Source organism: Mixta calida (assembly GCF_002953215.1).
Taxonomy (GTDB): Bacteria; Pseudomonadota; Gammaproteobacteria; order Enterobacterales; family Enterobacteriaceae; genus Mixta; species Mixta calida.
In genome coordinates, this window is the sequence record NZ_CP026378.1 from 2456724 (window position 1) to 2563532 (window position 106809).

The window sequence follows — 106809 nt, forward strand, 5'->3', positions numbered from 1 at the left end:
GTAAATTAATGACATTTTGCAGAATGCTTACTTCAGCTGCCGCTCCTGTGCCTGAAGCACTATTTACTCCATATGTATTCCATAAACCATTCCCTAGCCCGCTAGCCTGCTGCTGAGCGGCATTCTTGGCCGCTTCGAGCTTTTCCTGAAGTGTAGACTCGCGCCCTACATTCAGCATTTGATCCCATGCTGACTTTGCTGCAGCCCCTAACGAATTCCAGGCCGTTTCAACGAACCCTAGGTTATCGTGAATGTCTTTGGCGCGCCGATTCATGGTTGCGGCATACGTTTCTGTAGCCAGCCTTGCTGCTTCTTGCTGGTTACCTTCATCCTGAAGAGCTTTTATCTGGTTATAGACTGCAAGCGAAAGAAAGTGATACTGATCATTCAACTTGGAGATAGAGTCCAGTGGGCTTCCAGCAATTTTGTCAAAATCAGATACGAGTTGATCCACTGACTGGCCAGTGACCTTACTCATGTTTACGACAGCTGTTGAGACAACTTCCAGTGAATCACCAGCCACTTTACCGCTTGATGCGACCTGATTTAAAACTGATGCGGCCATGCCGCGCGTTGAGCCTGTGCTGCGAGCTATCTGGTCTGCCATATCCATCAACTGGCCGGATGTTTTTCCTGCGGCATTTCCAGTAAGCACCAGTGTTTTATAAAACTGCTCTTGCTCTTCACTTCCCTGATAATAAGCCAGAGCGAGCGCCCCCGTGGCAGCGGCAGCAGCAGTGAGAGGGTTTACCAAGCCGCCAACGTATGCCCCAACAGCTCGCGCTGCAGGGCCTATACCGCCGAACATATCCTTAAGCTGTCCACCCTGCTGCAAAAGCACCATGAAAGGGCTTTGACCTCCTGCCAGACTTACTGCTATGTCTGTCATCTGTGCGGGAATCATGCGCATCTGATAGGCTGCTTGTCTGGATGAAATACCGGCCTTGCCGACAGTTTCTGAGAACCCAGTGAGTCTGTTTCGCGTCTCCTCAATTTTCTTGGAATATTCGCTGAATGTGTCGGTATCGATAAAGCCTTTGGCCTGAAATTTAGCAAGCTGCCGCTGCTGGTGATCCAGGCGGTTGAGCGCGGCGTTTACCGGGTCAATTTTATCCAGCAAATCAGAGAGTGATCTTGCTTCCTGATCGGTAGCTTTTGCCGTCCTGCCGGCGCTATCCGCTGCCTTCTGACCTGCCTGAGTCATTCTATTCAGAGCGCCGGCTAAACCTTCGGCATTGCGCTGGGCGCCCGTGCTGTCAATGACAATCGCAAGACGAGATTGTTGTTCGGCCATGTTTTCTCCGGGCATAAAAAAACCCCGCCGAAGCGAGGTTCATAATGATTTAATTACTATCTTGAAGAGGTAAGCATTAGCTTTCCGTTCTCATCCCAAACATTAACACTTAGTCTTGACCCTTCATTCGCGCTAGTTAATGTTATCTCTGCTTTGCTTTTCTGAATCCCCTTCATGCCAAAGGTTGTAACTCTTTCTCCATCAGCAAAGTATGAGTTCACATCGTCTTTGTAAAAAGACTCACCATCGACAATGAGCGAGGCGTCGCTGCCTGATAAATTAAGCTTTGCATGCCTCCATTTTCCGCTTCCCAACTGATCGCCGGCGGTTATATGGCACTCAAGAGAGACACTGCCGTTGTTACAATCAAATTTTGCTGATTCTGGCTTTGGTCGCTCTGCCTTTGACTGTTCTGACTGCGGAGACACAGCTTTAACATCGTTGGAGTTATCGCATCCTGATAACAATAAACCGGCCATAACCATTAGAATTATTCTCTTCACATCCCTATCCCCATCAGTAACAAGTGAGATAAATCCTAGCGAGGATAGAAGGCAAAGGGAAGCAAGAAACCCGCAGTTAAGCGGGTTTGTTCTAATGCTTATAATCAGAAGATCTTGCCAATATCTACACCGTAAACAGCGAGCCATGCCTCACGAGGCCAAGACTTCACTGTCCCGAAGCGTGGGTCGTCAACTTCATGAGGCTGCTTGTCATTCTCGATACACCACTTGCGCAGGGGGTGCCACTTAAACTTCTGACCTGTCTTTTTCTCTACCGGAATGATGGCGGCGTAGTTTTTGCTTTCACCCAGGCGTTCAGCAAGCTTATTCCTTTGCCGTACTGCAACGGAAGCAGTCGCCATGGCAGTAGCTTCTCGCTTTTCGGCAATCCACAGCTTTTCTTTGACCGCCCTGTCGCGCTGTTGCTCCAGAAGCCGATTCTCTTTGACTTTGGCCAGCAAATCCTCAAGTGCTTGTTCATAGGTCTGAGGTAGAATGCTTTTTACTGGCGGCCGGAAGTAAGCATCTTCCAACTTTTCGAAGAACAACCAAGCAGCGTCAGTATCAACAATCTTTGACATGCGAGCTGCGCCCTTCTCGGTCCAAAGCGTAACAGCGCGAGCTTTACTGGAAATTTGTGAGCCAACCATATTGGCTCGCAAATCGGTTAATGGTTTCCCTCTTGCTATGAAGAAATGCACGTTTTCAGTGAACCGAGCCTTATTATTAGAAAGGTTCATGCGGATGTTCTTTTCTTCCGTCCCGTACCCCTTCGCTAGCGTCTCCGTGGTGACTACTCTTACCCCTTGCCATTCAATAACAGGGCAATCGAGGGGATCGACAACCGTGTTCATCGGTGCTACATTTACAGCAGTTGATGTTGATTGTTGCATGTCAAACTCCAATCAGTAGTTGATGTAGACCGCCAGCAGCCACTGGCGGTTTTTCTTTTTAGCGAATCCGTGCTTCTTCTCCCTGCAGTAGCTGTTTAGCAGCATCCCGCTTTACAAAATTCATGAAGATTTTTCCGTCAGCGAATCTGTCGCAAAGCCGCCCCGCCAGTGGTGACTCAATAGCACGCAGGGCTGGCTCTATCTGGGTTTTCCATGCCTCATACATCACCTCATAGTGAGTAAAGAGCGCCTCTACATGGTAAGCGTGTTTTTCCCGATCGCTTGGGGTCGATGCTTCTGGCATGTGGGTAGCGACTTCGCGATCCAGAATATCCAAGACCCAGCGACGAAACTCTTTGGCTACAGGCGTACGGGCGAACATTGCTATCAGGTGGGCACCGCGAAGAGAAAATGCGCGGGCCATTTGCTCTCCATAAGGGGTGGTCACTTTGACCACCCCGGTCATTTGCTCAGTAAATTCATCAGCGTGGCGGGTATAAATGCGCTGAACCGCCTTGTCATCTGCATACTGAAGCGCATCACCGATCTGGCTGGCAGTGAGCCAGATGCCATCAAGATTTGCGACTGGTTGCAGGCTGACACCGTGGAAGTTCATTCCTGTTTTAGCTACAATGTTCATATCGTTAATTCCTTGCTGGGGATTTTCGGTTAATGAAGCCTGACGGTCTGACCACCGTTGGGCTTCTGTCATTCTGGGCACTTCACACCTTGGCGTTCTGCATACTCTCTCATCGCCCTCACCGCCTCCTTGCTAAAAGAGCGATCACCCTTTTGCGCCAACTCCTCCATCACCTTCTCAAGCCACTCAGGCATCCGCAGTGTTTTAACTTTCATTTTTAACTCCATATGTATTTGGTATGCATACATAGTATTTTGGTACGCATTGCTAGTCAATAGGTATGCAGTTAATATTCGTTCAATTATCAATTTTAAAATGGGGACGCGTGGGCATCTAAAGGTCGCTCGTGCGGTAGCTATGGCTGAAAGAAAGTACAGACACCCTCAAGTAAACCTAAGGCTCCCTGAAGAGTTAAAAGAACACATCGCCGTAATGGCCGAAAGGAATAAGCGATCAGCTAACGCGGAGATGGTTGCGGCTATAGAAGCTTGGGTTAATGCTGATAAAGACCCATACCCTCAATCAGAAGACGCCACCGTAATTATGAAGAAGTCTGATCTTCGGTTGTTGATCGATGAGGTTTTAGAGAGCGCGATGAAGGACGTGATAGAAGGTTACGACCCTAATTCTAAAAACAAAAATCCCAGCTGATCACCCTCAACAGCACGTATCAAAGGATAAAAATGAATTCCCCCTTTGTAGCAGCAATCCTGATCTCATTATCAGCTCCAGCTCTTGCTCTTAATGCCGAGAATTTTAGCGGGCTTGAAGGTTATACCGTTACCGCAGTAACTCGAGTCGATGGAGATTTTGAGGGCTGTGAATATGACAAAAAAATCAAACTGCTAAATGGGTGGGTACTCTCCTGCCAAACGTACCACTATCACTACGCTTATTCACCATCAGTGGCTGTTTTGACCAAGGATGCGGGCCAAGGTTATATCATCAAGGCGATTATTGATGATGATATTTATGATATGGAGCCTATCGCAAAATGAACAAGCCCACCTGAGTGGGCTACTTGTTTCCCCCTGCTTCCGCTCCCACTCCGTCCGGTCGGCGTCATCCAGAGCAAAGATAGCTGCCTCGAACTCTTCCGGGTCGATTTGCAGCGGCTTCATTCTCAGATAGACATTGATGTCATCCAGGCTCAGGGGAAGCGGCGTAGCGGCCATGCCTGTATATTTCCGACCGCGGGTGATGACGGCGTAGGCGTTGAGTATCTCCGTGCATACGCCATCAACATCCGGCTCAGGTATTGCCGGCAGCCCTAGTTTTTCGCGTCGCCAGCGGTTCTTTTCGCCCTGCTCTCCGCCGAACTGCCTCAGCCAGCTTTGGGCTTCGAGGACTTTCCCACCGTTTCTTTCTTCTGCTCTTCCTTGCCTTCCGCAATGTCCGAAGCGGTACTCAGCACAGCCCAGTACAGTTCTGGATGCTGCAGCATGAGCGCCTTGCCCTTCTCAGGGGTGTAATCGACAGCCTGCTCCTTGCCATCAACCTCTTCGCCAACGCCTTCCCAGTCCAGCAAGAGATGCTTGGCAACAGAATCAATCAGCAGGTCATCAGAGATGTCTGTAACGTCGATTTCAGCCGGATTGAACTCAGGAGTCCCTACCTTAAATCGGTCGTCCAGCTTGCTGATATGGCGCCGCACCATCGCATTATGAGAGCGAAATGCCGGATTACTGATGGCGCATACTTTCAGCTTCAGGCCTTCCATGGGTTCAATCCAGCGTTCTGAGTTGGCGTCAAATTTTGGTGTTTTGAGAATGAGCATATTTATCCCTGTGAGCGGCCCGCCTCACCGGGCGGGCAATCAAAATTAAGGAGCTGCGTTAACCGTGATGGCTGTGGTGGCGGTGAATGTGCGCACTTTAGCCGTTATGGTTGCGCTACCCTCTGCCACGCGCGTTACCTCTGCTGTTTTCTGTCCGGTTGAAGCAACGGTTGCTACCGATGGGTCAGAAGACTCCCACTGGACTGTATCCGTAGCATCGGACGGCGTGAGGTTTGCGGTAAGGGTTACTGTCGAGCCGACCGCGCCAGTTGATGTGGCAGGTGTAACTGTGATGCCAGTTGACGGAGTGATTTCTGCACGGGTGATAGTTGGCGGCGTATCTGCTGCGGTGATATTCAGCTGAACCTGCACGATATCGGTGTTGCCACCGTCCGGCCAGTCCCCATCTACCTGCACCGCCGGGAAATCAAACACGTATTTCCCTTCGTCATTTTCCAGCGTGAAACTGAAAGGCATCGTGCCGCCGGTCAGTGTTTTACTCCAGGCGTTATAGGCATCCTTCGACCAGGACAGCGTGATGCTGCCAGATGGGGTAAAAGTGGTCGGGATGTTGGCGCCGGCGAACGGGTTGCCGCTGCCGATACAGCGTTGCGTCTGCAGGTTGTTATCGAACTGGATGTTGAAGGTATCAACGCAGAAGCCTTCCCCGCCGGACACGCCATTCAGGGAGATAGCGGTAACCTGTTTAAAGGTGTAACGCAGCTCGCCAGCATTATCGACCGGGTTAGAAAAGTAACTGGTGTCATCAGCTTTTGAATCGAAGCCCAGCCCGGCGAAAGTTACCGTGGCAGTGATATCGCCGTCATTTGGAATTGCCAGTTGGAAAGTGCCGACCTGACAGCCGCGGGCAATGGATGCGACGCCAATATCCTCAGCGTATGATGCGACCGAGAACGCAATGCGATCGTTACCCATTGTGAGCGTGTCGTCATCCCACTCAGCGCCAAAGCATGATGCGAGAAAGTCATCATGCTGGCCCCAGCGGAATTTTGTTCCGACATCACCACCGACATCGACAGTACCGGTCGAGCGTCCCTGCGCCATGCGAGAGCCGCCGATTTCATCATTGTCGATCATGTTTTGAGATGGGCCCACACCGAAGCTACTGCGCTTCAGCAGGTTCCATGTGCCTGTAGATGGCGTCGTGCCGGGCGTGGTTTCGCGAATATACGCGGTAACGACCTTAGCGCCTGAACTCATAATGTTTCTCCAGAATTGTGCGCCCTACACGGCGCGGTAAGGTATTTGAATATTCATCTGCGCCCAGCCATCTGTTTCACCGGCATCTACAGCTGATACAGAGAAGTAATCCAGCCGCCCGTCAGTCTGGAACTCAAATAGCTCGCAAAGCTTGTCGGCGGTCTGCGTGATGAGTAGCGAGCCGGAACCAGCTGGCACAAAAATTTGGATAACAACAATCCCCGTTCGCTGCACAACAGGCCCGGCGCCGATTTCATTCGCCGCTGCCAAACCAGGGATATTGGTCAGCCGCGCCCAGATAGCTTTGCCTGACGGGTCATAGGTTTTATCGTTGGGGTAGCGCACATCCTCAGAGGCAATAGCCGTCTGCGCCGTCATGCGCGTGATGACAGCGTTTCTGATTTCTGTGAGGGTCATTTGTAGGCCTGAGTTACACCGTGGAATGAAACGCCGTAGACGCCTGCGGGAGCCTGCTGTGAATGGCCGTTTTCCAGCGTCTCAGCGTATGGCAGGTTGTTCTGGATATAGATGACCGAATAAGGTTTTCCATTAGCAATTACAGCACTTCCACGCTGGATTGCTTCTGCCCCTGATTTGTCGCCCCCTTCCAGTTGTCCGTAATCAGCTGAGCCAAGGCTTACCACGTTATTGTTACGGAAGCGGCCAGTATCCACCGGAGACCGTTGAACAATTTCAGTGAGCAGCGCCATCGAGATGATGCGGAGCTTCTTACCAACATCTTCCTCAACCAGTCCGGCAAACAAGGTCGGGTCGTTATCCCATCCTTTAGCCATCACTTCCTCCTCAGCTGCATGCGGTAGGTGGCAGATGCAGGGTCAGCCGTCAGGGTCACGATGCGGTAGACTTGCGGGCTCCCTGTCGCGAGGTCTGGCGCCGTGATTACATGCCCTTCACCAGGAATATTTGTCACCTCATTAGCCAGCGCGGTCAGCCTGAGGTCACCATGGAGGATGTTCACGCCATCGATACGACTCAGTTCATAGCGTGACAGAACGCCGCGGCCGGTGTAGCTGACTGTTGTCTCGCCGCCGGTTTCCGTTACCGGGTCCCATCCTGCCTGAACCGTGTAGCTGCCTGTGAAGTCATACACAGCGTCGGCAAGGTCAGTGTCGAATGCCTCTGCTATTTCAGCCTGTAGTTCGTCTCGAATACCCATTAGCGGTACACCCTGAAAGCGAGAGGATTGCTGCGCCATGGTTTAAGCAGGGCGAGAGCCAACTGAACGTCTTCAGGCAGTGACGTGTTTCCTACAGACTGAGATGAAGCGTAACTTTTCGTCACTCTTACCCCATCGGCATCGACCGTTTTACTGGTCAGCGCACCGGATTCAACCTGCTGCTTATAGAGCACGCCTGCAGCCGAAGCAGAGGCAAGAAACGCGCCAGCCATCTTCACATCGTCAGGGGTTGCGTCAGTAATGCCCTGCAGATTAAGCGCTGTGAGATAAGCATTAGCCTGAAGCACCGCCTTCGCTTTTTTCTCTGCTGGCGCCCAGTCAGCACCGAGCAATTCATCCACATCAGCGACGGTTATGTACGTTGCCATGTTCACTCCCGGGCTAAATGGGGCCGAAGCCCCGGATGATTACTTGCTGGTTTTGGTTGACCTGGTGGCTTTCTTTGCCTCCGAGTTTTCACCGCCGCCATTGTTTACAGCACCTTCGTCCTTGGGCTCATTGCGGGCATGGTCAACGCCGCCGGTCTCACCGACTGTCTCCGGTCCAACTGTTACCTGCTTGCCATCAGAACCAAATCCCCAGCGGGCTTTGCTGTTTGGGTCGATGTAATTGTCTTTTGCTACGGTCATGATGACCTCCTCATGAAGCCCCGGATAGCCGGGGCGCGGTTGATTAGGCTGCGACAGTAGAGGTTACGAACGCCAGCGGCACCTGCTTACGGTCGAACTTGCGTTCCCAGTTGGTAGCCAGAGCCAGGTCAGCCCAGTTGGCTGAGATTGGGCGCGTGGTGCTTGGGGTGCCGGTAATAGTGGTGCTGAGGAATGAGTATCCCAGCGGATGAATGACGAAATCACGACGGGTCCACAGCGTTTCAGCGCCACCACCGTTGCCACGCTCTGGCTCGCGCGCGTATTCCAGACCGTCCTCACCTGCAGGCTGACGCTCCGCATAACCCAGCGCACCTGGTCCAAAGATAACGGACAAATAGCGGGCAGGAACGGCTGCAACCGGCGGAGTGGCGTCCGGATCGGCTTCTACAGCCGGCAGAATTGGCATGCTGTCATCAACGACCACGCGCATACCCTGGAAGCGACCGAATTCAGGAATCTGGTCAGCCAGGGGGGTGAAGTCGATGAGGTTGAGAAGCTGCAACTCGGTATAAACCGCAGAGTGCATAGCAATTACGCTCAAACCGCCAAGCTGACCGGTATAGTCACCCATGGTGGCCTTGGCGCGAATGATGGCTGCAGCACTGATAGTACCGCCAGCATCCACGACCATATCGCCGCCGTTACTTGCGACGTTGTCGTTATAGATGCCTACCACAGAGGCAATAGCGCGGCGCTGAGCTACACGCTGCCAGTAGCTGATGAGGCGGTTAGCTACAAACTCAAGCGGATCCTGATTGGTGATGTTTTTCACCAGATTCATCGCGGCCCAACCCTCGTTGAGATAGGCGGCGCGGGCCTGCATCTCGGAGCTGGTCACCGCCAGCGGCACGGCGATATCGGTGTACACATCGTTCGAGTAGTTGGACTCGATGGACGCATCCAGATCGACCCACCACGGAATGGTGAAAGTATTGGATGGACTGGCGAGCAGCGTAGTCATGTCGTTATTGGTGGTCAGAATGCCTGACTGGAAGAACGCGGTCCGCTCTGCAGTGTTAACCTGCATATAGTCGCGCAGCTCATCACGAAAGACGACGTCGGAAAGAATGGTTGGCATTGCTTAAATCCTTATTTAGATGCCTCATGCGCCGCTTTAAGTCGGGCATGTTCGGCGGGGTTGTTTCGGCGAAGCTCTACGCGCTCCATGCCGGTTAATTGCTCCCATGTTTTGGTAACCCGGTCACCACTCTTAGGCGCGGCCCCGCCGCCACCTGCCTGACTGCCGCGCACGAGGGATGCGTAACGCGGAGCGGTTTCAAACTCTCTTTGGAGGTCGGCCAGCGAACCAACCGACAAATTGCCTGCCTCGTCAGTAACACGCACCTGACCGTCCGACACTTTCAGGCGTCGGGCAATGAACTCAGTGAGGATTTCAGCATTGGCCCCGTCAGCGATTGCTGTAGCAATTCGGGTGGCGGCCAGGTTGATGTCGCGCTGCTCAATGGATTGCTGTAGCTGGGTATAGCGCTGTTCCCATTCACTGGTTTTCGCCTGTGAGCTTTCGAACAGCTGCTTATAGTCGCCTTCTGCTTTAGCCTTTTCTTCAGCTTCGCGGCGGGCCTGCTCTTCAGCCTGACGGCGCTTCTCCTGCTCGGTCTTTTTCTCGTTAAGCAGGCGGTCAAGCTGTGCTTTTAGGCCGGAAACGTCTTCCTGTGGAATACCTTCAATCTGGCAGATATAAACGTCACCCTGTAGGGCATATAGCGCCTGTTTGGCTTCATCGAGCTGAGCGTATTCCTCAGCGGTAAGCTGATACTTAAGTGGCATACATTCTCCTGAATGGATGTGTGCTGGCCCAGCCAGCGTTCAGATGTGATTTTTAGGCAATAAAAAGGCCGCATTGGCGACCTAGTCTTTATCTCTCTCGAGCAGGCTTAACTCATACTCGATGATGCTTTTTGGCTCTGTTTTATAGGACCATCGCTGCTTGTGACTAAGCCAGTATTTGTAAACTACAAGCGGTGTGTCTCCGTCATTAATCTCAGCTACCAGATGCCGCTTTTCGTCTCTCCACTTCCATGACTTTGGAATTTCCATGCCTTTACCTCATTCAAGGCCAGCAAGCTCGAAGGCATGCGGCTCTAATTCTTTGAGTTGGTCGAGGGTGTACTGCTTGCCGTTGTCATCAACGAAGCGATCAATGCTCAGTTCGCCTTTGCTGAACAGTCTGTAGCGAGCTGGCCCTAGCACCTCTTTCTGGAATGCTGCGGGCTGCCTTGCCAGCCAGTCACCGTAACTGGTGTTGCTGCTGACCTGCTCTACGCCGTCCGGCCCTTTTGATGGTCGCGTGCTGCCGGGAATCTCTCGCTGATACTCAGGCTTGAGAACCGGTACGATTGACGACCTACACCCCCAATGTGCTGGAGGTTTTGGCCCATCCAGAGGGTATACGTTTCTGTCACGCGCCCGGCATACCGGCGTTGTTCGCCCGTCCAGTGTTGATATCCACCGATGCCCTTGCAGGATGTCGTCATTCTGCTTCAGCGTTTGCGCCCGGGCAGACGAGGCGACATGGTTGGTCATCGTTCTGACCAGAGAGCCGACCTGCTCCTCATGAGACACGCCCAGCGAGGTCAGGCGCCGGATGATCTGTTTCTGAGTCTCGCCAAGCGATGAGCCGATGGCTATTTCACTGAGGATATCTGCCGTTTTCTTGCTGCCGAACTGCGCCAGCGCCCCAGTGATGTCGATAACCTGCCTGCCCTTACCCACAGCAAGCTCTAACGGGTCAGCGAGTACAGCAGCGGCTATCATCTCTGCTGAAGGCTCAGCGAGGCGTACAGACGCTTTAACGATTTGACCGAGCAGCTTGCTGTTGAAGGTGAATTCGTATTGCGCGAACTCGCCCAAGTCGAGCTTCTGCTGCTCGCTTAACTGGCCGTATATAGCGTTCAGGTCAATCCTGAGCGTTTCAATCTGCCGGTTATAGCGAGCGGTGGCGTACTGGCTGAGGCCTTCGCTAACAGCCTCTTTAGCGCGCCTGATAGCTTTGCGAACAAACTTAGCCGCCTTACCTGCCAGGCCACTACCGAATCGCTGTACGTAAACCTGATGGCGCGTGGCGGCATCTGTTATGTAACCGTCTGCGCTCATGGTTATTCCTCAGTTGTTACCGTATCGCCTTCAACTGCGGGCTCATCAGAGCGGTCAGCGTCAATATCTTCATCTGTGCGGTCGGCTTCAATAATGCCAGCCTGACGCAGGTTAACGCGCAGGTCTTTCTTCGCAATGAAACCCTGCTGCCACAGCTGAACCTGAGCCAGAATCATCTGTGCATCCATCGTCTCATCGAAGAATTCCTGATTGAGCCAGAAGGTGGTTCCCTCTGCGTCAGAGATGCCGGACATATAGAGCTGAGCGTCGAGAATCGCCAACTTCAGAGCTTCACTGACGTTTCCGGCAATCGTACCCAGAACACTGTTATCGCTGCTGTAACGAATGCGAGCGGCCTCTGCTGTCTCCTGATTCGACGCCTGCTGCACGATGCGGGCGCCAATCATCAGCATCTGGTTCTCTTTCTCCTGCATCAGCTTCAGAGCTAGCTGGCTTTCATTGGCCTGCACCAGTGTTGCTGAGCCGGACTTCCCGAGGCTGTAGCCGCAGGTTGAGCCGATTTGAATGCCGTTAGGGTTCCATTTCTCGAACTCGTCCTGAGCAATGTCAGTTGTGAAGAACAGCGTCGGCTGACTGCTGATGAATCCTGACTCCTCCACCGTAGCACTGTTGCCGTAGTGAAGAATGTTCACATCAGCCAGGTCTTCCAGCGGCGCCTTGTCGATGCGCGAGTCGTTACTCTCAGCCCCAAAGAAGTGGAACGGGATATGGTCAAATGCGTTGCCGTTATAGTCGGTGGGATAAACGTCCAGAACCGGAGCATCGTACGGGTCGCCTTCATGCCACAGCCTGTGACGGTACTTGCCGTCCTGCAAAGTGAGTGCCCGATACTGCATTTTAGTGTTGAAGTTGAATTCGTCGCTTTCGTCTTCGTTGTAGCATTCAACCAGCACCACCATAGTAAGCTTGCGCACCCCATCAATCACATCCTCACGCCAGTTGATAATGCCAAAGGCGTCATAGATATGGATGTGAGCATTACGACCAGCGGTTTGCGCTCGTGTCGGCCTGGCTCCTTCTGGTGCTTCCAGTGGCGGATAGTCAACAAAGAAGCCGCCGCGTCCGGTATCCAAATCTTCACCTACAGCCTCTTTGGATAGCTGCTCAAGGCTCGTGCCGTCGCCGCTGGCGTTCTCGATGAGATATTCCACCGAATCCGGCAAATCAACCTCGGCGGTTTTGCGGAATACTGCGCCAATCAGCCCCTGACGCGTGCGCCCGGTGATGTTCAGGAACATGGCCCGCTTCAGCAAAGTTTCGTAGCGTTCCTTGTTCTCATCGCTGTCATTGGTTGGGTCAGGCATTGGCAGGTATAGAGTGCCATGCGCCTTAACCGCCTTGCTGCCAGCCACGCAGTCTTTGACAAGCTGCCATGACTTTGCGGCTTCTGTGTACTCTGGTCTTGCGAATGAATAATTAGCCATAGTCGCTTATCGTCTGTATTTAACGGGTGCGTGGACCATTTTCCGGATGATTGGGAAGTCTTTTATGATGAAATAGCCAGCGGCGTCATTTGTATGGTCATTGCCTGCGGACTTGTCAGGCTCACCATTGTCCGCCCATATCTGCTGCTCAAGGTTCTCTGTATAGGTAGGGCACCTTTGCACATTCACCTTATATCTGCGCTCGCCCAAAGCATTACAGAACATGGCGTTCATTGTGTTTACGCGGTCTTTAACAGGTGGGTTTGCTGCATCTGCCCGAACCGTGAACCCGGCATCTCGTAACTGAGAAAGGTCTGTTTGACTGGCATTAACTGATTTCCGCGAATCGCCTGATGCATCCGGATAGATGTATATCTCGCGGGTTTTCTCAAATACGTCTTGTGAAGTCTCTTTCCAGAACTGCCGTTTAATCCGTTTAATCATGTCTGGCGTGTCGTAGCCATTGGTGATTTCAGCAACGGCACAAGGAAGACCGTCACGCTTGACGTGAACAATCCCGGCCATTTTCCCTACGTTGAAATCCATCCCGATAAAGATCGGCTCGCCAGGCTGCTCCTCATGGATACAGTTGTTGAGTGTTCGATCGAACTCGTGATAAACCGTGCCGCTGTTGAGGTTAACGAACTGACCGCGAAGATACGCCTTAATCAGCTCCTGTGGATATGAGCCCAATAGCGACGAGATATAATCAGGGGGAAGGTTTTTCTCATTATCGAATGTACTGGCTTGTACAAGGCCATAAAGCGAAACCAGCTCAGGCTTTTCCCTTACGGCTTTTACGAACTGCTGATACACAAATTTGAACCCTTCCGGGGTCGTCGTGACATCAATGCCGTTTCTTAGACCATCACGTTTGTAGCGCATACGAGCTATGATTTTTCGCCACGCCTGCTGCGCCTTGATAGCCTTCATAACGTCCAGCTCATCAACCAGAGCATTTCCTATTTTGAAGCCTACAATCGTCTCAGGCTTCTCCATGGAACGGCAGATGGTTGTTCCGCGATATATCCGGCCTTCGTAAAAATGAACCTCTTTATTGCTCTCGTTGATTTTTACGTTCAAACCCCAGTCATGGGCTACCTCTTCCACCGTGGGATAAAAGATGTCACGAATCTGAGGATAAGTTGGCGCAAAGTAACCCTGATTAACCTTTGGGAACTCCCAGAACCCTTTACAAATCCCACCACAGCCGATCCACGTTTTGCCGCTACCAAAACCAGCAACATAAGCCTTAAATTTATGAGGCATGGAAAGAAAGCGAGCCTGAGGAATATTAAGCGTCGGGCTGATCCCCATCTTGATTCCTCGCGTCTACTACGTTCACATTGATTTGCACAGGCGTTGGCTCTATCTCTCCGCCCTCCTGCTCAGGGCCGAACAGCTGCAGATGCTTCATTAGCTCAGTTAACGCTGCTCTTTTATCGTGGAGTTTGTAGGTGGTCTCTTCGATATCATCATCGCCACGCGTAGTAACCTTTACCTTGATTTCTTTTATGGCTGCTGCGGCCTGACGAGGAAGCTCCTTAACATTGGTTAAATCACCGCGACTGTCGAGGATGTCTTGAAAGTTAGAGTGAATCGCCACGGGTTTAACAGACACCTCAGAGTCATTTAAGATGGCTTAAAGAGAGGTGCCCATGAGCGGTAAGCGTTATCCCGAAGAGTTTAAAACTGAAGCAGTCAAACAGGTTGTTGATCGCGGTTATTCTGTTGCCAGCGTTGCAACACGTCTCGATATCACCACCCACAGCCTTTATGCCTGGATAAAGAAGTACGGTCCGGATTCTTCCACTAATAAAGAACAGTCAGATGCTCAGGCCGAGATCCGCCGTCTCCAGAAAGAGCTGAAACGGGTTACCGACGAACGGGACATATTAAAAAAAGCCGCGGCGTACTTCGCAAAGCTGTCCGACTGAGGTACGCCTTTATCCGTGACAACTCCTGTTGCTGGCCTGTTCGCCTGCTCTGTCGGGTGCTGGATGTTCATCCCAGTGGTTTTTACGCCTGGCTTCAGCAGCCGCATTCACAACGCCATCAGGCAGACCTGAGACTGACAGGACAGATTAAACAGTTCTGGCTGGAATCGGGATGCGTCTATGGTTATCGCAAAATCCATCTGGATCTGCGTGACAGCGGGCAACAGTGCGGAGTAAACAGAGTCTGGAGACTGATGAAACGTGTCGGAATAAAGGCTCAGGTCGGATACCGAAGCCCGCGGGCACGTAAAGGCGAGGCCAGTATCGTGTCACCCAACAGGCTCCAGCGACAGTTCAATCCGGATGCTCCTGATGAGCGTTGGGTAACGGACATAACCTACATCAGGACCCACGAAGGCTGGCTGTATCTTGCCGTTGTTGTTGATCTGTTCTCACGCAAAATTATCGGCTGGTCCATGCAATCCCGGATGACAAAGGACATTGTCCTGAACGCACTGCTGATGGCTGTATGGCGGCGTAATCCCGAAAAACAGGTGCTGGTTCATTCGGATCAGGGCAGTCAGTACACAAGCCATGAGTGGCAGTCGTTCCTGAAATCACACGGCCTGGAGGGTAGCATGAGCCGTCGCGGTAACTGCCATGATAATGCGGTTGCAGAAAGTTTTTTCCAGTTGTTGAAACGTGAACGGATAAAGAAAAAGATCTACGGAACGCGGGAAGAAGCCCGCAGTGATATTTTTGATTACATCGAAATGTTTTATAACAGTAAGCGTCGGCATGGTTCTAGCGAACAGATGTCACCGACAGAATATGAAAACCAGTATTATCAACGGCTCGGAAGTGTCTAGATTATCCGTGGCGATTCAGAGAAGCCAATTGCGGCCATCTCAGCGATGACACGATCAGCGGTGATGAGTTGCCTTTCGGCTACCGCCTGAAGTTGCCGGTTTACAGCTGCTTTGACCTTAGCCTTGCTTAGCAACCTTGATGCAGTAACAGACGCAGAATCCTCGCTATAGCCAGCCCTGATAGCAGCCTGAGTACCATTTCTGTCTTTAACATATTCGAGGACGAATGCGGCCTGCATGGGTGCAAGGCTCTCATCTTCTATAATTTCTTCGGCGCTGGTTCGCAGGTTCGCATTATGGTTCGCAATGCGAACTTCATCCTGCCCCTCGGTGCGAACTTTTGCAGGTTTCTCCCATCCCTCTGCCTTTGCTTTCTTGCGAATAGCTGTGTCACTAACACCATGCTTTTCGGCCAGAGCGCGGATTGAGGAATCGCCTGCACGATATTCGCGCTCAATGGCCTCCCAATCCGGTTTTGCCATATTCTTTCCTGTTATTCAGTGAAGCGAGTAACGCTGATTTTCATCTCACCTGAACGAGACCGGGCCCATATTGTTAAACCGCTTCCGGCAACCAACTCCTTATCCTGCTCATTACAGGGGGCGCCGCGAACTGGCTTAGTTGGTGAGTCAGCCCATAACATGCCACCACCCAAAGTCTTGACCTGAATGTATACGCCTTGGGTGCCGTCAGTAATCTGCACGTATTCATCGTCATTCAGGGTTACTGATTCAGTAGCCATGTTATTTCCTCATCTCAATCCGTTGAATGTAGCGTTCGCCCCAGTTCTTTGTTGAAGTGGGCAGGGTGAATGTATCGCCGGTTATCTGATGTGTCGTGGTGGTGCCGTCGCTGAAATGCAGCAGAAGCGATGAGAAGCCTGTTGTCTGTACTGACACAGAAGATGCCGCCCTCTTACCCTGCACTCCTGCAGCAGAGATAATCGGTGATGTTGCCAGCGTGCCTGCTTCAATTTGTGGATAAGCAGCACTGAACCCTACCGCTGTATCAGTGATTCCAGTCGGCACAGAGTCATCCGTCACGGATGTGGGCGATGTCAATAACCCGTTATTAGCTCCGAAGTACGGGAATGCAGCTCGGAATATAAACGTCTCATCCGACACGATTGTTGTTGAAGCAGAAACGTAGCCGCTTCCTACATAACCAACCTGCCGGTTGTTGATTCCGATGTTTTGAAATGTATTACCCAAGAAGCCAGCACGAAACGCCAGATTATTGCGCCCCCTGTGCATGAGCATCAGAGAGTAAGTAATATTCCCTGACAGAGCGCCTGACGTCCGAAATTGAGTCCGGTGAAATACAGATCCGGAACCAGACTCACGATATTCTGTAAATCCGTCAGAACCAGGCAGGCTGGTCATATTCTCCAGCATGATAGAGCCAAACAGGTTTGTTGCCGCTGGTTCTGGCTCATGACGCCCAACTGCTACGCCATTCACATATTCAAGTGGCCATTCGTTTTCTGCTGATGCGAGAAGCTTGCCATCGGCACCCATATAGCTGTGGGTCGGGCCGGAGTATGCCAGGCGGCTATCGAGCTGGCTGGCGGTCAGGTCAATTACCACATTCTGTTGCGCTGCTTTTACTCTGCCAACAGTAATAACCTCTGGTGTCCAGATGCCGTTGAATAAATTCGCCCCGATTACCGGAGCATTCGGGGTTGTGATCATGTTAGCTCCAATAAAAAAACCGCCCGGAGGCGGCTTAGCATGATTCAGAATTTATCTCCTGACTCAGGTGCTTTATGTGGATCGTCTTTACCTTCACCTTTTTCATCTGGATTAGGCGAGACTGGTTTAGGGTCATAGTCAGGGTGATCTCCTTCGACCGGACGCTCAGACATGAATCCTCCTTTTTTATGAGACACGTTACAAAGTGTAGGAGGTAGTTCAGGCGCACGTCCAGCAGCGGACAAAGAGCCGTTGTGAAAGAGGCTCTCGCCGTGCAGATATGCACTCTGCTTAGCTGGCAATGTCCAGCGTCAACTGAAGCTGTTCACGCCAGAATTCGACATTGGCCTCAATAGCTGGCTTATCCCATCGCCAGCGAGCCATCTCTCTTGCCCCGTTACTGGCTTTTGATTTCCGGTCATCGCGAATGCGGCAGGCTTGCTCAAACTTCTGTTGCTCAGTCAACTCTCCACGAAGCAGGCTATCAATGTGCAAGTCGCACCAGACAGAGAATTTAGGATCGCACCATCGAGCAAAGGCAACCGAAAGCTTTGGATGCAGCCATGTTCCGCCGCCCCGATCCTTTCTTGCTTTGCTTGTTTTTACATACCTCGATTGTGAGGGATGTAAAATTTGCGAATCTGCACCAGTTAATACTTCATCTAACGCACGGATGTATTCCAGCGTTTCAGCCAAGCGCATCCAGTTATCGATACGCTTACCAAATCGCTCAGCGACATCTGTTACGTTGACCCAGCCTTCGGTATTGAATCGAATCGCTTCGCCTTTGTAGTTCAATGGAACGATATTCATTGCGTGTACCTTTTAGTGAATAAGCCTCGTTGCCCAGATAACCGCCCACAGAGAAGCCGCCGCTTATAACGGTTATCTCCGAGGCTGATTCCTGAAAGGCTCTGTGTTGTTAAATACGCCGGGCATGGCGCGGGGTTTGCTGCGGATACAAAAAAAGCCCCGCATAGCGAGGCTGATGTTGCTCTGTTGCTGTCAATGAATCTTCTTGGGGGTTGTCATTGCTCACTCAAATGCTGTTTCAGCAGGTAGCCTTCCAGCATCCACACTTTGTTAATCGCGTTTTCACGAGCTATCTTGCGCCCGATCTCCGCGTCAAAATTTTCAGGGCTGGCGCAGGCGCTTTCGCCGGTGACGGTGAATCCATTATCCAGCGTCAGTACGCAGAATGTCAGGCAGGACAAGGACGCGGGAGCCGCCTTACTGCGAGGCGTACTGTACGCGCTATTAACGCCATCCTGTGCAGTGAAGTAATGCTCGCAAGCAATGACACTCTCAATGTGATCTGGCGTAATACGTGGTGCTGTTTTACCTTTGGCCTGAATTTCCTGCTCGATTTCTTTGTCTGACATGAGGCTTACCCTTTTTGATTGCAGATTCTGTCCCACAGCTCGTTATGGGCGTTTATCGCCCTGACCGTCCTGATATCCATCAGGTCAGCGTCTTTGCCGTGGGTGTGGATGGGAGAGAACAACGTGCAGCTGGAATCAGTGACGATGTATTCAGTCCGGGGAGTTGTATTTTGAGCTGCGCATGCGCTCCCGAGCAGCGTCATCGCTGAGAGCAGCGTTACTCTGCTGAACCTCTTTAGCTGACTGGATGTTATGAGCTTCCACATCTGACTTAGCCTCTGCCTGATTCTGAACGCGGACAGCCTCAGCAACGTCAGCCTTAGCTTTCTCTTCTGTCTTTGCGACCTTCTTGCCGCCGAAGTAAGTTGCTATCAGTGCTGCGATAACAGCCAGACCGGCCAGAATGTAATTCCAGCCGCCTGCAAACAGATTGATGAGTGTGTTCATGGCTGCTTGTCCAGTTGCTCTTTCTTCTCGCTCAGCCGCTTCTGACGGATAAACTGCGCAACGATACCCAGTGCGACCAGCAGATAACTCACGTACTGCGCGATGTTTACCGGCAGCATTGCTTTCAGGTCAGGTGGAAGCATGTTCCAGGCAGTGATAATCGCATCAGGCGCCGAAGCGAGGTAAACACCGAGCGCAGCACCGATACCACTGAGCCAGACCGACCATGCCCGAAACAGCAGCCGGGCATGACTGACAAACTCGACCGATGTGTATTTGCGGATGAGCAGTAACGCAACAATGATGACAGCCACGACGCAGATAAATATCAGGATGCTCATATCAGCCCCTTATAGACGTCGTAGTCACCGGAGCGCATTACAGCAGCGTGGCGACGGGCGCGGTTAGGTGTCTGAGACGCCCATTTGCTGTTCATCATGCCGTTGGCAGCCGCATCGAAATCACCGTTGGAAATCATGACCAGCGTATTTTTGAAGCCAGCCAGACCAGCGACACCCATCTGGTAGGCCATGCTGTAGAGAATATCTGCCCGCGCCGGGTTACATTGCTGTAGTGCGGCGTAGATAGCTGGGTTGCTGCGGCACTGGTTGATTGTGGAATCGACAAACTGCTGAAGCCACACATCACCCACCTTACGGGGAACTGTGAATGTGTAATTACTCAGGCTTGCACCCTTTGGCCCGATTTTGATGCCACAGGCGACAGTTGGATAGCCTTCTGTATCGATGTATGGCTTCTCTCTGAATCCCTCTTCATAGCTGAGTATCTGGATTATCTGACTCATCGCTTACTCTCCATCTTGCATTGCTCAGGCGCTCTTCCCGACGGTCTCGCTTACGCTGGAAATAAACATTCACACAGAACGTTGCTACGGCGAGGATGAAGCCACCTACTGCAAGCCATTCGTTTAGCGACAAGCTACCGGCGAGAAAAGTCGCCCCGGACGTGGCATATGCCGCGCTGGTCGTTACCTTGTCTGCCATAATTTTCATACCTGCCTCCTAATCTGGAGGCTCGCTTTTAGGAATTGTTGAGATTGTGACCTGAGCGAGCCGGGTTAAACTTCTCAATGTCAACTGAGAAACCCGCCTGTTTTTACCCGCCTGCAAGCCTGCTGAAGAAAATGCGCATCGACGACAAGGATCACGAGGAGTGTGGTAAGGGATTCGTCGTGCGCAAAAGGAAAAGGCCCGCCGAAGCGAGCCTGATGTAAATGTAAAGCTAGGTAAATACAGAACTCAACGCATTTTTAGTCATAAGAAAACGTTAAGCAATTGCTACGGTTAGGAAGCCAGAATTAAAATATCTGGTAAACTGAAACGTGTATCTTTATAGCGCCTCTTTAATAATTGAAGAGGCGCTTTTTTAATTCAGAAAAGATTAAGCCATAGCGGCGCCGCCGCCAGTGGCTTTCCCTGCATCCAGATTCGGAAGCCGGTACTGTCCATTGTTCTGACGACGGCTGAGGTTACTATACTTCGAAACAAGCAGGTCAAACCTAAATACAGATTAATCCCTACGACTCACCCCTGAAAGGCCCTGTGGCTTTGATGCGCTGGACGTGGCGCAGAAATAAAAAAGCCCCGGCATTGCTGTCAGGGCTCTCTGCTTCATATTCAGTCGCTCAGTACGCTTTACTTCCCGAGCATGACATGAATATACCAGGTTACTTGCCCTTTGTCTTTAGCATTTAGTGCTGATTTTCTATTCAGGCAGCAATTTTAAGATTCTCCTTCTCCATTTCTCGCTTTATTGCGTAGAACATTTCTCCTTCAATGATATCCATCGCCCATTCGATTCTGTTTCGCGCTTCCTTGCTTGATATGCCGGTGTAATAAATCAGACAGGAGCCAATGTTTTGCGCGCTCTTGCGTTTGCAGTATCGTAATCTGGCTACATTACGAAGCGGGTTATCTTTACCGAACGTCTTCACCATGACGGATTCAACAAAGGCGGCATCATCTGATTCTTTGGCGAGAGCGATGATGTTTGCCGTTGATGACTGTGGTATCAGTAAATCCCTTGCTTTGCGGAACAGCTCTTCACCACGAAGTCCTTCACAATGCAGCTGTGACACAATCTTTTCTATCTGCTTTCCCTTCTGCTCGCTCCACTCGCAGCGCATCATCAGGCGCCCAATTACATTCACTTCCCCCCGATCGTAATCTTCGCCGCCAAGATGGTCGCCCCACACAGTCAGGAGATGTCGAATCCATGCCTGCTGTGAGCGGTTGATTGTTTTCCATCCTGTTCCGAACAATCTGCGCATATCAGCACTACTGCGAATCCCGGCCAGCCTGACCAGTTGCTGGAAGTCTCTTTCAATGCGCATTTTTCACCCCCATGATTTTCGCTGTGTTGCGGATGATCCGGTAATTTATCTCTGCCATGCCGCGCATTTTCATGATGCGAAGCTTCAGCCATTTCTCTTTGAGGTATTCGGTCATGCTGCACGCTCCATTGCCTGTTCGTAGCTCAGATAAAGCCCCCAAAAGCTGACAAGCATATTTGCCTTAACGACCGCTTTTTCTTCGTTGCACCAACGGCAGAACCAGCCAGCAGCCATAGCCAACTCCTGCTCGATCTGATGCGGGCCCTCCAAATGAATTGGGAAAATGAAATCGTCAAAAACTGCCGCTGTTGATATGGGATAAGTTATGTCGTTCATGCTTCCTCCAACTCGGTGATTACCACTTCCAGCCGTCCGCCCTTCACCACTTCGCAGCGAACCATACGCACGTCATCAATGAGGCTGTCATCAGCAATGACGCCTGCATGAGTGAGCGAGTCGAGAGGTGCTTTAAAGAGGTTGTCGAGGTCACGCCGGGCGCGTGTAGGTGGATATGCAAGGATTTTTACTTTCAGCCTGCCGGCCAGTTGGTATTGCTGATTTGCTTCGGTGACTTGCTGCGTTACTGCTGCGGTGTATTCCCTTCCCTTTTTGCTCTTTATCTTTCGCCCGCGGAATACTGAGAAGAGGTGATTATTTCCGGGCGGCCATGGAAGCGTCAGCCTGTATTCATTCATCGCTTCACCTTTCCTTCCCGCAGTAATGCATCCTGAGTCCTGATAACGCCTTCCAGATGCGCTATGCGAGCCTCAGTGACGTCACGGCGCCTTGTGCGTCGGTCTATCTCATCGTGGCACCCTGAACATGCCCAGGCGCCGAAAAGGTCATCTGGCTTCATTCCTGTGCCGCATATCCCTACCATCCGGTAGTGCGCGAGTACGACCGTTTCAGGATTGCCATTACACACACCCGGCAGCCTGACCTGGCATTCCCTGCCGCGCGCTTCTTTTCGCAAGTTACTCATCGCCTTCCTCCCCATAAAAGTTCGGGTCTCTGAATATCGTGTAGAAAGCACAGCAGTCACTGCAGACAAAGGTTTCGTCTGGTGACAGCGGCAACCCACAATCTGCGCAATGTGGCTCTTCAGGCTGCGTCATGTTGCGTCTCCATATATGCCTCTATGAAGCCTTTCGCGACTTCCGCGTTGATTGCATTGCCGTAGGCGCGCAGTCGTCCCACTCTTTGGGTAGCGCCATTAACCAGCGGGAATGAGCCGGGTTCAACTGGCCGCCACTTTCCATCCCTGCAGAAGAGCCAGTCAGCATCTCTCCAGAAGCCGTTAACCGCTGAGGTGCTGGCATCGGCTTGGTTATGTCGATTCCTGACCCTTGAATCTGGGCTCCGCAGAGAGCTGATGTTTTCCTGCTGCTGTCCGTGTTCCCCGATGCGCTGTTTCCATTCTGAGCTGGCGTCCCAGCCATTGGAGTTGGCCATCCCGCCAGTGATGCTGCCCAGCCCATCTTGTTGGGTGTTTGACGCCCGTCTCCACTCATCTGAACTTTGGTGCAGTTGGTTATCATGGAGACTTGCGGCGTCGGCCAACCTGCCAGTTGAGCTTCTGACTGCAGATTCATTCCCCCCTGCCTGCCGCTCGTCCCGGCGCCCGTTCCGTTGTTCGCTGTCGGAGTTGGCCACCCAGAAGAGGCGCTGTCTGATGTGCGGCGCACCGAAGCCCGCAGCGCATAGATCGACAGCTGCTGAGGTGTATCCCGTTCCTTCCAGGTCAGTTTGTACAAGGTCGAACCAAGCGAGTCCGTCTTTGCTTGCAACCTGCTCACCAAAGACTGTTTCAGGTCTGCATTTTTCGATGAGGTAGTGGAAGTGGGGACAAAGGTGCCGCTCGTCAGCAAACCCGCTGCCTTTGCCTGCCGCGCTGAAAGGCTGGCATGGACAGCTTCCAGTCCAGACGGGCCGATCGTCTCGCCATCCTGCCTGGCGTAATGCGTAACTCCAGACACCGATTCCGGCGAAGAAGTGGCACTGGGTAAAGCCTCGCAAATCTCCGGGTGTAACATCTTCAATGCTCCTTTCGTCCACAACGCCGGGGGCGATGTGACCTGCTTCAATTAGGTTTCTCAGCCACTGGGCGGCGTATGGTTCGATTTCGTTGTAATAAGCCGTCATCGCGCCGTCCTCACCCTATTCCACATAGCAACACGCAGCCGGTAGCCGTGGTCGTATGATGTGACCTGACTGGCGGGAGGTATTGGCTTGGGTTTTTTTCGGGAAAGTTTCGTGGGCTGGAAGATGAGGTTATCGAGGGCTTTCTGTGTGATGCTCACTCTTTGTCGCATGAGTCCCTCCACAATCCGTCTGCCTGCAGGTCAGCTTTCAGCTTTGCTTCGCTCTGCACCAGTTCGCGGAATTTGCGAGTGATATGGCCGGCGGGATAAGTCTGCTTTGATACCGTGGCGATGAAGTTCTTCACCGGCGCCGCTTTGGCTTTCTTCGCCAGCTCTTTGCAGCAGCTGCGAATCATCTTTGGTGAGCCGTTGTGGATTTTGTCGCACAGGCTCAGCGTGAGAATGACGTCGATAGATTCACCAAGCAGCGCGGTAGTCGCCGGGCTCTCAGTCGGTAACTGCATTGCCAGGCGTGTTGCGGGGAAATACTCATGCATGGCGCACCTCACGAATCAGCTTGTTGAACTCAGCCATCAGGAAGCCAGCCGGATATGTTTTCTTCGGCTCGGCAAGTTTCTTCATCCAGTCCGGCAGAAGCTCTTTATCAACCTGCCGGACGTTGCGAATGATGTAATCCTCTCCAACAGAAACGAGTCGGTACTGCAACTTTCGCGGGTTTCCCTTTTTCAACAACTTCACGTTTACTGACTCGGCCATGCGATGCAGCGCCGAGGTAATGACGGATAAGTGGACACTGCCGTATTTGCCGCCAACGAGGTATTTAATCTCTGTCGCGGTAAACCATTTGTTTCTGGGTACGCTGTCGATAATCATCAGGTTCGGTGGAAGTCTCATGCTGCACTCCTGTATTCCGTTTTAACGGTGCCAAGATTTTCAGTAGTAAACATGGCGTTGCGGTCCGGGTCGGTATTCATCACTTCCATAACCCCTCCAAAGCGTTGATAAACGCTGAATGAAGATTCATAGACGTGAGCAAGCCACACAGCTTCTTCGATAGCTGCGTTAATGTTGGTGAAAAGGGTCATGTTAGTTACCGAAGCGAGAGGCCCATTCTGCTGCGCGGGCTGACTCATCGCTGAATTGAACGTTGTGTTCGGCGCCGAACGCGTGAATCAGGGTTATCAAATCCCTCATCTCACTGACGCGCATTTTGCTTGTTGATTTACCGAGGACTACAAAGCCGTCACCTTTCAGATTCGGCACCGCCTCCTGCCCGTTCAGGCTTGCGCTAAACAGGTGCTTCCAGCTCTCCGGCGCCAGTTTTCGCCCATGCCAGACAACCTGCGATGAGATGTCATGCAGGCAAGCCCATAAAAGGGCGTTCTGTTCGAGGCTTCTGGTGCGTTCTGAGATGGTTACTACGAGAGGGGTCTTACTGTCTGTCTGGAGGTTCTGGATGGCTTCTATGCAGTTCTGGCGTATTCGGTTATCTCTGATGAGGTACGTCTGTTTCTCCATCTCTCCTCCGGTGCTTATCTGTTTCCGGAATCGGGAATTCACCCACAGGCGATGCTTCACATCGAATGCACCACTTATGCCACCAGGGCTGGTCTTCGCGGAACCTGTCTGCGGGCTTGGGTATCTGGCATCTGTCGCAGCGGTAAAGTCGGTGGCTATCCATCGCTCTGCTCCTGTTTGCTGCTTAACGCTGCCTGCCAGCCATCGCGCCAGATTTCCCAGCTTGTTTCGACAACATCCGGGCTTGGGTAATCGTCAGGATGCCAGCCTGTGTGGTCCTCAAAACTTTCTGCAAATAGCTCTCGCTGCTGCCGCTCCAGCTCATCGTTGTTTGTCATCAGAACCCCCTCAGCTGCCACTCGGCACGAAGCGCTGAGTTAGCCGCCGTCCTCAATGCTTTCTGCCTTGAATGCTCCTGTTCTGCATCCTTGAGCGGAGTCATTGCTGCAAGAATGGCCGTAACTTTCAGTAGGTCTTCATAGGCATTCTCTAAAGCCTGCTTATCTGTTGGGTTAGCATTCAAGCTCATGCTCATATCCTTCTCGTTTAAGTTGACGAATATCCAGTGGGTCGAGGCCAGACAACGCACTGCTGAAGTAGTAAGCCTTTTCCGCGCCCGGAACGTGGCGAGACTTGGTGCAAATAATTTCAGTGACGCCTTTCATTTCAGTCTGCGGATTGTATTTTTCGTCCTTGTAAACCATGAAAATCACATCTGCTTCCTGCTCGATTACACCTGATTCGCGCAGGTCGGCATTCACAGGCCGTTTATTGGCTCGCTGCTCAAGGTTTCGGTTAAGCTGGGCCAGAGCAATTACCGGGCACCGAAGTTCTTTAGCCAGGTTCTTCAGGCCGGTGGCGATCTCCCCGACAGACTGGTTCATGTTCTCCGGATTGGTCATTTTCATCTTCTGCAGATAGTCCACGATAATCACGCCGAGACCGCCGGTCTGCTTATGCATACGCCGGGCCTCTGCACGGATCTGATGAACGCTCAGGGCTGTTTTATCGTTGATGTGAATCGGCGCCTGCTGGAATTCACACATTGCGTTACTCAGCTTGCCCCACGCTGCATCACAAACCGCTTTGTTCTCTTCGTTGAGAAGCTGCTCTTTGCTGATTCGGGCGCGATGATAGGCTATGCGTTGCGAAATTTGCTCGATGGGCATTTCAAGGCTGAAGAAAAGAACTGGCTTTTTGCTGTGCAGAGCCACGCACTCTGTAACAGTGGTGCTGAACATGGTCTTACCCATGCCAGGCCTGCCGCCAACCACGATGAAATCAGTGTTGTTAAAGCCACCGAAAGCTTCGTCGATAGTTTGCATCCCCAGCTGTGTGCGGTGCTTCCAGACGTCACCGTTGATGATCGACTCAATCTCATTAATCGAGATGTTAATGCCGTCCATGATGTGCCGTGTTCCTGAATCCTGCTGCGTCTCTATCGCGCCAATTTCTGACTGAATGGTGCCGATAATATCCGCCAGTGGCTGCACTCCAGGCTGATTCAGCTTTGCCATTCCATTATTCAGGGCTGACGCAACACGGCGCCCGAGGGAAAGCTCTTTCAGTTTGCTGACATATGCCGGAAGGTTACGTGCTGACGGAGTGTTTTTTGATACTTCCGCCAGGTATCCAAAGCCGCCTGCAATCTCAATTTCTCCAGTCTGCTCGAGGTCAGCGCTCAATGTCAGCAAGTCTATTTTCGAGCCTGATGCATGAAGCCGCTTTATCCCACGAATGGCAATCCGGTGAGCCGCACTGGTGAAATCATCTTCCTGCAGGTTCTCAATGGCATCCATTGCGCTATCCTGCAAATCTTCAACCAGCGTAGCTATCAGAAGGGAACCGATAACGCTTTGTTCTACATACATGTCTGCGAATTTAGTCATGCTGTTGCTCCCTGTGATTCCTTGTATTCACGACGCACCTGCTCGTAAACCTTTGCCCAGTTTTTGTTGTCGAGTATCCAGTCGAGTGTCAGCCAGTACTTTTCCTGAAGGCTGTCTGCCAGCGTGGATTTGCGGATCAGCTTGAAGATGGTGTCGATATGCTTAACCTCACGCCATGCGCCCTGATTGGTCTTGCCGTTCCAGATTCGCTCAAGCCCCTGATAAGCCGGGCGAGATTTGTTCCACTCATGAAGCTCAACTGCTCTTTCAGGAAACTTCCTATTCCAGAGGCTGACCAGTTGCTCATGCGGACAGGGCACCGGGTTGCGATCTGCTCCCTCTTCCCACTTCAGAGCGTCTGACAGATAACCATCGAACCGGGTCATCCGGCACAAGTTGTTTGTCGATGGCTTGTGCTTCCAGACCGATACTGCCCAGCGCGTTACCAGCTTGACCTCATCAACGCTGAAGCAAACGCCTTTAGCCTTGACCGTGGTAAGCGCTTTTTCAAAAGGCGCTGTTGCAGAGCAACGACTGGAAGTCAGTTCGTTGTAATAATCCAGACATTCCTGAGCAGACTCAGAAACGCCCCCTTGGGGGTATGGGGGTTTTATTATTGTCTTTGGTAAGACTGTTTAGGGTGTCGGGTGATTTCGCCCAACCTGAAACTCTTTTTTGCCCAACTTTTTGGGCGGAACCACCCAACTTTTTCTGGGTAGTTTTTACTGTCTTGAAAAGCTGCCATTCATCAAGCTTTACGTTAACGCTTACCAGCTTTAAACCGCCTGATTTTCTGAGGTTTATGATGCGTCGCTCAGCCAGAACTTTAAGGGCTGCCGCAACATCAGAATCATCGAGGTCGGTCACTTCCGCCAGATAGGTATTGGTTACCCGATCCTCTGACTTATTCCAGCCAAATGTGCAGTAGATAACCGCATCGAAAACCTGATGTTCGCGTCCTGCCATTTTGAGCTTTGGTTTGAGCTTGCTGATGCTGGTAGCGATGCGCATGTATCCATCATCAAGGCTCGCCACTTTACGCTCCACGGCCTCCGTAGAAGGCCTGTAATCGGATAAACGACTAACGACACTCATTTGCCCTTCCCCTTCGCTTTGTGGTCCTGCAGCATGCCTTTCAGCTTCTCAGCAACGACCGGATTGATAGAGCGGATGAAGTCGAGACGGGCAAGGTTTTTGTGGGATAAATGATTCCCAGTTGTGTGATTTCTCATGTATAATTACCTCGTTGAATTGGTTCAAAATTCGATGGTTATTTGAGAAGAGTCACTGGTTGCCGCCGGTGACTTTTTCTTTGGTGGAAGCACTGCTTCTACTGCCTGCCGTGCCACTTCCCTGATTAAACTCGTCTCCCATACCTTCTCCAGAAGAACGAACGTCACAGCCATATCGTGAATGTTTAACCGGCTGACTTTTGAATCAGCCCAGCCAGCCATCTTCGCGAAATTCGTCTGCCCCATCGTTACCAGGCGAGAGCGTAATTCGCTTTCCACTTCACGAATCCTTTTGCTGTGTTTTGCTGTGTCCATGTTGAATAATTACCTTGTTGTTTATTGGTTTGTTGTTAAGACGTGACATTGCGGTGAGCAAGTCACTAGAGGTTGCTCCGGCATTTCGGCAGGAGCGGTTCAGGATGTTAAAGAGCGGTGAAACTTATGCGGCTGAATCAGCTGCTTTCATGTATCGCTGCGGGTAGAGAATCTGCATCTCACTGATCTTCCCTTTGAAGAACTTTGAGAGTTTCTCTGCCGTTTCGAGAGAGGGAACCTGCATTCCCCTTTCAATGCGGCTAAGGTTCCCAACATCTAACTGTGTTGCGATGGCTACCTCAGAGATTGTCAGCTTTTTCTCTACACGCATTTTTCTAAGTGGCGTCTGCATATTGCACCTCCGTAATGCGCTATACGCATAATATGCGAATTACAAAATATGCGCAAGACGCTTTGCGTGGTACGCATAAAAAAGGTTGAATATCCGCCATGAAAATAGGCGACAAGATTAGACAAATTCGCAAAGCGAATAAGATGACCCTGAGTGAGCTTGCGTTGCGGGTAGATAGCGATGTAGGAAATTTGTCACGCCTTGAGCGTGGTATGCAGGGATACAGCGATGCTCTCATTCACAAGATTGCTGAAGCTCTCGGCGTTCCGGTTTCTGAGCTATTCTCTTCTAATGAAGCTAATGATACTGTACCTATATACAGTGTTAGTTCCATTATAAAAAAGGGAGGAATGATGTGTACCGGATTGATGTACTTGATGTTTCAGCAAGCGCTGGTGATGGGGCTGCCTCGAAAGACGTTATTGAGGTAATAAGGTCTATAGAGTACGTGCCTGACCAGGCCAGGGTCATATTTGGCAACCGGCCGGAATCATCCGTGAAGCTCATCAACGTCCGCGGTGACAGTATGGAAGGAACCATAGAGCCAGGCGATCTCATTTTCGTAGATGTTGGCGTCAGCGTTTTTGATGGTGACGGCATTTACGTGTTCGACTTTAATGGCGATATGTTCGTCAAGAGACTACAGAAAGTTAAAAACCAGCTTATCGTAATTTCTGATAATCCGCGTTATCGCGAGTGGACAATTTCAGAAGAAGAAATGCATATGTTTCATGTTGCTGGACGCGTGATGCTCAGCCAGTCACAGCAGTTCCGCCGTCACGGTTAACTTTCCCTCAGCATCTTAAGCCCGCCAAGTGCGGGCTTTTTTGTGCCTGCCACATAGCCTGATTAAATATTTTTCTCTTTCTGTTTCATACGCATACATAAAAATCCCCCCAAATCCAACCTCAAAATCATTTTATGCGCTTGACGCATATGCGTGATGCGCATATTATTCATTCCATCAGCAGGACGCTGAGGCAGTACGAAACGGACTTATCGCTCTTTAACATTGATGGGGTTTGTCTCCGCAGAAATGCGGGGAACTGAAGTTTAACCAAACAGGAGGTGCCAAATGGTGCACTAACGCGGTTAGACCGCAGCAGCCGAAAGGCGGCAATCGCAGGGTAATAACCTGCGCCCGAATCTCACGTCGTGAGCCAGCTTCGCATCTGGTTAGGGTTAATGAATAGAAGTCGCGCCGGGGAAGCATCAGGAAAGCCAATCCTGAACTGGTTATGGGCGGCCACAGGGCGGCATACGACTCAAGGGCATGAGCGAGGCCACTGCGAGAGTGTGGCGCAAAGAGAAGTTGGCTTTGGGATTGGATGAATGCGCAACCTTGCGACTCAGGGCTCCTCCTAACCACATTGGCAATATGGATGTGGACGGCGATGACGGGAGCGAAACGTGGCGAACACACTGTAGTCGGCCTAATAGCCGAAAGTCGGTGCACCGGCCATCCAATCACCTAAGCCAATTACCGGAGGTACACCATGACAGTAATCATCACAATTCAGGCTTCCGATAACGCCAGGAATCGTCGTAGAGCGCGTCGTGCTGAGATGCAAGCGCAACGTCAGGCAGATGAGAATCTGGCTCGTAAAATCGCTGTAGCCGCTTCTGGGTGCAGCACAAAGGTAGTGAAAGCAACCACCCTGCCGAGTATTCGCGATCGGAATGAAGGCGGTGCTGTATGTCTGCCAGCTGTGGCGATTTATAACGCCGGGCATCGTCAAACAGGAATAATCACTGCCAGATGAAATAAGGCCCGCATGTGCGGGGCCTTTAAATTGGTGCGGGCGTAGTGCTACTCCCTTTTTGGGTTAAGTGTTGGAGCTTACTAAGAATTTACTAATATCGTGGCGGTAGCTTGCTTACCCGCAGCGCACACCCGCAACCTACCATCAATACCGGACTAAATCCTGAACATGTTATTAGCATAAGCGCTCCTTTTATAATCAATAAAATCATTGGCCATAAAGTTACGAGATCAGATGCTAACGCCATGATGCTAAGTACATTCATTCGTAAGCGTTTACCCAACACATAGAGTTTGTTAGCTGAATGCCTATGAAAATAATATTCAATTTTGAAAAAAATAGCGAGCTGCCAAATGGCGGCTTTTTTTATGTCCATACCAAAGCGCCATTACTCAATGACGCTCCGTTATGAAACCAATCAACGAAGGAAATTACCCATGCAAATCGCTATTGCTGGGGCGGCATGTGGTCGCCCTTTCCACGCTATTAACTCTATCCAGTTTCACCCGGCAAACATTCTGACCAGCGCCAGCTTCACACCGCCACCGCGTAAAAGCCTGCTTCAGCGCCTGGTTGAGTTTCTGAACAGGAGTGTTAACCCATGAATATCAGACTGAATTTCAAAGACCGGCAGGAGATTGAAAAAATCATCGCTGGCTTCGATGAGAGCGACAACGAGCGCATCTATGCCGAAGTTGAGGCGATGGACCGGCAGTTTAAATCAAACCCCGTGACGCCCGTTCTGCGCGCCCTGTGCGACAACATCAACGCATTCGACCTGGCTGCCGACAGTATCGACTTTCAGGAGCGTTTGAATAACGCGCTGTGGGACAGCCTGACGGATTACGTGAAGCACGAACACGCGCTGCAAATCTTCATGGGGCGGCGCAGTTTTAACGAGGTGGCGTAATGGAGCCCGGCGTCTACTTCGATATCAGTAATGAGGATTATCACCGCGGCGCCGGAATCAGCAAATCGCAGCTGGATGATATAGCTATCAGCCCAGCCATCTACCAGTGGAAAAAGCACGCCCCGGTCGATGCAGAGAAAACTGCTGCGCTGGATTTAGGCACTGCTCTGCACTGTCTTTTGCTGGAGCCGGATGAATTCAGCAAGCGCTTTGAGATAGCGCCGGAAGTTAACCGAAGGACGACAGCAGGAAAGGAGAAGGAAAAGGAGTTCATAGAACGGTGTGAAGCGAAAGGAATCACGCCAATCACCCACGAAGACAGCAGGAAGCTGTACCTGATGCGTGACAGTGCAATGGCTCACCCGATAGCCAGATGGATGCTTGAGGCGCAAGGAAGGGCTGAGGCCAGCATCTACTGGAACGACAGTGAAACAGGAGTTTTATGCCGCTGCCGGCCAGACAAAATGATTACTGAGTTCAACTGGTGCGTGGACGTAAAAAGCACTGCTGACATCATCAAATTCCAGAAAGACTTTTATTCATACCGCTATCACGTACAGGACGCGTTCTACTCAGATGGATATGAGTCGAATTTTAATGAAGCCCCAACTTTTGCATTTCTTGCTGTAAGCACATCAATCGACTGCGGACGCTATCCGGTGCAGGTGTTCATCATGGACCAGCAAGCTAAAGACGCAGGCAGAGCCGAATACAAACGCAATTTATCCACTTTCGCTGAATGCCTGTCACGGAATGAATGGCCGGGCATCGCAACCCTGTCACTGCCCTTTTGGGCGAAGGAGTTAAAGAATGAGTAACCAGCCACCTATCGCCAGCGCTGACCTGCAGAAGACGCAGCAGAGCAAGCAGATAGTGAACAAAACGCCAGAGCAGACGCTTGTCGGCTTCATGAATCAGCCTGCAATGAAGAGCCAGCTTGCGGCGGCGCTACCGCGTCACATGACGGCAGACCGCATGATTCGCATCGTCACTACGGAAATTCGCAAGACGCCCGCGCTGGCACAGTGTGACCAGAGCAGCTTTATTGGCGCAGTTGTTCAGTGCTCTCAGCTCGGCCTTGAGCCCGGCAGCGCGTTAGGCCATGCCTACCTGCTACCGTTCGGCAACGGCAAGTCTAAATCTGGTCAGTCGAACGTCCAGCTCATTATCGGCTACCGCGGGATGATAGACCTTGCCCGTCGCTCAGGACAAATCGTCAGCCTGTCCGCTCGCGTCGTTCGTGCAGATGATGAGTTCAGCTTTGAATACGGACTCGAAGAGAACCTGACTCACCGTCCCGGTGAAAACGAAGACGCCCCCATCACTCACGTATACGCCGTGGCGCGACTCAAGGATGGTGGTACCCAGTTTGAAGTAATGACTGTGAAGCAGGTCGAAAAGGTTAAAGCGCAGAGCAAAGCCTCAGGCAATGGCCCGTGGGTTACGCACTGGGAAGAAATGGCAAAGAAAACCGTCATTCGCCGCCTGTTCAAATACCTGCCGGTCAGCATCGAAATGCAAAAGGCCGTTGTTCTCGATGAGAAAGCAGAGAGCGACATTGACCAGGATAACGCCTCAGTTCTGAGTGCGGAATACAGCGTTCTGGAGAATGGAGATGAAACAGCCAACTGACGCAATCCGGGTCGGGCGCATAGCCCTGCCCTACAGCCGCAAGGAGCGCGGCTGGGTTACTCCAACCGGGAAAGTTATCCGCAATCCTCTCCGGGCTCAGCGAGCAGCTGAGCTAATCAACGACCGACTACCTCCTGAATACAGGTGACCTATGCGCAAACACAGACGCAGGCTGAAAACGGAAGCAGGCCGGGTTCGCGATGGATGGCTTATTGAGCTTGAGGATGGGCTGGCGGTGCAGGTGACGGATGTGAAGCACCTCGGCAACAGGGTTTCGTTCTGGACAGGCGGCACCGAGTGGTCGCTTGAGCATGAAGATATCGTTTATCGGGTTATCGATATGGAACTAATTAAGGACAACAGCAATGACTGACATTATAGAACTGACACAGCGTATGCGCGAAGCGGCAGAGAACGCGACGCGGGGCGAATGGATTAAAGAGAATGGGGATGGCTGGGAGGCAATTTGCTGTGATGATGATCAGGCCAACGGTAATTTTATTATTGCCAAATTTCTTGGCCCTGACAAAGCCAGAAATCGTGAGTTCGTGCAGGCAGTGCAGCCGCAGAACATCCGTACTCTCTGTGACGCAATAGCGCAACGTGACGCGCAGAACAGCGAATTACGCGCGCAGATAGCAGCGCTGAAGGCTGACTTTATACGCCTTGATAGGCAAATGTCAGTTCTGGAGCAGACAGGGATAACTGACCGTGACAGGGCAGATAAGGCAGAAGCGCAGATAGCGGAGCTGGCGAAGCAGGAGCCTGTCTATCAATTCATAATGAATCGCCCAGACATAGACGGATATATCGAATGGGTGGACTGCAATAAAGACTATTTCGATAGCTGTGGTGATGATATGCGCAGAATCGTCTATGCCGCGCCGCCAGCGCCGTTTGTTGTGCCTGATGAGGTAGTTGTTTTTCTAAACCACCTTGAAGATGTATTGCCGTATGAGGCGTTTAATATGATTGACGTGAAAATCTGGAACAGCGTGTCAATGCTGTCACGAACCGAAGTATTCCGAGCGGCCATGCTCAACCGGGCCGCTGACGGGAGCGTGGCAGAATGAAAATGACAAATGAAGAACGGAAGGCGCTGATTGGTTTCATCAATGCGGAAATAGCCAGAATTCAGCGCAAAGAAGAACTGTGGGACGGTGACCGTATGCGCATCGCCTCACATCGCCTTTCACTGGCGGCATTAACCGCTGAGCCGGTGGCGTGGGAAGTCAAAGGCATCCTCTGTCATACCAAAGAGGAAGCGGATAAATACGTTGGCACTCCTGTGCCGCTGATGGAATCGTTAATTGACAACACCGCGCAGCAGTATGAGGCGCTGGCAGGATGGAAGATGGTGCCGGTTGAGCCGACAGCGGAAATGTATGACGCTGGCGATAAGCAGCTAGCCACAAAGCAGGTATGGGATGCAATGCTCGCGGCAGCACCGAAACCGGAGGGACAGTGACCAGATTCAAATACTCCCTCACCATGCTTCTTCCGGCGTTTATCGTCTGTTGGCCAATAGGAAAGTCTGCAAAGGCCATTGAAAGAATAGCCAGAAAGGTCAGATTAAAATGTGCCTATAAGATGCGGGACGTTTTAGCGGGAATTCCAACAGACGAAAGTAAGGAGAATGAATGTTAGCAGGCTTCATACTCCTCATTACCGCTCACTCTCACGCCCTACCCGTTACTGAAACCATCTATCCCACCAAAGCAGAATGCGAAGCCATCAGAGTCAGGCTGAATGAGTGCCGCCCGATGGTGACTCTCGACTGCTCGCCTGTTTATCGATAGCCGCGATATACTCCACTCAGGAGGTATCGTCATGTCACACAATCTCGCAGCACGCAGCAAAGAAGAAAGGGATAAGGTTAACGTGGATTTAGCCGCGTCAGGCGTGGCTTACAAAGAGCGCATGAACCAGCCAGTTATCCCGCAGCAGGTAGAGATGGAGCAGCCGGAAGAGTTACGCGGTTACTTCAGGGAGCGATTGCAGCATTACAGACAGGTAGCACTGCAGCTGCCTAAAGGTACTGACCCGGTTTATTTAAAAGAGGAGAGTAAATAATGTCATCAGGAATGCCAGACAAATGTCCAAAATGCGGTTCAAATCATTTAGAAAAGGAAAGGCATCCAAATGGAGCGCAAACTGGCGACTGGGTTTGCTCTGAGTGCGGAGATACAGGGTGGATCAAAACGAAGCCCATTGATAAGCCAAACGTTAAAAGTTAACAGGCAAATGAAACCTGCTTCGGCAGGTTTTTTTACGCCAAAATTTCGGAGAAACAACATGAATTTTGCCGACCCGATTGATGAAGCCGCAGAACGCGAGCAGCAGCTGATAGCGGTAGCGCTGGCTAACCGACCGGCGCCCAGCGTTGAGTTCACTGGTAAGTGTCACTACTGCGAAGAGGAGATCAGTAAGGGACATTACTGCTCAGCAGAGTGCAGAGAAGACCACAGCCGCGTGGTGTGGGCTGAGAAGCAGCGGAGGTTGATGTGAATGACGCCCGAAGCGGAGAATGCGATTCGCTCCGTAGCAAGGAAGTGCAGAGCTGAAATCATCAAGGCCATCGACGGCCGGCCAAAGTCAGACCACGACAGCATCATCACCACCCTTCTCGATAAACACGCCAGAACAATTCAATGCCTCCCGCCCGGTACGTTTCCAGCAAAGCGCTGGCTCAGCTATTTCGTGCGGGAAATAGATAAGGAGATGACTCGATGAAAGAGATGCCTTCTCGTCAGATGGCCGTTATCGGCACTCATATGCAGACCGGTGAACAGGTTTATTTCCGCTCTGCATACTATGCGCCGGGCTTCCACCGATCCGGTATCAAAGAAGCAATTAGCGGTCGAGCAAAGTCGCATCGCGGCTTCACTTGGCGTTACGCGACTAAGAAAGAACGCGAGCAGCACGCTAGTCACTAACCACCTCCCCCTATTCACTATCGCGCTATGCGTGAGGAGTTGTTATGTCTGAGAAATACCGTCTCATTTACTGCGACCCGCCATGGGCATACAGCAACACTATCAGTAACGGCGCAGCATCTGACCACTACGCAACGATGGCGATCACGGACATCAAGCGACTGCCAGTTTGGGATATTGCGGCCGAAGATGCAGTGCTGGCGATGTGGTACACCGGCACACATAACGCCGAAGCCGTCCAGCTCGCTGAAGCATGGGGATTCAAGGTCAGAACGATGAAAGGGTTTACGTGGGTTAAGCTGAACCAACTAGCGGAGCAACACATCAACAAGGCGCTGGCGGCGGGTGAAGTAGAGGACTTTTACGATCTGCTGGGCTTGCTCAACGCGCAAACCAGAATGAACGGCGGCAATTACACCCGAGCAAACTCGGAAGACATGCTGATAGCTGTGCGTGGTGCAGGTATCGAAAGGGTTAATGCATCGGTTAAGCAGGTCATCTATAGCCCGCTAGGTGAACACAGCGCAAAGCCGTGGGAGGCTCGCCACCGGCTGGAGCTGCTTTATGGCGATGTGCCGCGGATTGAGTTATTCAGTCGAGGTAATGCTGCAGGGTGGCACCACTGGGGAAACCAGAACCCTCGCAACGATATAGAGCTTTTGCCCGGGGTAGCAGCCCCAGCAGCAAAAAACATAGGCGATGCCGCATGATCACCCCCGCCCACCTCATCATCACCATCATTGCGATCATCATCGCCAGAGCAATATTCAACTACCTGTAGAGGTCATCTATGGAAGCTTACGCGCTTACCCTGGATGAGGCCTGCGCGTTTCTCGGCATCTCCCGATCCACGGCCAGCAACTGGATACGGTCGGGACGCCTGACAGCAACACGCAAAGACCCGTCCAAACCGAAGTCACCCTATCTCGTCACCCGCCAGGCATGTATTGCCGCTCTCAATAATCCAATGCACACTGTCGCAGTGAGCGCGGCAGATAAACATGAGGAAAAACCATGTCGATCTTTCGCAGAGGTGAAATTTGGTACGCCAGTTTCACAACGGCGGGCGGAAAAAGAGTTAAGCAGTCTCTTGGCACGTCCGACAAGCAGCAGGCGCAGGAACTCCACGACAAATTAAAGGCTGAGTCGTGGCGTATTGTGAAGATGGGTGAGCCCATTTCCATGACGTTTGAAGAAGCCTGCGTTCGCTGGATTCATGAGAAGGCAGAAAAGAAAACCCTGAGTGATGACAAGGATCGGATAGCCTTCTGGCTTCCGTTCCTGAAAGGGAAGCAGCTCAGGGATATTACAGAAAGAGAAATCTACGCAGCTGTCGCAAGGATAGAAAACCGAAACCACTTCAACCGGTGGAAAAAGCAAGCTGCAGCTTGTGAGAAAAGAGGAAGGCCCGCTCCTGAATACACACCTAAGCTTGCCTCGCAGGGCACAAAGATAAAGCACCTGTCTTTTATCCGTTCTCTACTGAGGGCTGCGGAAAGAGAGTGGCGCGTCCTCGAAAAAGCGCCGCTGGTAAAGGTGCCTGTGGTGAAGGAGCGCCGCATCCGATGGCTGAAGCCGGAAGAAGCCAGGCGGCTGATAAATGAATGCTCCGAACCACTGAAGTCCACAGTGGAATTTGCGCTATGTACCGGGCTAAGACGCTCCAACATCACAAACCTGAAATGGGAGCAGATAGACCTGCAGAGGCGCATGGCATGGATTTATGCGGATGAGAGCAAATCAGGCAGAGCAATTGGCGTTGCCCTGAATGATACGGCCTGCGCAGTGTTGAGAAAGAACATTGGCAGGCATGATGAGTACGTGTTCGTCTACGTCGAAAGAGTGAAACACGATAACGGGGAAACGTCAAAAGTAACCCGCCCGGTCAGCAGTAACGCCAATACCGGATGGAGGGCTGCGTTAAGGCGCGCCGGAATCGAAGATTTCAGGTTTCACGATTTGCGCCATACATGGGCGACATGGCTGATTATGGCAGGCGTACCGATTTCCACGCTTCAGGAAATGGGTGGCTGGCAGACCATCGACATGGTGAGACGATACGCGCATTTTTCATCGAGTCATTTGTCACTGCATGCACGACTGATTGATGATATTTTTACGCAAAATGTCCCAAATTTGTCCCATAACGATTCAAGGGATGGAACCAATAACTGATAAGGTTTTGATATGAATAATGAAATAATCAGGATTGAGCCAGTGGAACACCGCATGTCGGAAGCGGTGATCCACAACGATACCGTTTATTACACCAGCGTACCGGAAAACCTGGATGAAGACGCCGAGGCGCAAACTGCGAATGCGCTGGCGGTGATAGATAAACTGCTGACGCGCGTGGGATCGGATAAAAGCCGGATTCTCGACGCGACTATTTTCCTCGTGGATAAGGCGGATTTCGCCGCCATGAACCGCGCCTGGGACGCCTGGGTGTCGCCCGGCAACGCGCCGGTGCGCTGCACCGTGCAGGCCGGCCTGATGAACCCGAAATATAAAGTCGAAATTAAAATTATCGCCGCGCTGAACCCGGCCTGATTACTCTTCTTCGTCATCCTCAAAGCGCGCTGCGATATGTCCGCCAGTATGCGACTGGCGGATCTCCTGCGCCACCAGCGTAATCGCCTCGCCGCTGCTCATTCCCTCAGCCATCAGTTGCTGAATACGTTCCACTGCCTGCTGCTGCTGTTCATGGCTCAATGCTGGTAAACCTGTAAACATTCTGGCTCCTGTAAATCATAAAAGGCGCGTAAACAAACAGATGCCAGCAAAGACAAAATATGCCAGGCTTGCCGTTTGTTTATCATTAACGCCGTAGAGAGTGATGCCCGTAGTTTATCATGCTTTACCCTACACGCCCGACGCGCTTTCACGCTTATTTCAGCGCGTGTCGCATTTGCCGTGGGCCATGCTGCTCAGCTCAGCTTTTGCCGATCATCCTGACAGCCGCTTCGATATTATGGTGGCCGATCCGCTCGCCACGCTGGAGACGCGCGGCGATATCACGCACATTCGCAAAGGTGACGTTGTCACGGAATCGAGCGACGATCCGCTCGCCTTGTTAAACAATGAACTGGCGCAGCTGTTGCCTGTCGTGCCGTCGCGTGACGATCTGCCGTTTCAGGGCGGCGCGCTGGGTCTGTTCGGCTATGACCTGGGCCGCCGCTTCGAGCGTCTGCCGCAGCAGGCGATATCCGATCTGATGACACCGGATATGGCGGCAGGCATTTATGACTGGGCGCTGATCGCCGATCATCAGCAGCAAACGCTGACGCTGATTGATCACCAGTCGGACGGCGCGCGCCTGCGTTGGCTCAACGGCCTGCCCGCGCGCGATGTCGGGCCTTTCCGCCTGACCAGCCGCTGGCAGTCCAATATGACGCCAGAATGCTACCGGGCGCGTTTCGATCGGGTTCAGGCATGGCTTCAGGCAGGCGACTGCTATCAGGTCAATCTGGCGCAGCGCTTTCAGGCGGCTTATGAAGGCGATGAATGGCAGGCTTTTCTTCGCCTTAACCAGAGCAACCGCGCCCCCTTCAGCGCTTTTTTACGGCTGCCGGAAAGCGCGGTGCTGAGCCTGTCGCCGGAGCGTTTTCTTTCCCTGCGCGACGGCGTAATTGAAACGCGCCCGATCAAGGGCACCCTGCCGCGTCTGGAGGATGCGCAGGCGGATCGTCAGCAGGCGCTCAGGCTGGCGAACTCGGAAAAAGATCGTGCGGAAAATTTGATGATCGTCGATCTGCTGCGTAACGATATTGGTCGCGTCGCCGTGCCCGGCAGCGTGCGCGTGCCGGAGCTGTTTGTGGTTGAGCAGTTTCCCGCCGTGCATCACCTGGTCAGCACTATTCGCGCCCAATTAAAAACCGGACTGAGCGCCTGCGATCTGTTGCGCGCCTGCTTTCCCGGCGGCTCGATTACCGGCGCGCCAAAGGTGCGCGCAATGGAAATTATCGAAACGCTGGAGTCGCAGCGCCGTAACGCCTGGTGCGGCAGCATCGGCTACCTGAGCCGCTGTGGACGCATGGACAGCAGCATCACTATCCGCACGTTGATAGCGGAACAGGGTCAGCTTTACTGCGCTGCAGGCGGCGGCATCGTGGCGGACAGCGAAGCCGATCTGGAGTACCAGGAGACGCTGCACAAGCTGCGTCGTATTTTGCCCCTGCTGGAAAACGAGGCGCCGAATGCATCCGCCGCTGACGCTTGATCGCTTTCTTACCCGTTTCCTGTTACAGCCGCCCGCGGCCGTCGAGCCGCAACCGGCGCGCCGTCAGGCGGCGGTGCTGGTGCCGGTAGTGGCGCGGCGCGAGCAGCCGGGACTGTTGTTGACGCGCCGTTCTCCCTGGCTGCGCAAACATGCGGGCCAGGTGGCGTTCCCCGGCGGTATGCGCGACGACGATGACGCCTCGCTTCACATCACCGCCCTGCGCGAGGCGCATGAAGAGATCGGCCTGCGTCCACGGGACGTGCGGATTATCGGCACGTTGCCGGTGGTCAGCAGCAGCACCGGCTTTCAGGTGACGCCGGTCGTCGGCCTGATTCCGCCTGATTTACCCTGGTTCCCCAACGCTGAAGAGGTGGACGCCATTTTTGAAATGCCGCTGGCGGAGGCGCTGCTCCTGTCGCGTTATGCGCCGCTGGATATCCACCGCGGCGGGCTGCATCATCGGGTCTGGCTTTCCTGGTATCAGGATTATTTCGTTTGGGGCATGACGGCGGGCATTATTCGGCAGCTCAGCCTGCAGGTCATGCCGGAGCTGGTCAGCGGATAACCAAACTAAAGTTGGGTAAAAAGCAGCCTTCCCGTGATTTTTCACTAAATATTCTTCAGTAAGCGATCCAAATCACTTCCCTATTACGCCAAAGTAGTTATATTTGGCGCGCCGAGCAGCCAGGAGATTTCTGATGCCGCCTCGCATAACTTTACTTCAGGACGAAAAATGGACTTTTTATCATCAACCCGTTGATTTTGCGGCCCTGAATAAGTTTTTTTAGCTGAATTAATTAGTTTATTTCATGCGAAAAGATGATTTTTTAACCACCAGGATGATTACTATACGCAGTGCATCTTTTGCTGCGTTGTTAATAATTAAGGAGCGTGTAGCGTGATTAGCGTTTTCGACATGTTTAAGATCGGCATTGGCCCGTCCAGTTCCCATACATTGGGTCCGATGAAAGCCGGCAAACAGTTTGTCGACGATTTGATCCGGGATAACCGGCTGTTGGACGTTACGCGCATCGCTGTAGAAGTCTACGGCTCGCTGTCGCTCACCGGCAAAGGCCACCATACCGATATCGCCATTATTATGGGTCTCTCCGGCGCGTCGCCGGAAAGCGTGGATATCGACGCCATTCCCGCTTTCATCCGCGACGTAGAGCAGCGCGAGCGCCTGCTGCTGGCGAACGGTCAGCATGAGGTCGATTTTCCGCGCGAAGGCGGCATGAACTTCCGCAGCGAAAACCTCTCTCTGCATGAGAACGGTATGCGTATTCACGCCTTCGCCGGCGAGGAGCGCATCTATAGCAAAACCTACTACTCTATCGGCGGCGGTTTTATCGTCGACGAAGAGCATTTCGGCGAGTCGGTGCTGGATGAAGTGGCGGTGCCCTGGCCTTACAAATCTGCAAAAGAGCTGCTGGCGCACTGTCGTGAAACCGGCCTCTCTCTGTCCGGCCTGGTGATGAAAAACGAGCTGGCGCTACACAGCCGCCAGGAAATTGAGAGCTATTTCGCCGCCGTCTGGCAAACCATGCGCGACTGTATCGATCGCGGCCTGAACACTGAAGGTGTGCTGCCGGGTCCGCTGCGCGTGCCGCGTCGCGCCGCCGCGCTGCGTCGTATGCTGGTCTCCTCCGGCAAGCTCTCTAACGATCCAATGAACGTGATCGACTGGGTCAATATGTTCGCGCTGGCGGTTAACGAAGAGAACGCCGCCGGCGGACGGGTCGTTACCGCGCCGACCAACGGCGCCTGCGGCATCGTGCCGGCGGTGTTGGCCTATTATGATCACTTTATCGAGTCGGTCAGCCCCGATATCTTTATCCGCTACTTTATGGCGGCGGGCGCGGTTGGCGTGCTGTATAAAATGAACGCCTCCATCTCCGGCGCCGAAGTCGGCTGCCAGGGCGAAGTGGGCGTCGCCTGCTCAATGGCGGCGGCGGGCCTCGCGGAGCTGCTGGGCGCCAGCCCGGAACAGGTTTGCGTCGCGGCAGAGATCGGCATGGAGCATAACCTCGGCCTCACCTGCGATCCGGTCGCCGGTCAGGTACAGGTGCCCTGCATTGAACGTAACGCCATCGCCTCGGTAAAAGCGATCAACTCGGCGCGTATGGCGCTGCGGCGTACCAGCGAAGCGCGCGTCTCGCTCGATAAAGTGATCGAGACGATGTACGAAACCGGCAAGGATATGAACGCCAAGTACCGTGAAACCTCGCGCGGCGGCCTGGCGATTAAGGTGCAGTGCGATTAATCCCTGCGGTCCGGCGTAACATCATTAAAGCAGCGTCTTCGACGCTGCTTTTTTTTGGGCTGCGGCTTCGTGCGCGCGTCCGAAAAGCGAAACGGCGACTTATTGCGCGTATTTGTTTTCACCGGCGAATCGAAGCGCTTTTTTCATCGGCGCAACTAAACTTAAGGCGGGGATTGCCGATATGTAACTGTCGGATTTTTATTTGTGCTTTGAGGGTGGCTACGGATGCAGGTGTCCCAGCAGATCGTTGGACAGTTTCGTCGGAAACGGTTGTTAATCGCGTCGATAGTCGCTGCACTGGTGCTTATCCTTACATTAACTTTTCGTTTTATCGAAGAAAAAAACCGGATTGAACAGCAATCGCATAATTTCGCGGCTAACGCCATTACGCGTTTCGATCGGCTGTTCTCGCCCCTCGACGTCGCGGCGAACAATACGCTTGCGCTGGTCGGTCTGAACTGTAACGACGTCCGTTTTTTGCTGAATGAGAAAATCTCTTCGCTGCAAACGGTGCGCGCCATCCTGCTGGTGGATGACGATCAAATCTACTGCTCCAGCATCTATGGCGATCGCGCCATCCCCTTCAGCGAAAACTACCCGGAACTGGCGGTCAACAATCAGCATATGGCGCTCAGCGTGGATGATTATCTGCTGAAGGGTTCGCCTGTCCTGCTGCTCTGGACGCCAAAGTCGCTGGATAACCGCGCCGGTATTTTACAGGTCATCAATATCGAGCTGATGAGCAACTACCTGCTGGAGCCGACGCTGCCCTGGGTGGAGCGGGCGATTTTCAACGTCGGCGGCAAAAGCCTGGAATATGGCAACCCGTTGATTGAGCACGCGCAGCCCGCCGAAGATGAGGTCAGATATCAGCAATCCTCGCTGCGCTATCCCTTCGCCATCACGCTGTTCGGCCCGGCGCCGACGCGTCTGGCCCTGCTGACGCTGCCTTCGCAGCTGCCGCTGGGGCTGCTGCTGAGCCTGCTGACCGGCTATATCGTCTGGCTGGCGACCGCTAACCGCATGAGCCTCTCCTGGCAAATCAGCTACGGCCTTTCCGCGCAGGAGTTTATGGTCTATTGCCAGCCGCTGATTGACGGCGCCAGCGGCGACTGCGACGGCATTGAACTGCTGCTGCGCTGGCACAATCCGCGTCAGGGCTGGATTTCGCCAGACGTATTCATACCGCTGGCGGAGCGGCAGAACCTAATCGCGCCGCTAACGCGCTTCGTGCTTTCTGAGGCGGTACGCCATCTGCCGCAGCTGCCGCCTCACGCTAATTTTCATATCGCTATTAACGTCGCCGCCAGCCATTTCCGCGATCGGGCGATTATTGATGATTTGCAGGCGCTGTGGTGGCCCGCTAATCCGGGGCCGCGGCTGGTCATTGAATTAACGGAGCGCGATGCGCTGCCGGTGGTGGATCAGGGGGTGGTGTCGCACCTGCACCAGATCGGCGTCAAGGTGGCGATTGATGATTTCGGCACTGGCCACAGCTCCCTCTCCTACCTGAAAACGCTCAGTCCCGATGTGCTGAAGCTGGATAAAGTGTTTACCGCCGCTATCGGCACGGATGCGATTAACGCAACGGTTACGGATATGGTGATATCGCTGGCGCAGCGGCTGAATATCAGGCTGGTGGCGGAAGGGGTAGAAACCGCCGAGCAGGCGAGCTGTTTGCGTCAGCGCGGCGTGGATACGTTACAGGGCTATTTTTATGCGCGCCCAATGCCGCTGGATGATTTTCCGGCGTGGCTGGCGCAGCATCGCGCCAGCCTCCGTCCCTGATAACCGGGGCTGTCTGACGGCAGCCCCTTTTTATCAGGCTTCCTCATCCTCTTCGCGCGGCTGATCTTTGGTGACGCGCACCAGATCGATGCGATAATCGGTCGCTTCCACAATCGTAAAGTGCAGCGGCGGCATATCGATTACCTCGCCCGGCTGCGGCAGCTGCCCTTTTTGCGCGATCAGCAGGCCCGCCAGCGACGCATAATCGTCGCCCGGCTTCACCAGGTTGTGGTAGTCCAGCCACTGTTGCAGCGAATGGAGATCGGTGCCGCCTTTCACCAGCCAGCTTTCGCCGTCGGTGATAATGTCAGGCGTTTCATCCTCGTCCGGGAATTCACCCGCGATCGCCTCCAGCACGTCAAGCGGCGTCACCAGTCCCTGCACTACGCCGAATTCATTGGTGACCAGCACGAAGCTTCCTTTCGCCCGACGCAGCACGCCCAGCAGATTAATCGGGTCCAGCGTTTCCGGCACGATAATCGGCGGCGATGAGGCGGCAAAGGTGTGGATATCCATACCGTGCTCCAGCGCCACCAGCAGCTCTTTCGCCCGCACCACGCCGATAACCTCATCCAGCTCCCCGCGACATACCGGGAACAGGCTGTGCGGCGTATCCAGCAGCTGCATGCGAATTTCATCCAGCGGCTTCGTGGCGTCGACCCAGGAGATATCACCGCGCGGCGTCATAATGCTGCGAATGGAGCGGGACGCCAGCGTCAGCACGCCGTTAATCATATAGCGTTCCTCATCCTTAAAGCCCTCCTGCGGCAGCGTCTGATTCTCCATCGGCGCGCTGTTGGTCTCAGCGGACTGCGAGCCGCCGCCGCGACGGCCGCCCATCAGACGCAGGATCGCTTCTGCGGTGCGTTCGCGCATCGGGCGGTGCGACTGATGACGGATAAAGTTGCGGCGCGCGATCTGGTTAAACAGCTCAATCAGGATCGAGAAGCCGATAGCGGCGTAGAGGTAGCCTTTCGGGATATGGAAGCCGAAGCCCTCCGCAACCAGACTCAGACCGATCATTAACAGGAAGCTCAGGCAGAGCACCACCACCGTAGGATGCGCGTTAACGAAGTTGGTCAGCGGTTTCGACGCCAGCAGCATGATGCCCATGGCGATCACCACCGCGGTCATCATCACCGGCAGATGGTTTACCATGCCGACGGCGGTAATCACCGCATCCAGCGAGAAGACGGCGTCCAGCACTACAATCTGCGTCACCACCGCCCAGAAACTGGCGTAACTTTTATTGCCGTCGCTGTCGACCTGGCGGTTTTCCAGCCGTTCATGCAGTTCCATCGTCGCCTTAAACAGCAGGAAAATACCGCCCGCCAGCAGGATCAGATCGCGTCCGGCGAAGCTGAACTGCGCGACGGAGAAGAGTGGCTTCGTCAGCGTTACCATCCAGGAGATCAGCGACAGCAGGCCAAGGCGCATCAGCAGCGCCAGCGACAGGCCGATCAGACGCGCTTTGTCGCGCTGCTTAGGCGGCAGCTTCTCTGCCAGAATGGCGATAAATACCAGGTTATCAATACCCAGCACGATCTCCAGAACAATCAGCGTCAGCAGACCGGCCCAAATCGAAGGGTCTAAAAGAAATTCCATTACAGACTCCGAAACAAGCAACAGGAAAACCGGACGCAGGGTTCAACGACCGTAGCGCGGCGGGAAAGATAAGCAGAGCAGAAAGTGACGCCGAAAGGCGTTAAGAAACAAGCCGGATGACCCGGTGGCGTGGATAAGCAACTTCGGTGACAGTCCATAGGGAGGGCTGAGGCCCATTACTCCTGTAGTCAAAAAGAGAAGCAGATTTTAACAGCAGACATATTATCGTCAAAAGGATTCGTCAAAATTAACAAAAATTTACGTTTTCCATTCCCTGCATTTTCAATTATTTCGTATCGAAATGGTAAGGCTGTAAATAACTGAAGCTGGTCACATAATTTATTTTTTTACTTACTAAAATAAATCGCGAAGTCATCCTTAACTTGCCGGTTATATAAAAAGAACCGTTCTGCCGGCAGCGAGGCTGCTGCATTCAACGTTTGAATTCAGCTTAGCGCAGATGACAGCGTTGGCGAGCCGGTAATGCATCCGGGTCGCTCAATATTGAAAACGGAGGTAGCAAGTGACTATTGCTATTGTAATCGGCACACACGGTTGGGCGGCGGAGCAACTGCTCAAAACCGCCGAAATGCTATTAGGCGAGCAGCAAAACGTCGGCTGGATCGATTTCGTGCCCGGCGAAAATGCTGAGACGCTGATTGAAAAATACCATGCACGTCTCGCTGAACTGGATACCAGCAAAGGCGTACTTTTCCTGGTCGATACCTGGGGCGGCAGCCCGTTTAATGCCGCCAGCCGTATCGTCGTCGATAAAGAACAGCATGAGGTCATTGCCGGGGTCAATATTCCGATGCTGGTGGAAACCCTGATGGCGCGCGATGACGATCCCACCTTTGATGAACTGATCGCCGTGGCGGTGGAAGCGGGCCGCGAAGGCGTAAAGGCGCTGAAGGCGAAAGAGCCTGAGCCCGCCCCTGCCGCCGTCGCCGCCTCCGCCCCCCGTCAGGCCGCGCCGCAGGCGCCGCTGGGCCCTGACGACCATATGAAAATCGGCCTGGTGCGCATCGATGACCGTCTGATTCATGGTCAGGTAGCGACGCGCTGGACGAAAGAAACCAATGTATCGCGCATTATCGTCGTCAGCGATGAAGTCGCCGCCGACAAAGTGCGTAAAACATTGCTGACTCAGGTCGCGCCGCCGGGCGTCAGCGCGCATGTGGTCGATGTCGATAAAATGGTGCGCGTCTGGAATAACCCGAAATATGCCCGCGATCGCGTGATGCTGCTGTTCACCAACCCCACCGATGTGGTGCGCGTGGTGGAACAGGGCGTAGAGGTGAAATCCGTCAATATTGGCGGCATGGCTTTCCGTCAGGGAAAAACGCAGGTCAACAACGCCGTTTCCGTCGACGCTAAAGATATCGAGGCGTTTAAGAAGTTAAATGCGCGCGGCATCGAACTGGAGGTCAGAAAAGTCTCCAACGATCCTAAGCTGAAGATGATGGATCTGATCGCCAAAGTTAATCAGTGACCCACCGTTTTACTTATGACCTGACGCGTCAGGTTTCACGCAGTTTTACTATGTCACAGGAGAAGTGCAATGGAAGTCACCACTCTACAAATTGCGCTGGTATTTATTGTCGCCTGTATTGCGGGTGTTGAATCGATACTCGATGAATTTCAGTTTCACCGGCCGCTGGTCGCCTGTACGTTGATCGGCGCGGTGCTGGGCGATATGAAAACCGGCATTATTATCGGCGGGACGCTGGAAATGATCGCGCTCGGCTGGATGAATATCGGCGCGGCCGTGGCGCCTGACGCTGCGCTGGCGTCTATCATTTCCACCATTCTGGTTATCGCAGGCGGACAGAGCATCGGCGCCGGCATCGCGCTGGCGATCCCGCTGGCGGCGGCCGGTCAGGTGCTGACCATTATCGTGCGCACCATCACCGTGGCTTTCCAGCACGCGGCGGATAAGGCGGCCGAGAAAGGCAACCTGTCGGCTATCTCCTGGATTCACGTCACCGCGCTGATTCTGCAGGCGATGCGTATCGCCATTCCGGCCGTGATCGTGGCGGTCTCCGTCGGCACCGACGCCGTACAGAGCATGCTGAGCGCCATACCGGAAGTGGTAACCGGCGGCCTGAATATCGCTGGTGGCATGATCGTGGTGGTGGGTTACGCGATGGTCATCAATATGATGCGCGCGGGCTACCTGATGCCGTTCTTCTACCTGGGCTTCGTCACCGCCGCCTTTACCGACTTTAACCTGGTCGCGCTGGGCGTTATCGGCGTCGTCATGGCTGCGCTCTATATTCAGCTCAGCCCGAAATATAACCGTGCCGCTGGCGGCGCTGCGCCAGCCGCAGGCCCTGCTCATAACGATCTGGACAACGAATTAGATTAAGGGGTGTGAAAATGGTAGATACCACTGCATCAACAGCGAAAAAACTCACGCCCGGCGACGTGCGTAGCGTCTTCCTGCGCTCCAATCTGTTTCAGGGTTCATGGAACTTTGAACGTATGCAGGCGTTGGGTTTCTGCTTCTCTATGGTGCCGGCGATCCGTCGTCTGTACCCGGAAAATAACGAGGAGCGCCGCCAGGCGATCAAGCGTCACCTGGAGTTCTTTAACACGCACCCTTACCCGGCCGCGCCGATTTTAGGCGTGACGCTGGCGATGGAAGAACAGCGTGCGAACGGCGCGCCCATCGATGACGGGGCGATTAACGGCATTAAAGTTGGGCTAATGGGGCCGCTGGCTGGCGTCGGTGACCCGATTTTCTGGGGCACCATGCGTCCGGTATTCGCGGCGCTGGGCGCGGGCATCGCCATGAGCGGCAGCCTGCTGGGGCCGGTGCTGTTCTTCGTGCTGTTCAATCTGGTGCGTCTGCTGTTCCGCTATTACGGCGTGGCGTACGGCTACAAAAAAGGGGTCGATATCGTTAACGATATGGGCGGCGGCTTCCTGCAAAAGCTGACGGAAGGCGCGTCGATTCTCGGCCTGTTTGTGATGGGGGCACTGGTTAACAAGTGGACGCATGTGAATATTCCGCTGGTGGTGTCGCGCATCACCGACCAGACCGGTAAAACGAACGTCACCACCGTACAGTCGATTCTCGATCAGCTGATGCCGGGACTGGTGCCGCTGCTGCTCACCTTTGCCTGTATGTGGCTGCTGCGCCGTAAAGTCAACGCGCTGTGGATTATCATCGGCTTCTTCGTGATTGGTATTTTTGGTTACTGGATCGGCCTGCTGGGCCTGTAATCGATGCGGGACATGGCCAGCCGCTTTAGCGACTGGCCATTTTTTATCAGCCCGGCAAGCGTCTTAAGCAACGCCGGGCCTTATTTCTTAAGGAACCGTCATGTCGTTAACCGACGCCGCCATCCTGCTGTTTATCGCCCTGCTGCTGCTGTATGCCGTTTACGATCAGTGGATAATGCCGCGCCGTCACGGCAGAACGCGTTTGCGGGTGCCTCTTCAGCGACGCGGCAAAGCGGACAGCCTGATTTTCATCATTCTGATAATGATTCTTATTTATAAGAATATTATTCATCAGGGCCCGGTAATAACGACCACACTGTTAATGGCGTTAATCCTGGTGACCATTTATCTGTTCTGGTTCCGCACGCCGCTCTTATTGTTGAAAGAACGCGGCTTTTTCTTCGCCAATGTCTGGATTCATTATGACCGTATAAAAGGTATGAATTTATCGGAGGATGGCGTTCTGGTTATTCAGCTTGAACAGAAGCGGCTGCTTATCAAAGTTAAAAAGCTGGACGATCTGGAAAGAATTTATCAAACAATGATTGAAAATCAATAAGATAGAATATAGCCAATGGCATATTCATATTGCTAAATTTTAGCTCAGACAGGGATGGGGCTGTTTAACTTTTTACCATTCACTTAACATCGTCAGCCTTATTTTTTACGCCCGCTTAGCATCCCTGCGGCGTTAATCCGTACAATATTTCCGCCATTATCAATTTATTTTGACACGAAATGATAATGTGGTAAGGTGAGCGCCGTTATTGGGGAGTAGCCGATTTCTGTTAATACAGAAATGCACCTGTCAACATACTCGTTGTTAATTCAACGTGGCGCGTGCGACCGTTTTGGTAGGCGAGACCATTGACCGATGTGCCTGTCTGGTTGGGAAGGCGCATCTGGTTATGGTATTCCCGGCCGAGGTTACGACTTCGATGAACTTTTCCGCTCTGCTTATCCTTTCGTTTGGCATGTCTATGGACGCGTTTGCCGTCGCTATCGGTAAAGGCGCCGCCCTGCAACGTCCGCGCTTACGTGAAGCGCTGCGCACCGGGCTTATCTTTGGCGCAATCGAAACGTTGACGCCGCTGATCGGCTGGAGTCTCGGTCAGTTCGCCACCCAATTCGTCGCCCGCTGGGATCACTGGATCGCTTTCACCCTGCTCTGCTTTTTAGGCGGCCGCATGGTGATTGAAGGCTGTCGTCAACACACCGCGCCCTGCGAGCCGGTGCAGCAGCACGGTTTGCTGCTGCTGGCGACCACCGCCGTCGCCACCAGCCTGGACGCGATGGCGATCGGCGTCAGCCTGGCGTTTTTGCAGGTGAATATTCTGCTTACCGCCCTGCTGATCGGGCTCTGCACTTTTACCATGACGACGATCGGCATGCTGATTGGCCGTCTGATTGGTCCCCTGCTTGGCAAACGCGCCGAAATCCTTGGCGGCGCCGTGCTGATCTTCATCGGCGCACAGATGCTGTGGCAGCATTTCGCCTGAGGCGCGCCGCCAGCCAATATCCGCCTTTATTCTTCGCTTAGCTACGCCGCCAGAGACGCACCATAAAATCTGCTTCGCTTTGAAACTGTTCGCTTTCACGCAGCTGGCGCCAGACGTCGGGCGTGGCGCGCCATGCGAACGGCGTCATTTGTAGCAGCGTCGTCGCATCGTTGCCTGACAGCGCCAGCGGATAATCTAACTGCTGCTCATCTGCAAGCGTAAATCCCGGCAGACGCTCTTCCGCCGTCTCGTGCAGCTTCACCTGGGCATAGATCAGCGCCTTAAACTGCAACAGATGACGCGGCCCCGGCGTGACGGTCAACAAACAGCCGCCGCTGCGCACTACGCGCGTCAGCTCCTCCGCCTTGCAGGGCGCGTAAATACGCAGCACGCCGTCCAGCGACGCGTCGGCAAAAGGAAGGCGGTGGCTGGAGGCGACGCAGAAATCGATATGGCGATAGCGCTTCGCCGCGGCGCGAATGGCGACTTTCGCTACGTCGAGTCCGCATACGCGCGCCTGCTCCCCTAACGCCCCGGCAACCGCAGCGGTGTAGTAGCCTTCGCCGCAGCCGATATCCAGCACCGTCGCCGTCGCAGGCAAATGCTGCGCCAGCAGCGAGGCGACACGTTGTTGAAGCGGCTGATAGTGGCCAGCGTCGAGAAACTGGCGCCGCGCCTGGATCATTTCCGCGCTGTCGCCCGGTTCACGGGAGCGTTTATGCTGAACCGGCAGCAGATTGACATAACCTTCTTTCGCCTGGTCGAACTGATGCTGTTGCGCGCAGCGCCAGCTGTGATGAACCAGCGTCAACGGCTGGTGACAGAGGGGACAAAGATAGTGCATAACTCTTTCTCTGGCTGAATCAGGCGCGCAGTTTACACGCTGAGGTGAACAGCGTCACCCGCCAAAAAGAAAGGCCCCGGCGATAAACCGGGGCCTTTGCATCATCTCTAAGCTGTACGCTGAGGGTACAGCGCAGACGTTGCGATGTTATCAGATCGCCACAACGTTAACCGCTGCCGGGCCTTTCTGACCATCCTGAATTTCGAACTCAACGTTCTGACCTTCAGCCAGCGTTTTGAAACCATTACCCTGGATAGCAGAGAAGTGAACGAACACATCTTTGCTACCGTCCGCCGGCGTAATGAAGCCAAAACCTTTGGATTCGTTAAACCACTTCACCTGACCTTTAATTTTTGCCATCTTCGTAATTCCTTTGAATGTTTATTTGCCCGGAGGCGACTGACAGAAAACCAGAGACACGACTGAATGAGGCACTAATATAAGGTTCGGCAAGGAAGCGGTATTCAACGTCAACGTCTTTACTCGTTACTTCTTTACTGAATATGCCATACATAAACAGAGCTGTACCTCGTTTTGCTTAATAGCGTTATCACATATTCGATAATTTATGGCAAGTTATTTTTAAACAGCGATCGACCTGTCGCACAGTTATTGCAAACTCATCACATCCTTTGCACATTTATGCATTAGGCCACAGCAGATAATCCCCGAAGGCCACGCTTTTTTATGCGTATTTCACTGCGCGCGTCCAGCACACCATGGGCCTGAAGAGACATGCGTCTCTGTTACAGCCTTGCCAGCGTGCCACTTTGCCACAAGATTGTTGCATAATTATGGCACAGTAAATGCACATAATAATCCTTTTCTTACCAGTGTCGCAGGGCCAGAAAAAACAAGAGGATTTGTCAGGCCGACCGGCTTGTGGAAAAGGATACGCGCGTTTTGCACCAAAAAAGAATATATATAAAGTGATCTGCCCCAAATTAATGCAACGCTATTCCCGGCAGGTTATTTCAGAACGTTGAATAAGGCAGGTTTATACCCAGAGCGAAGTTTCGGAGACGTTAAATTCAACGCTGCCTTTATAAGATTAATCCTGGTTTATTTTATTCAGGCTGGCGCTTTCGCCTATTTTCCATGGCCGAAAGCGCGTGTTATCCAGACCGGCCGCCGCCAGCGCACGCGCCAGTTCTGTGGGCGCCTCATCAAGCGCCTCATCGGCCAGTTCAAATACGCCCCAATGGATAGGGATAGTCAACGGCGCGCCGATCGCTTTGTGCAACGAAACCGACTGCTGCGGGTCCATATGCTGACCCTGCATGAACCAGCGTGGCGCCCAGGCGCCGATCGGCAGCGCTGCAAGATTAAAAGGTCCAAGACGCTGCGCGATTTGCAGCAAATTTTCAGAATATCCGCTGTCGCCGGAAAACCAGAAATTAAGCGTGGCGGTTGAAATCGTCCAGCCGCACCAGAGCGACCGGTTACGATCTTTCAGAGTGCGCATGCTCCAGTGACGCGCTGGCACGGCGTGAAAAGTAACGCCATGCCGCTGCGTTTGCTGCCACCAGTCCAGCTGTACGACGTTTTTTGCTCCTGCGCGACGAAACCAGGGTTCCAGTCCCAGCGGCACGATAAACTGCACATCTGGAAATCGGCGCAAAATCGCCGCGATGGTCGGTCGGTCAAGGTGATCATAATGGTTATGGGAAATCAGCACCCAGTCGAGCGATGGCAGGTTCTCAATCTTTAGCGGCGCGGGCGTTTTGCGCTTCGGGCCGTAAAAACGCAGTGGAGAAGCCCTGAGCGAGAGCGCCGGATCGATTAATCCGTAGCGTTGATTAATACGCAGCATCAGCGCCGCATGGCCCAGCCACCAGATCGTATCCTCATCGCCGCCTAAATCGGCGGGCTGCCACCACTGCTGCGTAAAAGCCCTGTAGCCCTGCTGCGGCGCCGCTGGCAACCCTTGCGCCTTACGCTCTTTACGCCAGCGTTGCAGATCGCCCGGCTGGCGCTGCTCAGCCTCCAGGTTGCGAAATCCTTCTGAAGTATGGTGCGGCCTGGACGCGTCGTACCAGGGATTTTGCCATTTCATCCTGCCACTCCTTACTCTCTACAGATAATTATCGTTCAGGGATCAGGCGGGTAAAGTCCTGCTCCGCGCTCTCTTCCGCGCCGTTCTCTTCCGTACCGAGCGTCTGTTCTGTCAGCCGTTGTAGCATGGCCGTCTGCTTTTTCTGCTCCTCAAGCAGCGCTTGCAGCAGGCGAACCTGCTCGTTGGCGCGCACGCTGGCGCGATTGACATAAAACCAGGCGATCAGCCCAACCAGTGCAAATGCGATTCCGCTGATGAGCGGCATCAAACTCGCGCCGCCGTTTAATTCGTTCATAACAGCCTCTGTTTGTTATTCATTTCGCGGACGATTTTACCCGGAAGCGAGGGAATTGATAGCCGACGCGCCCCTGTTCGACGACGCTTTAAGCATCCTCCGATCGATTCCGCCGCCGCGCCGCGCTATGCTGCCCCTCTTCCGGCAGCGAAACGGGAAGCTTGCCATTTTTACAGGAAGATAAAATGAAAATATTGCTTCGAATTGTGAGTTTACTGGCCATTGTCTGGCTAGGCTTGTTGTTCACTGGCTATGGCGTACTGACCGGCAGCCACAAAAATGCCGCTGGCATTGGCCTGCAGTGCCAGTATTTGACGGCACGGGGAATGATTAAAGCACAGTACCTGCACAGCGACAGCGGTTTTATCGGCGTAGCCGACTGCCCGCTGCTGAGAAAAACGTCTGAAGTGGTGGACAGCAACGAATAGCTTGCTTAAGCGGCGCCCGTAACGGCGCCGCGTCGTTCTGGATTAGAAAGGATAGTCGTGGTAGCCCAGCTGCGCGGAGAGCGTGCGCCCGGCGCGATGCAGCATCGCGACATACTCGTGCTTGCGCTCTTCTGAGAAACGGATGGTCGGAAAAGAGATGCTCATCCCGGCGATCACCACGCCGAAGCGGTCGAAAACCGGCACCGCGATACAGCGCAGCCCCTCTTCCTGCTCTTCGTTATCCTCACCGAAGCCCTGCGCTTTCACGACATCCAACACTTCCAGCAACGCTTCTTCACTGCCAAGCGTATGCGGCGTGCTGCGGCGGAATTCCACCTCTTTTAAAATATCATGCACCTCGGCGCGGTCGCGCCAGGCCAGCAGCACTTTGCCGATCGCGGTGCTGTGCAGCGGATTGCGGCGGCCGATACGCGAATACATACGCAGGTTGTAAAGCGAATCGATCTTATGGATATAGACAATGCTGTCTTCTTCCAGCGCGCCCAGGTGAATCGTCTCTTTCGTCAGGCGCGACAGTTCACGCATCTGCACGTCCGCGCTGCGGATCAAATCGACGTTCTGCAACGCTTTCGCGCCCAGCTCAAACAGCTTTAGCGTCAGCGCATATTTTTCCGATTCACCTTCCTGAGAAACATAGCCCAGCGACTTCATCGTCTGAAGAAAACGATAAACCGTGCTTTTCGACATCATCACGCGCTGGGACAGTTCGGTAATGCCGTTTTCGCGCTCTTCGCCAAGCGCCTGCAGGATGCCAAACACTTTCAATACGGAAGAGACCGAATCCGGCTGTTTATCTGCGTCTGCATTCGCCATAGAGAAACCTTTTTGAAATTGTTTTATTTAAAATGGAACGCCATTTCCAGTATACGTGGCTGAGTTATCGTCAGGCAATACGTTAGCGTGACCGTGGACACATCTGTAAGGACTTTTTATTAGCAGAAAGATGCATTAGGGTAAAAAAATCATTAGCATGATGATATTCACCCCCATTAATTTCCCATTATGCCCGTAACTTCACAGATGGATGGCTTACCGCTGCCGCGCCGCTATGGCGCCATCGCCGCGATCGCCTTAGGTATTACCGTTGCCGTGCTTGACGGCACCATTGCCAACGTCGCGTTGCCGACTATCGCCAGCGAACTGCATGCCAGCCCGGCGGAGTCGATCTGGATCATTAACGCTTATCAGCTTGCGATTATCGTCTCGCTGCTTTCCTTCTCTTTTTTAGGCGATCTGCTCGGTTACCGGCGCATTTACCAGGCCGGTCTGCTGCTGTTCAGCGCCACGTCGCTGCTCTGCGCCTTTTCTGACTCGCTCGGTATGTTGACCTTCGCGCGCATCCTGCAGGGCTTTGGCGGCGCGGCGCTGATGAGCGTTAACACTGCGCTCATCCGTATTATCTATCCTCAGCGCTATCTGGGCCGCGGCATGGCGATTAACGCGCTGATCGTCGCCGTTTCCAGCGCCGCAGGACCGACGGTAGCGGCGGCGATTCTGGCGGTCGCCTCGTGGAAATGGCTGTTCCTGATCAATGTGCCGGCCGGCGCGCTGGCACTGCTGTTCGCCCTGCGCTTTCTGCCCGACAACCCGCAGAAGACGACCGGCCAGCGCTTTGATGTGCTTAGCGCGATTATGAACGCGTTAACCTTCGGCCTGCTGCTTTCCGCGTTGAGCGGCGCGGCGCAGGGACAGGATTACCGCATTATTCTTGCCGAATTGCTGGGGCTGCTGATCGTCGGCACGCTGTTTATTCGCCGCCAGCTGACCATGACCAGCCCGCTGTTGCCGGTGGATCTGCTGCGCATTCCCATCTTTTCACTGTCGATCTGCACATCGGTCTGCTCCTTTCTGGCGCAGATGCTGGCGATGGTCTCTCTGCCATTCTTTTTGCAGAGCGTCATTGGCCGCAGCGAAGTAGAAACGGGCCTGCTGTTAACGCCCTGGCCGCTGGCGACCATGATCATGTCCCCCATCGCCGGACGGCTGCTGGAACGCTTTCATGCCGGGCTGCTGGGCGGCATTGGCCTGGCGATCTTCGCCGTCGGGCTGTTCGCGCTCGCCTGGCTGCCTGCCGCGCCGGGCGATGGCGATATTATCTGGCGTATGGTGCTGTGCGGCGCCGGCTTTGGCCTGTTTCAGTCGCCAAATAACCACACGATTATCTCAGCGGCGCCACGACATCGCAGCGGCGGCGCCAGCGGAATGCTGGGCACTGCGCGTCTGCTGGGGCAAACCAGCGGCGCGGCGTTAGTGGCGCTGATGTTTAACCTGTTCGGCCAGCATGGGACGCACGCGTCGCTGCTGCTGGCGGGCCTGTTCTCTTCCGTCGCCGCGCTGTTCAGTCTGTCGCGCATGCGTCAACCCGCACACGGCGGGCAATAAAAAACCCTCGTCAGAGGGTTATAGCGAACAGAAAAAAGGCGACCCGCAGGTCGCCTTTTTTTATTTCAGGTACTGGCCGCTACGCAGCGCTTCGATACGTTTATCCAGCGGCGGGTGCGACATAAAGAACTCGCTCAGCGACTTTCCTTTGCCGTTGATGCAGAACGCCATCATGCTGCCCGGTTCCTGCGGCTCATAGCTGGTCTTCAACCGCTGCAGCGCCGCAATCATCTTCTCACGCCCCACCAGACGCGCAGATCCTGCGTCAGCGTGGAACTCACGATGACGTGAGAACCACATGGTGATCATGCTGGCCAGAATGCCGAACAGCAGTTCCAGCACCATGGAGACCGCGAAGTAGACCAGCGGGTTACCGTTGCTGCTCTCTTCATCTTCCCGGTTGCCGGACAGGAAGCCTGCCGCCACCTGCGCGATAATGCGGGAAATGAAAATCACGAAGGTGTTCACAATGCCCTGGATCAGCGTCATGGTCACCATGTCGCCGTTGGCGATATGGCTGATTTCATGCGCCAGCACCGCTTCCGCCTCGTCACGGCTCATGTTCTGCAACAGACCTGTCGACACCGCCACCAGCGACGCATCGCGGCGCGCGCCGGTCGCGAACGCATTGATGTCAGGCGCATGGTAGATAGCCACCTGCGGCATGGCGATACCCGCCTGCTGCGCCTGTTGTGCCACCGTGTTCATCAGCCAGCGTTCCGTTTCGTTACGCGGCTGCTCAATCACCTCACCGCCGACGGAACGCAGTGCCATCCATTTCGACATCAGCAGTGAAACAAACGCACCGCCAAAGCCAAACAGACCTGCCATAATCATCAGGCCCTGCACACTGCTTGACTGAATTCCTGTCAGGCTCAGTATCAGCCCGAAAACCAACATCACGGCAAGGTTGGTCAGCAGGAAAAGAGCAATACGCATCATAAACTTTCATCTTCCTCAGTTAACTAAGCGCCCATGCGCGGATATACATCGTAGGGTCATCGCGTAGCATTTCAAGCATCCTTAACGTTTAAGTGTCTAAAAAGACATAACTTTACATTTTGTCGCACTCTTTTTTAACCGCTTCCTGCGCAACCGATCGGCGCAGCTAAACAAAACGGCGGAAAAAGAAAAGGCACCGCTTGCGCAGTGCCTTTTTTTCGTTCCGTTTAAAGCGGCGCTATTTACTGACCGCCGCTTTATCCGTCGGCTGCTCCGGCTTCAGATGCGCCAGATCGTTGGCGATTTTCACCGTTTCGTCGAGATAAGGATCGGGCTCTTTATAATCCTTCGGCAAATCGTCGAGCTTCGCCAGCGGCTTCTTCCCTTCCGCCTTATAGCGCGCGTTGATGCGCTCCAGACGCAGCGCGTCATCTTCCTGATTCTCTTTCTCGCGCTGGGCGAGATTGAGCGACACGATGTTGCGTTTGTCCTTCATGGCGTTAAAGCGCTGAATGTCCTTGATGATGTACTGGAATTCAGCATCTTTCGCGATGCGATCTTCATGCGCTTTGGTCAGCTGCGGCACCAGATCGCTCAGGTCGCCCGATTTGGTGTAGCTCGCCGCATCGATGCTGTCCCACGGCAGGGCGTTATCTTCGAACTTCTCGCCGGTTTCCGCCGCTTCGACGCCGGTTGGCATCAGCAGATCGGGCGTTACGCCCTTACGCTGGGTGCTGCCGCCGTTGATACGGTAGAATTTCTGAATGGTGTACTGCACCGATCCCAATGCTGGCCACTCCGGGCGCAGCATCTGATCATAGATGCGGTTCAACGAACGATACTGCTGCACGGTGCCTTTGCCGAAGGTCGGTTCGCCGACAATCAGCGCACGACCGTAATCCTGCATCGCCGCCGCGAAAATTTCCGACGCCGAGGCGCTGAAGCGGTCAACCAGGACTACCAGCGGGCCTTTGTAGTAGACGACGCCGTCGGTATCGCTGTCTTCGCGCACCTTGCCGTTGTTGTCGCGCACCTGCACGACCGGACCGCTGGGAATAAACAGGCCGGAGAGCGAGACCGCCTCGGTCAGCGCGCCGCCGCCGTTGGTGCGCAGATCAATCACTACGCTGTCAACGTGCTGCTTTTGCAGTTTCTGCAGCTGCACTTTCACATCGTCGGTCAGGCCGACGTAGAAGCCGGGAATATCCAGCACGCCGACCTTCTCTTTGCCGACGTTATGCACGCTCATCTTCACCGCGCGATCTTCCAGGCGGATCTTTTCGCGCGTCAGCGTAATGGTGCGGGTTTTGGTGCCTTTGCCGGCCGGCAGGATCTCCAGACGCACGCGGCTGCCCTTCGGCCCTTTAATTTTCGCCACGACGTCATCCAGACGCAGCCCGATAACATCCTCAATCGGCTTGCCCGGCTGTCCAACGCCGACGATGCGGTCGCCGACGTTCAGCGCCTTGCTTTTCGCCGCAGGGCCGCCCGCCACCATCGAGTTGATGACCGTATAGTCCTCATCCATCTGCAGCACTGCGCCGATGCCTTCCAGCGACAGGCTCATCTCGGTATTGAACTGCTCGGTATTGCGCGGCGAGAGATAGTTGGTATGCGGATCGATCTCGTGGGCGAAAGCGTTCATCGCCAGCTGGAACACATCCTCGCTGTTGCTCTGCGCCAGACGACGGATCGCGGAGTTGTAGCGTTTGGTGAGAATATCTTTAATTTCGTCGTCTTTCTTGCCGGTCAGCTTCAGGCTGAGCTGATCGTACTTCACCTTGGCGTCCCATAACGCGTTCAGTTCAGCTGCATCTTTCGGCCATGGCGCCTTGCTGCGATCGGTATCGATAGTATCGTTACCGTTAAAATTCATCGGCTTGCTCAGGATCGACAGGGCGTACTGATAGCGCTCGAAACGGCGTTTTTGCGCCAGATTGAAAAGATCGTAGAACACCGTCAGCTTGCCGCTGCGCAGTTCATCGCCCAGCGTGGTCTTTTTATCGGCGAACTGCGCCACGTCCGAAGCCAGCAACACATTGTGGCTGTAGTCGAGCATGTTCAGATAGCGGTCAAAGATTTTTGCCGAAAACTGCTGGTCGAGGTCGAACTGGCGATAATGTGAGCGGGTAAAGCGTGAAGTAACGCGTTCGCTAACGGTGGCATGCTGCGGCTCTTCCTGCAGCTGCGGAATTTGATCTGCGCGGGTAATGCTGTCAGCGGCAATGGCGTGACCTGCCAGAAGCAGGCCAGCCATCACGCTCATCTTAAAAAATGTGTTCATGCCCTGGGTGGCCTCCGTTTCAGAACTGTAAGTGTTCTGCGCGTACGATCATTGCCAGGCCGGAAGCCAGCTGCACACGAACGCCATCCTTAGAGATCTCAAGAACGGTGGCGTCCATTGCATTTTTACCGGCTTTAACTTTGATGCTCTGGCCAGGCTGCAATGCGGAGGTGTCGGTCACAGGCTGTGTACGCGGCGGGCGCTGACGAGGTGCGGCGGCGCGTTCCTGAACCGGGCGCGCATCGTTAGCGCGAGCTTTGCGGGCGGGTTGGCCTTCGCCTTCGGCTGGCTTGCGGGCGGCCGCTTTACGCGGGCGGCGCGCAGGCGCGTCTTCGCCAGCTTCACGTTTTTTCGCCTGCTGCTGCTGACGCTGCTGCTGAACGCGGGCTTTCGCCTCTTCAAGCTGCTTGCGCGCATGTTCAACATGCTGCTCTTCCAGCTCGCCGCAAGCATTGCCGTCCAGATCGACGCGGGTCGCGCCCGCTTTGACGCCGTACAGATAGCGCCAGCTTGAGGTGTACAGACGCAGCGCTGAACGCAGCTGCGTCTTGCTCAGGTTCATTTCGCCCTGAACACGTTCGACGAGGTCTTGAAAGATACCGATTTTGAGCGGACGCGCTTCACCTTCGGCACTAAAGCAGTGCGGAAAACGTTCCGCAAGCCAGGCGATGACTTCTTTACTGCTATTCAACTTAGGTTGATTTTCCATGAAATTTCCTGATTACAACGGGTTTGCCAACCAGCGCGGGCATGAACAGGCGACATTATAATGACCCCATCGGCAATTGCTACGAAATCCAGCGCTTTAGCTGCGATTCATATTAATAAATTTTTTCACATCGCTATTGGCCAGCACGTCACAAAGCCCGTCGGTAAAGGTTTGCAGGCCGATTTCATCTTCACTATCAAAGCGGTTGAACACCGTGCTGTCGATATCCAGCACGCCAATCACCTCGCCGTCGACAATCAGCGGCAGCACGATTTCAGCATTGCTGGCCGCGTCGCAGGCGATATGGCCCGGAAACGCATGCACGTCGTCCACGCGCTGTACTTTCTTTTCCGCCACCGCCGTGCCGCAGACGCCGCGGCCCACCGGAATGCGCACACAGGCGATTTTCCCCTGGAACGGCCCCAGCACCAGCGTTTTTTCTTCCGTCAGCAGGTAGAAGCCCGCCCAGTTAACGCCTTCCAGACGCTCAAACAGCAGCGCGCTGCTGTTGCCCAGCGCAGCGAGAAAACTGGTTTCACCGGCAATCAGCGCACGGAGATCGCGGTTGAGATCGTGATAAAATTCTTGTTTGTTCATTTCCTGACCATAGTAAAAGCAATCGGACGGCTACAAAGTGCCGTCCGGTAAAATAAGCATTAAATATCCACCGCCACAAGGTGAATCATTCCAATAGTTAATATAACCTTAGATTCTTGCGGATCGGATTATCAAAACGGGCTATGCCCCTCAGCGTCCGTTTTGCGCCGTTTTAAGGACCGTGCATACCTGCAGCACGAGGGACACTGCTTTTAATATATGAAAATACATACTATCAGTCACGTTCTGCCCCGTGAACGTTATCAGCGTTGTCCGCAATGCGATACCCTTTTTTCCTTACCAGATGTGAAATCTCGTCAGACGGCCCACTGCCCACGCTGCAACGCCAAAGTGCTTAACGGACGCGACTGGTCGATGACGCGTCTGACGGCAATGGCGGTCGCGATGTTTTTATTGATGCCTTTCGCTTTTACCGAGCCGCTGATTGAGATACGCCTGCTCGGCACCCCTATTCGCGCCAGCCTGCTGGCGGGCATTATGCAGATGACCGAACAGGGCGACGTGCTGACCGCGGCGATGGTGGCGTTCTGTACTATCGGCGCGCCGGCCACGCTGGTGGCGGCCATCGCCTTCCTCTTTTTCGGCGATCGCCTCGGCATGAATCTGCGTCCGGTACTGCTGATGCTGGAGCGCCTGAAAGAGTGGGTGATGCTCGATATCTATCTGGTCGGCATTGCCGTCGCCTCGATTAAGGTCAAGGATTACGCCGATATCGCCGTCGGCTACGGGCTGGTGGCATTTGTTGCGTTGATGGTGCTCAGCCTGCTGACCATGATTCACCTTAACATGGAACAGCTGTGGCACCGCTTTTACCCGCAGCCGGAGCCGGATGTGGCGCCGGAAAAGCTGCAAATTTGCCTGAACTGCCATCACACCGGCCTGCCCGACGATCGCGGACGCTGCCCGCGCTGCCACACCCGGCTGGCGCATCGTCGTCCTCATAGCCTGCAAAAATCCTGGGCGGCGCTTATCTCCGCGATCGTGCTACTGATTCCGGCCAATCTGCTGCCGATCTCAATTATCTACCTGAACGGCGGACGCCAGGAGGACACCATTTTCTCCGGTATTCTTTCGCTCGGCTCCGGCAATATTCCGGTGGCGGCGATTGTGTTTATCGCCAGCATTCTGGTGCCGTTCACCAAAGTGTTGGTCCTGCTGGTATTGTTGATCAGCATTCATTTTCGCTGCCAGCAGGGACTAAAAACCCGCATTCGATTATTGCGTCTGGTCACCTGGATCGGGCGTTGGTCTATGCTGGACCTGTTTGTTATTTCGTTAACCATGTCGCTGGTTAATCGCGACCAGCTGCTGGCTTTTACAATGGGACCGGCCGCCTTCTACTTTGGCGCCGCGGTAATTTTAACTATCCTTGCCGTTGAATGGCTGGATAGCCGTCTGATTTGGGATGCTCATGCAACACACGCCGACTACACCGACTAGAGCGCGGATAATCAACAAGCGTAAAATTTCGCCGTTCTGGCTGCTGCCCTTTATCGCCCTGATGATTGCCGGCTGGCTGCTCTGGACCAACTATCAGGAGCGCGGCACCACGGTAACCATCGATTTCGCTCAGGCCGACGGCATCGTGCCCGGTCGGACGCCGGTGCGTTATCAGGGGGTCGAGGTCGGCACCGTACAGGGCATCAGCCTTAGCGACGATCTGCGCTCCATTAAGGTACGCGTCAGCATCAAAAGCGATATGCGCGACGCGCTGCGTGAGGATGCGCAGTTCTGGCTGGTGACGCCAAAAGCGTCGCTGGCTGGCGTCTCCGGGCTGGACGCGCTGGTCGGCGGCAACTATATCGGCATGATGCCCGGCAAGTCGGGCGAGCGGCGGGAAAACTTCGTCGCGCTCGATACCCAGCCTAAATATCGCGTCAATACTGGCGAAATGCTGGTGCATCTGCATGCGCCGGATCTCGGCTCGCTCAATACCGGATCGCTGGTCTACTACCGCAAGATTCCGGTCGGTCGCGTTTATGACTACACCATTAACCCGGACAACAATGGCGTTACCATCGACGTGTTGATTGAACGCCGCTTCACCAATCTGGTGAAAAAAGAGAGCCGCTTCTGGAACGTTTCCGGTGTGAAGGCGGATGTCGGCCTCAGCGGTGCGAAAGTGGAGCTGGAGAGCCTGGCGGCGCTGGTGAACGGCGCCATCGCCTTCGATTCGCCGCAAACGTCGCAGCAGGCAGCCAGCGAAAGCAACTATCAGCTCTATCCCGATTTGGCGCACAGCCAGCGCGGCGTAATCGTAACGCTCGATCTACCTGACGGCAAAGCGCTGAAAGCGGGCAGCACGCCGTTGATCTATCAGGGGCTGGAAGTCGGCACCCTGACGAAGATGACGTTACAGCCGGGCGGCAAGGTCAGCGGCGAGCTGACGCTCGATCCTTCCGTGGTCGGGCTCATGCGCAGCGGCACGCGCATCGAAATGCGCAGCCCGAAAATCAGCCTGAATAACCCCAGCCTGAGCACGCTGCTGACCGGCACCACGCTGGAGCTGATCCCCGGCGAAGGCGAGCCGCAGCACCATTTTGCGGTGCGTCAGAGCAACGAAGCGTTGCTGCAGCGCCCGGATGTGCTGACGGTGCGCCTTAGCGCGCCGGAGAGTTACGGCATCGACGCCGGCCAGCCGGTGATGCTGCGCGGCATTCAGATTGGTCAGGTTATCCGCCGCACGCTGACCACCAAAGGCGTGGAGTTTGAGGCGGCGATCGCCCCGGAACATCGCCAGCTGGTGCATGGCGACAGCAAATTCATCATCAACAGCCGACTCGATGTGAAATTCGGTCTCGACGGCATGAAGGTGCTGGGCGCCAGCGCCAGCGAATGGGTCGACGGCGGCATTCGTCTTGAGCCGGGCGGCAAAGGCGCGCCGCTGAGTCAGTATCCGCTTTACGCCAATGCCGAAAAAGCGGAAGAAGGGATTACCGGCGAACGTCCGCCGACCACGCTGACGCTGACCGCCAACAGCCTGCCGGATATTCAACCCGGCTCGGTGGTGCTCTACCGTAAGTTTCAGGTGGGCGAGATTGTCGACGTGACGCCGAAGGCGAACGAGTTTCTGGTGGCGGTGCATATCAAGCCTGAATACCGCAAGCTGCTGACGCCCGACAGCGTTTTCTGGGCGGAAGGCGGCGCGAAAGTGCAGCTTAACGGCGCTGGTCTGACGGTGCAGGCGTCGCCGCTAAACCGCGCCCTGCGCGGCGCGATCAGTTTCGATAACCTGGAAGGCGCCAGCACCGGCAAAAATCAGAAGCGCGTGCTCTACAGCTCTGAAACCGCCGCGCGCGCCGTCGGCAGCCAGATCCTGCTGCACACCTATGACGGCAGCAAGCTCTCTGCCGGCATGCCGATTCGCTATCTGGGCATCGATATCGGCCAGGTCGAGTCGCTGGCGCTGAGCCAGGATCATAATCAGGTGATCGCCAAAGCGGTGCTCTACCCCGAATATGTGCAAAGCTTTGCGCGCATCGGCAGCCGCTTCTCGGTGGTGTCGCCGGAAATTTCGGCCACCGGCGTCAACCATCTGGAGACGCTGCTGCAACCCTATATCAACGTCGATCCCGGCAAGGGCAGCCTGGTGCGGCGCTTTGAGCTGCAGGAGACCACTATTACCGATTCGCGTTATCTGGACGGCCTGAGCATCGTGGTCGACGCGCCGGAAGCGGGATCGCTGGGCATCGGCACGCCGGTGTTGTTCCGCGGCGTCGAAGTCGGTACGGTCACCGGCACCTCGCTGGGCAGCATGGCGGATCGCGTGCAGGTGCAACTGCGCATCAGCAAGAAATATCAGCATCTGGTGCGCAATAACTCGGTCTTCTGGCTCGCCTCCGGCTACAACCTCGAGTTTGGTCTGATCGGCGGCGTGGTGAAAACCGGCACTTTCCAGCAGTTTATTCGCGGCGGCATTCAGTTCGCCACGCCGCCGACCGTTCCGCTGGCGCCGCAGGCCGCGTCCGGCAAGCATTTCCTGCTGCAGGATGAAGAGCCGAAAGAGTGGCGCAAATGGGGAACGGCGATCCCTTCCTCATAATCTCTACCGGGAGCCCGCGCAGGGCTCCCGTTTCATCGGCTTTCGCCGCAGCTGTGTTACACTTCCCGCCCTGTTTTTTCTGCAACTACCGGAACTCTGTCGTGGCCCAACAATCCCGAGCCAGCTTCCCTGAAGCCTTCCTTGAACTGATGCGGCAAACGCTGCCCGATGAGGAGAGCCTGCAGGCTTTTCTCGCCATCAGCCAGCAGCCGCTGCGTCGCAGCCTGCGCGTCAATACGCTGAAAATCAGCGTGGCGGATTTTTTGCATCAGACGGCCCGCTACGGCTGGCGCCTGACGCCGATTCCCTGGTGCGCCGAAGGCTTCTGGATTGAGCGCGAAGAAAGCGACGAATCGCTGCCGCTCGGCAGCGTGGCGGAACACCTCAGCGGGCTGTTTTACATTCAGGAAGCCAGCTCGATGCTGCCGGTCAGCGCGCTGTTCGCCGCCCAGCCGCAGCCTTATCGGGTGATGGACGTAGCGGCCGCGCCCGGTTCCAAAACCACGCAGATGGCGGCGCTGATGAAAAATCAGGGCCTGATTCTGGCTAACGAATATGCCGCCAGCCGGGTAAAAGTGCTGCATGCGAACCTCAGCCGCTGCGGCGTCAGCAACACCGCGCTGACCCATTTCGATGGACGCGTGTTTGGCCCGGCGCTGCCGGAGATGTTCGATGCCATTCTGCTGGATGCGCCCTGCTCCGGCGAAGGCGTGATCCGTAAAGATGCGGATGCGCTGCGCAACTGGACGCTGGAGAGCACCGTCTCGATTGCGGAAACGCAGCGCGATCTGATCGACAGCGCCTTCCATGCGCTGAAGCCGGGCGGCACGTTGATCTATTCAACCTGTACGCTGAACAAGCTGGAGAACCAGCAGGTCGTGGCGTGGCTCTGTCAGCGCTATCCCGACGCGGTGACGATCGATTCGCTGGCGGATCTCTTCCCCGGCGCGGAACGGGCCGCCACGCCGGAAGGCTTCCTGCACGTCTTTCCGCAGTTGTTCGACAGCGAAGGCTTTTTCGTCGCGCGGCTGCGCAAAACCGCCAGCGTCGAGCCGATGCCGACGCCGGGTTATAAGGTCGGCAAATTCCCCTTCAGCCCGCTGTCGCGCAAAGATGCGCAGGGGGTTATTCAGGCGGCGGCGAAGTCTGGCCTGCACTGGCAGGATGATGAGCTGACGCTGTGGCAGCGCGATAAAGAGATCTGGCTATTTCCTGCCGCCGTCGAACCGCTGATTGGCCGGGTGCGATTCTCACGCATCGGACTGAAGCTGGCGGAAACCTTTAACAAAGGCTACCGCTGGCAGCATGAAGCGGTGATCGCGTTGGCGCGAGCTGAGGAGGCCAACAGCGTTGAACTGACGGAGAGCGAAGCGGAGGAGTGGTATCGCGGGCGCGATATCTGGCCGCAGGCGGCGCTACCGCGCGATGAGGTGCTGGTGACCTGGCAACGACAGCCGATTGGCCTGGCGAAAAAAGTGGGCCAGCGCCTGAAAAACAGCTATCCGCGCGAGCTGGTGCGCGACGGCAAATTGTTCCACGCCTGACGCCTGACGCTTTCCTGTCCTACACTTAACGCGTCTGACAGGAGAGGGAAAAGCATGTATGCGTTGGTACTATTAATTTGTTACCTGGACGGGGGCTGCGAGGATATTATGCTGGGCGTCTATGATGATGAACCTGCCTGTATCGTCGCACGCGATGAGCAGCGCCTGCGCCACGCAGGCTGCTATCCGGTAGAAGATGTTATTGACGGCAGCTGGACGCCCGCCTGGCAATACAGCGATCTGTTTCGCTACTGAATTTTCACCAGCGTCAGCCGGTTGCCAAACACGGCGCCGGTGTCAATATAGTGCTGATTCCAGCCGCTGACTGGATTATCCAGCGGCGTATGGCCAAAGTAAAAGGCGTCCGCGCCAGCAATGTTTTCCCCCAGCCCGCGCTGTAAACGATGAATGCGATCGCGTCCCCATACCACTTCATACTCGTCTATCGGCTGCTCCCAGGCATAACGCGAGGCGGGATAGTCGGCATGAGCGACCACTACAATCTGCTCATCCAGCACAAGGTGCGCAATCAGCGGCAATTCCTGACAGCGCATCAGACAGGCCTGCGCCTCGGCGCGCTGCGCCCCATCCAGACGCCAGAACCAGTCGCCGCCGTTCATCTGCCATAATTGCTCATCGCCCTGCGTCAGCGCGGCCAATGCCATCTCTTCATGATTGCCGCGCACACAGCGAAACCAGGGCTCTTTCAGCAACCGCAGGCAGGCCAGGCTGTCCGGGCCGCGATCGATCAGATCGCCGACCGAGACCAGCAGATCGCGTCGCGTATCAAAATTAACGGCCAGCAGTTGTTCATCTAGCAAAGCGCGGCAACCGTGAAGATCGCCGACGATATAGATATGTCGCCAGTTATCGCCATCCAGATATTGATACAACATGCTCCATTTCCTTACAGCTGTAACAGGAATATTGATGTGCGGTTAAGACAGCAGCCTTTAGAGTGTAGCAGGCGGGGTAATCAGAAAGGTGCAGGCCAAAATGGATAGCCAGAAGAAGTTTATTATGATGCTGATATGTCTTTTTACCGGCAGCCTGCTGCTGCTGGAAATCCTTGCCCGTCTGGCGCATAAACTTATCGTCGGCTAGCGACGGGTAATCCGCTTAATGCGCACAGCAGGCCAGCTTTTATACAGAACGTTGCTCAGCGCCCCGCTACTTGCCATTAAGAAAATGGATCACCGCATCGGTAAACTCTTTCGGCGCCTGCAAAAAAGCGAAGTGGCTGACGGTGGGCAAAATCAACAGGCCGGCGTTGGGAATAACGGCGGCGATATGCTCCAGATGCGCCCGGTCGATCGCCTCATCATGATCGCCGTCGGCAATCAGCACCTGCGCGCTGATTTTCCCTAACGCCTCATCACGCCACTCCGGCTGCGACTGCCACATTCCGCCGATCTGTTTTACAAACGCCGGATAATCGTTGGGCGTTTTCGACAGCTTCTTATACTCTTCGCCAGCGCGCGCAATATAGGCGGCGAATACCGGATTATTTTCAATGCCCGGCTTTACGCCGCGCGTGGTGACGTTGGGCGCAAAAGCGAACACTTTCCCGACGCGATCCTTATGGCGCATCGCCATGTCCAGGCCAATAATCGCACCGTCGCTCCAGCCCACAATATCGGCTTTTGCAATATGCAGATGATCCATCAGCCCGACAATATCATCCGTCATTAAATCGTAGCCGTAAGGCTGGGCGTTGCGCGTGCTGCGGCCGTGCCCCCGGCTGTCGACCACAATCACCCGATGATGCTTCGCCAGCTCAGGCACCTGCAGGTCCCAGTAATCGCTGTTCGCCAGTCCGCCGTGCAACAGGATAACCGGTGAGCCCTGGCCGGTGACGGCGTAGTAAAGCTGAATGCCGTTGACCTCGGCGTAGCCCGACTGCATCCCGATCAACGGCGCGGGCGTGGCTGGAAGCCGCTGCCAGCGTGTGCCCCAGTGGGTGTGCTGCGTTTCGGTCTGCGCCAGCGCAGGCGCCAAAGCCAGTACGCCTGCCAGTAAAATAGCCGGTTTGCTCTGCATGAATGATTTTCCTGTGCCCGCATGAATGTGCCGAATGGCGATTTATCGCGCGCTTGCGGCCGGAAAAAGCGCGGCGGCAACGTCTTTTACTACGCTTAACGCTGAGCCATTTATTACACAAATCGCAGAGGACCGCTATGCAACGCCGAGATTTTATTGGAGGCGGCAGCGCCATGCTCGCGCTGGCGCTGATGTCCCATTCCGCATCAGGCGCAGCGGATGCGCCCCGCGCCGATATGGTTACCCCATCATTACGACCAGTGAAAATTAAGAATATCGCCATCGGCGAAGGGCAGCCGAAAGTGATCGTTTCCACCACGGCCGCCGACAGCGAAGCGGTGAAGACGTTCGTGCGTAGCCAGGCGTTGCAGGTCGACAGCGATGTTATCGAACTGCGGTTAGATCTGCTGCATAACGGTCAGGACGCGGCGGCGATGGCGCAGCTGACGCGCGAGCTTTACGCCATGCTGCCAAACAAGGTTCTGCTGGTGACCTTCCGCACCAAAGCCGAGGGCGGCAAGCAGGCGATTGCTGACGATCGCTATAGCACGCTGTACCAGTATTTACTGACTCAGGGGCAGATGGATCTGCTGGATATCGAGATGTATCGCCCCGCCGCCAGAGAGCTGGTCGCGCTGGCGCATCAACAGCAGGTGCGTGCGATTCTTTCGAGCCATGATTTTGAGCAGACGCCGACGCAGCAGGAGATCGTTTCGCGTCTGCGCCAGCAGCAGACGATGGGCGCCGATATTCTGAAGATAGCCGCTATGCCGCGCGATCCGAGCGATGTAATACGTATGATGGCAGCGACCTGGGAGATGCGTCAGCGCTACGCGCAGCAACCGCTGTTGACGATGTCGATGGGCGGCATGGGCGCCGTCACACGGCTTGCCGGCGAGCTGACCGGCTCGGCGCTGACCTTCGGCATGGCAGGCGACGCCTCGGCGCCGGGACAGCTGGAAGCGAGCGACCTGAGCGGCATACTGACGCTGCTGCACCGCGCGGCGGAAGATGACGCAAAGTCATCGTAACGGGCCGCAGGCTGACGCTAATAAAAAACTTCGTCAGCCGGTCGTTTGCAAAAGCGGAGCAGTTTATCTACCCTCTTTCTTTCCCTGCAAAGGAAGCGACGAGGCGGGACGCTGGGTGATTACTCACCTCGTCTGTTCGCAGGCAGCTGACTGAGGCTGTCGATGGGGAACGGCTCCCCATCGGCAGGCGTTACACGCTGCTTTTCGGCTGAAAGCGACGCATTACCGGCATAAAGACCAGACGGTGAAAGGTTGCGACAGGCAGTTCGATGGTATAGCGGAAAAACGCTTTCCATGTTTCGGCCATGCGCTTTTCCACCAGCTGATGAATCAGCCACGCCAGCAGCATGACAAAACCAATCACCAGCGCATAGACGCCGATCTTATTTTCCTCGCTGGCGAATTTATCGATTAGCATATAGCCAATATGGGCATGTACAAGATAGAGCGGGTAAGTAATAGCGCCAGCGAAAGCTGAACCCGGCAGGCTTAATTTACCCAGGCGGCTATAGTCAGCGGCGATAAAAGCGAGGAAAAAGAGCGATACAAAAGTGATAATGACCGCCGGCGGATACTCTACGCTGCGGATTATTTCCGCTTTAGCCGCATTTTCCAGAGAAACCAGGCAGCAGATAACATACATGGCGACAGCCAGCAGAATGACCAGGCCTTTCATCTTCCCTGCGGTCTCTTTTATCACGGCAAATAGCGCACCGGCGACGAAGTAGCTGTAATAGCCCTGGAAAATCGGCAGCGATGCATTACCTGCTAATGCGCAAGCGATAATCGCCAGCGCCCAAACGATAATCGCCATCTCCAGACGGCTTTTTAGTCCCAGAAGCAGGCAGAGCGAGATAAAGAAATAGAAGGTTAGCTCATAGGCCAGCGTCCAGTAAACGCCGTCGATATTATAAATACCGACAAACGACTGTAGCATCGTCAGGTTGGCCAAAAAGGCTTTCAGGGAGATCGGCATGTGGTGCCCGCCGACCATCACGATAAAGAGCGACGTGATGACCAGCCCGGCCCAGTAAGCTGGATAGAGTCGCAGAGCGCGCGTGGAGATAAAGCGGGAGAAGCTTTTGTTTTTCGCCGAGAAAAAGATGACGTAACCGCTGATCATAAAGAACAGTTCCACGCCAAGATAGCCAAACTTAGTAAACTGCGTCAGCTCAGGAATCTGCGTGATGGAGGTTATTTTACCATTATCTGGTGATGCTGCCAACTTACTGATTTAGTGTATGATGGTGTTTTTGAGGTGCTCCAGTGGCTTCTGTTTCTATCAGCTGTCCCTCCTGTTCAGCTACAGACGGGGTGGTGCGTAACGGTAAAAGTACTGCCGGACATCAGCGCTATCTCTGCTCTCACTGCCGTAAAACATGGCAGTTACAGTTCACATACACAGCCTCTCAACCCGGTACGCACCAGAAAATCATTGATATGGCCATGAATGGCGTTGGATGCCGGGCAACCGCCCGCATTATGGGCGTTGGCCTCAACACGATTTTACGTCACTTAAAAAACTCAGGCCGCAGTCGGTAACCTCGCGCATACAGCCGGGCAGTGACGTCATCGTCTGCGCGGAAATGGACGAACAGTGGGGCTACGTCGGGGCTAAATCGCGCCAGCGCTGGCTGTTTTACGCGTATGACAGGCTCCGGAAGACGGTTGTTGCGCACGTATTCGGTGAACGCACTATGGCGACGCTGGGTCGTCTTATGAGCCTGCTGTCACCCTTTGACGTGGTGATATGGATGACGGATGGCTGGCCGCTGTATGAATCCCGCCTGAAGGGAAAGCTGCACGTAATCAGCAAGCGATATACGCAGCGAATTGAGCGGCATAACCTGAATCTGAGGCAGCACCTGGCACGGCTGGGACGGAAGTCGCTGTCGTTCTCAAAATCGGTGGAGCTGCATGATAAAGTCATCGGGCATTATCTGAACATAAAACACTATCAATAAGTTGGGACCATTACCCCATTATCTATTCCGTTAAATGTATAATGGAATAAAATAACGCCCAGCGCAGCGATTAGACGTAAATAGTCTATCAGTTCTACACGTTGAGTTTTCATAATAGCTGGCCCGCTATGTTATCTTGCGCCGCTTACCTGTTAATTAAAGCCGCTCAAGGGATGAATTATTAACATTTAATGACAGCTACAACGCCACCACCATTAATTATTCTAACAGCCCAGAATGTTACTTAAGTCAAATGCAAATAGGTAGCCTGAACTAAATCTTTAGGAAAAGGACTAATCCAACTGCATTAATCAATACATAAATGAAGAAGAAAATTCCTATAATTATTTGTCTTTTTCTTCTGTCAGACAGTTATACAGACTGAACTATTTCTTTGAAACAGCAAGTTAATTCGCAACAACGCTTGCTGGGCGGCTGTACATGCAGGATATAGAGTAAAGCGCGCAGAATAATATAAGGTTATTCACGGCTACGTACAGGAAAGATAATCCTTCAAAATGACGAATTCAGTCATAGTCGAGACTATTTATCTTGAAAAATGCCAAGAAATGTTTTTCTTTTCTATTTTTCAATAATTAATATTTTCTCCATCCTGTAGTTAATAAAAATTTCGCCTCGCAAACTGACTTGCTGTTGCTGCACAATACTAAACTGCTGTGCAGCGAAAAACGGTTTTGCCGCTATGCTCGCATCGGTAACGATACGGGTCAGCCCGCTTTCTTCCGCTACGGCGTATGCTTTTTGCAATAACCGCGTGGCGACGCCTCGCCTGATATAGTCAGGATTAACGAAAAGCAAATCCAGATAGCCGTCAGCATCGATCTTAATAAAACCGGCCACCTTTTCGCCGTCCCTTACCAGCCAGACGCCGCCGGAACGTAGTCTTGCCCGCCACTGTTCTGGTTCAATCGCCGACCATGCAGCAATTTGCGCAGGCGTATAGCTGCTGCTGGCAATCTCTTTTACGGCGCGCAGAAAAATATCTGTAACCGGCTGAAAGTATTCATCCTGAAAAGGATAAATCTGAGCGTTATCCTTCATGCTTTCTCCTGAAATCGGTTTTAGGTAACGCCAACGATGCTGCCAAAGGCTTTCGCAATGGGTCCAGTCAACTCTTGCTTTCCATCAGGCATCGGCAAAGGAAAAGAAGGTGTGGAGCGGGTAACGGGAATCGAACCCGTGTCACCAGCTTGGGAAGCTGGGGTAATACCATTATACGATACCCGCCCGGTAAGCTGCGTTGTGCCAAACAGGTGGCAGCAAGACGCAGTTTTACACAAACTATCGCCCTTCAGGCAAGTCCTTCTCTGCCATCATCAGGAAAATTCGTATTCGTTTTAACAGAGATCAAAATGCCCGTCAGCGATGCAGCTCCGCGACCGTCATGGTAAAGATCAGCGGCGCGTCGCTAAAATTAGCGTAATGGTGAGCGCTATCCGTTCTGGCCACCGCTGAACAACCTGCATGAATAGTTAGCTCACTGGTTGCGGTTTTCATATTCAGCACGCCTTTTTCAACATGCAGCAGCTCAAAGGTGCCGTGCGGATGGCCCGGCGAAGCAAAAATTTCGCCCGGAAACATCTCCCATCGCCAGAGCTCAATCATATCCGGGCCGCTGGAGCCAGCCAACAGGCGGGCAGTACCACCCTGTTCACCTTGCCAGAGCGTGGGAATATCTTGACTTTCAATCAGCCACGCATCGGGCGCGCGGGTAACGTTAACAATATCCGCGACAGATAAACCGAGCGCGGCGGCGATTTTACAGAGAATAGCGACGCTGGGGTTTGCACTGCCCTTTTCAATCTCCACCAGCATCCCTTTGCTGACGCCCGCGCGTCGGGAAAGCTCATCCAGAGAGAATTTTTTTGCCTTGCGGTAGTTGCGGATGCTGCTGGACACCGCCTCGCTGACGCAGGCGATATCCGCACCCGCGCTGGTCGTTTTATTGACTTTTTTGGTCATCGGTCATTACTATAATCTAAATGAGTCACTAAAGGATTATGTTATGTTTTCCGTTTCCCCGTCAATCGACCCGGCAATTGTCAGCCTGGCGCCGGGCTTTCGCGCGCTGAGCATTGCTGTTGAAGCTGCGCCCATAGCTAACGCCGAAATTGCGGAAGAAGCCCTGAAGCAGGCATGCGCATCCATTACTGGCAATGAGACGCCGTGGGCAGAGGCGCATCTCGCCGCGTGGGCTGAAGCTTTCAAAGCGTTCGGCGCCAAACCTAAACGTACGCCCTGCTCCGCCGATGCGTTACGCAAACGTGTCCTGCGCGACCGGGCAATGCCCGCTATCGATCCGATCGTCGATCTCTATAATGCTGTTAGTATTCGTTACGCCATTCCGGTAGGAGGCGAAAATTTTGCCGCCTATGTCGGCCAGCCTCTGTTGACCATCGCCAACGGAACGGAGCTGTTTGATACCTTTAAGGAAGGAGAACCCGCCAGCGAATCACCTGAACCGGGCGAAGTCATCTGGCGTGATAACCAGGGGGTAACCTGTCGGCGCTGGAACTGGCGGCAGGGCGTCAGAACCCGACTGAGCGCGGAGGCAAAACAGATGTGGTTTATTCTGGAAAGCCTGCCTGCCATGCCGCTGGAAGCACTGTATCAAGCAGGCGATGCGCTGATGCAAGGCATCGAGTTGATGATGCCTGACTCCCGCATTGAGAAAAAGCTTATCGGCTTTGAATCTCTCTGAATCCCTCTCACCAACGGCGTTGTTTTTATCCAGCGCAGGAACAGCGCCGCCTGCGGCAATAGCTTTGATGAAAAAGATTCTTTTATCGAAACAGCAAAAACAGAATCACAGATTTATCTTAATTAACCAATTTTTTTGTGTTCTCAACTTCTTATTCTCCCTTACTAAATTTTTCATTTTTCAGCGCATGCGTTATATACATAGTGAAAAAATCTTCTATAACCTTTATTTTTCATGAAGTTAATGAAAAAATAAAAAAGGTCATTATCGTTACTTAATCTCACATTTTTCCGGTATCTCTTTTATTGAACGCTGCTTTTCAAGATCGCCAACCTTGGATCTACCGTTTCGCTCCCTGCCCGTCATATAGCCGCTTATATTTCTGCTAGACTTACTCTTTCAATGCATAAAAGGAGAAAAAGATGCTAGGTAAAATCGAAGACAAAGTACGCGAAGGTACCGGTAAAGCGCAGGAAGCTTACGGTCGTGCAACCGACAGCTATAGCGATCAGGCGGAAGGCGCAGCGCGTAAATACGCCAGCCAGGCAAGCTACGCTGTGCGTGATGCCGCTGATACGGTGAGAAGCCAGGTTTCCTCTAATCCTCTTGGCGGGTTAGCGATTGCAGCCGCAGCCGGCGTTGTGCTGGGTTACCTGTTAGGCCGCAAATAACAGACTTTAAGGCCGGCAGAGAACTGTCGGCCTGATTACTCTTGCAGAAGGGCATTCTTGCGTGTAATTTCCATAGATGAGAGTCTAAACGCTATAGTATTTTTAAGATAGCGCCGTTTTTAATCTTTCGCGTCCTTCACTATGTCAGGCACTTTAATAATCCCCCGTCAGTTAATCGCTTCTCCCCCAGTCAAAATAGGTCTATAGCTATATAGCATCACATTATTAAGTGTACATAGCTGAGATTGCAAAGTTCTACAGCTTCAATGGCATTCATAATGTTTATTTTACCCCCCTTTACTAAAGGCTTTAAATTCAAGATCGTCATGGCTCATGTGGATTTCTATTGATCAACGGCCTAAGAAAAATTTTTTTCAATAGAGGATCTGCTTTTAATGGTTACAAGGCTTATTATTGCATATTTTTAAATTCAACAACTTACCGAGGTTTTCGGATCGCGTTCGGACAAATATCGGTACCGATATTTTACAGGCATGCCTGAAGCGATCCGGGAAAGTTTCTATGACGGTTAAACAGTATGGTATCCCCTTCTGAAAGCTATCGTTTCAGTCGCGGAGGTTCTGGCATCCCTGCCTGCGCTATTCAATGCGTACAGGTTTTTCTCTGCTTCTCTGTTTGCTTTTATTACATATGGGGCCCTGTTAAATCCTGCATTAAAGTTATCTGATAAGACGAATTCCCGGTTATTACTCAGCAAGACCCACAAGCTGATTAACCAGATACCTCAAATCCTCTTTCGCCTCCTGGAAGCCTGACGCAGTAGGCTTAACGCTAAGTAGATCTGCATACCCGTTCACAGTAGCACCTATCATACGGGCGACACGCGCAACGTTGACTTGCCGGTAAAGCCCCTGACTAATGCCAGCCGCAATGATGCTTTCTAAAAGCCTAATCCACCTGTCCATATTATTTATTGCCAAATCTGCATAAGCCTGATCGTGCTGGGCCTGCGTCCAGACTGAATTGTACAGTTGCCAGTCAGCATCATGGGTTGAAGGCAAACTGGTAATAAAAGCATCAAGCGCGGCATCAGGTGTAAAACCAGCGATAGCGTCTTTGAAAGCATTAAGATCGGCCAGCATGAAACGCTCAGCTGCCTCCAGCCTGAGCGAACCCCAGTCGCGAAAATAGTGATAGATATGACTGCGTGAAATGCCGAGGTGCTCGGTAAGTTCCCGAGTGGTCACTTTATCAATGCCTTTTTCAATAAAAAGCGCTATCGCCCCGTCCAGGATTTGTACCCGAAGGTTATCGGCCGACATATTTTTCCTCATTTTCCTGCGTTGACTTTGAGCAACTGCTCAAATAGACTCACTTCGATCTTGAGCAACCGCTCAAGCATACTATAAACAGAAGTTAAACATGCATATATTCAAAACGCCAGCGGTACCTGTGCCTGCCCACAGCGCTCTTCAGACTCTGAAAATGTTGGGCTATCGGCATCGTAAAAAACTGCTGCTCACTTTCTTGCTGGTCATTGCTGAGAACGTAATGTATCTGTCCTACCCGCTTCTGGCGGGGTTTGCCATCAATGCCATTATGTCGGGGCAGGCGCTGCACGCTGTGTTATACGCCGGCATGGTGTTTACCATGTGGGCCATCGGCGCAGCGCGCCGCAGCGTAGATACCCGCACTTTTGCCCGTATCTACGCCGAACTGGCGGTGCCGGTGATCCTGACTCAGCGCAGCGAAAATCATGGCGCATCAACCATTGCGGCGCGCGTAACGCTGTCGCGCGAATTTGTGGATTTTTTTGAGAAGCATCTGCCGGTACTTATTACTTCTATGGCATCCATTACGGGTGCCGCCGTGATGCTGCTGGCGATTGAATTCTGGACCGGCATAGCCTGTATCGCAATACTCGTTTTTTTTGGCTGTTTTCTGCCCGGCTTCACACGTAAAAACGAAGCGCTGTTTGTACGTGTGAATAACCGACTGGAAAAAGAAGTGAGCTTTGTCAGCACTGCCAGAGCACCTTCGCTGGCAAAGCATTACGGCGTGCTGGCCGGTCTGCGCATCCGGCTTTCCGATCGTGAAGCAATGGGTTATCTGGCAATTGGTTCAGTAACCGCGCTGCTGTTCGCCATGACCATTATATATATGACACTAAACAGCGTCCGCGATGCCGGCCATATTTATTCGGTCATGACTTATATGTGGATGTTTGCCATGAGCCTGGATGACGGCCCGCAGCTGCTGGAAAAATACTCTCAGCTCAAAGACATCGGTCGCCGCGTCAACACCGGGCAAATCTGAGCATAACGCACTTATTACCTCTTCCCGTTTCACCACCGGACATTCCGATGCCGCAATTCTTTATCGAAAGGCCTGTTTTTGCCTGGGTTATAGCTCTGTTTATCGTACTGGCAGGCGTCATTGCCATTCCGCAGTTGCCTGTGGCGCAATATCCCTCGGTAGCCCCGCCGAGCGTCAGCATCACGGTGACCTACCCCGGCGCCACGCCAGAAACCATGAATGATTCGGTAATCTCACTGATCGAGAGAGAAATCTCCGGCGTTGACGGCATACTCTACTTTGGGTCTTCAAGTGATACGTCAGGCACTGCCAGCATCACAGTTACCTTTAAACCCGGAACGGACATCAAGCTCGCTCAGGTTGATGTGCAGAACAAAATTAAGGTAGTTGAATCCCGGCTACCGCAAACTGTACGTCAGAATGGTCTGGAGGTGGAGGCGGCCAACTCTGGCTTTTTGATGATCGTCGGGCTACGTTCACCCACCGCTCAGTACACGGAACAGGATCTGAGCGACTACTTTGCGCGTAACGTTTCAGAGGAGTTGAAGCGCGTTCCGGGCGTCGGCAAAGTTCAGCTGTTCGGCGCTGAGAAAGCGATGCGCGTGTGGCTGGATCCGATTAAATTGTTTAACTATAAACTCTCGGTCAGTGACGTCACCGCAGCGCTGAGCCAGCAGAATGCACAAGTCTCACCGGGCAGAATTGGCGATGAACCGACGCAGCCCGGACAACGCGTCACTTATCCGCTTACGGTGCGCGGGCAGCTCAGTTCCGTGGAAGATTTCCGCAATATTACGCTGAAGGCGTTGAATAATGGTTCGCGCGTTCGGCTGGCTGATGTCGCGCGCGTGGAGCAAGGTCTGCAAAGCTATGCATTCGCTATTCGCGAAAACGGACATGCTGCCACCGCCGCGGCGATCCAATTGGTACCAGGCGCCAATGCCGTCAGCACCGCTCAGGGCGTGCGTTCACGGCTGAACGAACTTTCAGCTGTGCTGCCGCAGGGTATGTCCTTCTCGGTGCCGTTTGATACCGCGCCGTTTGTGAAGCTGTCAATTGAAAAGGTAATACATACCTTTATTGAAGCCATGGTATTGGTATTCCTGGTAATGTTGCTGTTCCTGCAGAATTTGCGCTACACCTTTATTCCGGCAATTGTCGCGCCGGTGGCGCTGCTCGGCACATTTACTGTGATGCTGATCGGCGGTTCTTCCATCAATGTGCTGACGATGTTTGGCATGGTACTGGCTATCGGCATCATTGTTGACGATGCGATTGTGGTGGTGGAGAGCGTCGAGCGCCTGATGGCGGAAAAAGGCCTTTCGCCGAAAGAGGCCACGCGAGAAGCAATGCGCGAGATCACGCCGGCGATCATCGGCATCACGCTGGTACTTACCGCCGTGTTTATTCCGATGGGATTCGCCGCTGGCTCGGTTGGGATCATCTATCGTCAGTTCACGATTTCAATGGCCGTTTCTATTTTATTTTCGGCTTTCCTTGCGCTGACCATGACACCCGCGCTGTGTGCTTCGCTGTTGAAGCCGATTGAGCAGCACGGTGAGAAAAAGAAAGGCTTTGCGGGCTGGTTTAACCGCCGTTTCAGTGCCCTGACGAACCGCTATGAGCGAGGGCTGCATGCCACGCTGCGGCGTAGTGGCCGTGTTATGCTGATTTATGCCGTACTGTGTGCGGTAATGTTTATGGCCTACTCTGCACTGCCTTCATCTTTCCTACCCGACGAAGACCAGGGCTACTTTATGACATCGGTCCAACTGCCGTCAGATGCCACGCAGGAAAGAACACGTCATGTGGTCGATCGGCTTGAAAAAGCAATCATGGCAAGACCCGGCATTGACAATAATATCTCCATTTTTGGTTTTGGTTTTTCCGGCTCCGGTTCGAACACCGCGATGACCTTTACCACGCTGAAAGACTGGGGCGAGCGGCAGGGCGCGACTGCTGACGGGGAAGCAGAACGAGTGCAGAGGGAAATGAGTAACGACCCCGCCGCCATAGTGATGAGCCTGATGCCGCCTGCCATCTCCGATATGGGGACTTCATCGGGTTTTGAACTCTATCTTGAAGACCGTGCCGGCTACGGCTATACCGCATTATTGCAGGCAGCCTCGACGCTGACGGAGAAAGCCAACAACAGTAGCGCGGTCAATGACGTCTACATTGAGGGTTTGCCTGCGGGCGTAAGCGCTAGTATTGAGGTCGACAGGGAAAAAGCGCAGGCGATGGGCGTTAGCTTTGATGAGATTAATCAAATGCTGTCAGCCTCGATTGGCTCGAATTACATCAATGACTATGTGGATAACGGACGTGTACAACAGGTTATTGTGCAGGCGGATTCCGCTTACCGTATGCAGCTGGCGGATTTGCTCAAACTCTACGTCAGGAATGTGTCAGGCGAGATGGTTCCGCTGTCGGCTTTTGTTACGACGAACTGGATCCAGTCGCCGCAGCAGCTCAATCGTTATCAGGGCTACCCGGCAATTAAAATCACCGGCAGTACCGCCGCCGGTTACTCCAGCGGAGCAGCGATGGCTGAAATGGACAAGCTTGCGGCTTCTCTTCCAACAGGCTATTTCGTAGAGTGGACTGGCGCTTCGCTACAGGAACGCAGCTCAGCGGCTCAGATGCCGCTGCTGATAGCCTTATCCGTTCTCGTTGTTTTTCTGGTGCTTGCCGCGCTGTATGAGAGCTGGTCAGTACCGCTTTCAGTGATACTTGTCGTTCCGCTGGGCATGGCTGGCGCGCTGCTGGCGGTATTTATCGCAGGTATGTCCAACGATGTTTTTTTCAAGGTCGGTATGATCACGCTAATCGGGCTTTCGACCAAAAACGCCATCTTGATTGTAGAGTTTGCCCGACAGCTTTATGCGCAGGGTAAACCGCTGCTCGAGGCAACGAAGGAAGCGGCCCGATTACGTCTGCGGCCAATCATCATGACGTCATTGGCTTTTACGCTTGGCGTGGTTCCACTGATGCTGGCGAACGGTGCCAGTAAGAGTACCCAGAATGCGATTGGCACAGGTGTTTTTGGCGGAATGATCAGCGGCACGCTGTTGGCAATCTTCTTCGTGCCGGTATTTTTTGTCATTATTACTTCCGCTGTTCAAAGGCTTAGCAACTCGCTAAAAAAGGTTAAATAAGGCTCGATCGGTTAGCCTCAGGCATTCCTGAGGCTAAGGAAAGATTGCGGAGCAGCTATCAGCATCCTTAACAGGGTGTAGCTTAGCTGTCACTGGCTTTCTACATCTTGCATGCAGGCTGCTATGGCCGCTTTTCACTAATAGCGGACAAGAAACGTCTCAATGTAACTGACGGCAATGAGTAGTTAAAAGCAAATATCAGTAGCCTTAAAGCCTCGCGCCAAAAATCGGCAAGCGGGAGACAGAGATTAAAGTTTAAAAAACCCTGGCGGATTAAAGTGCGCCCGACTTCGGCCAGATTGAATGCGTGTTTTTATCCCGGCGATAAGCATACCAACATGCCGCCGATTTTTTTCCTGTTCCAGCTTGAGGCTCTCTCCCTGATTACTGAGCCGAAACTGCGCTTTACCAATGTGTCACTCCCTGTCCTCGACGCTCCCAAATCCCTTAGAGAAATACATTATCGAAGCCCTTTATGCAAAGAGCCTCTGTAATGTCTGATGTGATATAAGTGCGGGCATAAAAAAGGCAGAACATGGCCGCCTTAATTTCGTCTGTCTTTATTCAGTTAGTCATATAGCCATCGGCCTGCTTTGGCTGATTCAGCCAGCATTCTTACGGTGAACCGGGCTGGTTGGGAGCGATCCGTTTTTAGTTTCTCAGGAAGCAAAAAATTGGGTAAAAAAGGAATGCCAACACGGGGATAATATTTAAACCAGTTAATATCAGAACAGTCCACAGCAAAACGCTCAGAAAACCGTTCCATCATGTTAAACACATCTTCAAAAACGGTCATTGAACGACCCGATGTTAAACTGTCGTCTATACCGAGTTCATGCGCACTCAGCTCTTGCCTGACAAACTGCAAAATTTCATTTTCTTTATCATCATTCATACCCGATGCTCCGGTTTAACGATGAGATTAAAGCGCCATATGCTGTTCCGGGTGATCATAATCACATCATATGCAGTGATAATTACGCCTAACCACGGCAACCACCGCCCGATCAAACCGCCCAGGCTATTTGTTTTAGCCCACTGCCCGTTTAACATCGTTTTCCAGGTTGGTGATTTCCACGTTGATTGATTACGTCCGAACAGCCGAGGATGACATAGCTGAGGCAGAAGCTAAAAAGGCAGAGTTACGCCTGATGGCTGACTCTAAAATTGCCCCACTTCATGACGCCGTTTCGCTCGGGATTGCCACGGATGAAGAAACAGCCAGCTATGACAACTGGAGAAAATTTCGTGTGCTTCTTAATCGCGTTGATACAGCGATAGCCCCTGATATCAACTAGCCTGCAGCGCCAACCGTGTGAGTTTGTTAATGCCTTTTTAAATGGTCATTTGCGGTTATAAAGCCAGCGTCCTGCCTCAGCAGAAGCTATCAACATACTGACCGTCAGCGGCTCCGGCTGATGATGGTCAGTTTTTAAATAAGCCGGCAATAGTACATTAGGAAGAAAACGGATCCCGGCATTAGGAAAATAGCAGCGGAAATTAAATCCCGTCATATCCACTTCACACTGTTCTACGTAATCCTCAAAAAAATCGAGTGCATCTTCCGGTAACACCGTTTTTTTACCAGTGCTTAACGATGCCTCATCAGGCATATCCCAAAAATGTTTCTTCAAAAGCGCCCGCACACGTTCTGCTTTATCCATTTTAAATTTTCCTATCCTACGATCAGCCTGTAACGGTGTATGACATTCCGGGTTATCATTGCCAAATCATACGCAGTCAGAACCGCCCCTATCCAGGGCAACCAGCGGCCAATATAAGCGCCAACACTTGTGGTGTAGGCCCATTCTCCCCTAAGCATTTTTGCCCAGGTAATAGTCCTTCTTCCCTTTTTAAATCGCTGCCGAATCAGGGTTCTGCTTGCCAGTGATAACGGGCTTGTCCCTTTTGTCGCCGTGCCAGCACCCAATTTACCGCTGACAGGAATAACCGGCAGGCTGACCAGCATAGAGGCAACAGCCAGTATATCGATCGCATCACTAAACTGTTTTCGGAACTCATCCAGGATAAGCCAGTAAAGAAGCTCCTCTTTATCAACATTCATCCCGTCAAAAAAATATTTCCCGCTAAGTTGATCTGTCGTATCCATAACTTATCCCTGTTTTTGCAAAGAAATTCATCCTAACGCTGCTGTATTTCGCTGTCCAGATTTAGCCTGGCAATAAATTTTACTGAATGATTGCCTCCAGCTGCCCGGTCACAGACCAGTAAACCGCAACCGCATGCATCCCCTGCCCTGAGCTGACAATCTGAGCGCACCCATAAGTGGCAATGCGACTTCTACCTCAACGGCCGCGGCAGCAAGCGCGTACGCAAAACCTTCACTACACGCGGTGAAGCGATAGCTTATGAAAAGTTCACGCTATCTGAGGTAGAAGATAAGCCCTGGATGGGCGGTAAAGAAGATAACCGGCTGCTTAGTGAGTTGATTGACCTTTGGTATAAGCTGCACGGCTGTTCGTTGAATGACAAAAAAGGCCGTCTGGGAAAGCTGGGCATCATCTGCCGGGGACTTGGCGATCCGGTTGCGCGAACCCTAACCGCTAAAGACTGGGCGCATTACCGTGACCGCCGCTTACGTGGTGAAATCGAGAATGGCTATAAGACCAGCGCCAAGTCGCTAAAGGTATCGATCGGTACGGTTAACTGTGAGCATGCCTTTTTGCGTGCGGTCTTTAATGAGCTGGAACGGCTGGGTGAGGTTAACTACCCTAACCCGCTTAAAAATGTCTGTGAGTTTGATGTACCAGAAAAAGAAATGGCCTGACTCACCGACGAACAAACCACACGATTGATGCGTGCCTGTTATGGTCATGCAAACTCCGATCTTACCCTTATCGTTAAAATCTGCCTTAGCACCGGCTGCCGCTGGAATGAGGCGGCCAGTCTGCGCGCTTCACAACTCTCACCAAATAAAATCACCTTTGTTAAAACCAAAGGGAAAAAGAACCGCACGGTTCCCATCGATAAAGAGTTATATGAAGAGCTGTTAGCGCGTGAAGGCAAGCCTTTTGAGGAGTGCTACCGACAGTTTTACCGGGTATTAAAAATAGCAAAAATAGAATTGCCTGAAGGCCAGATGAGCCATGTATTGCGCCATACCTTTGCCAGTCACTTTATGATGGGCGGCGGAAATATTCTGGTGCTGCAGCGAATTCTCGGCCACTCAGATATCAGAGTTACTATGCGTTATGCGCATTTCGCGCCAGACCATCTGGAAGATGCCATTTATTTAAACCCGCTGCAGAAAATAAAAATCGTGTCCACAAACTGACTACAAGGGGTCAACAGAGGGGGGTATCGGGTAGAACAGGGGCAAGGATAAGTGACTGATTTTAATGTAAATTACTGTTTTTAAAATACAAACAAAAAAAGACCGAATACGTTTTCCGGCCTTTAAAATCAATAAGTTAAATCATACAGTGGCGACAAAATGTCTAAGACTAACTAATCTTATTTTTTATGGTACAAGCAAATAAGCAAGCTATTCGATCTCGGTTTATTGAGAAAAAGTAATGAGCGTTTGGGCAAACTTTTCAAAATCCTGACACATATTTTCTTTTGAAAAGCTATTAAGTATATCATCTCTAGTTACACCAAACTTTCTTTTAACGCAATGCTCACCCTTTGTTAAAATTTCTTTCCCTCTTGCATCTCTAAATGTCATACTTATATCTGATTCAGAAACATTATCAGGCAATGCGATATGGTGAAATGATGAGAAATAATCCTTTATTTCCTGCTCATTCTTACCAGTACTTATTATAAGAGCATTCAAATCTAATAGATAATTTTCAATATGCCTTCTTCTCCATTTTAAAGCCGTGAAGTTTTCATCATCATAATTAACTGTTTTATCCCTTAAATTAATATCTACTGAACCATCAGATTCATCATCGCGATCACGAATACTCAAAGCCTTGAGTCCACTTATTTCAACTTTCAATTGATTGTAAAGTTGAAATCTTTCAGAAACCTTACCGGTCCAAACCCATACTACTATATTCTCTGGCCAAACCATGTCTAACTTCTCAAATACTTTTTTCAAAAACCTTTCATCACTTACACCTTCAACAATCAGCAGCCTTTTATTTTCAGTTAGTTTATGAATCTTAGGCGTGAAAATTGTTCCAATGCCACTCAGTATTGATATCTTATCTTCATCAGCTGATAAATATTTACCTTTAGCCCTATTGAGAGATAGAATCTTATAGGGAGGATAGGCACGAATTAATTCTGTTGAGTGAGTTGCTAAAATCACTTGCTTATTAAGGCTCTCGCTTATTAACTCCAATCTTTCCGTTAGATTATTCTGAAGTTGTGTGTGCAAATGCGCATCAGGCTCATCTAAAAGTATAACGTTAAACTCACCAGATAAGGCAAGTGTATATACACTCAGCCACTGAAGGAAGCCGCTACCCTCAACCATCAAATCTCTTGCATTATAATTTTTATGTTTTGTAAATACATAACCTTTTACTGTCCCCCTAACACACTCAACTCTTAAAAAACTATGATATTGTTCATTGAAAGGTATTATTTCTATCTTTGTCCCAAAGAGATCCATCATGGTTTTTTGCAAAATTTCCCAACTATCAGTACTCCTAAAAAGTGCTAATTCTTTACCAGATATTTTACTTTTGTTGCCTTTTAAAAGCGCTCTTTTTCGTGAGCTAGCTAAATGAATATCATATAATGAGTTCCTAATAACCCCTCCGGACAATCCCTGGCCTATCAGTCTATTCCTCATTGCTGGACTCAATCTTGTTTCTCTATCGGTAATGCCAGCAAAAGGGGGAAGATAAGCTATATTAGGGATGTTGTCATTTATAGGTTCTCCTTTCTCATTCACTACATCTACTATTGCTAGGTTTGTTGAGGTTGTTTTTATAAAAAGTCGATCATTAGCAAGCGACAAACCAATTTCAAGATATTTCTCCACACCTTCGCTTATATCCCAAAAAACTTTTATCTTAAGAGTGTAGCCATCTGCTTCTGTCTGTTTTTGCGATTTTAAGTTCGTCCATAAATGGTTTAGAGAGGGAATATACATAGGAGTAAAATCAACAAGACCGAGCCCTAACCCTTGATTTCTCGCCGTTGAGGTCCAGCTTAAGCGACCTTTTTCTATTTCGAGCAAACTTTTACAAAACTGCCATGTAGCTAGAGCCTGCAGGAAGCTTGATTTACCAGAGTTGTTGCCCCCCACTAGCAGGGTCAGACCATTTTTCAAATTTATCGTAGAGTCTTTATATTGTTTAAACTTTTTTAATTCAATTTTCTTTATAAACATATGCTACTCCGTAGAAGTAACTTGACCTGCATTTTCGCCATTAAGCAGTGAAAATGCTTATCAGATAAAGGTTTAAAAATTATAATCAACAGTCAGTATAACTTTTGCCAAGCATTCAACTTCATCAATTTTACAAGTGAAACTTGTCATTTCATTAGACACGTTGATTATCCGACCAGGCGATAATGCGATATCATAAACATCATATTTTTCGTCAATTCCCAGCAACCAACGACCATTGCTTATATCAGACAAATTCATATCAACAAACCAACTCTTGGTATTGCCATATATAAATAAAGGTTGCACTATTTTTTGAGGCATAAAATTTAAATCAATTATCAAATATCCAGCATCTTGTAAAATTCCTGCTGCTAAATTTTTGCGTGGAATCATTGTGTCAGTGTTAATTTCTGCTCTACCGTCCCGTTGATTTCCTTTTCCCGTCGCCAGCCACTGCAACGATACGCCGGTATCAAGCGCACAAGTCACCACTATATCGCCAGGGAAGTAATTTCTGCGCACCCAAGTGCTTACCGTACCGGATGAAATACCCAGCAGCTCACAAAGTTGTTTTTGTAGCGTAAAGCCGTAGGCGTCCATGATGCGGCGTAGAACCGGCTTGCCACCGTTTGAAGTGATCTCGTTGTAGAGCGCTTCGCCTTTCGGGATAGACGGAGAAGTGTCTAAATTTGCATTTGCAAGTTTACCACTTGTGAGCCAGTGGAGGTCACTACCAGTATCTAATGCACATTTTACAAAAGCGCTGCCAGGAACACTGTCACGCTGCACCCAATTGCTGACATTGGCAGCAGGCACACCAAGGCATTCAGCCAAAGCTTTTTGAGTCGTGACCCCATAGGCAGACGACAGACGCTCGACGATTTCTAACGCCGTTCCTTCGCTAAAATCCATACCCCACCAAATAAATAAACATTTGTTGTTTACTAAACGACATTTGATGATCTAGGATGTATCACACCACATGAAACACCGTAGAACAAAACGACCCGAAGGAGATACTGCTTTATGCATACTGAAAATGCAAACAGTGGAAACGCTTTTGACTTACTCCAGTCACCAGAACTGATTGCCAATCTTGCTACAGCACTGATGCCCGCGCTTAGTGCCGCGGTCAACACCGCCGTTGAAAAAGCGCTGGCACTCAATACCTCCGCCACCATGTCTAAAGAAGATTTCGCCGCCGCGAACGGCATTAGCAAGTCCGTATTAGAGAAATGGATTGCTAATGGCGTCGTGCTTCTCGCCCCTACTCCAACCAGTACCGTTAAACGCACAATCGAATGCAAAAAGACCGGCCAGACTCGTACTGATGTAATGGAAAAGCACGGCAATGCGCTGGTAAACGTCGCTGCATGGCGTGAAAAAAATCTGCAGCACGCTATCAATTGTCGCTACATCAAACGCTAACTTGATTTTGCAAGTTTCAAGGATTCGAATCATGTTTGATTATCAGGTCTCTAAACACCCTCACCTCGATAACGCCTGCCGACAGTTTGCACAGAACCATAACCTGAGTCAGCTGGCTGGCAAAATAGAGATGAAGCCGCAGGTATTGCGTAACAAGCTGAATCCCGATCAGCCGCACCAGTTAACGCTAACTGAGGTCTTGCAGCTTACCGATATCACTGAAGACTCGACGCTGGTCGATGGCCTGCTGGCACAGCTTCATTGTTTGCCTTCAGTACCAGTGAACGAACTGGCAGCGGAAAAGCTGGCGTCTTATGTGATGAATGCAACAGCTGCTGTTGGTCAGGTTGCTGCCGGCGCGGTATCAACCGAGCGTATGACGCAGTCACGCAAAAATGCTTTCGTCGATAGTGTGAATTCAGGTATTCGCTGCCTGACACTGGCGGCAATGGCCGTTCATGCTCGTATCCATACTAACCCGACGATGGCTTCTACGCTCGATGCTGTAAGCGGTCTCGGCGCTTCTATCGGTCTGAGCTGAGGTAACTATGCCCTTTTCAGTCGCACCACTTTTGAAGCGTCAGAGCCAATTGCCAGCGCACGGGCATGGCTGGATTACAGATAAGAACGGTAAACGCTGGCATCCATGTCACGGTCAACAGCAACTATTGAATGAACTGACAACCCGGCCTCAAAGCGTTATCGAACGCATGAAAGTTTTTATCGGAGGTTTCTGTGAGTAATGCAGCCCTCGCTGTACCACAAAAACACGCAACGGCACCTTTTACCGAAATTCGTCTGGTGCATGCGCGCGTGGATAAAGTCGAAAGAATGACATTTGACGAGTTTCGGAAAACGTGGCGGCAGCTACTAAAGAACAACAGCAATCCGGCACTGAACTATTTCAACCGACAAAACGAAGAATTCAAGTTTTGCGTAATGACCCTGGCGAACCGTGATGCGCCCGGCTCATTCAAGGTAGATGAAGTCGGTAAACCGTTTGAATATTTTGACGAAAGCCGCCGCGAACTGATCATCGTGGCAATGAACAAAATGGCGCGCTGGGGCCGAATCCTGCCACGTCAGTTTTCTATAGCAGACAGCTTTTTAGCTGAATAAATAACCCATTCGAAATTAATGGCGTAAACCCGCCGGGCATTCTTTTGCCTGAAATCTGGAGATAGATAAATGCGAAATATTGAAACCCATAAATATAACGAAGATGTGGAAACCATAACGGCGTTATTGAACAACGCACGTATGGATGAGCGTAAAGGCCGCGCACAGGTTGTTTCTGAACGCCTGGCTGAACTGGCTACGCATATCAACCAACAGGGACTGAATGGTGTTGAAGCCGCTGAGCTGATCCGCCGCGAAGCCGAGCGTTACGACAACGAATCACGGGAGCTGCACTAATGGCTGACACTATGGATCTGGTACAGCAGCGCACTGAAGAAATGCTGGCGCGCAATATCGCCGCTGTTATCCGCCGACCGGTACAGGTCAGCGCATTTTTTTGTGATGACTGTGATGCCGAAATACCGGCAGCACGACGCCAGGCCATAACGGGTGTTATCCGTTGTGTTACATGTCAGGAAGTGGCTGAACTTAAAAGCCGCCATTATCACGGCGGCCTCTGATGCATCAGGAATACGCCTACCCGTGGAACGCGCCACGGGAGGCCATCGCCAGTCCATACCCCACCTATGAAGAAATCCGCCGCCGCGATCAGCTGATCGCGGCGCTGCTGCACGCGCAGGATCTACTGGAAAAACAGCCCGTGCTGGTACAGCTTGATGTTAAACGTCGCGTCAGTGAACTGGAGAAAACTTACGGTACAGCTCGTGCCAATGCGTACTTAGCAAAAACCTTCGTTGAGCGCACATTGCCACGCGTTGAAAAAGTTAACGCGCAATATCGTCTCGGCGATATGAACACAGGAACCTTTACCCTACTAACCAGCAACGCCGAAGAGTATAAAGGCGCGGCGGTTGCTGCCGGCATACTATGGGAGCTGATGCGCCGTTTTAACCGGCTACCTGATATGGCCCGTGCCGATGTTGATCTGCTGGCCGGAGATATCGCCAGTTTTATTCTGGCGGAAATGGCGCAGGCGCACGGTCAGGTCGGCGGCGAATCAGATTACAAATATACCCATCGCATTTATATGACTGCCGCGGCTATTACCCGTGAATTGGGCCAGACACCGCCGCTTTGGGATAAAGTTACCTCCCGCCTGTTTTCCCCAGAAGACGTTGCCCCGGCCATCATGCGGATGCAAAACGAAAAGTGGTGGAAAGGACGTCTGCGCCGTGTTGCTGCCTCATGGCGTGAACATCTGCAGATCGCCCTGGCGAACGTCAGCAAAAAGCACACCCCCTATGCCAGTTCAATGACCATTATAGAATGGCGGGAACAGAAGCGTCGTACCCGCGAGTTTCTCAAGGGCATGGAGCTGGAAGACGAGGAAGGAAACCGCATCAGCCTGATTGAAAAATATGATGGCAGCGTTGCTAATCCGGCGATCCGCCGCTGCGAGTTGATGACCCGTATTCGCGGCTTTGAAAATATCTGCAACGAAATGGGCTTTGTCGGGGAGTTTTATACGCTGACTGCACCGGCCCGCTATCACGCCACGATTAAAACCGGCCACCGCAACCGTAAGTGGAACGGCGCCAGTCCGGCCGATACGCAGCGTTATCTCTGCAGCGTGTGGCAAAAGATCCGCGCCAAACTTCATCGTGAAGATATTCGTATTTTTGGCATCCGAGTGGCTGAGCCGCATCATGATGCCACGCCGCACTGGCATATGCTGATGTTTATGCGCCCGAAAGATGTGGATCAGGTGCGTCAGGTAATGCGCGATTACGCATATCAGCAGGACGGCGACGAGCTGACCACGGAAAAGGCCTGTAAGGCCCGCTTCCATGCTGAAGCGATCGATCCGGAGAAAGGCAGCGCGACAGGATACGTTGCGAAGTACATCTCTAAAAACATCGACGGGTACGCGCTGAACGGCGAGCTGGATGATGAAAGCGGTAAAGAACTGAAAGAAACCGCCTCCGCTGTTTCTGCCTGGGCGGCCCGTTGGCACATTCGTCAGTTCCAGTTTGTGGGCGGCGCGCCGGTAACAGTTTACCGCGAGCTGCGCCGCATGGCCGACAGCGAAACCGCCCACGGCCTGAGCGTGGAATTTGCTGCCGCGCATGATGCCGCCGACGCCGGCGACTGGGCTGCCTATGTCAACGCTCAGGGCGGCCCGTTTGTACGTCGTGACGAGCTGGCCGTGCGTACCTGGTATCAGGCAGGTGATGAATGTAATGAATACGGTGAGGAGACAGTACGTATCAAAGGCGTTTACGCCGCATCTGTGGGTGACGATACGCCAATCCTGACGCGTCTGGCGCAGTGGGAGATCGTGCCGAAGCGCGCCGTTAATTTGGGTTTTGAACTTAGGGACGCGCCCGCGTCCCCTCGGAGTTCTGTCAATAACTGTACGGAGCCTAAACCACATTCTGCTAACGGCGAATCAGTTATTGATTTCGCAACCCCACCCAGCCGGGCAGAACGCCGCCGGTTATTGAACCGATTACGTGAAAATACCCCACCTCCTGTTCGCAGAACGGCACCGCCGCCAGGTAATCACGTCAAAGCACGAGAAGAACTTAAAGAAATAGTATTCGACGTTAATCGTGTATGGCTGACGGAGGGAGAAGTTACGCGAATGATGGCCGGTCATGCGATCAGAATCGGTAGCCGCGCTTACTGGAGCGATGCGACAGGTCGTCTGCGCTACGAGCGTAGCGCTAAATCTTCACCGCTTGAGCGCTTTAATTTGCTGGCTCTGAAGCATCGCAACAGCCTGAATGTATAAGAAATCGCCAGTCGGAATACTCTGAGCCATACGATTCTTTACGACCCGCGCTCATCATGATACTGTTTATACATACAGTACTCATTACAGGTAAGGAGCTAACAGGCTGATGGACATAGATAAAATTAGCGAGACAGTCGCACGTATTCAATTTATAGCCGATGTGTCATTGGTAGCGCACTGTGAAGAAAACGAACTGAAAATGGCTCTATCAATGGTCAGCGACATGGCAAGAACGATTGATACATCCAGCCTGGAAGACCTGATTTTCTATCCTGCAAAACAATAATAAACATTACTTCCCTCCTTTTTAGCCACCTTTCGCCGGTGGCTTTTTTTCGTTGCAATAAAACGCATGCCGCTGCGTGAATTCGCATGATCCACAGAGGATCGCTAAGCCCCTGCCCCGCCAGTACTGGCGCGCTTTGGCTGGCAGCATGCAGCTGCATGAAAAACGATGCATAAAGCGGGCAGGCGTGGCGGGGATAGCATTGCGCGCAATGGGTACTAACATGTATGCGCAGACTAATCTAACAAGCCAAATATAGTGAGGGTTAAACAAATCTATCAGTTTTTGACACTCACCAGTAATGATGACACAACGTGCTTATTCAATACTTCAAGGTCTCTAGGTCTTGCATGTAAATCTATACAGCATTAGGCTTAATAACGATGAAAAGACTAATGCTAAGAGATGAGTTCCCGAAATGAACAAAAACCATAAAATCAAAATAATAGACTTATTTTGCGGAGCGGGCGGCTTGTCAGCTGGTTTCTTTAAAGGAGATTCAGGGAAGGATTTCGAAGGTATCTTAGCTATCGATAACGATAAAGCTGCGATCAAAACTTACAATGCAAACTTTGGTGACCACGGAATTGCTGTCAACATTGAAGAGTGGTTAAGTGAGCATGACGTTCCCAAAGCTGATGTTGTCATTGGCGGCCCACCATGCCAAGGATTTAGTTTACTGAATAAAAATCGAACTGGCGATATCCGTAGAGCGCTATGGGAACCCTATATGGATTTCATCGAGAAGTCTGGTGCGAGCGTTTTTGTAATGGAAAACGTACCAGGCCTTCTTACCAGTGAGGAGTTTGATGATATAAGACAGCGTGCTGAAGAACTTGGCTTCCTGTTGCTTAATCCAAAAGTCCTTAATACCGCTGATTATGGCGTACCCCAGACTCGTAAACGGACCATCGTCGTAGGTGTGAAGAAGATCGATTTTGAAATCGATAAGTTACCAAACTTTCCTCCTGCTCCGACACACAGAGCCCCTGAAAAAATTGGGGATCTGCCAGTATGGCGCACCGTTAAAGAATTCATTTCTGATTTGCCGGAGCCTGTCGGAACAGAAATTCGCGCCGAGCTTTCCCCATTAAATTTACATTTTGGAAGAAATCCTACCGCGCTATCACTTGAGCGATATAAGGTTGTTCCTATTGGCGGAAACCGCTTCGACTTACAGAGATTACGACCTGATATTACACCTGCATGTTGGATTAAAAAGACTTCTGGCGGAACGGACTTGTTTGGTCGCCTGTGGTGGGATCGTCCTTCGGTGACGATAAGAACAGAATTTTTCAAACCTGAAAAAGGTCGTTATCTGCATCCAGATAAACATAGACCTATTACTCATCGTGAAGCTGCAAGACTTATGAGTTTTTCCGATGATTTTGTCTTTGTAGGTACAAAAACTGAAATTGCCCGTCAAATTGGTAATGCGGTGCCACCTGTGTTTGCAGGCCATATAGCCCGATTTGTAAAAAACTTAATGGATTTAAGAGTCGAGAATGGCAAGAAGATCGAAGCGGAAAGAACCAGAGCAACTGCGTAAAGAGTTGTTGAATCTGATTGAGGCTTTTGAATCAAAGCTTAAGGATGATTCATTACGAGAGCAGGTCCTTGCTCTCGTACCAGCAAACCATACGCTAAGAGATTTAGGGGGTTCATTAATTAGGGATGAAGACGTTCATTCAGCTAGAGATAGAATCCTTGCTTACTTAAAGCGCTACTCGAAAACACTGGTTCATGGTGATGAACTCATGGTGGTTGCTGGTATAAGTGAATATGCGAGACGCATAAGAGAGCTTCGAGTTCAATGCGGTTGGCAAATTTTGAGTGGCACCGTCCTTAAACAAATGGTTGACGAAGGCGATTTAGGACTGCATGAAATCCAAGCCAACTCATTGAAAGATTTGAAGACTGACATATATGCGTTGATGTCAACTGAGGAAGACAGGGATGCGGCCCACCGATGGAATATGGCGAATGATATTCGCAAAAAAAAGGTGGGTATGAAGGAAAAAATCATTGAATACTTTAGACGAAATGTAGGAAAGATTGTAACTGGTGAAGAAATTGCTTATCTGGCCAATGGCAATAGTGAATGGGCTCGCCGTTGTCGTGAACTGCGCACTGAAGATGGTTGGCCAATAGTTACTAAAAGTTCCGGTCGTCCTGATCTACCTGTAGGCGCATATGTTTTAGAAGAAGATAAGCAAGCGGAACCCCATGACCGGAAAATTCCAGACAAAGTGAGAATTGAGGTCCTGGATAGAGATGAACATTCCTGCAAAATTTGTAAATGGAATTATAAAGATGTGCGGCCACATGATCGCAGACATCTACTCGAGCTACATCATATTAAGCACCATGCCAAAGGTGGCGAAAATACTGCAGAAAATCTCATCACGCTTTGCAATGTTTGCCATGATGACATACATAAAAGAAATCCAGCAGCTGAAGAATTACTAAAACTAATTTAATAGACTTTTGGTCGCTTATAAAGCGACCAAAAGTCAGCTACAAAGAGTAATTTATAAAAGTTATAACCTCTTCCCCAACCCATTCATTTATCTCCTTCATCCGCTCCTGCAGCGGCGTCAGCTCGTTCCTGGCAAATACCTGCGACGCCTTCACTGCATCCCCGAACCCGCCGGAGTTGTCCGGGATAATCCCCATCATTTGCGGCGGTACGCGGTGCGCGCTCAGCAGGTCGTCACGGCTCGCCTTTTTGATGTTAAAGAAATCGTCCTTTGTCGCTACCTCGCTGAGCGGCAGGATCTTAATCCCGTCCGGTTTGCCGTTCGGCGCGTACATAAACAGATTGCGGAAATTACCCAGGCCTTTTGTGTCGCGCATTGCCTGGCGCATCCGGTCAATATCGCTGCTGCTCTGCGCCGCGTCGGTCATATACAGGATGTAGCCCGCATGCGCGCCGTTCTGGTAATACTTGCGACGAAACAGCGTGGCCGCTTCATTGAGCCAGGCGGAGTTAAGCGCGCTGAGGTATTCCGGCAGGCCGTACAGCTCCTGATTAATATCCGGCTCGATAAGATGAAACACGCTGCCGGCAGCGAACGGGTGCGGCTCCTTCCAGTCATTCACAAACCAGTAAACGCCCTCTTCCACGCCGCGGCGGGTAAACTTGGCCGGGGTGGTCTCCAGTCGCCACGGCTCGCCGAGGCCATTACGGCGCAGCTCGGCAAAGGCATTGCCAAACACCAGATAATCCAGCGCAAACTTGCTGAACTCCTGCTGGCTCATCATTGGGTGCGGTACAAAGGTTGACGCCAGAATGTTGCGCTTTACGTAAATCGGTGAGCTGTGATGCACCGCCGATCGCAGGCTTTTCGCCAGCCCGTGAAAGCTGACCGGTGGCTCATACCAGCGCCCGTTACCGATGCACTCGGCATAATCCAGAATATCGCGCTTGTCCATCACCGGCGTCGGCTCGCCAAAGGTGAACGCTTCCGCCTGCTGCTGCGGCGCGGCGGCCTGAACGGGCTGCGTTTTTGCGTTGAAAGCCTTACGGCTCCTGCGTTTGCTCATCAGTAAAATTCCAGAATTGAAGGGTTGGCGCCGCCGCTGGCGGCGGTCAGCGGTTCGTTAAGCAGCGCATGCATAATCGCCCAGGCGACGTCGGCGTGGCTGGCGTCCTCGCTGCGGCTCGCCTCATAAGTGGAGCGGTTGCCGCTGGCGGTCATGGTTTTGCGGATTGCCATAAATGACTGCGTAATGTCGGTGTGACCGGCGTCGTATTCCAGGCGTCCGCTGCTGATGGTGTCCTTTGCCTTCAGCACCATCGCGGTTTTCACTTCCGGCGAGTAGCGAATTTCACGCGCCGCCGGGTAAAACTGGCGAACCAGCTGAAAAACGCCCTGGCCGATGCCGGTCGCATCCACGCCGATATATTCCACGGTGTATTTTTTTGTTAACTCCTCAATGGATTTCGCCTGCGCGGCAAAGTCCATGCCCCGCCACTGGTGACGCTCGAGCACGCGAAACTTACCGCCGGCAACCAGCGGCGGCGCGATAACGGCACAGCCGGCGCTGTCACCGGTGTACGACGGGTCGTAGCCAATCCACACCGGCCGGTAGTCAAACGGGCGCGGCAGATACGGGTTAAAGTCGCTCCACTCCTCCAGGCTGTCGATCATGCAGGTCTGCAGCTCGGCGAACGGGAACACGCTTGCCTCATCATCCACAAACTCACACATCAGCAGGTTCTGGTATTCCGACGGGCTGTATTCCAGCTGCAGCTGGTCCAGGTCGAACAGGTTACAGCCGCCGGTCAGCGCATCCTCGACCGTGACAATCTGCCGCCACTGGCCGTCACCGCAGAGCGCGCCTTTTGCCAGGTGCGTATGTGAAAGGTCGATCTCGATGCGGTCGCCTTTGCTGCGCCGGCCCTTGTTGAACAGCTCGCCCGACCAGAACGGATAGGCGGAGTGCGACAGGCTCGACGGCGTGGAAAAGTAGGTGGTGCGCCATTTCTTATGCAGCGACATGCCGCTGGCGACCTTTCGCAGCTCCTGGAATTTCGGTATCCAGAAATATTCGTCCAGGTACAGGTTGCCGGTGTAGCTCTGCGCGGTGCGCACGTTGGTGCCGAGAAAAATCAGGCGGGCGCCGTTCGGCAGCACAATCGGATCGCCTTTCAGGTCAACGTCCACCTGGCGCGCAAAGTCGATGATGTAGTTTTTAAAGACATGCGCCTGCGCCTTGCTGGCCGACAGGAATATCTGGTTGCGCCCGGTGGTCAGCGCGTCAATCAGCGCCTCGCGGGCAAAGTAGAACGTGGCGCCAATCTGGCGCGACTTCAGGATATTGCGGATGCGGTGCGCCAGCCCGGCTTTGTGCCAGTGCAGCTGATACTCAAAGCAGCCTTCCATAAACAGGCTGGTCAGCTTTTCCGCCTGCTCATCGCTGAAGACGTTCTTCACGGCCGGCTGGCGCTCGCCTTTGTTGCGGTTGCGCACGTTCGGGTTAAGGTCGGCCTCGTTGCCGCTGCTGCGGTAGCGCTCCACGCGGGCAAGGCGCTCAATCTGGCGGCCGAGTGCGTCTATCTCTTTGTAATCACTGTTCCCTTTTACCTCTTTCAGAATGAGCTGGATTAACCGCGCCTCCATGCTGGCTTCCACGCGACTGATGGGCGCAACGTCGTCCCACGCGTCGCGCAGCTTCCAGCTCTGCACGGTCGGCGTTTTGATGCTGAGCGTTTCCGCTATCTGGCGCACAGAGTAGCCCTGCCAGTAAAGCAGGGCCGCCTGGCGGCGCGGATCGCTGATGGTGGTTGTCGGTGTCATGTTCATGGCGTCAAGGCTACCGGCGCCGGAACGCCCGCGCCCGCTGTCCCTGTCCGCTCACAGATGAGCAAACCGGCTTTCGTTGAGGGAAATCCGTGCGGCGGGGAAACTGACCCCGAACCGAACCACACCCCTGACCGGAGCCTGATACATGGCAATCAAAGCAAAGCGTTTTCGCATCGCCGTCGAAGGCGCCACTACCGACGGGCGCAAAATTTCCCGTGAATGGATCTCGCAGATGGCGGCGAGCTATGACCCGTCCATTTACGGTGCGCGCGTCAACATGGAACACATCAAGGGCTACGCCCCTGACAGCACCTTTCGCCGCTTTGGCGACGTTACGGCCGTGGAGGCTGAGGAAATCGCCGACGGCCCGCTGAAAGGCAAGCTGGCGCTGTATGGCTGGATTGATCCGACGCCGGAGCTGGTTGAGCTGACGCGGGCGCGCCAGAAAATTTACACCTCGATCGAGGTTAACCCGGCGTTTGCCGACACCGGCGAGGCGTATCTGGTCGGCCTGGCCGTGACCGACGACCCGGCAAGCCTCGGCACTGAAATCCTGAGCTTCAGCGCCACCGCTGCGGCGAATCCGCTGGCCTCCCGCAAGCTGCACGCGGACAACCTCTTTACCGCTGCTGAGGAAACGCTGATCGAGTTTGAGGAGGTCGCCGACCCGGCGCCGTCCGTCCTGAGCTACGTCACCGGCCTCTTTTCCCGCAAAAAGAAAACCGACAACGAGCTGTTTGCCGACATGGGCGCGGCCGTCGCCGCCGTGGCGGAAAAGGTACAGCAGAACGAAGACGAACTGACGCAAAAGCTGTCGGCGCTGGAATCAGGCTTAACCACACGCCTTGAGGTGCTGGAGCAGCAGCTTGCCGACGACCGCAGCGCCTTCGGCGCGCTGAAAACGCAGCTCTCGCAGAACGACGGCGCCAGCTTTACCCGCCGCCCGGCCGCGACCGGCAGCGATCCGAATTCCGGCGTGCAGACCGACTGCTGACAGGCGCTGCCTGAACCACAACCCGATAACTGAACTGAACAGGAGCGCAGATGCGCCAGAACACCCGCTTTAAATTTAATGCCTTTATGTCCCGCCTGGCCGAGCTGAACGGCGTGGACACCGGCGACATGAACAAAAAATTCACCGTGGAGCCGTCGGTCACGCAGACCCTTATGAACCGCGTGCAGGAGTCCTCGGACTTTCTGACCCGCATTAACATCGTGCCGGTTGCTGAAATGAAGGGCGAGAAAATCGGTATCGGCGTGACCGGCTCGATTGCCAGCACCACCGACACCGCGGGCGGCGACGAGCGTGAAACCGCTGATTTTGCCGCGCTGGACAGCGATGTTTATGAATGTGCGCAGGTCAATTACGACTTTCATATCCGCTACAACACGCTGGATTTATGGGCGCGCTATGAAGACTTTCAGGCCCGCCTGCGCGACGCCATCGTGAAGCGCCAGTCGCTTGACCGCATCATGATCGGCTTTAACGGCACTCATCGCGCCAAAACCTCTAACCGCGCCGCTAACCCGATGCTGCAGGACGTGGCCGTGGGCTGGCTGCAGAAGTACCGCGAAAAAGCCCCCGACCGCGTGATGAGCAAAACCACCAATGACGACGGCAGCGTGACCGAAAAGGTGCTGGTCGGTAAGGGCCGCACCTATGCCAACCTTGACGCGCTGGTAATGGACGCCACCAACAACCTGATCGCGCCGTGGTATCAGGAAGACCCGGAGCTGGTTGTGATCTGCGGCCGTCAGCTGCTGGCCGACAAATATTTCCCCATCGTGAACCAGAGCCAGGCCAACACCGAGCAGCTGGCCGCCGACCTGATTGTCAGCCAGAAACGCATCGGCAACCTGCCCGCCGTACGCGTGCCGTACTTCCCGGCTAATGCCCTGATGATCACGCGCCTCGATAACCTGTCGATTTACTGGCAGGAAGGCACGCACCGCCGCCTGATTGACGAGGTGCCGAAGCGTGACCGCATCGAAAACTACGAGTCCATCAACGAAGACTACGTGGTGGAAGATTACGCGGCAGGCTGCCTGGTGGAAAACATCGAGCTGTCCGATGCGCCGGTTGAGGCGAAAGCGGAAGCCCCGGCGGAAACCCCGGAGGCGTAACCCATGTTAAGCCCTGCCCGACGTCACATGATGCGCCAGCAGGCCATTGAGGCCGCACAGCAGCAGAGCAACCCGCTGCGCCACGCAACCGGCTATGAGCAGATGCTGGTAAAGCTCAACGACGACAAGCGACGCCTGAAAAAAGTGCGCTCCACCGAGCGCAAGGCGGAGCTGAAGCGCCAGATGCTGCCGGACTATCAGCCGTGGGTGGCGGGCGTGCTGAGCCAGGGGAAAGCCGTGCAGGATGCCGTCCTGATGACCGTCATGATCTGGCGGCTCGATACGGGCGACATTCCCGGCGCGCTGGACATTGCGCGCCATGCCCTGCTGCACGGGCTTGTCCCGCCTGACGGCTTTAAGCGCGACAGTACGGCCTACCTGCTGGCCGAGGAAGTTGCCAGCGCGGCGACGCGCGCCTGGACGATTAAGGCGCCGGTGGATATCAACCCGCTGCTGGCGACCATCAGGCTGACGGAATCCGAAGACATGCCCGACCAGGTGCGCGCCAAGCTGCACAAAATCACCGGGTATGTGCTGCGCGATGCGGGCAGGGCTGACGAGGCGTTAGCCCATCTCACACGGGCGCTGCAGCTGCATGAAGGCTGCGGCGTCAAAAAAGACATAGAGCGGCTGGCAACGGCCATGAAAAAGCAGGCTGCGGCCCGCCGCTGACAGAACGCGCCCCGCGCCGGGCGGCAGGACGGCAATGCGCTTTTTAAGCGTCTGCGCCGTCCTCCACCGCCCACCTATTCAGAGGCCATGAAATGACTTCAGTAGTAATAAACGGACCGCGACCGGCGCCTGACGCCGAGCCGCCGGTGAAAAACACCTTTTTCTGGCCTGACATTGACCTGCAGCAGCTGCGCAACGCGCTGCGCCTTGAGGGCACCGTCACCGCCGACCGCCTGCGTCTGGCGGTGAAAACCGCCATTTCTGAAGTAAACGCCGAGCTGTACGACTGGCGGGCGGAGAAGATGGCGGCGGGCTTTCCCCTGCTGGCGGTGGTGCCGGCCGAGACCTTCGACGGCAAAAGCGAAAAGGTGACGCACTACTTCGCCGCCGTGGCCGCGCTGACGGCCGCCACCATCGCCGAACGCTATCGCGGCTACGACGCCGCCGGTAAAAAGGCCGACGTGGTGGAAGGCACCGCCGACGAGTACTGGCGTGACGCCCGTTTCAGTATCAGCCGCATCGCTGAAAAGCCCGGCTGCATTGTGAGCCTGCTGTGATGAGAATTTACGCGCAGCAGGGCGATACCGTTGATGAAATCTGCTTTCGCTATTACGGGCGCACGCAGCAGGTGGTTGAGCAGGTCTATGCCGCTAACCCCGGCCTTGCGGAAAGCGGGCCGGTACTGCCGCACGGCTGTGAGGTGACACTGCCGCCGCAGCCGGCATCCTCAGCGGGCGAAACCGTTAACCTGTGGGACTAACAAGCATGGAGAAAATCAGCTCGCTGATTAACTACCTGATCGGCCTCATCCTGATGTGGTTTGGCCGCCACACGCCGCAGGATATTGCCTTTATGGTCGGTTCCGGCGTTGCCGTGGTGACGCTGGTGATCAACGTGGCGACTTTTTTTATTAACTGGCACTACCGCCGCAAAACCTATGAGCTGCAGCGCCACCAAGCGCAGGGGGTGAACCTTGAGCCAGACCGCTAAGCGCTGCGCGGTGGCGGCCGTGCTGGCAGTGGCTGCCCTGCTGCCTCAGTTTAAAACCCTGAAAACATCAGAGGCCGGGCTGCAGCTGATTGCCGATGCGGAAGGCTGCCGCACCTCGCCGTACCAGTGCAGCGCCGGCGTCTGGACGAACGGCATCGGCCATACCGCCGGCGTGACGCCTCAGAGCGTGGTCAGTGAGCGACAGGCGGCGGTGAATCTGGTGTATGACGTGATGCGCGTCGAGCGGGCCATTGATGCCTGCATGCGCCATGACATGCCGCAGCCGGTTTATGACGCGGTGGTGTCCTGGGCGTTCAACGTCGGCACCTATGCCGCCTGCCGTTCCACGCTCGGCGCCTATATCAACCGGGGCGAGTGGCGCAGCGCCTGCCTGCAGCTGTCGCGCTGGGTATTTGTGAAGGGCGTATTCAGCCTGGGATTACAGAACCGCCGCGACCGGGAACTGGCCTGGTGCCTGAAGGGGGCTGCATGATGCGTCTGATAGTTGTCGCGCTGGCCGTGGCGCTGGCGGCGCTGGCCTTTGCCTGCTGGCGCCTGTCCTCAACGGAAACCGAGCTGGCGCACGCGCAACGCGTGATTGGCACGCTGTCAGCCGGGATTGAAAGCCGGGATAAAGCAATCAACCGCCTGAACGATGAGGCCCGTGAAGGGGCGAAGCGTGAAGCTGCTCTGCGACTGCTGCAAAGTCGTGCCGCCGGTGCTGCCCTTACCCGTGAAATGCAGATACAGAGGGAAACCGATGCAAACCCGACACTACGCAGCTGGTCTGCTGCTGCCCTGCCTGACGATGTTATCCGGCTGCACAGCCGTCCCGCCTTCAGCAACGCCCGCGATTATCTGGACTGGCTGTCCACGCGTGACCAGCTGCCCGGTGCCGGGCAACCGGCTGCAGACGCAGGGCGATCTGGCGGCCGATAACCGCCAGCTGGAGGCTGCGCTCGTTTCATGCGGGCTGCAGGTTGAAATTATCAAAGAATGCCAGGAGCAACACGATGCTGAAACCGAAACAGCTGCGCGAGGCGCTGACAAACAGCGTCCCGCTGCTGGCGCGCAACCCTGACAGCCTGAACATGTTTATTGATTCGGGGCGGATTGTCTCGACGCTCGCCAGCTCGCTGTCGTTTGAATACCAGTATCAGCTGAATCTGGTGATTACCGACTACGCCGACGATATCGATCTGGTGATGGTGCCGGTGCTGGCCTGGCTGCACGAGAACCAGCCCGACATTATGGCGACCGAAGAAAAGCGCCGCACCGGCTTCACCTTTAAGGCGGACGTGTTAAGCGACACGCTCTGCGATATCAGCATTGACCTGCAGCTCACCGAGCGCGTGATCGTGAAGCAGGACGGCGATGCGCTGCATGTTAACCATATCGGCGAGCCGCCGCTGCCGGATAACGTCAACAGGCCGCTGCAGCTCTACGTTAACGGCGAACTGGTCAGCGAGCTGACGCCATGAACGGGCTGGAAGCATTTGACGACCGGCTGGCCGCGCTCATTGCGAACCTGTCACCGGCTGCACGTAAAGAGATGGCCCGCAACATCGCGAAGCGCCTGCGCGCCAGTCAACAGCAGAATATCAAACGCCAGCAGACGCCGGACGGCACGCCGTTCAAACCACGCAAGGCGCAGCCGGTCAGGAAAAAGAAAGGCCGGGTAAAGCGTGAGATGTTCAAAAAGCTGCGCACCGCAAAGTACATGAAGGCCAAAGCCAGCGCCGACGACGCCGTGGTGGAGTTTACTGGCAACGTGCAGCGCATGGCCCGCGTGCATCATTACGGGCTGCGCGACCGGCCGGCCCGCAGGGGGAAAGATGTGAAATATGAAAGCCGTACTCTATTGGGTATATCCCAGAATCATTTGGCCTTGATAGAAAAGGTTATGCTCACAATGTTAAGTGAAATTTGATCACCACCTCAAAAAAGTATTTGCATTCTTAAACCAGATTTCATTATTATCGCTAGGCAACATACAGGTGTATCTCGCCTGTTGCCGCTCTTTTAAAATGTCATTTAATAAGGTAACGATGCCTTTTGGCGATCCCTCGGGATCATGACCGGCCTCCCGGGTATCCTTAGCGCGTTTCGTGCAACATGCATTGTGTTGCATATGATGCAGCTAAAATAACCGACTATTGTCTGGCGTACGGAGTTAGGAGTGTTGAAGTCGACATGATTTACCTTATTTGAGCTCTGGTCTGGCAGCGTAATTATGCGCTTCAACGGAGATATCAAATATGAAATTCAATCTTTCATTTAAACTTAAAATGACATTTGGTTTTAATAAGAGCACGGCATTACCCAAAACAGAATTAAGTAATGTCAGTGAGCAAGTCGACGGAAACAAAAAAAGATGGTTGATGACTGCGTTAGTGGCTTCAATCCCTTTGGTTAAGTTGTTAACTATTGCATTGAAATTGTTGTATGTATGGTTAAACACTTAATTTACTCCTAACTCATTTACGGCAATAAAAGTTTATGGATAAGCCTTATTACCCCTACAAAGCCATATCTTCAATTGAAACTCTTGCAAAAACTCTTGGAATTAGAGTGAATTTGCTTTCTCTTCTAGTTGAAAAGTCTGACAGTTCTTATCATGAATTCATTGTTTGCACTAAAAAGGGCAAAGATCGAACAGTTTATGAGCCTAAACCATTATTAAAAAGACTACAAAAGAAAATAAATTCACGCATTTTTGAAAAAGTTAAATACCCTGTTTATCTGCAAGGAGGGATCAAAGACGAAATAAATAAAAGGGACTATGTAGAAAATGCTCTTTTGCATTCTAAAAACAAGCCAAAACAATTAATTGGCTTAGACATAAAATCCTTTTACGACAATATAAAATCAGATAAAGTTTTTGATATATATAAATATTTTTTTAAATTCCCTGATCCAGTTTCAGATGCCTTAACCAAGCTGACAACTTTCAAAGGAAAATTACCTCAAGGGGCTTGCACGTCTTCCTATCTAGCAAATTTAGTTTTCTTTAATAGCGAGTATAACCTAGTTTCATATTTTAGAAATATGAACATAACATATACACGACTACTTGATGACGTTACTTTATCGAGCCCTGTTAAATTAAGCGAAAAACAAATTGGTGAGTCAATAAAAAAAGTTGTAGCCATGTTTAGGAAATACAACCTAAAGCATAATAATAAAAAAACAAGTATAGAATGCAATAGGAATTTAAAAAATGGCTTCCAAGTAACTGGGTTGTGGGTAGGGCACGCAACACCTAAGACTACAAGGGATGAACGCCGTTACGTTAGACTTCTTGTCAAAACTTGCGAACAGAAATATAAAAACAATCCGTATACTGAAGAGTATCATGAGTTATGGAATAAAACTTCAGGGCTGGTGGCAAAGCTGAAAAGGTTAAACCAGCCAAGCCATGACACCCTTAGAAACAGGCTATCTTTAGTACTACCACTCTATGATGCTGTAATGGTATCTAAGTTAATGATGGAGTGCAAAAGCTTACTTCGTGTAAAAAACAAAATTGAGTATAGTGTTAGCGAAGTTAACCATATTAACAAAACTCTATATAAACTTGGGATACTTTCAAGAAACAACCCAGGCAGAGCATCGATTTGGAGAAAAAAAATTATTGCTAATTTCAAAAACTTACCTACAAAAAGGGAGCTATGGGAATGAATCATGAAAAAAATGAATTAGGAATTGTCAAAATATTTAATTCATTCAAAGGATTTGGCTTTATTACAAGAGAAAAAGGAAAGGACGCCTTCTTTTTTTATGAGGATATAGTAAAAGATTTAACACAGGTTTTTCCTGGTGATCGGGTTTCGTTTATTGTCAGACAAACATCAAAAGGGCCTAGAGCTTATAGCATAAAGAAATTAAGCTAGCACTTATAAATAATATTTTCACACCTAAGCTGTATAACTCTTCTGAAATCCGAATTGCTGAGCCATCAGTAAACACATACAGATTCCCCATCTAAACAATAATCGCCATATTAATGGCCATGAACAAACAACTTTCCGAAATCCTGCGCCTGCTGCGCAACCTGATCCGCATCGGCACCGTGTCCGCCGTCAATCTGGACGACGGGCTTTGCCGTGTCGATACAGGTAACAACACTACCGACTGGCTGCACTGGCTTACTGCCCGTGCCGGGCGCTCACGCGCATGGAGTGCGCCGTCTGTGGGTGAGCAGGTGCTTGTCCTTTGCCTGGGCGGCGAACTGGATACCGGCTTTGTGCTGCCCGGCGTATTTTCTGACACCCACCCTGCCCCGTCGGCCTCCGCTGATGCCCTGCACTGGTCATTCCCGGACGGCGCCGTGATTGAGTACGAGCCGGATACCGGCGCGCTGAGCGCAACCGGCATCCAGACCGCGCTGATTAAGGCGGCGGTAAGCATTACCCTGGACAGTCCGCTGGTTGAATGCACCCATGCGCTGAAAACCGCCACTTTCGAACTGACCGGCGGCGGCACGATGAAAGGCGATGTGCAGCACAGCGGCGGCGCGCTCAGCTCTAACGGCAAGGTACTGCATACGCATAAACATACAGGCGACAGCGGCGGGACAACGGGAGCGCCACTATGACTACTGCGCAATATAGCGGCATGAGCCGCGATACCGGCGAGGCGCTGGCAGACCTTGAACATATCAGCCAGTCAGTGCGTGACATTCTCACTACGCCGATCGGCTCCCGGATTATGCGCCGCAGCTATGGCTCCCTGCTGTCGGCGCTGATTGACCAGCCGCAAAACGCGGCACTGCGCCTGCAGATTATGTCGGCCTGCTACATGGCAATTCTGCAGTGGGAGCCGCGCATAAAGCTGACGTCCATCAGCTACGAGCCTGCGTTTGACGGCGGGATGGCGGTGGAAATCACCGGCAGCCGCACCGACGCCGCGCAGGACTTTTCACTAACCATTCCTGTGAGCTGACCCTATGGCAACCATTGACCTGAGCCAGCTGCCTGCGCCCGATGTGGTTGAGGTGCTGGATTATGAAACGCTGCTGGCCGAGCGCAAGGCCACGCTGATTTCGCTCTACCCCGCAGAGCAGCAGGCGGCCATCGCCCGCACGCTGGCGCTGGAGTCCGAGCCGATTGTGAAGCTGCTGCAGGAAAATGCCTACCGCGAGGTCATTCTGCGCCAGCGCGTGAATGAAGCGGCGCAGGCAAACATGGTGGCCTACGCCAGTGACGGCGACCTCGACCAGCTCGGCGCGAACAACGGCGTTCCCCGCCTGACACTTACCCCGGCCGACAATACCACCATCCCGCCGACGCCCGCCGTGATGGAAAGCGACGACGATTTCCGGCTGCGCGTGGCGTCTGCCTTTGAGGGGCTGAGCGTGGCCGGGCCGACCGGTGCCTATGAATATCATGCGAAAAGCGCCGACGGCCGCGTGGCGGATGCGTCAGCCATCAGTCCGTCGCCGGCCTGCGTCACTGTCACCGTGCTGTCGCGCGAGGGCAACGGCGAGGCGCCGGCCGACCTGCTGGCCGTGGTGGATGCCGCGTTGAACGATGAGGACGTGCGCCCGGTCGCCGATCGCGTCACGGTGCAGTCAGCGTCGATTGTGAATTACGCCGTTGAGGCGGTGCTGTACCTCTATCCGGGGCCGGAGGCTGAACCTGTCCGCGCCGCTGCCGAGAAAAAGCTCGCTGCCTTTGTCAGCGCGCAGGCCCGCCTCGGCCGGGACATTCGTAAATCAGCACTTTATGCCGCGCTGCATGTTGAGGGCGTGCAGCGCGTTGAGCTGGCGCAGCCGGCGGCCGACGTGGTGCTGGACAAGACGCAGGCCGCGTACTGCACCGGATACAGCATAACGGTCGGAGGCTCTGATGAGTGATCGCCTGCTGCCGGCCGGCTCGTCGGTGCTGGAAGTGGCCGCCGCTGAAGCCTGCGCGAAGATAGAAACCATTCCGGTACCGCTGCGCCGGCTGTGGAACGCGCAGACCTGCCCGGTCGAGTTGCTGCCGTATCTCGCCTGGGCGTGGTCGGTTGACCGCTGGGATGCCGGCTGGCCGGAAGCCACAAAGCGCAGCGTGGTCGCCGCATCGGAATACGTTCACCGGCACAAAGGCACCATCGGCTCGCTGCGGCGC

Annotated in this window: 140 protein-coding genes, 1 tRNA gene, 5 pseudogenes and 1 riboswitch (2 of these 147 running past the window's edge); of the genes and pseudogenes, 71 read left to right on the forward strand and 75 right to left on the reverse strand. The window is 53.1% G+C overall.

The annotated features are described in order from the left end of the window. From C2E16_RS11575 to C2E16_RS11590, 5 genes are all read right to left on the reverse strand, one after another. On the reverse strand, nucleotides 1-1294 hold the start of the coding sequence (locus tag C2E16_RS11575) for a phage tail tape measure protein (RefSeq protein ID WP_084970178.1). Its footprint begins 1529 nt before the window's first position; 1294 of the gene's 2823 nt are visible here — the first part of the coding sequence; its start codon is at nucleotides 1292-1294; its stop codon lies off the left edge, out of view. 56 nt (nucleotides 1295-1350) lie between these two features. Beyond that, the gene (locus C2E16_RS20570; RefSeq protein ID WP_146107476.1) at nucleotides 1351-1773 is read right to left on the reverse strand and encodes a hypothetical protein; all 423 of its coding nucleotides are present in this window, start codon (nucleotides 1771-1773) and stop codon (nucleotides 1351-1353) included. 128 nt (nucleotides 1774-1901) lie between these two features. After that, on the reverse strand, nucleotides 1902-2690 hold the full coding sequence (locus C2E16_RS11580; protein ID WP_084970177.1) for an ORF6N domain-containing protein: 789 nt from the start codon (nucleotides 2688-2690) through the stop codon (nucleotides 1902-1904). 58 nt (nucleotides 2691-2748) lie between these two features. After that, on the reverse strand, nucleotides 2749-3330 hold the full coding sequence (locus C2E16_RS11585; RefSeq protein ID WP_084970176.1) for a BRO-N domain-containing protein: 582 nt from the start codon (nucleotides 3328-3330) through the stop codon (nucleotides 2749-2751). A 68-nt stretch (nucleotides 3331-3398) separates the two neighbouring features. Then, nucleotides 3399-3545, reverse strand: a complete 147-nt coding sequence (locus tag C2E16_RS11590; RefSeq protein WP_104951501.1) for a DNA-binding protein — start codon at nucleotides 3543-3545, stop codon at nucleotides 3399-3401. 142 nt (nucleotides 3546-3687) lie between these two features. Between C2E16_RS11590 and C2E16_RS11595 the strand changes: the two genes are divergently transcribed. Then, nucleotides 3688-3981, forward strand: a complete 294-nt coding sequence (locus C2E16_RS11595) for an Arc family DNA-binding protein (protein WP_084970190.1) — start codon at nucleotides 3688-3690, stop codon at nucleotides 3979-3981. 32 nt (nucleotides 3982-4013) lie between these two features. Then, complete coding sequence (locus C2E16_RS20845) at nucleotides 4014-4328, forward strand: hypothetical protein (RefSeq protein WP_084970175.1); 315 nt, start codon at nucleotides 4014-4016, stop codon at nucleotides 4326-4328. Nucleotides 4329-4654: 326 nt separating this feature from the next. On the opposite strand, the gene C2E16_RS11605 is transcribed toward C2E16_RS20845, so the two are convergent. The 13 genes from C2E16_RS11605 to C2E16_RS11670 all read right to left on the reverse strand — a co-directional run bounded on the left by C2E16_RS11605 (nucleotide 4655) and on the right by C2E16_RS11670 (nucleotide 14356). Then, nucleotides 4655-5107, reverse strand: coding sequence for a hypothetical protein (locus C2E16_RS11605; RefSeq protein WP_084970174.1), 453 nt, complete (start codon nucleotides 5105-5107; stop codon nucleotides 4655-4657). A 45-nt stretch (nucleotides 5108-5152) separates the two neighbouring features. Further along, nucleotides 5153-6328, reverse strand: coding sequence for a phage tail tube protein (locus tag C2E16_RS11610; protein ID WP_084970173.1), 1176 nt, complete (start codon nucleotides 6326-6328; stop codon nucleotides 5153-5155). 24 nt (nucleotides 6329-6352) lie between these two features. Beyond that, a complete protein-coding gene (locus C2E16_RS11615) occupies nucleotides 6353-6745 on the reverse strand; it encodes a phage tail terminator-like protein (RefSeq protein ID WP_084970172.1) in 393 nt (130 codons plus the stop codon). Next, nucleotides 6742-7122, reverse strand: a complete 381-nt coding sequence (locus C2E16_RS11620) for a hypothetical protein (protein ID WP_084970171.1) — start codon at nucleotides 7120-7122, stop codon at nucleotides 6742-6744. Before C2E16_RS11620 ends, C2E16_RS11615 begins: the two co-directional genes overlap by 4 nt. Beyond that, nucleotides 7122-7505 (reverse strand): glutamate 5-kinase, encoded by a 384-nt coding sequence (locus C2E16_RS11625; RefSeq protein WP_084970170.1) that lies wholly within the window; start codon nucleotides 7503-7505, stop codon nucleotides 7122-7124. The genes C2E16_RS11620 and C2E16_RS11625 overlap by 1 nt, the downstream gene beginning before the upstream one ends. Continuing rightward, nucleotides 7505-7894, reverse strand: a complete 390-nt coding sequence (locus C2E16_RS11630; protein WP_084970169.1) for a protein singed — start codon at nucleotides 7892-7894, stop codon at nucleotides 7505-7507. The genes C2E16_RS11625 and C2E16_RS11630 overlap by 1 nt, the downstream gene beginning before the upstream one ends. 39 nt (nucleotides 7895-7933) lie before the next feature. Further along, the gene (locus C2E16_RS11635; RefSeq protein WP_084970168.1) at nucleotides 7934-8155 is read right to left on the reverse strand and encodes a hypothetical protein; all 222 of its coding nucleotides are present in this window, start codon (nucleotides 8153-8155) and stop codon (nucleotides 7934-7936) included. 43 nt (nucleotides 8156-8198) lie between these two features. Then, nucleotides 8199-9254, reverse strand: a complete 1056-nt coding sequence (locus tag C2E16_RS11640) for a hypothetical protein (RefSeq protein WP_084970167.1) — start codon at nucleotides 9252-9254, stop codon at nucleotides 8199-8201. 11 nt (nucleotides 9255-9265) lie between these two features. Then, entirely contained in the window at nucleotides 9266-9964 is a 699-nt protein-coding gene (locus C2E16_RS11645; RefSeq protein WP_084970166.1) for a hypothetical protein, read from the reverse strand. Between the two features lie 279 nt (nucleotides 9965-10243). Then, nucleotides 10244-11290, reverse strand: coding sequence for a minor capsid protein (locus tag C2E16_RS11655; RefSeq protein ID WP_084970164.1), 1047 nt, complete (start codon nucleotides 11288-11290; stop codon nucleotides 10244-10246). 2 nt (nucleotides 11291-11292) lie between these two features. Further along, complete coding sequence (locus tag C2E16_RS11660; protein ID WP_084970163.1) at nucleotides 11293-12735, reverse strand: DUF4055 domain-containing protein; 1443 nt, start codon at nucleotides 12733-12735, stop codon at nucleotides 11293-11295. A gap of 6 nt (nucleotides 12736-12741) precedes the next feature. Next, on the reverse strand, nucleotides 12742-14052 hold the full coding sequence (locus C2E16_RS11665) for a terminase large subunit domain-containing protein (protein ID WP_084970162.1): 1311 nt from the start codon (nucleotides 14050-14052) through the stop codon (nucleotides 12742-12744). Further along, nucleotides 14030-14356: a terminase small subunit gene (locus C2E16_RS11670; RefSeq protein ID WP_104951503.1), complete on the reverse strand. Its 327-nt coding sequence runs from the start codon at nucleotides 14354-14356 to the stop codon at nucleotides 14030-14032. The genes C2E16_RS11665 and C2E16_RS11670 overlap by 23 nt, the downstream gene beginning before the upstream one ends. A 37-nt stretch (nucleotides 14357-14393) precedes the next feature. On the opposite strand from C2E16_RS11670, the gene C2E16_RS11675 reads away from it, so the two are divergent. After that, a protein-coding gene (locus tag C2E16_RS11675) for an IS3 family transposase (RefSeq protein ID WP_085949497.1) occupies nucleotides 14394-15541 on the forward strand; the annotation gives its coding sequence in 2 pieces (ribosomal slippage) (nucleotides 14394-14631 and nucleotides 14631-15541; 1149 coding nt in all). On the opposite strand, the gene C2E16_RS21320 is transcribed toward C2E16_RS11675, so the two are convergent. The 30 genes from C2E16_RS21320 to C2E16_RS11820 form a co-directional block, all read right to left on the reverse strand. Next, entirely contained in the window at nucleotides 15538-16023 is a 486-nt protein-coding gene (locus tag C2E16_RS21320; RefSeq protein WP_104951504.1) for a terminase small subunit, read from the reverse strand. The two genes, C2E16_RS11675 and C2E16_RS21320, sit on opposite strands and share 4 nt — an antisense overlap. 11 nt (nucleotides 16024-16034) lie before the next feature. Then, entirely contained in the window at nucleotides 16035-16283 is a 249-nt protein-coding gene (locus C2E16_RS11685; protein WP_084970686.1) for a hypothetical protein, read from the reverse strand. Between the two features lies 1 nt (nucleotide 16284). Continuing rightward, nucleotides 16285-17232, reverse strand: coding sequence for a hypothetical protein (locus C2E16_RS11690; RefSeq protein ID WP_084970687.1), 948 nt, complete (start codon nucleotides 17230-17232; stop codon nucleotides 16285-16287). A 44-nt stretch (nucleotides 17233-17276) separates the two neighbouring features. Then, nucleotides 17277-17405, reverse strand: a complete 129-nt coding sequence (locus C2E16_RS21150) for a hypothetical protein (RefSeq protein ID WP_255729652.1) — start codon at nucleotides 17403-17405, stop codon at nucleotides 17277-17279. Between the two features lie 118 nt (nucleotides 17406-17523). After that, nucleotides 17524-18045, reverse strand: a complete 522-nt coding sequence (locus tag C2E16_RS11695; protein WP_084970688.1) for a KilA-N domain-containing protein — start codon at nucleotides 18043-18045, stop codon at nucleotides 17524-17526. 215 nt (nucleotides 18046-18260) lie between these two features. After that, entirely contained in the window at nucleotides 18261-18614 is a 354-nt protein-coding gene (locus C2E16_RS11700; RefSeq protein WP_104951505.1) for a Gp49 family protein, read from the reverse strand. A 150-nt stretch (nucleotides 18615-18764) separates the two neighbouring features. Further along, nucleotides 18765-19061: a hypothetical protein gene (locus C2E16_RS11705; protein WP_084970689.1), complete on the reverse strand. Its 297-nt coding sequence runs from the start codon at nucleotides 19059-19061 to the stop codon at nucleotides 18765-18767. Further along, the gene (locus C2E16_RS11710) at nucleotides 19058-19402 is read right to left on the reverse strand and encodes a DUF7940 domain-containing protein (protein WP_084970690.1); all 345 of its coding nucleotides are present in this window, start codon (nucleotides 19400-19402) and stop codon (nucleotides 19058-19060) included. Before C2E16_RS11710 ends, C2E16_RS11705 begins: the two co-directional genes overlap by 4 nt. After that, complete coding sequence (locus tag C2E16_RS11715) at nucleotides 19399-19866, reverse strand: glycoside hydrolase family protein (RefSeq protein WP_084970691.1); 468 nt, start codon at nucleotides 19864-19866, stop codon at nucleotides 19399-19401. The genes C2E16_RS11710 and C2E16_RS11715 overlap by 4 nt, the downstream gene beginning before the upstream one ends. Further along, nucleotides 19835-20074, reverse strand: a complete 240-nt coding sequence (locus tag C2E16_RS11720; protein WP_211278253.1) for a phage holin — start codon at nucleotides 20072-20074, stop codon at nucleotides 19835-19837. The genes C2E16_RS11715 and C2E16_RS11720 overlap by 32 nt, the downstream gene beginning before the upstream one ends. 716 nt (nucleotides 20075-20790) lie before the next feature. Further along, complete coding sequence (locus C2E16_RS11725; protein WP_084970692.1) at nucleotides 20791-21414, reverse strand: hypothetical protein; 624 nt, start codon at nucleotides 21412-21414, stop codon at nucleotides 20791-20793. After that, the gene (locus tag C2E16_RS11730; protein ID WP_104951506.1) at nucleotides 21404-21529 is read right to left on the reverse strand and encodes a YlcG family protein; all 126 of its coding nucleotides are present in this window, start codon (nucleotides 21527-21529) and stop codon (nucleotides 21404-21406) included. Before C2E16_RS11730 ends, C2E16_RS11725 begins: the two co-directional genes overlap by 11 nt. Further along, nucleotides 21526-21750 (reverse strand): protein ninY, encoded by a 225-nt coding sequence (locus C2E16_RS11735; protein WP_084970693.1) that lies wholly within the window; start codon nucleotides 21748-21750, stop codon nucleotides 21526-21528. The genes C2E16_RS11730 and C2E16_RS11735 overlap by 4 nt, the downstream gene beginning before the upstream one ends. Then, nucleotides 21747-22109 (reverse strand): RusA family crossover junction endodeoxyribonuclease, encoded by a 363-nt coding sequence (locus C2E16_RS11740; protein ID WP_084970694.1) that lies wholly within the window; start codon nucleotides 22107-22109, stop codon nucleotides 21747-21749. The genes C2E16_RS11735 and C2E16_RS11740 overlap by 4 nt, the downstream gene beginning before the upstream one ends. Then, on the reverse strand, nucleotides 22106-22396 hold the full coding sequence (locus C2E16_RS11745; RefSeq protein WP_084970695.1) for a DUF1364 domain-containing protein: 291 nt from the start codon (nucleotides 22394-22396) through the stop codon (nucleotides 22106-22108). Before C2E16_RS11745 ends, C2E16_RS11740 begins: the two co-directional genes overlap by 4 nt. Then, on the reverse strand, nucleotides 22389-22529 hold the full coding sequence (locus C2E16_RS21420; protein WP_084970696.1) for a protein NinF: 141 nt from the start codon (nucleotides 22527-22529) through the stop codon (nucleotides 22389-22391). The genes C2E16_RS11745 and C2E16_RS21420 overlap by 8 nt, the downstream gene beginning before the upstream one ends. Continuing rightward, nucleotides 22516-23556 (reverse strand): DNA cytosine methyltransferase, encoded by a 1041-nt coding sequence (locus C2E16_RS11755; protein ID WP_084970697.1) that lies wholly within the window; start codon nucleotides 23554-23556, stop codon nucleotides 22516-22518. The genes C2E16_RS21420 and C2E16_RS11755 overlap by 14 nt, the downstream gene beginning before the upstream one ends. Beyond that, nucleotides 23553-23726, reverse strand: a complete 174-nt coding sequence (locus C2E16_RS11760) for a NinE family protein (protein ID WP_104951507.1) — start codon at nucleotides 23724-23726, stop codon at nucleotides 23553-23555. The genes C2E16_RS11755 and C2E16_RS11760 overlap by 4 nt, the downstream gene beginning before the upstream one ends. After that, nucleotides 23711-24052: a DUF7740 domain-containing protein gene (locus tag C2E16_RS11765; RefSeq protein ID WP_133052083.1), complete on the reverse strand. Its 342-nt coding sequence runs from the start codon at nucleotides 24050-24052 to the stop codon at nucleotides 23711-23713. Before C2E16_RS11765 ends, C2E16_RS11760 begins: the two co-directional genes overlap by 16 nt. Then, a complete protein-coding gene (locus C2E16_RS11770; protein WP_038627839.1) occupies nucleotides 24045-24410 on the reverse strand; it encodes a hypothetical protein in 366 nt (121 codons plus the stop codon). Before C2E16_RS11770 ends, C2E16_RS11765 begins: the two co-directional genes overlap by 8 nt. After that, nucleotides 24407-24601, reverse strand: coding sequence for a hypothetical protein (locus tag C2E16_RS11775; protein WP_084970699.1), 195 nt, complete (start codon nucleotides 24599-24601; stop codon nucleotides 24407-24409). Before C2E16_RS11775 ends, C2E16_RS11770 begins: the two co-directional genes overlap by 4 nt. A gap of 1 nt (nucleotide 24602) precedes the next feature. Further along, entirely contained in the window at nucleotides 24603-25034 is a 432-nt protein-coding gene (locus C2E16_RS11780) for a recombination protein NinB (RefSeq protein ID WP_084970700.1), read from the reverse strand. After that, entirely contained in the window at nucleotides 25003-25197 is a 195-nt protein-coding gene (gene ninD, locus C2E16_RS11785; RefSeq protein ID WP_084970701.1) for a protein NinD, read from the reverse strand. The genes C2E16_RS11780 and ninD overlap by 32 nt, the downstream gene beginning before the upstream one ends. Continuing rightward, nucleotides 25190-25372 carry a hypothetical protein gene (locus C2E16_RS11790; RefSeq protein WP_084970702.1) on the reverse strand — a complete coding sequence of 61 codons (183 nt, stop codon included), beginning with the start codon at nucleotides 25370-25372 and terminating at the stop codon, nucleotides 25190-25192. The genes ninD and C2E16_RS11790 overlap by 8 nt, the downstream gene beginning before the upstream one ends. Then, entirely contained in the window at nucleotides 25372-25563 is a 192-nt protein-coding gene (locus C2E16_RS11795) for a hypothetical protein (protein WP_084970703.1), read from the reverse strand. The genes C2E16_RS11790 and C2E16_RS11795 overlap by 1 nt, the downstream gene beginning before the upstream one ends. Beyond that, on the reverse strand, nucleotides 25547-26923 hold the full coding sequence (locus C2E16_RS11800; protein WP_084970704.1) for a replicative DNA helicase: 1377 nt from the start codon (nucleotides 26921-26923) through the stop codon (nucleotides 25547-25549). The genes C2E16_RS11795 and C2E16_RS11800 overlap by 17 nt, the downstream gene beginning before the upstream one ends. Beyond that, the gene (locus C2E16_RS11805; protein ID WP_084970705.1) at nucleotides 26920-27309 is read right to left on the reverse strand and encodes a hypothetical protein; all 390 of its coding nucleotides are present in this window, start codon (nucleotides 27307-27309) and stop codon (nucleotides 26920-26922) included. Before C2E16_RS11805 ends, C2E16_RS11800 begins: the two co-directional genes overlap by 4 nt. Nucleotides 27310-27502: 193 nt before the next feature. Beyond that, the gene (locus C2E16_RS11810) at nucleotides 27503-28018 is read right to left on the reverse strand and encodes a replication protein (RefSeq protein ID WP_104951508.1); all 516 of its coding nucleotides are present in this window, start codon (nucleotides 28016-28018) and stop codon (nucleotides 27503-27505) included. 161 nt (nucleotides 28019-28179) lie between these two features. Next, nucleotides 28180-28470, reverse strand: coding sequence for a CII family transcriptional regulator (locus C2E16_RS11815; protein ID WP_084970707.1), 291 nt, complete (start codon nucleotides 28468-28470; stop codon nucleotides 28180-28182). Between the two features lie 124 nt (nucleotides 28471-28594). Continuing rightward, complete coding sequence (locus C2E16_RS11820) at nucleotides 28595-28822, reverse strand: helix-turn-helix domain-containing protein (protein WP_084970708.1); 228 nt, start codon at nucleotides 28820-28822, stop codon at nucleotides 28595-28597. 98 nt (nucleotides 28823-28920) lie between these two features. Between C2E16_RS11820 and C2E16_RS11825 the strand changes: the two are divergent. The 17 genes and pseudogenes from C2E16_RS11825 (at nucleotide 28921) to C2E16_RS11910 (ending at nucleotide 38613) form a co-directional block, all read left to right on the forward strand. Then, nucleotides 28921-29609: pseudogene (locus tag C2E16_RS11825) on the forward strand (XRE family transcriptional regulator). A gap of 709 nt (nucleotides 29610-30318) precedes the next feature. Further along, nucleotides 30319-30585, forward strand: a complete 267-nt coding sequence (locus tag C2E16_RS11830; RefSeq protein WP_084970710.1) for a transcriptional antitermination N peptide — start codon at nucleotides 30319-30321, stop codon at nucleotides 30583-30585. A gap of 601 nt (nucleotides 30586-31186) precedes the next feature. Beyond that, complete coding sequence (locus tag C2E16_RS11835; protein WP_084970711.1) at nucleotides 31187-31495, forward strand: hypothetical protein; 309 nt, start codon at nucleotides 31187-31189, stop codon at nucleotides 31493-31495. Beyond that, nucleotides 31495-32313: pseudogene (locus C2E16_RS11840) on the forward strand (PD-(D/E)XK nuclease-like domain-containing protein); the annotation flags it as partial. The gene C2E16_RS11835 and the pseudogene C2E16_RS11840, both read left to right, overlap by 1 nt. Continuing rightward, nucleotides 32306-33127: a recombination protein RecT gene (gene recT, locus C2E16_RS11845; RefSeq protein WP_084970713.1), complete on the forward strand. Its 822-nt coding sequence runs from the start codon at nucleotides 32306-32308 to the stop codon at nucleotides 33125-33127. The pseudogene C2E16_RS11840 and the gene recT, both read left to right, overlap by 8 nt. Next, complete coding sequence (locus C2E16_RS11850) at nucleotides 33105-33275, forward strand: DUF1317 family protein (protein ID WP_084970714.1); 171 nt, start codon at nucleotides 33105-33107, stop codon at nucleotides 33273-33275. The genes recT and C2E16_RS11850 overlap by 23 nt, the downstream gene beginning before the upstream one ends. Before the next feature lie 3 nt (nucleotides 33276-33278). Then, on the forward strand, nucleotides 33279-33500 hold the full coding sequence (locus tag C2E16_RS11855; protein ID WP_084970715.1) for a hypothetical protein: 222 nt from the start codon (nucleotides 33279-33281) through the stop codon (nucleotides 33498-33500). Further along, nucleotides 33493-34200, forward strand: coding sequence for an ead/Ea22-like family protein (locus C2E16_RS11860; protein WP_084970716.1), 708 nt, complete (start codon nucleotides 33493-33495; stop codon nucleotides 34198-34200). The genes C2E16_RS11855 and C2E16_RS11860 overlap by 8 nt, the downstream gene beginning before the upstream one ends. Further along, the gene (locus C2E16_RS11865) at nucleotides 34197-34595 is read left to right on the forward strand and encodes a hypothetical protein (RefSeq protein ID WP_084970717.1); all 399 of its coding nucleotides are present in this window, start codon (nucleotides 34197-34199) and stop codon (nucleotides 34593-34595) included. Before C2E16_RS11860 ends, C2E16_RS11865 begins: the two co-directional genes overlap by 4 nt. Nucleotides 34596-34957: 362 nt before the next feature. Further along, nucleotides 34958-35200, forward strand: a complete 243-nt coding sequence (locus C2E16_RS11875) for a DNA polymerase III subunit theta (RefSeq protein WP_084970719.1) — start codon at nucleotides 34958-34960, stop codon at nucleotides 35198-35200. Nucleotides 35201-35422: 222 nt separating this feature from the next. Further along, nucleotides 35423-35635 carry a hypothetical protein gene (locus C2E16_RS11880; protein WP_084970730.1) on the forward strand — a complete coding sequence of 71 codons (213 nt, stop codon included), beginning with the start codon at nucleotides 35423-35425 and terminating at the stop codon, nucleotides 35633-35635. Beyond that, on the forward strand, nucleotides 35636-35860 hold the full coding sequence (locus tag C2E16_RS11885; protein WP_084970721.1) for a hypothetical protein: 225 nt from the start codon (nucleotides 35636-35638) through the stop codon (nucleotides 35858-35860). It abuts the gene before it with no gap. Continuing rightward, nucleotides 35857-36063 (forward strand): hypothetical protein, encoded by a 207-nt coding sequence (locus tag C2E16_RS11890; RefSeq protein WP_084970723.1) that lies wholly within the window; start codon nucleotides 35857-35859, stop codon nucleotides 36061-36063. The genes C2E16_RS11885 and C2E16_RS11890 overlap by 4 nt, the downstream gene beginning before the upstream one ends. 44 nt (nucleotides 36064-36107) lie before the next feature. Beyond that, nucleotides 36108-36773: an MT-A70 family methyltransferase gene (locus tag C2E16_RS11895; protein WP_084970725.1), complete on the forward strand. Its 666-nt coding sequence runs from the start codon at nucleotides 36108-36110 to the stop codon at nucleotides 36771-36773. 80 nt (nucleotides 36774-36853) lie between these two features. Beyond that, nucleotides 36854-37201, forward strand: coding sequence for a helix-turn-helix domain-containing protein (locus C2E16_RS11900; protein ID WP_104951509.1), 348 nt, complete (start codon nucleotides 36854-36856; stop codon nucleotides 37199-37201). Then, nucleotides 37084-38238 (forward strand): site-specific integrase, encoded by a 1155-nt coding sequence (locus C2E16_RS21155; protein ID WP_244555317.1) that lies wholly within the window; start codon nucleotides 37084-37086, stop codon nucleotides 38236-38238. Before C2E16_RS11900 ends, C2E16_RS21155 begins: the two co-directional genes overlap by 118 nt. Before the next feature lie 12 nt (nucleotides 38239-38250). Continuing rightward, nucleotides 38251-38613, forward strand: a complete 363-nt coding sequence (locus C2E16_RS11910; protein ID WP_084970729.1) for a RidA family protein — start codon at nucleotides 38251-38253, stop codon at nucleotides 38611-38613. Here C2E16_RS11910 and C2E16_RS11915 read toward each other — a convergent pair whose 3' ends face one another. Next, nucleotides 38614-38796: a YoaH family protein gene (locus C2E16_RS11915; protein ID WP_038625780.1), complete on the reverse strand. Its 183-nt coding sequence runs from the start codon at nucleotides 38794-38796 to the stop codon at nucleotides 38614-38616. A gap of 103 nt (nucleotides 38797-38899) precedes the next feature. On the opposite strand from C2E16_RS11915, the gene pabB reads away from it, so the two are divergent. The 4 genes from pabB (at nucleotide 38900) to C2E16_RS11935 (ending at nucleotide 44333) form a co-directional block, all read left to right on the forward strand. Beyond that, nucleotides 38900-40282, forward strand: a complete 1383-nt coding sequence (gene pabB, locus C2E16_RS11920; RefSeq protein WP_038625778.1) for an aminodeoxychorismate synthase component 1 — start codon at nucleotides 38900-38902, stop codon at nucleotides 40280-40282. Beyond that, nucleotides 40260-40847, forward strand: coding sequence for a CoA pyrophosphatase (locus tag C2E16_RS11925; protein WP_038625776.1), 588 nt, complete (start codon nucleotides 40260-40262; stop codon nucleotides 40845-40847). Before pabB ends, C2E16_RS11925 begins: the two co-directional genes overlap by 23 nt. A gap of 333 nt (nucleotides 40848-41180) precedes the next feature. Beyond that, nucleotides 41181-42545, forward strand: a complete 1365-nt coding sequence (sdaA, locus tag C2E16_RS11930) for an L-serine ammonia-lyase (RefSeq protein ID WP_038625774.1) — start codon at nucleotides 41181-41183, stop codon at nucleotides 42543-42545. 225 nt (nucleotides 42546-42770) lie between these two features. Continuing rightward, nucleotides 42771-44333: an EAL domain-containing protein gene (locus C2E16_RS11935; protein ID WP_084971602.1), complete on the forward strand. Its 1563-nt coding sequence runs from the start codon at nucleotides 42771-42773 to the stop codon at nucleotides 44331-44333. 33 nt (nucleotides 44334-44366) lie between these two features. On the opposite strand, the gene C2E16_RS11940 is transcribed toward C2E16_RS11935, so the two are convergent. Further along, the gene (locus C2E16_RS11940; protein ID WP_038625772.1) at nucleotides 44367-45938 is read right to left on the reverse strand and encodes a TerC family protein; all 1572 of its coding nucleotides are present in this window, start codon (nucleotides 45936-45938) and stop codon (nucleotides 44367-44369) included. Between the two features lie 523 nt (nucleotides 45939-46461). Between C2E16_RS11940 and manX the strand changes: the two genes are divergently transcribed. The 5 genes from manX (at nucleotide 46462) to mntP (ending at nucleotide 50665) form a co-directional block, all read left to right on the forward strand. Continuing rightward, nucleotides 46462-47430, forward strand: a complete 969-nt coding sequence (gene manX / locus C2E16_RS11945) for a PTS mannose transporter subunit IIAB (RefSeq protein WP_038625771.1) — start codon at nucleotides 46462-46464, stop codon at nucleotides 47428-47430. Nucleotides 47431-47499: 69 nt separating this feature from the next. Continuing rightward, nucleotides 47500-48306: a PTS mannose/fructose/sorbose transporter subunit IIC gene (locus C2E16_RS11950; RefSeq protein ID WP_038625770.1), complete on the forward strand. Its 807-nt coding sequence runs from the start codon at nucleotides 47500-47502 to the stop codon at nucleotides 48304-48306. An 11-nt stretch (nucleotides 48307-48317) separates the two neighbouring features. After that, the gene (locus tag C2E16_RS11955; protein WP_038625769.1) at nucleotides 48318-49166 is read left to right on the forward strand and encodes a PTS mannose transporter subunit IID; all 849 of its coding nucleotides are present in this window, start codon (nucleotides 48318-48320) and stop codon (nucleotides 49164-49166) included. A 100-nt stretch (nucleotides 49167-49266) separates the two neighbouring features. Continuing rightward, nucleotides 49267-49725 (forward strand): DUF986 family protein, encoded by a 459-nt coding sequence (locus C2E16_RS11960; RefSeq protein WP_038625768.1) that lies wholly within the window; start codon nucleotides 49267-49269, stop codon nucleotides 49723-49725. A 198-nt stretch (nucleotides 49726-49923) separates the two neighbouring features. After that, nucleotides 49924-50094, forward strand: a riboswitch (yybP-ykoY riboswitch). A 10-nt stretch (nucleotides 50095-50104) separates the two neighbouring features. Beyond that, complete coding sequence (mntP, locus tag C2E16_RS11965) at nucleotides 50105-50665, forward strand: manganese efflux pump MntP (RefSeq protein WP_052134013.1); 561 nt, start codon at nucleotides 50105-50107, stop codon at nucleotides 50663-50665. Between the two features lie 37 nt (nucleotides 50666-50702). Here the strand turns inward: mntP and rlmA are convergent, their stop codons facing one another. The 5 genes from rlmA to C2E16_RS11990 all read right to left on the reverse strand — a co-directional run bounded on the left by rlmA (nucleotide 50703) and on the right by C2E16_RS11990 (nucleotide 53860). Then, nucleotides 50703-51509, reverse strand: a complete 807-nt coding sequence (gene rlmA / locus C2E16_RS11970; protein WP_084970757.1) for a 23S rRNA (guanine(745)-N(1))-methyltransferase — start codon at nucleotides 51507-51509, stop codon at nucleotides 50703-50705. Nucleotides 51510-51659: 150 nt separating this feature from the next. Then, on the reverse strand, nucleotides 51660-51869 hold the full coding sequence (cspE, locus tag C2E16_RS11975) for a transcription antiterminator/RNA stability regulator CspE (protein WP_004386688.1): 210 nt from the start codon (nucleotides 51867-51869) through the stop codon (nucleotides 51660-51662). After that, the gene (locus C2E16_RS11980) at nucleotides 51856-52023 is read right to left on the reverse strand and encodes a DUF2627 domain-containing protein (protein ID WP_071883671.1); all 168 of its coding nucleotides are present in this window, start codon (nucleotides 52021-52023) and stop codon (nucleotides 51856-51858) included. Before C2E16_RS11980 ends, cspE begins: the two co-directional genes overlap by 14 nt. A gap of 537 nt (nucleotides 52024-52560) precedes the next feature. Further along, nucleotides 52561-53565, reverse strand: coding sequence for an MBL fold metallo-hydrolase (locus tag C2E16_RS11985; RefSeq protein ID WP_084970755.1), 1005 nt, complete (start codon nucleotides 53563-53565; stop codon nucleotides 52561-52563). Nucleotides 53566-53593: 28 nt separating this feature from the next. Then, entirely contained in the window at nucleotides 53594-53860 is a 267-nt protein-coding gene (locus C2E16_RS11990; protein ID WP_038625759.1) for a YebO family protein, read from the reverse strand. Nucleotides 53861-54045: 185 nt separating this feature from the next. Here C2E16_RS11990 and C2E16_RS11995 point away from each other — a divergent pair, with 185 nt between their 5' ends. Continuing rightward, complete coding sequence (locus C2E16_RS11995) at nucleotides 54046-54288, forward strand: YobH family protein (RefSeq protein WP_104951511.1); 243 nt, start codon at nucleotides 54046-54048, stop codon at nucleotides 54286-54288. 42 nt (nucleotides 54289-54330) lie between these two features. Here the strand turns inward: C2E16_RS11995 and kdgR are convergent, their stop codons facing one another. Further along, nucleotides 54331-55122, reverse strand: coding sequence for a DNA-binding transcriptional regulator KdgR (kdgR, locus tag C2E16_RS12000; protein WP_104951512.1), 792 nt, complete (start codon nucleotides 55120-55122; stop codon nucleotides 54331-54333). A gap of 189 nt (nucleotides 55123-55311) precedes the next feature. Between kdgR and C2E16_RS12005 the strand changes: the two genes are divergently transcribed. Then, nucleotides 55312-56691, forward strand: coding sequence for an MFS transporter (locus C2E16_RS12005; protein ID WP_084970753.1), 1380 nt, complete (start codon nucleotides 55312-55314; stop codon nucleotides 56689-56691). Between the two features lie 60 nt (nucleotides 56692-56751). Here C2E16_RS12005 and htpX read toward each other — a convergent pair whose 3' ends face one another. The 4 genes from htpX to C2E16_RS12025 all read right to left on the reverse strand — a co-directional run bounded on the left by htpX (nucleotide 56752) and on the right by C2E16_RS12025 (nucleotide 61223). Then, entirely contained in the window at nucleotides 56752-57633 is an 882-nt protein-coding gene (gene htpX, locus C2E16_RS12010; RefSeq protein WP_038625751.1) for a protease HtpX, read from the reverse strand. A 238-nt stretch (nucleotides 57634-57871) separates the two neighbouring features. Beyond that, nucleotides 57872-59917, reverse strand: a complete 2046-nt coding sequence (gene prc / locus C2E16_RS12015) for a carboxy terminal-processing peptidase (protein WP_038625749.1) — start codon at nucleotides 59915-59917, stop codon at nucleotides 57872-57874. A 19-nt stretch (nucleotides 59918-59936) separates the two neighbouring features. Then, nucleotides 59937-60626: an RNA chaperone ProQ gene (gene proQ, locus C2E16_RS12020; RefSeq protein ID WP_038625747.1), complete on the reverse strand. Its 690-nt coding sequence runs from the start codon at nucleotides 60624-60626 to the stop codon at nucleotides 59937-59939. Nucleotides 60627-60722: 96 nt separating this feature from the next. Beyond that, a complete protein-coding gene (locus C2E16_RS12025; protein ID WP_084970751.1) occupies nucleotides 60723-61223 on the reverse strand; it encodes a GAF domain-containing protein in 501 nt (166 codons plus the stop codon). A gap of 219 nt (nucleotides 61224-61442) precedes the next feature. Between C2E16_RS12025 and yebS the strand changes: the two genes are divergently transcribed. The 4 genes from yebS to C2E16_RS12045 all read left to right on the forward strand — a co-directional run bounded on the left by yebS (nucleotide 61443) and on the right by C2E16_RS12045 (nucleotide 67085). Then, complete coding sequence (yebS, locus tag C2E16_RS12030; protein ID WP_038625743.1) at nucleotides 61443-62684, forward strand: membrane integrity lipid transport subunit YebS; 1242 nt, start codon at nucleotides 61443-61445, stop codon at nucleotides 62682-62684. Continuing rightward, nucleotides 62650-65286 (forward strand): PqiB family protein, encoded by a 2637-nt coding sequence (locus tag C2E16_RS12035; RefSeq protein WP_038625741.1) that lies wholly within the window; start codon nucleotides 62650-62652, stop codon nucleotides 65284-65286. The genes yebS and C2E16_RS12035 overlap by 35 nt, the downstream gene beginning before the upstream one ends. Before the next feature lie 149 nt (nucleotides 65287-65435). Then, the gene (gene rsmF, locus C2E16_RS12040) at nucleotides 65436-66830 is read left to right on the forward strand and encodes a 16S rRNA (cytosine(1407)-C(5))-methyltransferase RsmF (RefSeq protein ID WP_244947408.1); all 1395 of its coding nucleotides are present in this window, start codon (nucleotides 65436-65438) and stop codon (nucleotides 66828-66830) included. Nucleotides 66831-66884: 54 nt separating this feature from the next. Continuing rightward, nucleotides 66885-67085, forward strand: coding sequence for a YdfD/YebW family protein (locus tag C2E16_RS12045; protein WP_038625738.1), 201 nt, complete (start codon nucleotides 66885-66887; stop codon nucleotides 67083-67085). On the opposite strand, the gene C2E16_RS12050 is transcribed toward C2E16_RS12045, so the two are convergent. Together C2E16_RS12050 and C2E16_RS12055 are read right to left on the reverse strand one after the other, a co-directional pair. Further along, a complete protein-coding gene (locus C2E16_RS12050) occupies nucleotides 67079-67726 on the reverse strand; it encodes a metallophosphoesterase (RefSeq protein ID WP_038625736.1) in 648 nt (215 codons plus the stop codon). The genes C2E16_RS12045 and C2E16_RS12050 overlap by 7 nt on opposite strands. 274 nt (nucleotides 67727-68000) lie before the next feature. Next, complete coding sequence (locus C2E16_RS12055) at nucleotides 68001-68870, reverse strand: alpha/beta fold hydrolase (protein ID WP_084970749.1); 870 nt, start codon at nucleotides 68868-68870, stop codon at nucleotides 68001-68003. A gap of 137 nt (nucleotides 68871-69007) precedes the next feature. On the opposite strand from C2E16_RS12055, the gene aroD reads away from it, so the two are divergent. Then, on the forward strand, nucleotides 69008-69901 hold the full coding sequence (gene aroD, locus C2E16_RS12060; RefSeq protein WP_084970747.1) for a type I 3-dehydroquinate dehydratase: 894 nt from the start codon (nucleotides 69008-69010) through the stop codon (nucleotides 69899-69901). A 190-nt stretch (nucleotides 69902-70091) separates the two neighbouring features. Here the strand turns inward: aroD and C2E16_RS12065 are convergent, their stop codons facing one another. Then, nucleotides 70092-71126, reverse strand: coding sequence for an acyltransferase family protein (locus tag C2E16_RS12065; protein ID WP_146107477.1), 1035 nt, complete (start codon nucleotides 71124-71126; stop codon nucleotides 70092-70094). Nucleotides 71127-71167: 41 nt separating this feature from the next. Between C2E16_RS12065 and C2E16_RS12070 the strand changes: the two genes are divergently transcribed. Then, nucleotides 71168-71865, forward strand: a protein-coding gene (locus C2E16_RS12070) for an IS1-like element IS1A family transposase (RefSeq protein WP_103215986.1) whose coding sequence is annotated in 2 segments (ribosomal slippage) — nucleotides 71168-71417 and nucleotides 71417-71865 — 699 coding nt in all. Because the reading frame shifts where the segments join, the coding sequence is not laid out codon by codon here. Nucleotides 71866-72447: 582 nt separating this feature from the next. On the opposite strand, the gene C2E16_RS12075 is transcribed toward C2E16_RS12070, so the two are convergent. The 3 genes from C2E16_RS12075 to C2E16_RS12085 all read right to left on the reverse strand — a co-directional run bounded on the left by C2E16_RS12075 (nucleotide 72448) and on the right by C2E16_RS12085 (nucleotide 73848). Next, nucleotides 72448-72927 (reverse strand): GNAT family N-acetyltransferase, encoded by a 480-nt coding sequence (locus C2E16_RS12075; RefSeq protein ID WP_084970544.1) that lies wholly within the window; start codon nucleotides 72925-72927, stop codon nucleotides 72448-72450. 112 nt (nucleotides 72928-73039) lie between these two features. After that, nucleotides 73040-73113: transfer RNA gene (locus C2E16_RS12080), tRNA-Gly, on the reverse strand. Between the two features lie 132 nt (nucleotides 73114-73245). Continuing rightward, nucleotides 73246-73848 (reverse strand): helix-turn-helix domain-containing protein, encoded by a 603-nt coding sequence (locus C2E16_RS12085; RefSeq protein ID WP_038625693.1) that lies wholly within the window; start codon nucleotides 73846-73848, stop codon nucleotides 73246-73248. A 43-nt stretch (nucleotides 73849-73891) separates the two neighbouring features. Here C2E16_RS12085 and C2E16_RS12090 point away from each other — a divergent pair, with 43 nt between their 5' ends. Both C2E16_RS12090 and C2E16_RS12095 read left to right on the forward strand, forming a co-directional pair. Further along, nucleotides 73892-74587 carry a B3/B4 domain-containing protein gene (locus C2E16_RS12090; RefSeq protein ID WP_038625691.1) on the forward strand — a complete coding sequence of 232 codons (696 nt, stop codon included), beginning with the start codon at nucleotides 73892-73894 and terminating at the stop codon, nucleotides 74585-74587. 422 nt (nucleotides 74588-75009) lie between these two features. Beyond that, entirely contained in the window at nucleotides 75010-75258 is a 249-nt protein-coding gene (locus C2E16_RS12095; RefSeq protein WP_038625689.1) for a CsbD family protein, read from the forward strand. A gap of 707 nt (nucleotides 75259-75965) precedes the next feature. On the opposite strand, the gene C2E16_RS12100 is transcribed toward C2E16_RS12095, so the two are convergent. Next, complete coding sequence (locus tag C2E16_RS12100) at nucleotides 75966-76541, reverse strand: TetR/AcrR family transcriptional regulator (RefSeq protein ID WP_052134012.1); 576 nt, start codon at nucleotides 76539-76541, stop codon at nucleotides 75966-75968. A gap of 100 nt (nucleotides 76542-76641) precedes the next feature. Here C2E16_RS12100 and C2E16_RS12105 point away from each other — a divergent pair, with 100 nt between their 5' ends. Both C2E16_RS12105 and C2E16_RS12110 read left to right on the forward strand, forming a co-directional pair. Beyond that, entirely contained in the window at nucleotides 76642-77535 is an 894-nt protein-coding gene (locus C2E16_RS12105) for an ABC transporter six-transmembrane domain-containing protein (RefSeq protein WP_084970543.1), read from the forward strand. 47 nt (nucleotides 77536-77582) lie between these two features. After that, a complete protein-coding gene (locus C2E16_RS12110) occupies nucleotides 77583-80693 on the forward strand; it encodes a multidrug efflux RND transporter permease subunit (protein ID WP_084970542.1) in 3111 nt (1036 codons plus the stop codon). 568 nt (nucleotides 80694-81261) lie between these two features. On the opposite strand, the gene C2E16_RS12115 is transcribed toward C2E16_RS12110, so the two are convergent. Together C2E16_RS12115 and C2E16_RS21425 are read right to left on the reverse strand one after the other, a co-directional pair. Continuing rightward, entirely contained in the window at nucleotides 81262-81588 is a 327-nt protein-coding gene (locus C2E16_RS12115; protein ID WP_084970541.1) for a DUF1493 family protein, read from the reverse strand. After that, a pseudogene (locus tag C2E16_RS21425) lies at nucleotides 81585-81770 on the reverse strand (STM2901 family protein); the annotation flags it as partial. The pseudogene C2E16_RS21425 and the gene C2E16_RS12115, both read right to left, overlap by 4 nt. 74 nt (nucleotides 81771-81844) lie before the next feature. On the opposite strand from C2E16_RS21425, the gene C2E16_RS12125 reads away from it, so the two are divergent. Then, entirely contained in the window at nucleotides 81845-81991 is a 147-nt protein-coding gene (locus tag C2E16_RS12125) for a tail fiber assembly protein (RefSeq protein WP_376749045.1), read from the forward strand. A 45-nt stretch (nucleotides 81992-82036) separates the two neighbouring features. On the opposite strand, the gene C2E16_RS12130 is transcribed toward C2E16_RS12125, so the two are convergent. Both C2E16_RS12130 and C2E16_RS12135 read right to left on the reverse strand, forming a co-directional pair. After that, complete coding sequence (locus tag C2E16_RS12130; protein ID WP_038625681.1) at nucleotides 82037-82357, reverse strand: DUF1493 family protein; 321 nt, start codon at nucleotides 82355-82357, stop codon at nucleotides 82037-82039. 11 nt (nucleotides 82358-82368) lie between these two features. Beyond that, nucleotides 82369-82803: an STM2901 family protein gene (locus C2E16_RS12135; protein WP_084970540.1), complete on the reverse strand. Its 435-nt coding sequence runs from the start codon at nucleotides 82801-82803 to the stop codon at nucleotides 82369-82371. Between the two features lie 162 nt (nucleotides 82804-82965). Between C2E16_RS12135 and C2E16_RS12140 the strand changes: the two are divergent. After that, a pseudogene (locus C2E16_RS12140) lies at nucleotides 82966-83988 on the forward strand (phage integrase); the annotation flags it as partial. Nucleotides 83989-84213: 225 nt separating this feature from the next. Here C2E16_RS12140 and C2E16_RS12145 read toward each other — a convergent pair. Beyond that, nucleotides 84214-86007, reverse strand: a complete 1794-nt coding sequence (locus C2E16_RS12145; protein ID WP_084970539.1) for an ATP-dependent nuclease — start codon at nucleotides 86005-86007, stop codon at nucleotides 84214-84216. Nucleotides 86008-86079: 72 nt separating this feature from the next. Further along, complete coding sequence (locus C2E16_RS12150) at nucleotides 86080-86922, reverse strand: phage repressor protein CI (RefSeq protein WP_084970538.1); 843 nt, start codon at nucleotides 86920-86922, stop codon at nucleotides 86080-86082. Nucleotides 86923-87036: 114 nt separating this feature from the next. On the opposite strand from C2E16_RS12150, the gene C2E16_RS12155 reads away from it, so the two are divergent. The 10 genes from C2E16_RS12155 (at nucleotide 87037) to C2E16_RS12205 (ending at nucleotide 94081) form a co-directional block, all read left to right on the forward strand. Then, nucleotides 87037-87438: a hypothetical protein gene (locus tag C2E16_RS12155; protein WP_084970537.1), complete on the forward strand. Its 402-nt coding sequence runs from the start codon at nucleotides 87037-87039 to the stop codon at nucleotides 87436-87438. A 31-nt stretch (nucleotides 87439-87469) separates the two neighbouring features. Further along, nucleotides 87470-87979: a phage regulatory CII family protein gene (locus C2E16_RS12160; protein WP_084970536.1), complete on the forward strand. Its 510-nt coding sequence runs from the start codon at nucleotides 87470-87472 to the stop codon at nucleotides 87977-87979. A 7-nt stretch (nucleotides 87980-87986) separates the two neighbouring features. Next, nucleotides 87987-88181, forward strand: coding sequence for a phage filamentation protein Fil family protein (locus tag C2E16_RS12165; RefSeq protein ID WP_084970535.1), 195 nt, complete (start codon nucleotides 87987-87989; stop codon nucleotides 88179-88181). Between the two features lie 49 nt (nucleotides 88182-88230). After that, nucleotides 88231-88557: a hypothetical protein gene (locus C2E16_RS12170; RefSeq protein WP_084970546.1), complete on the forward strand. Its 327-nt coding sequence runs from the start codon at nucleotides 88231-88233 to the stop codon at nucleotides 88555-88557. Nucleotides 88558-88626: 69 nt separating this feature from the next. Further along, on the forward strand, nucleotides 88627-88854 hold the full coding sequence (locus tag C2E16_RS12175) for a DUF2732 family protein (protein ID WP_084970534.1): 228 nt from the start codon (nucleotides 88627-88629) through the stop codon (nucleotides 88852-88854). Further along, nucleotides 88854-89078, forward strand: coding sequence for a TraR/DksA family transcriptional regulator (locus C2E16_RS12180; RefSeq protein WP_084970533.1), 225 nt, complete (start codon nucleotides 88854-88856; stop codon nucleotides 89076-89078). Before C2E16_RS12175 ends, C2E16_RS12180 begins: the two co-directional genes overlap by 1 nt. Further along, nucleotides 89078-91312 carry a replication endonuclease gene (locus C2E16_RS12185; protein WP_084970532.1) on the forward strand — a complete coding sequence of 745 codons (2235 nt, stop codon included), beginning with the start codon at nucleotides 89078-89080 and terminating at the stop codon, nucleotides 91310-91312. Before C2E16_RS12180 ends, C2E16_RS12185 begins: the two co-directional genes overlap by 1 nt. Nucleotides 91313-91421: 109 nt before the next feature. Then, nucleotides 91422-91601, forward strand: a complete 180-nt coding sequence (locus C2E16_RS12190) for a hypothetical protein (protein ID WP_084970531.1) — start codon at nucleotides 91422-91424, stop codon at nucleotides 91599-91601. Nucleotides 91602-92019: 418 nt separating this feature from the next. Further along, nucleotides 92020-93150, forward strand: a complete 1131-nt coding sequence (locus C2E16_RS12200) for a DNA cytosine methyltransferase (protein WP_084970529.1) — start codon at nucleotides 92020-92022, stop codon at nucleotides 93148-93150. Next, the gene (locus C2E16_RS12205; RefSeq protein WP_104951516.1) at nucleotides 93107-94081 is read left to right on the forward strand and encodes an HNH endonuclease; all 975 of its coding nucleotides are present in this window, start codon (nucleotides 93107-93109) and stop codon (nucleotides 94079-94081) included. Before C2E16_RS12200 ends, C2E16_RS12205 begins: the two co-directional genes overlap by 44 nt. A gap of 37 nt (nucleotides 94082-94118) precedes the next feature. Here the strand turns inward: C2E16_RS12205 and C2E16_RS12210 are convergent, their stop codons facing one another. Both C2E16_RS12210 and C2E16_RS12215 read right to left on the reverse strand, forming a co-directional pair. Then, nucleotides 94119-95147, reverse strand: coding sequence for a phage portal protein (locus C2E16_RS12210; RefSeq protein WP_084970528.1), 1029 nt, complete (start codon nucleotides 95145-95147; stop codon nucleotides 94119-94121). Then, nucleotides 95147-96910 (reverse strand): terminase ATPase subunit family protein, encoded by a 1764-nt coding sequence (locus C2E16_RS12215; protein ID WP_084970527.1) that lies wholly within the window; start codon nucleotides 96908-96910, stop codon nucleotides 95147-95149. The genes C2E16_RS12210 and C2E16_RS12215 overlap by 1 nt, the downstream gene beginning before the upstream one ends. Before the next feature lie 145 nt (nucleotides 96911-97055). Between C2E16_RS12215 and C2E16_RS12220 the strand changes: the two genes are divergently transcribed. From C2E16_RS12220 to C2E16_RS12300, 18 genes and pseudogenes are all read left to right on the forward strand, one after another. Then, complete coding sequence (locus C2E16_RS12220) at nucleotides 97056-97904, forward strand: GPO family capsid scaffolding protein (RefSeq protein WP_084970526.1); 849 nt, start codon at nucleotides 97056-97058, stop codon at nucleotides 97902-97904. Between the two features lie 50 nt (nucleotides 97905-97954). Beyond that, entirely contained in the window at nucleotides 97955-99034 is a 1080-nt protein-coding gene (locus C2E16_RS12225) for a phage major capsid protein, P2 family (protein ID WP_104951517.1), read from the forward strand. A 3-nt stretch (nucleotides 99035-99037) separates the two neighbouring features. Further along, entirely contained in the window at nucleotides 99038-99706 is a 669-nt protein-coding gene (gpM, locus tag C2E16_RS12230) for a phage terminase small subunit (protein ID WP_084970525.1), read from the forward strand. Nucleotides 99707-99798: 92 nt separating this feature from the next. Further along, complete coding sequence (locus tag C2E16_RS12235; RefSeq protein WP_084970524.1) at nucleotides 99799-100263, forward strand: head completion/stabilization protein; 465 nt, start codon at nucleotides 99799-99801, stop codon at nucleotides 100261-100263. Then, on the forward strand, nucleotides 100263-100466 hold the full coding sequence (locus tag C2E16_RS12240; RefSeq protein WP_084970523.1) for a tail protein X: 204 nt from the start codon (nucleotides 100263-100265) through the stop codon (nucleotides 100464-100466). Before C2E16_RS12235 ends, C2E16_RS12240 begins: the two co-directional genes overlap by 1 nt. A gap of 5 nt (nucleotides 100467-100471) precedes the next feature. Continuing rightward, on the forward strand, nucleotides 100472-100696 hold the full coding sequence (locus tag C2E16_RS12245; RefSeq protein ID WP_084970522.1) for an HP1 family phage holin: 225 nt from the start codon (nucleotides 100472-100474) through the stop codon (nucleotides 100694-100696). Beyond that, entirely contained in the window at nucleotides 100680-101189 is a 510-nt protein-coding gene (locus tag C2E16_RS12250; RefSeq protein WP_084970521.1) for a lysozyme, read from the forward strand. The genes C2E16_RS12245 and C2E16_RS12250 overlap by 17 nt, the downstream gene beginning before the upstream one ends. Beyond that, nucleotides 101189-101536: pseudogene (locus C2E16_RS21160) on the forward strand (Rz-like lysis system protein LysB); the annotation flags it as partial. The gene C2E16_RS12250 and the pseudogene C2E16_RS21160, both read left to right, overlap by 1 nt. Then, nucleotides 101457-101777, forward strand: a complete 321-nt coding sequence (lysC, locus tag C2E16_RS20985; RefSeq protein WP_218925956.1) for an Rz1-like lysis system protein LysC — start codon at nucleotides 101457-101459, stop codon at nucleotides 101775-101777. The pseudogene C2E16_RS21160 and the gene lysC, both read left to right, overlap by 80 nt. Continuing rightward, nucleotides 101710-102177, forward strand: coding sequence for a phage tail protein (locus C2E16_RS12260; protein WP_084970520.1), 468 nt, complete (start codon nucleotides 101710-101712; stop codon nucleotides 102175-102177). Before lysC ends, C2E16_RS12260 begins: the two co-directional genes overlap by 68 nt. After that, nucleotides 102174-102626, forward strand: coding sequence for a phage virion morphogenesis protein (locus C2E16_RS12265; protein ID WP_084970519.1), 453 nt, complete (start codon nucleotides 102174-102176; stop codon nucleotides 102624-102626). Before C2E16_RS12260 ends, C2E16_RS12265 begins: the two co-directional genes overlap by 4 nt. Before the next feature lie 328 nt (nucleotides 102627-102954). Then, entirely contained in the window at nucleotides 102955-103161 is a 207-nt protein-coding gene (locus C2E16_RS12270; RefSeq protein WP_084970518.1) for a hypothetical protein, read from the forward strand. 34 nt (nucleotides 103162-103195) lie between these two features. Beyond that, nucleotides 103196-104377, forward strand: a complete 1182-nt coding sequence (locus C2E16_RS12275; protein WP_084970517.1) for a reverse transcriptase family protein — start codon at nucleotides 103196-103198, stop codon at nucleotides 104375-104377. Beyond that, on the forward strand, nucleotides 104374-104589 hold the full coding sequence (locus tag C2E16_RS12280; protein WP_133052069.1) for a retron Se72 family effector protein: 216 nt from the start codon (nucleotides 104374-104376) through the stop codon (nucleotides 104587-104589). Before C2E16_RS12275 ends, C2E16_RS12280 begins: the two co-directional genes overlap by 4 nt. Before the next feature lie 119 nt (nucleotides 104590-104708). Next, nucleotides 104709-105293, forward strand: coding sequence for a phage baseplate assembly protein V (locus C2E16_RS12285; protein WP_084970545.1), 585 nt, complete (start codon nucleotides 104709-104711; stop codon nucleotides 105291-105293). Continuing rightward, nucleotides 105290-105640, forward strand: coding sequence for a GPW/gp25 family protein (locus C2E16_RS12290; RefSeq protein ID WP_084970515.1), 351 nt, complete (start codon nucleotides 105290-105292; stop codon nucleotides 105638-105640). The genes C2E16_RS12285 and C2E16_RS12290 overlap by 4 nt, the downstream gene beginning before the upstream one ends. Before the next feature lie 4 nt (nucleotides 105641-105644). Further along, complete coding sequence (locus C2E16_RS12295) at nucleotides 105645-106553, forward strand: baseplate assembly protein (RefSeq protein ID WP_104951519.1); 909 nt, start codon at nucleotides 105645-105647, stop codon at nucleotides 106551-106553. Beyond that, nucleotides 106546-106809: the beginning of a phage tail protein I gene (locus C2E16_RS12300; RefSeq protein WP_084970514.1), read on the forward strand. Its footprint extends 345 nt past the window's final position; the window shows 264 of its 609 coding nt (coding positions 1-264); the start codon lies at nucleotides 106546-106548; its stop codon lies off the right edge, out of view. The genes C2E16_RS12295 and C2E16_RS12300 overlap by 8 nt, the downstream gene beginning before the upstream one ends.

Bases quoted from the DNA above. Each gene is read 5' to 3' on its own strand.
- C2E16_RS11855 (WP_084970715.1), top strand. From the start codon at position 33,279: ATGCGCAAACACAGACGCAGGCTGAAAACGGAAGCAGGCCGGGTTCGC.
- C2E16_RS11685 (WP_084970686.1), bottom strand. From the start codon at position 16,283: ATGGCTACTGAATCAGTAACCCTGAATGACGATGAATACGTGCAGATT.
- C2E16_RS12095 (WP_038625689.1), top strand. From the start codon at position 75,010: ATGCTAGGTAAAATCGAAGACAAAGTACGCGAAGGTACCGGTAAAGCG.
- C2E16_RS11875 (WP_084970719.1), top strand. From the start codon at position 34,958: ATGTCACACAATCTCGCAGCACGCAGCAAAGAAGAAAGGGATAAGGTT.
- C2E16_RS11690 (WP_084970687.1), bottom strand. From the start codon at position 17,232: ATGATCACAACCCCGAATGCTCCGGTAATCGGGGCGAATTTATTCAAC.
- C2E16_RS11800 (WP_084970704.1), bottom strand. From the start codon at position 26,923: ATGACTAAATTCGCAGACATGTATGTAGAACAAAGCGTTATCGGTTCC.
- C2E16_RS11880 (WP_084970730.1), top strand. From the start codon at position 35,423: ATGAATTTTGCCGACCCGATTGATGAAGCCGCAGAACGCGAGCAGCAG.
- C2E16_RS11815 (WP_084970707.1), bottom strand. From the start codon at position 28,470: ATGGACACAGCAAAACACAGCAAAAGGATTCGTGAAGTGGAAAGCGAA.
- C2E16_RS11925 (WP_038625776.1), top strand. From the start codon at position 40,260: ATGCATCCGCCGCTGACGCTTGATCGCTTTCTTACCCGTTTCCTGTTA.
- C2E16_RS11895 (WP_084970725.1), top strand. From the start codon at position 36,108: ATGTCTGAGAAATACCGTCTCATTTACTGCGACCCGCCATGGGCATAC.
- C2E16_RS11775 (WP_084970699.1), bottom strand. From the start codon at position 24,601: ATGACCCTTTTCACCAACATTAACGCAGCTATCGAAGAAGCTGTGTGG.
- C2E16_RS12235 (WP_084970524.1), top strand. From the start codon at position 99,799: ATGACTTCAGTAGTAATAAACGGACCGCGACCGGCGCCTGACGCCGAG.
- C2E16_RS12025 (WP_084970751.1), bottom strand. From the start codon at position 61,223: ATGAACAAACAAGAATTTTATCACGATCTCAACCGCGATCTCCGTGCG.
- C2E16_RS11955 (WP_038625769.1), top strand. From the start codon at position 48,318: ATGGTAGATACCACTGCATCAACAGCGAAAAAACTCACGCCCGGCGAC.
- C2E16_RS12205 (WP_104951516.1), top strand. From the start codon at position 93,107: ATGGCAAGAAGATCGAAGCGGAAAGAACCAGAGCAACTGCGTAAAGAG.
- C2E16_RS12285 (WP_084970545.1), top strand. From the start codon at position 104,709: ATGAACAAACAACTTTCCGAAATCCTGCGCCTGCTGCGCAACCTGATC.
- C2E16_RS11835 (WP_084970711.1), top strand. From the start codon at position 31,187: ATGAATATCAGACTGAATTTCAAAGACCGGCAGGAGATTGAAAAAATC.
- C2E16_RS12200 (WP_084970529.1), top strand. From the start codon at position 92,020: ATGAACAAAAACCATAAAATCAAAATAATAGACTTATTTTGCGGAGCG.
- C2E16_RS11810 (WP_104951508.1), bottom strand. From the start codon at position 28,018: ATGAGTGTCGTTAGTCGTTTATCCGATTACAGGCCTTCTACGGAGGCC.
- C2E16_RS12125 (WP_376749045.1), top strand. From the start codon at position 81,845: ATGGCTGACTCTAAAATTGCCCCACTTCATGACGCCGTTTCGCTCGGG.
- C2E16_RS12245 (WP_084970522.1), top strand. From the start codon at position 100,472: ATGGAGAAAATCAGCTCGCTGATTAACTACCTGATCGGCCTCATCCTG.
- C2E16_RS12290 (WP_084970515.1), top strand. From the start codon at position 105,290: ATGACTACTGCGCAATATAGCGGCATGAGCCGCGATACCGGCGAGGCG.
- C2E16_RS12115 (WP_084970541.1), bottom strand. From the start codon at position 81,588: ATGAATGATGATAAAGAAAATGAAATTTTGCAGTTTGTCAGGCAAGAG.
- C2E16_RS12145 (WP_084970539.1), bottom strand. From the start codon at position 86,007: ATGTTTATAAAGAAAATTGAATTAAAAAAGTTTAAACAATATAAAGAC.
- C2E16_RS11890 (WP_084970723.1), top strand. From the start codon at position 35,857: ATGAAAGAGATGCCTTCTCGTCAGATGGCCGTTATCGGCACTCATATG.
- C2E16_RS12295 (WP_104951519.1), top strand. From the start codon at position 105,645: ATGGCAACCATTGACCTGAGCCAGCTGCCTGCGCCCGATGTGGTTGAG.
- C2E16_RS12135 (WP_084970540.1), bottom strand. From the start codon at position 82,803: ATGGATACGACAGATCAACTTAGCGGGAAATATTTTTTTGACGGGATG.
- C2E16_RS12185 (WP_084970532.1), top strand. From the start codon at position 89,078: ATGCATCAGGAATACGCCTACCCGTGGAACGCGCCACGGGAGGCCATC.
- C2E16_RS11625 (WP_084970170.1), bottom strand. From the start codon at position 7,505: ATGGGTATTCGAGACGAACTACAGGCTGAAATAGCAGAGGCATTCGAC.
- C2E16_RS21420 (WP_084970696.1), bottom strand. From the start codon at position 22,529: ATGACGCAGCCTGAAGAGCCACATTGCGCAGATTGTGGGTTGCCGCTG.
- C2E16_RS12280 (WP_133052069.1), top strand. From the start codon at position 104,374: ATGAATCATGAAAAAAATGAATTAGGAATTGTCAAAATATTTAATTCA.
- C2E16_RS12155 (WP_084970537.1), top strand. From the start codon at position 87,037: ATGCATACTGAAAATGCAAACAGTGGAAACGCTTTTGACTTACTCCAG.
- cspE (WP_004386688.1), bottom strand. From the start codon at position 51,869: ATGGCAAAAATTAAAGGTCAGGTGAAGTGGTTTAACGAATCCAAAGGT.
- C2E16_RS11610 (WP_084970173.1), bottom strand. From the start codon at position 6,328: ATGAGTTCAGGCGCTAAGGTCGTTACCGCGTATATTCGCGAAACCACG.
- C2E16_RS11805 (WP_084970705.1), bottom strand. From the start codon at position 27,309: ATGACCCGGTTCGATGGTTATCTGTCAGACGCTCTGAAGTGGGAAGAG.
- C2E16_RS11935 (WP_084971602.1), top strand. From the start codon at position 42,771: ATGCAGGTGTCCCAGCAGATCGTTGGACAGTTTCGTCGGAAACGGTTG.
- proQ (WP_038625747.1), bottom strand. From the start codon at position 60,626: ATGGAAAATCAACCTAAGTTGAATAGCAGTAAAGAAGTCATCGCCTGG.
- C2E16_RS11860 (WP_084970716.1), top strand. From the start codon at position 33,493: ATGACTGACATTATAGAACTGACACAGCGTATGCGCGAAGCGGCAGAG.
- C2E16_RS11720 (WP_211278253.1), bottom strand. From the start codon at position 20,074: ATGAAAATTATGGCAGACAAGGTAACGACCAGCGCGGCATATGCCACG.
- yebS (WP_038625743.1), top strand. From the start codon at position 61,443: ATGAAAATACATACTATCAGTCACGTTCTGCCCCGTGAACGTTATCAG.
- kdgR (WP_104951512.1), bottom strand. From the start codon at position 55,122: ATGGCGAATGCAGACGCAGATAAACAGCCGGATTCGGTCTCTTCCGTA.
- C2E16_RS11960 (WP_038625768.1), top strand. From the start codon at position 49,267: ATGTCGTTAACCGACGCCGCCATCCTGCTGTTTATCGCCCTGCTGCTG.
- C2E16_RS12045 (WP_038625738.1), top strand. From the start codon at position 66,885: ATGTATGCGTTGGTACTATTAATTTGTTACCTGGACGGGGGCTGCGAG.
- mntP (WP_052134013.1), top strand. From the start codon at position 50,105: ATGAACTTTTCCGCTCTGCTTATCCTTTCGTTTGGCATGTCTATGGAC.
- pabB (WP_038625778.1), top strand. From the start codon at position 38,900: ATGCCCGTAGTTTATCATGCTTTACCCTACACGCCCGACGCGCTTTCA.
- C2E16_RS11655 (WP_084970164.1), bottom strand. From the start codon at position 11,290: ATGAGCGCAGACGGTTACATAACAGATGCCGCCACGCGCCATCAGGTT.
- ninD (WP_084970701.1), bottom strand. From the start codon at position 25,197: ATGGATAGCCACCGACTTTACCGCTGCGACAGATGCCAGATACCCAAG.
- C2E16_RS12035 (WP_038625741.1), top strand. From the start codon at position 62,650: ATGCTCATGCAACACACGCCGACTACACCGACTAGAGCGCGGATAATC.
- C2E16_RS11910 (WP_084970729.1), top strand. From the start codon at position 38,251: ATGAATAATGAAATAATCAGGATTGAGCCAGTGGAACACCGCATGTCG.
- C2E16_RS12055 (WP_084970749.1), bottom strand. From the start codon at position 68,870: ATGCAGAGCAAACCGGCTATTTTACTGGCAGGCGTACTGGCTTTGGCG.
- C2E16_RS12190 (WP_084970531.1), top strand. From the start codon at position 91,422: ATGGACATAGATAAAATTAGCGAGACAGTCGCACGTATTCAATTTATA.
- C2E16_RS11615 (WP_084970172.1), bottom strand. From the start codon at position 6,745: ATGACCCTCACAGAAATCAGAAACGCTGTCATCACGCGCATGACGGCG.
- C2E16_RS11595 (WP_084970190.1), top strand. From the start codon at position 3,688: ATGGCTGAAAGAAAGTACAGACACCCTCAAGTAAACCTAAGGCTCCCT.
- gpM (WP_084970525.1), top strand. From the start codon at position 99,038: ATGTTAAGCCCTGCCCGACGTCACATGATGCGCCAGCAGGCCATTGAG.
- C2E16_RS12270 (WP_084970518.1), top strand. From the start codon at position 102,955: ATGAAATTCAATCTTTCATTTAAACTTAAAATGACATTTGGTTTTAAT.
- C2E16_RS11770 (WP_038627839.1), bottom strand. From the start codon at position 24,410: ATGAGACTTCCACCGAACCTGATGATTATCGACAGCGTACCCAGAAAC.
- C2E16_RS12180 (WP_084970533.1), top strand. From the start codon at position 88,854: ATGGCTGACACTATGGATCTGGTACAGCAGCGCACTGAAGAAATGCTG.
- C2E16_RS11580 (WP_084970177.1), bottom strand. From the start codon at position 2,690: ATGCAACAATCAACATCAACTGCTGTAAATGTAGCACCGATGAACACG.
- lysC (WP_218925956.1), top strand. From the start codon at position 101,457: ATGCAAACCCGACACTACGCAGCTGGTCTGCTGCTGCCCTGCCTGACG.
- C2E16_RS11900 (WP_104951509.1), top strand. From the start codon at position 36,854: ATGGAAGCTTACGCGCTTACCCTGGATGAGGCCTGCGCGTTTCTCGGC.
- C2E16_RS20845 (WP_084970175.1), top strand. From the start codon at position 4,014: ATGAATTCCCCCTTTGTAGCAGCAATCCTGATCTCATTATCAGCTCCA.
- C2E16_RS11990 (WP_038625759.1), bottom strand. From the start codon at position 53,860: ATGAACGAATTAAACGGCGGCGCGAGTTTGATGCCGCTCATCAGCGGA.
- C2E16_RS12090 (WP_038625691.1), top strand. From the start codon at position 73,892: ATGTTTTCCGTTTCCCCGTCAATCGACCCGGCAATTGTCAGCCTGGCG.
- C2E16_RS12100 (WP_052134012.1), bottom strand. From the start codon at position 76,541: ATGTCGGCCGATAACCTTCGGGTACAAATCCTGGACGGGGCGATAGCG.
- C2E16_RS12240 (WP_084970523.1), top strand. From the start codon at position 100,263: ATGAGAATTTACGCGCAGCAGGGCGATACCGTTGATGAAATCTGCTTT.
- C2E16_RS12160 (WP_084970536.1), top strand. From the start codon at position 87,470: ATGTTTGATTATCAGGTCTCTAAACACCCTCACCTCGATAACGCCTGC.
- C2E16_RS11760 (WP_104951507.1), bottom strand. From the start codon at position 23,726: ATGCGACAAAGAGTGAGCATCACACAGAAAGCCCTCGATAACCTCATC.
- C2E16_RS12110 (WP_084970542.1), top strand. From the start codon at position 77,583: ATGCCGCAATTCTTTATCGAAAGGCCTGTTTTTGCCTGGGTTATAGCT.
- C2E16_RS11605 (WP_084970174.1), bottom strand. From the start codon at position 5,107: ATGCTCATTCTCAAAACACCAAAATTTGACGCCAACTCAGAACGCTGG.
- C2E16_RS11645 (WP_084970166.1), bottom strand. From the start codon at position 9,964: ATGCCACTTAAGTATCAGCTTACCGCTGAGGAATACGCTCAGCTCGAT.
- C2E16_RS12175 (WP_084970534.1), top strand. From the start codon at position 88,627: ATGCGAAATATTGAAACCCATAAATATAACGAAGATGTGGAAACCATA.
- C2E16_RS11660 (WP_084970163.1), bottom strand. From the start codon at position 12,735: ATGGCTAATTATTCATTCGCAAGACCAGAGTACACAGAAGCCGCAAAG.
- C2E16_RS11705 (WP_084970689.1), bottom strand. From the start codon at position 19,061: ATGAACACACTCATCAATCTGTTTGCAGGCGGCTGGAATTACATTCTG.
- rsmF (WP_244947408.1), top strand. From the start codon at position 65,436: ATGCGGCAAACGCTGCCCGATGAGGAGAGCCTGCAGGCTTTTCTCGCC.
- C2E16_RS11620 (WP_084970171.1), bottom strand. From the start codon at position 7,122: ATGGCTAAAGGATGGGATAACGACCCGACCTTGTTTGCCGGACTGGTT.
- recT (WP_084970713.1), top strand. From the start codon at position 32,306: ATGAGTAACCAGCCACCTATCGCCAGCGCTGACCTGCAGAAGACGCAG.
- C2E16_RS11585 (WP_084970176.1), bottom strand. From the start codon at position 3,330: ATGAACATTGTAGCTAAAACAGGAATGAACTTCCACGGTGTCAGCCTG.
- C2E16_RS11830 (WP_084970710.1), top strand. From the start codon at position 30,319: ATGACAGTAATCATCACAATTCAGGCTTCCGATAACGCCAGGAATCGT.
- aroD (WP_084970747.1), top strand. From the start codon at position 69,008: ATGCAACGCCGAGATTTTATTGGAGGCGGCAGCGCCATGCTCGCGCTG.
- C2E16_RS21320 (WP_104951504.1), bottom strand. From the start codon at position 16,023: ATGGCAAAACCGGATTGGGAGGCCATTGAGCGCGAATATCGTGCAGGC.
- C2E16_RS11725 (WP_084970692.1), bottom strand. From the start codon at position 21,414: ATGCGCATTGAAAGAGACTTCCAGCAACTGGTCAGGCTGGCCGGGATT.
- C2E16_RS11885 (WP_084970721.1), top strand. From the start codon at position 35,636: ATGACGCCCGAAGCGGAGAATGCGATTCGCTCCGTAGCAAGGAAGTGC.
- C2E16_RS12105 (WP_084970543.1), top strand. From the start codon at position 76,642: ATGCATATATTCAAAACGCCAGCGGTACCTGTGCCTGCCCACAGCGCT.
- C2E16_RS11865 (WP_084970717.1), top strand. From the start codon at position 34,197: ATGAAAATGACAAATGAAGAACGGAAGGCGCTGATTGGTTTCATCAAT.
- C2E16_RS11745 (WP_084970695.1), bottom strand. From the start codon at position 22,396: ATGAGTAACTTGCGAAAAGAAGCGCGCGGCAGGGAATGCCAGGTCAGG.
- C2E16_RS12275 (WP_084970517.1), top strand. From the start codon at position 103,196: ATGGATAAGCCTTATTACCCCTACAAAGCCATATCTTCAATTGAAACT.
- C2E16_RS12210 (WP_084970528.1), bottom strand. From the start codon at position 95,147: ATGAGCAAACGCAGGAGCCGTAAGGCTTTCAACGCAAAAACGCAGCCC.
- C2E16_RS11850 (WP_084970714.1), top strand. From the start codon at position 33,105: ATGGAGATGAAACAGCCAACTGACGCAATCCGGGTCGGGCGCATAGCC.
- C2E16_RS12225 (WP_104951517.1), top strand. From the start codon at position 97,955: ATGCGCCAGAACACCCGCTTTAAATTTAATGCCTTTATGTCCCGCCTG.
- C2E16_RS11915 (WP_038625780.1), bottom strand. From the start codon at position 38,796: ATGTTTACAGGTTTACCAGCATTGAGCCATGAACAGCAGCAGCAGGCA.
- C2E16_RS11640 (WP_084970167.1), bottom strand. From the start codon at position 9,254: ATGCCAACCATTCTTTCCGACGTCGTCTTTCGTGATGAGCTGCGCGAC.
- C2E16_RS11735 (WP_084970693.1), bottom strand. From the start codon at position 21,750: ATGAACGACATAACTTATCCCATATCAACAGCGGCAGTTTTTGACGAT.
- C2E16_RS12075 (WP_084970544.1), bottom strand. From the start codon at position 72,927: ATGAAGGATAACGCTCAGATTTATCCTTTTCAGGATGAATACTTTCAG.
- C2E16_RS11790 (WP_084970702.1), bottom strand. From the start codon at position 25,372: ATGACAAACAACGATGAGCTGGAGCGGCAGCAGCGAGAGCTATTTGCA.
- C2E16_RS11665 (WP_084970162.1), bottom strand. From the start codon at position 14,052: ATGGGGATCAGCCCGACGCTTAATATTCCTCAGGCTCGCTTTCTTTCC.
- C2E16_RS11730 (WP_104951506.1), bottom strand. From the start codon at position 21,529: ATGACCGAATACCTCAAAGAGAAATGGCTGAAGCTTCGCATCATGAAA.
- C2E16_RS12085 (WP_038625693.1), bottom strand. From the start codon at position 73,848: ATGACCAAAAAAGTCAATAAAACGACCAGCGCGGGTGCGGATATCGCC.
- C2E16_RS12220 (WP_084970526.1), top strand. From the start codon at position 97,056: ATGGCAATCAAAGCAAAGCGTTTTCGCATCGCCGTCGAAGGCGCCACT.
- C2E16_RS11700 (WP_104951505.1), bottom strand. From the start codon at position 18,614: ATGTCAGACAAAGAAATCGAGCAGGAAATTCAGGCCAAAGGTAAAACA.
- C2E16_RS11710 (WP_084970690.1), bottom strand. From the start codon at position 19,402: ATGAGCATCCTGATATTTATCTGCGTCGTGGCTGTCATCATTGTTGCG.
- C2E16_RS11780 (WP_084970700.1), bottom strand. From the start codon at position 25,034: ATGGAGAAACAGACGTACCTCATCAGAGATAACCGAATACGCCAGAAC.
- C2E16_RS11985 (WP_084970755.1), bottom strand. From the start codon at position 53,565: ATGAAATGGCAAAATCCCTGGTACGACGCGTCCAGGCCGCACCATACT.
- C2E16_RS12005 (WP_084970753.1), top strand. From the start codon at position 55,312: ATGCCCGTAACTTCACAGATGGATGGCTTACCGCTGCCGCGCCGCTAT.
- C2E16_RS11950 (WP_038625770.1), top strand. From the start codon at position 47,500: ATGGAAGTCACCACTCTACAAATTGCGCTGGTATTTATTGTCGCCTGT.
- C2E16_RS12165 (WP_084970535.1), top strand. From the start codon at position 87,987: ATGCCCTTTTCAGTCGCACCACTTTTGAAGCGTCAGAGCCAATTGCCA.
- prc (WP_038625749.1), bottom strand. From the start codon at position 59,917: ATGAACACATTTTTTAAGATGAGCGTGATGGCTGGCCTGCTTCTGGCA.
- C2E16_RS20570 (WP_146107476.1), bottom strand. From the start codon at position 1,773: ATGGCCGGTTTATTGTTATCAGGATGCGATAACTCCAACGATGTTAAA.
- C2E16_RS11635 (WP_084970168.1), bottom strand. From the start codon at position 8,155: ATGACCGTAGCAAAAGACAATTACATCGACCCAAACAGCAAAGCCCGC.
- C2E16_RS11795 (WP_084970703.1), bottom strand. From the start codon at position 25,563: ATGAGCTTGAATGCTAACCCAACAGATAAGCAGGCTTTAGAGAATGCC.
- C2E16_RS11940 (WP_038625772.1), bottom strand. From the start codon at position 45,938: ATGGAATTTCTTTTAGACCCTTCGATTTGGGCCGGTCTGCTGACGCTG.
- htpX (WP_038625751.1), bottom strand. From the start codon at position 57,633: ATGATGCGTATTGCTCTTTTCCTGCTGACCAACCTTGCCGTGATGTTG.
- C2E16_RS11980 (WP_071883671.1), bottom strand. From the start codon at position 52,023: ATGTATGGCATATTCAGTAAAGAAGTAACGAGTAAAGACGTTGACGTT.
- C2E16_RS12150 (WP_084970538.1), bottom strand. From the start codon at position 86,922: ATGGATTTTAGCGAAGGAACGGCGTTAGAAATCGTCGAGCGTCTGTCG.
- C2E16_RS11765 (WP_133052083.1), bottom strand. From the start codon at position 24,052: ATGCATGAGTATTTCCCCGCAACACGCCTGGCAATGCAGTTACCGACT.
- C2E16_RS11590 (WP_104951501.1), bottom strand. From the start codon at position 3,545: ATGAAAGTTAAAACACTGCGGATGCCTGAGTGGCTTGAGAAGGTGATG.
- C2E16_RS11755 (WP_084970697.1), bottom strand. From the start codon at position 23,556: ATGACGGCTTATTACAACGAAATCGAACCATACGCCGCCCAGTGGCTG.
- C2E16_RS12260 (WP_084970520.1), top strand. From the start codon at position 101,710: ATGCTGAAACCGAAACAGCTGCGCGAGGCGCTGACAAACAGCGTCCCG.
- C2E16_RS11820 (WP_084970708.1), bottom strand. From the start codon at position 28,822: ATGCAGACGCCACTTAGAAAAATGCGTGTAGAGAAAAAGCTGACAATC.
- C2E16_RS12130 (WP_038625681.1), bottom strand. From the start codon at position 82,357: ATGGATAAAGCAGAACGTGTGCGGGCGCTTTTGAAGAAACATTTTTGG.
- C2E16_RS11995 (WP_104951511.1), top strand. From the start codon at position 54,046: ATGAAAATATTGCTTCGAATTGTGAGTTTACTGGCCATTGTCTGGCTA.
- C2E16_RS12265 (WP_084970519.1), top strand. From the start codon at position 102,174: ATGAACGGGCTGGAAGCATTTGACGACCGGCTGGCCGCGCTCATTGCG.
- C2E16_RS11630 (WP_084970169.1), bottom strand. From the start codon at position 7,894: ATGGCAACGTACATAACCGTCGCTGATGTGGATGAATTGCTCGGTGCT.
- C2E16_RS12215 (WP_084970527.1), bottom strand. From the start codon at position 96,910: ATGAACATGACACCGACAACCACCATCAGCGATCCGCGCCGCCAGGCG.
- rlmA (WP_084970757.1), bottom strand. From the start codon at position 51,509: ATGCACTATCTTTGTCCCCTCTGTCACCAGCCGTTGACGCTGGTTCAT.
- C2E16_RS11695 (WP_084970688.1), bottom strand. From the start codon at position 18,045: ATGAATATCGTTCCATTGAACTACAAAGGCGAAGCGATTCGATTCAAT.
- C2E16_RS11740 (WP_084970694.1), bottom strand. From the start codon at position 22,109: ATGAATGAATACAGGCTGACGCTTCCATGGCCGCCCGGAAATAATCAC.
- C2E16_RS21150 (WP_255729652.1), bottom strand. From the start codon at position 17,405: ATGTCTGAGCGTCCGGTCGAAGGAGATCACCCTGACTATGACCCTAAA.
- C2E16_RS12050 (WP_038625736.1), bottom strand. From the start codon at position 67,726: ATGTTGTATCAATATCTGGATGGCGATAACTGGCGACATATCTATATC.
- C2E16_RS11715 (WP_084970691.1), bottom strand. From the start codon at position 19,866: ATGAGTCAGATAATCCAGATACTCAGCTATGAAGAGGGATTCAGAGAG.